Raw genomic sequence first — 114,362 nt, 5'->3', positions numbered from 1 at the left:
AATCCCTGTCACAGGAAATCGCTACTCAAGCTGAATAGATTGCATCAGCCTTTCGCCGACTAGGAGGAGAGGAATAATGCAACCAGCAAAAGACACCTTGGCGTGGATGTATGAAAAGATGGTGACCAGCCGTCGGTTCGAAAACGCCATCGAGAAAATCTACATGGAAGGCAAGTCGCCGGTTTTCAACATGGCGGATGGGCCGATCCCGGGTGAGATGCATCTGTCAGACGGGCAAGAGCCCGTGGCCGTTGGGGTTTGTGCCCATCTCAATCCCGAAGATGTCGTAACCGCGACGCATCGCCCCCACCATCAGGCCATCGCCAAAGGTGTGGATCTCAAAAAGATGGCCGCGGAAATTTTCGGCAAGGCAACGGGTCTGTCCGGCGGGCGCGGTGGCCATATGCACATTTTCGACGCGGATGTGAACTTTGCCTGTTCCGGCATCATCGCACAGGGCATGGGCCCGGCGGCCGGCGCGGCGCTGTCGCGTCAGATTCAGGGCAAACCCGGTGTCGCGGTGTCCTTCATTGGTGAAGGGGCGGCCAACCAGGGGGCCTTTCACGAGGCCATGAACCTCGCCGCGGTCTGGAAGTTGCCGATGATCGTTGTTGTCGAGGACAACGCCTGGGGGATTTCCGTATCCAAGGAAGCCTCGACAGCAATTCAGCGGAACTCTGACCGGGCGGCGGCCTATGGCATTCCCGGCCATTACATTCCCGGCAACGATCCCCTGAAAATCTATGAAGTGGCCGGTGAAGCCATCGAACGGGCGCGGCGCGGCGACGGCCCGACGCTGATCGAGATCGAAACCTACCGACTGGCGGGTCACTTCATGGGCGATGCCGAGGGCTACCGCCCGGAGGGGGAAAAGGACGGATTGTTCGCGAAAGATCCGATCCCGGCGATGCGCGCCAAGCTGTTGGCTGACGGCCAGTTTACCGAGGGGGAGTTGGATGCCTTGGAAAACAAGGCTCAGGCCGCCGTGGACGACGCGATCAGCTTTGCCCGCGCCAGCGCCGATCCAAAACCAGAAGACGCGCTGACAGCCGTATTCGCCTGAACGCAAAGGGAGGAGGAATGACAATGGAAAATGAACGTAAACTGACAATCGCACGGGCAATGGCCGAGGCCACCGCACAGGAAATGCGAATTGACCCGAGCGTGTTTGTGATGGGCGAAGACATTGCCGAACTGGGCGGCGTCTTTGGCAATACCCGCGGCCTTTTGGAAGAATTTGGCAAAGAGCGCGTCCGCGATACGCCAATCTCGGAAACCGGGTTTATTGGTGCCGCCGTGGGCGCGGCGCAGGATGGCATGAAGCCGGTTGTCGAACTGATGTTCGTTGACTTTTTCGGCGTCTGCTTTGACGCGATTTACAATTTGATGGCCAAGAACACCTATTTCTCGGGTGGAAAATTCAACGTGCCGATGGTGCTGATGACCTCGACCGGGGGTGGGTATTCCGACGCCGGGCAGCATTCACAATGCCTCTATGGCAGCTTTGCACATCTTCCCGGCATGAAGGTCGTGAGCCCCTCCAACGCCTATGATGCCAAAGGGTTGATGACCGCCGCGCTGCGCGATCCGAACCCGGTGATCTATATGTATCACAAAGGTTTGCAGGGCATGGGCTGGCTCGGCACCGAAAAGGGAGCCATCGTGCATGTGCCCGAAGAAAGCTATGAGGTCGAAATCGGCAAGGCCGCGATTGCGCGCGCAGGGCGCGATGTGACCATCGTATCCATTGCACAAGGCGTGCATCACGGGTTGAAAGCTGCTGACAAACTGGTGGAACAGGGCATCAGCGCCGAGGTGGTCGATCTGCGTTCGCTGGTGCCGCTGGATCGCGACACGATCCGCGCCAGCGTTGCCAAAACCGGGCGGCTGATCGTGGTGGATGAGGATTATCACAGCTACGGCGTCTCGGGCGAAATCATTGCCACTGTCACTGAAAGCAATATGGCAGACCTCAAAGCCGCGCCCAAGCGCATCGCCTATCCCGACGTGCCAATCCCCTTTGCCCGCGTGATGGAGCAGCACTGCCTGCCCAATGCGGACAAGATCGTTGCCGCAGCCCGCGACATGTGCGGGGCACCGGTTCCGGCCTGACCTCACTCAACATCACCAAAAAACCAGATGCCACCCCGAAAATGCGGGGTGGCCACAAGAGGAGATTGCCAATTGGCTACCGATATCATCATTCCATCTGACCTTTGGGACGGTGACGAAGAATGCGTCATCACCGCCTGGCTGGCCAGCGACAGTGCACTCGTCTCCGAAGGCGCTTTGATCGCTGAGATCATGACAGCCAAGGTTCAATACGAAATCCTTGCCCCAGCCAGCGGCACGCTGAGCATCGCCAAGGCGCAGGATGAGGTTGCGGCCAAGGGCGACGTGATCGGAGACGTCTCGTGACCGCGCAACCCATCACCGAGGCCATAGTGGTTCCCCTGCGCGGCGCGCGTGGCATGATCGCCGACAAGATGACGGCGTCTTTGCAAGAGGCCGCCCAACTGACCCATCATGCCCGCGCTGACATGACGGCTCTTTTGGCGGCCAAAGCCCGGCTGAAGAGCGAAGGAACAGCGCTGTCGGTCGAAGACCTTTTGATGGGTGCGGTTATCCGCACCCTGAAAAAACACCCCGACATCAATGGCCGGGTTCAGGGGCGTGAGGTGCATCTGTCCGAAACAGTCGATTTGGGTGTTGCGATTGCTTTGCCGGGCAACTTGCTGGCCGCCCCCGCGATCTTTGGTGCGGAAAGCATGAGTCTGGCTGAGTTGAATGCCGCGCGGCGCGATCTTGTGCAGCGGGCCAATACCAACAAGCTGACAGTGCCGGAAATGACGGGCGGCACGTTCACCATCTCCAATCTCGGGCTTAGCCGGGTCGAACAATTTACCCCGATCATAAACACGCCCCAAATCGCCATTTTGGGGATCGGGCGCAGCGTGGAAACCCCGGTCCGGGACGGGGACAGCCTGATCTGGAAACCCTATGCCGGATTGTCACTGACATTCGATCACAGAGCGATTGACGGTGCCCCTGCTGCGGCTTTCCTGACCGATCTTTGCGCAGAAATAGAGGATTTTGCACCATGATTATCGCCCCGTTTGCCACAGCAAAAGACGGGGTTGCACGCGAAGCGGCCCTGTTTCAGGCGGGCAAACCTGCCCTGCTGCTGTGGCAGGCCGAAGCCCAGGCACTTGTGCTTCCTTCGGCAGTGGCGCGGCGCCCCGCTTTTCAGGCGCATCTGCAACAAACCCAAGCTGCGGGATACCAAGTGGTGACCCGCGGCAGCGGAGGCGGGATCGTCCCACAGGGGGCCTGCACGCTGAACCTGGCAATCTGCGCGCCACACGGATCAGGATTTTCCTTGGAGGATGGATATCGTCTGATTTGTGGTGCTCTGGCCGAAGCGCTGTCTCGCTTTGACATTGACGCGCAAACGGGGGCTTGCCCCGGCTCGTTCTGTGACGGTGCGTGGAACGTCTTGGTGCAAGGACGCAAACTCGCCGGCACCGCGCAGCGCGTGCGAACCACACCAGAGGGGCGGGTCGCCCTGCTTCACGCCGCGATCCTGTTGCACCTGCCCGATCCCGGCCATTGGGCCGAACTTTGCCTGTTGAACCAGGCCGCATTCCCATCCGACCCGCTGCTGCGACCGGATGCCCACACCACAATCGCCTCGCTCATGTCAGAGGCCCCAAATCAACAAAGGAGCTTTCCCGGAGCGTTGATCAGAGCCGCGGAGGATCGGCTGTCTGCATTAATGCTGCGTGAAAAAAGAGCGGCCTGACCGCGCAACCAAACTCACTGGGAGGAAGAAAATGAGTATTCGTTTCCATAGGCTAGGTAAATCGGAAGAGGACAAGGCGGCCATGAGCCGACGCATGTTCCTGATGACGACGACCATGGCCGGCGTCACAACAAACGCGATGCTGGGCGGCACTGCCTTTGCCGCGTCAGATGTCTTGACCCAAGCGCAAAGCACCAGCCTTCTGCGCATGGTACAGGACATCTACCCACACCCCGATATTCTGCAACTGTCGCATTACCAAGCCATAGCAACAACCGTCATGAACAATGCCGAGGCCAATGAGGACATGGCCAAGGGTCTGACCGACGGCCTGGATCAGATCGATGCAAAAGCGCAGGAGCTCCACGGGGTTCCCTATGTCGAAATCGAAGATCCCGATGCCCGCGAAGGGTTGTTGCGGCACTTCCAGCACGAGGGCTTTTTCCAGGGAGTTCGCTGGACGGCTTATTTCGGCATCTATGACAACAAAGATGTCTGGCCCCTGCTTGGCTACGAAGGATCTTCGGCCGAGCACGGTGGCTATATCGACCGAGGCTTTTCCGACATCACATTCGTTCCCGAGGGCCCGACCCTCGAAGAGCGTTTGGCCGACGTCCAGAGCTAAGGGAGACACAAAATGACACAATTTGACCTGAACGACGACAGTGTAGTCGTCATCATCGGCTCGGGCGCAGGCGGCGGCACATTGGCCAATGAACTTGCGCAAAAGGGCATTAAATCGGTCGTCCTCGAAGCTGGAAAACGCTTTGACCTCAGCGATATCGAAAACGACGAATGGGCGATGTTCCAAAAGATCTCGTGGCTGGACAAACGCTATTCCGGCGGCGGCTGGCACGGCGCGGTGAACCATCCGACCCTGCCCGCTTGGATCGTCAAAGGCTATGGCGGATCGACCATCCACTGGGCGGGCGTGGCCCTCCTGTTCAAGGATTTCGAATTCAAGACCCGCACAAATTACGGCGCAATCGAAGGAGCGAACGTCGAAGACTGGCCCATTGACCTTGAGGAAATGACCCCCTGGTACGAAAAGGCCGAGCTGAAGATGGGTGTCACCGGTAAAACCACCGGCATGCCGCACCTGCCGTGGAACAATGGTTTCCGCGTGCTGGCCGAAGGGTGTCGTCGCACCGGGCGCAGCGACTATCGTTCTGGTCCGATGGCGATCAACTCGGTTGATCGCGACGACCGTCCTGCTTGCCAGCAGATTGGCTTTTGTATGCAGGGCTGTGCCATCGGGGCGAAATGGTCGACCATGTATACGGAACTCCCGCGGGCCGAAGACACCGGCAAATGCGAAATTCGCACCGACGCGATGGTTCTGAAAATCGAACATGACGAGACCGGCAAGGCCAGCGCGGTTGTTTATGCTGACAAGGATGGCAATCAATTCCGTCAAAAGGCACGGGTTGTCTGTGTGGCTGGGAACTCCATCGAAAGCCCGCGGATGCTTTTGAATTCGGCCTCTTCGATGTTCCCAGATGGACTGGCCAATTCGTCGGGTCAGGTGGGCAAGAACTATATGAACCACACCACGGGCGGTGTTTATGCCGTGCTGCCGGAAAAGGTGCATATGTATCGCGGGACCTCGGTGGCGGGAGTCGTCGGTGACGAGGTGTATCACGACCCGGCACGCGGGTTCAGTGGCGGCTATTACCTTGAATTCCTGTCTCTTGGCTTGCCCTTCATGGCGGCCTTCCTTGAACCGGGCAATACCGGCTGGGGCCGCAGTGTCACCCGCGCGCTCGAAGGCTATGACCGCATGTCAGGTGTCTGGGTCCTGGGCGAAGATCTGGCACAAGAGCGCAACGCGATCACGCTCCATGACAGCGAGGTGGATCAACACGGGTTGCCTGTCCCGATCATCTCTAAAACGCCGCATAACAACGATTACGAGATGACGGCGCATATGTACGAAACCACGGCGCAGATTTATGAATCCGTCGGGGCCACAGATGTGTATGAGTTGCCGGCCTATCCGGCAACCCACAACATGGGCACCAACCGGATGCATGCCGACCCGACCAAAGGCGTGGTCAATGCCTATGGACAATCGCATGACATTGACAATCTGTTCGTCTCGGACGGCAGCCAGTTCACATCCTCGGCGGCCTGTAACCCGACGCTGACCATCGTGGCTTTGGCCATCAGGCAGGCGGAATACATCGCGCAAGAGATGAACGCCCAGAACATCTAAGGCGTATCGAGAAAGGGGTGAACCACCTGGATCGCAACCGACCTGAAAGCGCACAGCGTGGCAAGGTCATTGCGATCCATCCTTTCGCGAAACGCAGCGAGAGACCCAAAGATCCTCCCCGGACGCGGTCGGGCCCTGTTGCCCGGCCGTGTTTGTTTTGAAAGGGTTATTCGGGGCGTTGTAGGCCTTCGGACGCAATCCATCGGTTAACGGTTGCTCGGCTTTTGCCCAAAAGACGCGCAGCCTTGGAGACGTTCCAGTTTGTGCTGTCCAAAGCATCCCTGAGCGAGGCTTGCGTCAGTGTTTTGGCCTTGTCTTCGCGCGGCGCAAGCAGTCGTGCTGGCAAATCTGTGACATTGATGCGTTTTCCATTGCCGCAGATCATCGCCTCTCGCAGGACCGACCGTATTTCGCGCCGGTTGCCTGGCCAATGGTAGCCAACCAGCACATCCCGCGCGTTGTCAGCAATCTCAACCGCGCCTGCAAAATTCTCGGCGACAACATTGTCCAGAACGGTTTCCGTGTCTCGCGCTGCAATGGGCGGCAGTTCCACCACCGATTGCCCCAACAGGTACAAAAGCCCCTTGGGAATGGCGTCGTCACCCTCCAGCTCTGCCCAGGTTTTGTCTGTTGTGAACAAAACCGCCGGTGGTTCGGCCTTTGTCCGAGCCGCCATTGGGTCGACATCAAGAAAGCGCTCAAGGATTACCTGCGCAGGACGCGGCAGGCTTTCAATATTGCGCAGGATCAACGTCGGAACCACATTGTCGACCGGATACTCGCTGAGAAAATTCAGACTGTTAAGGGCTTCTTTCAGATCAGCCTCGGCGTCACTATCAGCCGCATCAAGGGTCAATCCCATTGGGGAAATCAGCGATTGCTCTTCCAGCAAGGCTCTTGCAAACCCGTCGACACCGACACCCGGTTCGCCGCAAATCAGCAGCGGCACGCGATGGGCAAGCAGCTTGCGGGCGCGATCAGCCAGCGTTGCAAGATTGCCCCCCTCCGAGATCAGACGACCCAGCGCCGTTTCCCTTTCCACCCGGGCTGAGATGAGCGGCGTATCGGCAGGCGCAACGCGCCGCCGAGGGGGTACAGCGGCAGGCCCGCGCAATGTGATTTCAAGATCGTTCAGATCAGAAATATGTCGCCCAGCCAGGTTTTGATGTTCTGTCGGGCGGGCGGCATCGCGCCATAATGGCAGATGCGAGATCACCGTCCCGTCTTCGTCGCAGGCCACCAGCGTTTCAAAACTCCGCCGGGTTTTGGGATCACGCGACAACAACCGCCCCGTGAGCCTGTCGGCATGGAAATTGCGAAACAGCCGCGTTTGAAATTGCCGCGAAGCACGGCGGACCACCTGTTCGCAAAGCGCGTGCTCTTCTTGGCGCCGGCGCGCCGACCCAACCAGGGTTATGGTGCCGATCAGGTTGTTTTCCGCATCGGTCAGCGGTGCCGAACTGCAACTGAAATCATGAAAACAATTGTAAAAATGCTCATCGCCCAGCACGGTCAAAACACGCCCGCTTTGCAACGACATCGAGATGCCGTTGGTTCCCGCGACACGCTCATCCCAGACCCCGCCACGCACAAGCCCGCTTTTTTGAAACTCGGCTTCCAACCCCTCTGGCGCGTAGGATTCAATCACAATCCCCTCGGCGTCGGTGATCAGCAGGCAATATCTGGATCGGCTGGGCAGCAGGGCGGAATTGTCGACTTCGGACACCGCCCCACCAATTTGATCCAGGAATTTCTCGTTGCGAAAGGCGATTTCGTCCGCTTGCAATCGCAGGATCGGAGATTTGGTGCTTGAAGACAGGTTGTGCTGCGACCGGCTGCGATCCTTTGAGGATTGCAGCAGCCTGTCTACCGACGACCTGTCCATGAACCCTGACACCACAAGTCCCTTTCGATTGTCAGCCATTCAAAATGCCTGATCTCCACGCGCGATTATGATCCAGATGGAGCAACCTGTCCAATTTGAAGCGTTTCGGGCCGCGCATTACGCCAAATCCTCCAGCGCTTTCAGCGCACGACCGCCATAGACGACAGAGGGGCCGCCGCCCATCTCAACCGCAACCGAGATCGCTTCGATCACCTCCTCCTGACTGGCCCCATGTTTCAACGCGGCGCGCAAATGAAACACAATACAGTCTTCACACCGGATCGCGATCGATATCGCAAACGCCATCAGCTCTTTGGTTTTGCTGTCCAAAGCTCCATCAGCAGAAGCTGCCTTCACCAGTTGGCTGTAGGATGTCATGACCGATGGGGTCGCCTTGAACAGGGCGCCGACCCGTTTGTCGATTTCCGTTGCCCGGTCATTGTATGTTGTCGTCACGTTTCGAGTTCTCCATCAAAAGTGCAAGCCTCAGGATGCAGATAACCCCGCACCAATTTGCTCGCACGCCTCCCTCTCTCTCCGCGCGAGTATTGCCGGGTGTGGAAAAGTGCGAAACATCTGAAACGAGTTCTGCATTCGCGCGTCGAAAACTGTCTCATCTGGCGTCAAATGAGACAGTTCTTAACGGCCAAAGTTACCTACAGAGGCGGAAACATGGGCTTGCGCTTAGGAAATTTGGCGTCAGGTTCGAGAAGCCTCAAACGCTGCCCAGGCTTTTTCGAAAGTATTGAAGTCAAAGCCGTCGGACCGGGCCGGGTCCAATATAAGCTTTTCAGTGCCGAGCAGCTTGTGGATCGCATTCTCTAGCAGGGGCACAACCTCGGTCGGAATGACCAAGGCACCGTGGCGGTCGGCATGAACCAAGTCGCCGTCGCGCACCTTCATCCCAAAGATTTCGACCTCGGTACCTATCTCTTTGACATGAACAAAGCCATGCGATGGGCCGATGGAACCAGCAACCACTGGGAAGCATTCTGGTAAATCGCCGAGATCACGCATCACGCCATTGGTCAAAGCGCCCGAAACACCGAAGCCTTTGTGGACAGTGGTGTTGATTTCCCCCCAATAGGCTCCGATGCAATTCGGGAAATCCATGTCCTCAACCACGGAAACCGCCGGACGAGGACCTTCGGACATGTGACGATAATAGGCCATCCGCCGCTCTTTGATCACATCCGCGTCTTCCTCGGGTGGGTTGACGGCGGCAATTTTTGCGGTGCGCGCAACCCCCACCATCGCCCCGCCAGCCGGGTCCGAACACAGCATGGTGCCGCGTGTGAAATCGTTGAAGCCACGTTTGCCTTGTGCCACTTCGATGGCATTGCAGACAGTGGGCGTATCGACCTTTTGCAGGAGCGTAAGAAGGGATGGTGTCATAAGGCCTCCAGCCAGCGGGACAGCGCCACCGTGGTTTGTTCAGGTTGTTCCAGCGTGGGCAGGTGGCCCGCGTCCTCGATGATCTCAAAAGTGCTGTGAGGCATCAAATCATGCATCAGTTCATGGCGAGAAACAGGGCACAGCGCATCATCACGCCCGCACAAAACAAGAGCCGGACCAGCAAAGGCGCGCAGTGTTTCGGTCTGGTCCGGACGATCGCGCAAGGCTTTGGACTGGTTCACAAAAACCCCTGGCCCCAAATCCATTGCCATCGCCATGCACAGGTCCAGAATGGCCTCGCGATTGGGGCCGTCTGTCAGATAGTTTGGTTTCATTTCTTCCCGCATCACGCGGCGCAGATCGCCGCTTTCGGCGGCAGTAATCTGAGGGGCTCGGCGGGCTTTTACCTCATCCTTTTCGGCCAAGGGGTTGGTGTCTATCAGGGCAATCCCGACCACGCGTTCCGGGGCTTGGCGCAAGACCTCCATCGCCAGAATGCCGCCCATGGACAGCCCCGCCATGGCAAAGTGGGGCGGAGCGTGACGTAGAACCCCCTGGGCCAGAGCAGACATGCTGTCATACCCGCCCATCGGCGATGTCATCAGCGGAGCGCGCCTCGACAGCGCACCAATCTGCGGCCCAAACAGGCGCGCGTCGCACATCATGCCGGGCAGCAAAACAAGAGGTATCATGAAACCAAAACGGCCCCTTCAGACAGAGATGTGAGCTTGGCATAGGCGATGTCCGGATCAATCGCGCCAAAGCCAGCAAATGTGCCAAAGCCACAATCGGAGCCCGCGAGAACACGCTCAGCGCCAACGATGTCAACAAAGCGCGCAATCCGTTCGGCGACCAATTCGGGATGTTCGACAAAGTTGGTGGTGGTGTCGACCACGCCGGGCACCAGCACCTTATCGTCGGGAATATCCCCTTTGCGGTCGCGAAAGGTGGTCCATTCGTGGCCATGGCGTGGGTTCGAGGTTTCGAACAGTACATAGCGTGACTTGGTGGCCATCAAAGTGTCAAACATCTTGGACATGGGTATGTCACAGCAATGCGGGCCTTCGTAATTACCCCAGCAGATATGCACACGCACCTTGTCGGCGGGCACGTCGGACAGCGCATGGTTCAGCGCCTCGACATGCATATTGGCGACCTTGATGAATTCCTCATCCGACAGGTCCGTGAACAACATATGGCGCGATAACGCCAGATCCGGGCAGTCCAGTTGCAGATCCAACCCCGAGCCGACGATGGTCTCGTATTCCGTCTTCATTGCATCGGCCAACGCGGCCAAATAAGCCTCGCGATTTTTGTAGTAATCGTTCTGCAAGAACAGCGAGATCACCCCGGGCGAAGCAGCATTCATAAAGCCCCGTTCCGCGCCATGTTCGGCCATGGCAGCTTTCAGGTTGGCGATATCCTTTTCCAGCTCGCCCTGCCCTTTTGAGACGACCTGGCCCACACACATGGGGCGGGCATATTGCGGCGTGCCGCCGTCATCAGCCAGGCGTTTCAAAAAACCGGGGAACATTTTTAGATCGGCAGGGGCATTGCGTGGACTGTCGCCTGCAAAGCCGGTGTAGCGGTCCTTTACATAGGTGGCATAAGAGATTTTGGAAGTCTCGCCGTCAGACACGATGTCAACGCCCGCCTCCACCTGTTTGCGCACGGTTTCAGAAACGGCGGACGTCATACAAGCGTCGAACTCGGCTTGGTCAAAGGGCGTCTCATTCTCGCGCGCAAAGATGAAGTCGACCACATCCTGACTGCGTGGCAGGGAACCCACATGGGTTGTTTTGATACGTGTCATATTGGGCTCCTTCCCCCTGGGCTTGATCAGTTACCGGTCCAAGTCGCACCAGCTGGATCGTCGGTGGCAGTAATGCGGTAAAGCCCGGCCTCGCCTGTCATCGACGGCGCAACTGCATAGCGTTCACCTGGCAAGACCAGCACTGTGTCACCGCTCGAAACGGTGGTGGTCACATCATTCACCGACACACGCCAGTGGCCGCGCGCAGGCATCAGGACAACGGGTTTGTCAGCAGTGACAACCTTGGTTTGGGCCGAGCCACGCGCCAAGAATTCAACCTCAAACCCCGGCTTGTCTTTGATCATGGCGTTTTCGCCAATGACCTTGGCAGGCGCGTTGGCCGCAAGAGCAGCCAGGTCCCAGTAACGGGCGACGTAACGGCCGATCACCGCATCCACCGGCACCTCGGGAAAGTCCTTCAGCTGCTCATCGGTCAAAAGCGGCATCGGGGAAACATTATGGGGCAGTTCCTCGCCTTTTTTGCTGTCATAAAGCACGCCGTTTTCGCCCAGCATCAACCCATGCGCCTGGGCGTCCTGGATGACATGCGGGGCCCAGGTGACACCCCCACCAGCATCGTCCCCTCCAAGGATCGACATGATCATCCCATAATCATGGCCCACGTTTTCAAAGCCGCGAAAAATGCCTGTGGGAATATTGAAAATATCACCCTCCTCGGCGACGAATTCGCCCGCCGTGCCGTGCAATCCCCAGAAAAATCGCCAGCGCCCCTTGGCCACAAAAAAGACCTCTGCGGTGGTGTGGCTGTGCAAACTGTTACGACATTTCGGAGGTTGCCCCGCGGCTCCAATGTTAAAGCCGATCTTATCGGTGATATGAACGTGTTGGTCAGGGCTTTCGGACACGCCTCCTCCGATGATGGTGAAGTTTTCTTTCTGGTCCGAACCTGGCGTGTGCGCGTCAATAAAGGCGGTTTTACAGGGTTGCAGTTCACCATAGCGAACGATGCGTGATTCAATTTTGCTCATGTCGTTTCTCCTTCTTGGAATTGGGGTTTGATCGGGTCAAACCCCATTTCCAGGCGGGCGATTGTTCAGTCGACGCGCCCTCAAGCTGGCACGGTGCGCGTGAAAGCGTCGCGCGCCTTGATCCGAGCAAAGCCGGCTTTCTCGATATGAGCCGAAATGCGCCAATCAAAGATCCCCTGTATGCAGCAGGATTTGTTTCCAGATCGCAGTTTCATCAAGCAAGGTCCATTCACGCCGCAGCTTGATCTCGCCGCCAATCAATTCGCCCCATTCGGCATGGCTAATACCCAGAACGTACAGATCAGCCCCTGTCGGAGCACCCAAACACCCCCAACCATCATGCTTGCCATGCAGGCTCCAGCGGATCGCCGAGCGCGGCGGCATATTGGGGTCGTCGCGACCGATTTGGTGATGAACTGTGAACTTGGCCGACGGCAAAGACGCGCGCAGCGACATCCAGAACCGGTCGACGGGATCCCGGCCGTGACCAGTTGCGCCACCGGGATACTCTGACTGGACGGCCCGGTCATATTCGGATGTCACGGCGGTCATGTCTGCCTTCATCATCCGCCTTAGCAAATCCGCATGGCGCTGACCCCATGCGTTTTCATTGCCGCGCCCCTGATAAGGACCGTCCAGATCATTGTCAGGCGTAAGAGGCTTCGCGCAGGCTTCGGGGCCGCCCTCTCGCGCGATCAGGTCGCGGGTATATTCCTTGGGCTCCCAGCCCATCTGGCGCACAACTGCGCCGTTATCGCGGATCAGCCATTCGTCATCGATGGCATTGTTCTTGGCGTGGCAATCCGCAAGAATGCGATAGACCAGCTTTTTACCGGTCGCAGCGCCAAACTGACCATCGCCCAGATGGGTGGCTGTCGACAGGATCCGATGCGAAGACAGCATGCCGTCTTCGGGCGTGCCAGACCAAATCACGTCTTCTCCCAACAGGGTGCGATCCGGGAACTCGGCCAAGGTCGCAGCGGTCGCCGCAATCACCCCTTGATTGCCGGTCGAAACACTACCTGGCATGCGGACGACTATATTGGGCGCATAGTATTCATGCAGCGTTGCCAGCCCGCGATCCTCCCAAATCTCTTTGGTGATACCGACAATATAGTCCGGGAAATCCCGAAACTTGGGGTCAAATCCCTTCATTCGTCCATCCTTTGGGTTTGCGGGCGGATCGTCGCACGATCAACGGACCCTCTATGGCTTCGCGCCGGGGGGCAGCGATGTTGGGATTGTCGATATGCTGCATCAGCGCTGAGACCGTAGCATCAACCATACGGTTGACGGGCTGACGTATCGTCGTCAGGTCATAAGCTCCCCAGGACGCCATCGGCACATCATCGTAGCCAATCACCGAAATCTCCTTGCCAACCTCGATCCCACGGGCACGCAACGTGTCGATCACGGCAAAGGCCATATGGTCATTGCCAACAAAAATGGCGTCCGGGCTATAATCGCTCAGCAGACGGTCAGTGCAGGCCATGGCGACATCGCGGCTATACATCCCGTCCAGTGTGGCAATCGACGTGGTTCCAGCCTCGTCAAGGGCAGCGTTAAAGCCCTGTTGACGTTCACGCCCGGTGGAGCTTCCCTGCCATCCAGAGATGTGCGCAATCCGCTCATGGCCCGCGTCCAGCAAGAATTGCGCCACTTGCCGCCCCCCGGCAATATTATCCGAGGTGACTTCAACAAAGGGGCTGTTGTCCTGACCCCGGTTGAACAACACCACCGGAATTCCTGCTTGTGTGGCGCGCTCGGCAAGGTCAGATGACAGAGAGACCGAGGCCGCTACAATCCCGTCAACCTGATAATCCATCAGGTCCTGGATCACAGCGTCGATCCCGTCCGCCGAATTTGGCGCGGTGAAGATCAGAATGTGATAGCCAAGTTCCTGTAGCGCATTGGACAGCTTTTCCAGAACAATTGGGTAAAACTGGTTTTCCAAATAGGCGACGACCAGCCCGATAATGCGCGAGCGCCCTGAAACCATCGCGCGCGCCAGAACATTGGGGCGATATCCCAACTCGTCCGCCGCCTTTCGCACTTTCTCGACCGTTTTTTTCGATGCGGAGGCTCCTGGGGTAAACACGCGGCTGACCGCAGACTGGCTGACACCGGCGCGCTCGGCAACTTCGGCAGATGTGATCTTGAGTTTCATTCTGCCGTCCACCCCCCGTCGATCATCAAGGCGGTTCCCGTGACCAAGCTGGAGGCCTCGGAGGCCAGATATACAACGCCCCCCATGATGTCCTCGACTTCGCCAACCCGGCCCAGTTTGATCTTTTCCTTGATCCAGGCCGCACGTTCAGGATTGTCGAAGGTCACCTGCGTCAGGGGTGTCAATATGAATGTGGGGCAGATCGTATTGACGCGGATACCTTTTGCCCCCCATTCGATGGCCATCGATTTGGTGAACCCTTCGACCGCGTGTTTGGTAGCGGCATAGACAGTTCGATCAATTCCTCCGACATGTCCCATCTGCGATGAGATGTTGATCAGGGAACCGGGTTTTCCGGCCTCGATCAAACCGCGCGCAACGGCACGGGTCAGGAAATAGGCACCTTTGATGTTGATATCTGATACAGCGTCAAAACGATCTTCGGTCGTATCGAGTGCGGAGGCAGGCAATCCCATCCCGGCAGAATTGACCAGCACGTCGAAAGGTCCGTGTTTGGCCACCTCGGCATCGATCAACCCGACATCCGATACATCCAACGCCACGGCTTCAGCACTGAACCCTGCGGCTTGCAAGTCGCTCACCAGATTGGCCAGTTTGTTCACAGACCGCGCCGCCACAACCACATGCGCCTCCGCTTCGGCCAGCGCCACGGCACAGGCCAAACCAATGCCCGAACTGGCCCCGGCCACCAATGCGCGTTTTCCGTCGAGGCGGAACGAAGGGGTCTTGGGCAGGGTCATAGAAGCTCTCCGACATTCTTGATTTCGCCCGCCACGCGGGCCTTGTTGAACATGCGCATTCGCGCCAGCACATCCACTCCCAACTGGTCGAAAATGTCCAGCAGATCGACCAACACCCAGTTCTCACGTATCAGCCCGTCTTCAACACGCCAGAAATCCAACGAACGCAAAGCAATGTCTTGGCCCGCAGGTGCGATCCCCAGCCAACCATCGCCGCTGATTGTCTGTCGCATGTTTGGCCAACCCGTAACGGCCGCGTAATCGCCGTCGCCAAAGAAGTGGAACGTCAACGTGTCATCCCGTGCACCGCGATCTGGCATGGCCGCCAGAAAAGGAATCTGATGCCAGTTGCGAAAGCCCTCGATCCCGCGAGTAGACCCGATTCCGGCGGGGCCGTACCAGTTGAAACGCGGATGCCAAAAGCGCTCCATCTCCATCACTTCAGGGCCACCTTGGACTGGATGCCGGACCAGATGCGCCAGCATATCCAAAATATGGTCGCAAGACGCCTTGGCCCGCTCTTCATCCCAAGGACCGCCGATAATCCCGTCTTGCGTTGCTGGGCCAGGGACAAGCATTTCGCGCCCAAGCGACGGTGCCATCGGCCAGGACCCAGCCTGCATCATTAGTTCAGGTATGTCCCAGATCGCCTGCACCTCGACGACCTTATTACCTTCAAACCGATAGAACTCGTGAAACCGCATATGCGCCAGATGACCTGTCGGCAGAATGTCCAACCACGGGGCCATGAACGTCCCGACATAATGGCCGCCGCACCCAATCCAATCACAGCCATGATCATCCACTCCCGCCATAACGATCCAGTCGCGCCGCTCCAGATCGGGCATGGCCGCAACAAGAGGAGCATAGGCGGCGTTATAAAACGCTCGCGCACCACGCAGCGTGCCGATGGGATGACATAGACGGACCTCTGCAATGTCCCCCAAAAGCCTGTCCAACGCATCCCGTACCGGCCGTTCCGCAAAGTCTCGCATTGCGGTCAGCACGGGGGCGATCAAAGCCTTGTGTTGCGTATGTCGATCCATGTTTCTTCTTGGTCAAAAAACTCCGGAGAGCGCGAGAGGCTGGCCTCTCGCACCCAAGCTGTCCTCACTCGGCAGCTTCGCGATAGGGCGCGCCTTTGCCATAGGGCACATTGATCCCGCCATAGCGGCGAACCCGCAGATTGCATTGCTCGGCGTGACCAACAAATCCCTCCAACATGCAAAGACGCGAGCCGTATTCGCCGATCAAAGTTGCGGCCTCATCCGTGGTCACCTTTTGGTAACTGTGTGTTTTCAGGAACTTGCCCACCCACAAACCACCCGTATAGCGCCCGGCCTTTTTGGTCGGCAGCGTGTGATTGGTGCCGATCACTTTGTCCCCATTCGCGACATTGGTACGGGGCCCAAGGAAAAGCGCCCCATAGCAGGTCATATTCTCAAGGAACCAGTCATCGCGATCCGTCATCACCTGCACATGCTCGCTGGCGATGTCGTCAGCGACCAATAGCATCTCATCATAGGTATCACACAGGATCACCTCACCGTATTCTTCCCAACTGACCCGCGCAGTACCGGCAGTGGGCAGGATCTCGAGAACACGCTCGATCTCGGAGAGAGTATTCTGGGCCAAGACCCGCGAGTTGGTGACCAGCACGGCAGGGGAGTTGTATCCATGCTCGGCCTGCCCCAAAAGGTCGGTGGCGCATAGCTCGGCGTCGACCGTGTCGTCTGCAATCACCATGGTTTCGGTCGGGCCAGCGAACAAATCGATACCAACGCGACCAAACAACTGACGCTTGGCTTCGGCCACAAAGGCGTTGCCGGGACCAACCAAGAGATGCACAGGCGCGATGGTTTCGGTACCAATGGCCATCGCTCCAACGGCCTGGATACCCCCAAGAACATAGATTTCATCTGCGCCGCCCAGATGCATGGCGGCGATCACTGCCGGGTTCGGCTCGCCGTTAAAGGGTGGTGTGCAAGCGACGATGCGCGGCACTCCCGCCACTTTGGCCGTTGCAACGGACATATGCGCCGAGGCAACCATCGGGAATTTGCCTCCGGGAACGTAGCAGCCCACTGATTGCACCGGAATGTTTTTGTGGCCAAGGATCACGCCAGGCAGGGTTTCAAGCTCGATATCCAACATGCTGTCGCGCTGCGCCTGTGCAAAGTTCGTCACCTGCTGCTGGGCAAAGCGGATATCAGCCATGTCTTGATCCGAGACTTTGGCGATGATGGCCGCGATCTCGTCTTCGGACAGGCGATAGCTGGGGCGATCGTAATTGTCGAACTTGACCGCCAGTTCGTGCACGGCTGTGTCACCACGTGTCTCAATGTCTTTCAGCGTGGCCTCGACCACGGCAGCTGTTTTGGCATCATCCTCGGCGCGATCTGCTTCGGGTTTGCCACGTTTGAGATATTCTATGGCCATCATCTTTTTCCTTATTTGTCGGGGCGCGGCGCGTCTTTTTCGCCGCGATCAAATGCTTCCCATCCTTCACCGTTAAAAAGGTCGACACCGAGCTGCGCGGCGACATGGGCGAAATCGACATTGACCCAGTTGTCGACAATCTTGCCGTCAACGACTTTCCAGAAATCCATATAGCGGATCTCGATGCGTTTTCCGGTGGGCGCTATGCCAAGAAACACACCCGAATGGGTGGCTTCCTGCCTGCCAAAGGCAGCAGCCCATTCGCCCATATAAAGGCGGGCTTCGTCGATGCAGGTTTTGTCTGAAAACGCCGCCTGAAACGGGCGTTGCCAGTTGTCCTGAAACTCCTTCAGGCCGATCTTGGTGCCGCAGCCTTGGTTGCCCATCCAGCGGAACCCCTGCGCAAAGAACTCGCCAATGTCGTCGATGCGGTGGTCGTTCAGACCGTCCACCATGGTTTCGATCACCCGGCGGGTATCATCGGTTTTGCTCATGTCAGTGTCGCGTGTCAGCACGGCTTGTTCGGGGCGGGAGCCTTTCATCTGGCCTCTCCTTTCAGAATGCGTTGGGGTTGTGAGGGGGTGACGCGAACCCCACTCAGAAAATCCCGTGGCATTCTGTTCAACGCCGGATGGCGTGACATGGCGTTATGACGGGCGGATGAGCTCATCCTTTGACGGCCCCGGCGGTCAGACCTGATACGATCTGACGCTGGAAGAACATTACAAGGACGAACAGGGGCGCAGTGGCCGACACAACAGCCGCAACAGCGAACATCACGTTGCCCTCAGTATAAGTCGTGCCAAGGAAAGCAGCGATAGCAGGCACCATGGTCCGGTTACTTTCGCTCAAAAGCATCGCGGTCACGGCAAAGTCGTTATAGGCCAGTAAGAAGCTGAACAGGCCGGTGGTGATCACGCCCGGCCACATGACCGGCACGATGACATGGCGAAAGGCTTGAAACTGGGTGCAGCCATCAACCTTGGCGCTTTCGTCCAGTTCCTTGGGGATGTTCTGGAAAAACGAATGCAGCATCCACAGCGTGAAGGGCTGATTGATTGCCACAAGCACAATGATGGTGGTCGGCAAAATGCCCCAAACGTTCCATTCAAAGAAGGGCAGCAGATAACCGGCGACAAGGGTGATCGGCGGCATGGCGCGGAAGATCAGCGCGGTGATCAGTAGCCAGAACGTATAGCGATAACCCGACCGTGAGAGGGCATACCCACCCAGCGTTCCGATGGTCAGTGAGGTCAGAACCACAAAGAAACACACAAGGAAGGTGTTGATGACATTGCGCCAGAACTCTTCCTGTATCCAAGCGCCTCGATAAGCGGCACCGGTAAAGGCACTGTCATACGCCGCCTGGGTACGTTCCCCAGTGATCGCATTTGTCCAATCCGCAATCGAAAAGAAATCGAGTTCGACCTTGAAGGATCCCCAAAGTGTCCAAAAGAACGGGAAGGCGGCAAGGATGAACCACAGCCCGACAAAGCCATAGATCAAAATGTTTAACCCCAGCGGGCGTCTTTGTGCTTTGGAGGCCATGTTACTTCCCCTTGAAATCACGCCAGGTGCGCACCAGCACGGGTGACAACAGGATGGCGACGCCGATGATGGTGAGAACCGAGGTTGCCGACGCAGCCGAAAGCTGTCGGGTTTCGCCGCCAAGATCGTTGAAGATGATCCAGCTAAGCGAGGTCGCATGCGCAGAGGCGTTGAAGCCGACCACCGGTTCGAAGACCCGGAAGTTGTCCATCAACTGGATCAGCGCAACAAAGGTCACCAGCGGCATCAGATGCGGGACAACAACGTATTTGATCTGTTGCCAGCGGGTGGCACCGTCGATTTGGGCGGCTTCGATCTGGTCTTTGGGCAGGGTTTGAAGCCCGGCATAGAAGACCACGAAAGCAAACGGAGCCGAATGCCAGATCCCATAAACGATCAGCATAATCCAGGTCAGTCCGGTCGAGGCTTTCAGCGAGAAATTTGGGTCCCCCGCAAGAGCCACAAGTGCCGATCCGATTATGCCGCGACTGTCGACCATCCAGAACAGGATCAGTGAGCCAATCAGCGGCGTCACGATCATTGGCAAGAGCGAAAAGAAGATCATCAACCCCTTCAAGTGGCGGTGCAGCGAGTTCACGGCCAGCGCAATCATCAAGCCAACCACGATCAGCATCGGGGTTACGATGAAGGTAAAGGTCAGGGTGAAGGCCAGCGCGCGGTAAAGCGGCAAGTTGAACAGCCGGTCCCAGAAATCCCCCCAGGTCTCAGCCGAATTCCAGGCCTCCCTCAGTTCGGCGATCGCAAGGTGTCCGCGGTCCAGATAGATATCCAGCCCGACGAACCGGCCCAGGGGCTGCGCTTCGCGAATTTCGCGCGTGGCCTCCTGGTCGATGGTTGTTTCGGTCGTGCAGCCCACCAGCGGAGTGCAGTTTTCGACAGTTTTCAGAACCGCTTCGTGCGGCGCAAAGACCGATTGGGTCACAACCGAAACAATCGGCAGAGCGATGAATAGAAACATCGCAAGACCCGTCGGCAAAAAGAACCAGAAGAACGTTCTATGTTTCATCTCGGGACCCGGACTAGGTGAAAGGACACCGGAGAGGATCGCTCCCCTCCGGTCGGGAGGAAGGCTTACTTGAGGAAGCCTTTTTCCACGGCAGCAGCACGATAGGCGGCTTCGATATCGGCCAGCGCTTGCTCAGCGCTTTCCTTGCCTTGCAGGAAATCAGCCAACTCGTTGCCGATCGCGCCATGCATCAGGCCCATATACGGAACCATCGGGTAGGGCACGGTGCCCGCTTTCGCGGCGTCGAACACACCAACGGCTGCTTCTGTTGGCTCGTAGCCCTCGATCAGCCAAACAGCCTGCGAGGCCACTTCGGCGTCCTGCATCAGCTCGGGGCGGATACCGTTCATCATGGCGATAAAGGTCGCCTCGGCTTCGTCGTCGCTGATGTTCTTGGCAACGGTCCAGCCGTCCCACCACAGGGTCGACGCAGGGGTCGATCCGCCACCCACGGTCATCGGACCAGCAATTGCGTGGCCATTCTTGACCGCGTCCGTGACACCATCAGCGGTGGTTTGCGTCGCCGCGCGCGAGCCCCACATGTTCAAAAGTGCAATATTGCCCGCGCGGTATTCTGCATTTGTCGCGTTCGAGTCATGGGTGAGGAAGTCGGGGTTCATATACTCGGTCAGCGCCTTCATCATGTTCAGCGTATTAACGCCGGCTTCCGAGTTGATATTCGGCTCTGCGGTGCCTTCCTTAAAGAAGGTGCCACCATAGCCGATGAACATGTTGTTGAATTCCTGCGCCAGGTTCCACCCCGCAGCATAAGCGCCGCCGATGGGGTTTTGCATGACGCCCTTGTCGCGGATCATCTTGGCCGCATCCAGCATTTCTTCGTAGGTTTTGGGCGGCTCAATACCCAGATCAGCCAGAATATCCTTGCGATACATAAGGTGTTGGGCATTCGCCATAAAGGCGACAGCCATAACTTTGCCGTCGACGGTGATCAGCTGTGATTTCTGCAAACTCTGCCCATGTTTGGCAACAAGATCATCCAATGGGCGCACCAGATCGTCGTTCATGAGGATCGTCAGGGTCGAATTCGCCACGATGGCCGACGTGTATTCCGCTGGGTTGCCCTGCATGCCGGCCACGTGGATGTCCTTGTGATCAGCTGTCAGGTTCTTTGTCACCACAGAGCCCGTGCATTCAGCAGCCCCTGCGCCAACAGTTTGGATCGCCGGGAACTCGTTTCCGATGATATTCACACGCGCACTGATTTCGCAGGCGAACGCGTTTCCTGCCATAAGGGCCAAGGCGCTGGACAGTGCCACTTTCCTAAAAAACATTGGTCTTCCTCCCTAGATGGTGGGTGCATCTTCGAAGGCTGCACCCTTGATTGCCCGTCTTGCGACGGAAAAACGTGGGGTTATTCCCCCAAACGCGCCCCTGTTTTGGCATCAAACAGGTGGCAATGATCTGTGTGGATATGCAGCGAGACGGTATCGTCGATTTCAGCACGGAATGTTTTGTCGGCTTTGACCGACACCAGCTGCCCGGCCAAACGGACCGAGACCATGGTGCTGTCGCCCAGCAATTCCAGTGTATAGATCGGAGCGTTGATTTCGCCTTTGCTCCCATCATGAACAACACTGGCGTCTTCCGCGCGAAAGCCTAACGTGATCGGTCCGTCGGGGGCGTCCAGCCCGTGAACCTCGGTATATTTTGCTCGGAACACACCGTTTTCGATCGAACCTTCGATCAGGTTCATGGCGGGTGAGCCGATGAAACTCGCGACAAAGGTATTGGCGGGACGGTCATAAATTTCGACCGGCGTACCAACCTGTTGAACCACACCCTGCTTCATGATGACAACGCGATCTGCAAGGGTCATCGCCTCGATCTGGTCATGGGTCACATAGATTGTTGTGACAGCCAGTTCGTGAGACAGGTTTTTGATCTGCGCGCGGGTCGAGACACGCAATTTCGCGTCAAGGTTCGACAGGGGCTCATCCATCAAAAAGACGTTGGGTTCGCGCACGATGGCCCTGGCCAAGGCAACACGTTGGCGCTGACCCCCTGAAAGTTCAGCCGGTTTGCGATGCAGAAAATCGTCCAGTTCCACCATGGCACTGGCCCGGCGAACCTTTTCGTCATGGGTTTTGGGGTCAATCCCGCGAACCTTCAGCGGAAAGCGAATGTTTTCGTAGACATTCATGTTCGGATAGAGCGCGTAGCTCTGGAAAACCATGGCCACATCGCGATCTTTGGGTTCGAGATCATTGACCTTGGTCCCATCAACCAGGATGTCGCCTTCGGTCGCATCTTCCAGTCCCGCAATCATGCGCATGGTCGTGGTCTTGCCACAGCCCGAAGGCCCCAGCAGCACCAGAAATTCTTTGTCCGCAATGGTCAGGTCGAAATTCTCCACCCCGACGAAGCTGCCCCAACGCTTGCTGATATTTCGCAGCTGAATTTCGGCCATTCGGATTCCCCTCCCATTGGAATCAGATTTTTGCATACGCATGCAAAAACGTAGACTGGCCCGCAATAATTTGGCAAGATATTTTTGCAATCGTATGCATTTTTACAAACAAGCCTCTGACGGGAAACGAAAAGTTATGAAGAAGACTCAGGACGCCAAAGCTGTGGTCCAGCGATTCCATGCTGAACTGGACGCGCCGGACGCGGATCAGGAGCAAGTCTTGCGCAAATATGCCGGTTCGAATTTTGTCTGGCGCGGGTTTCATCCCTTCAACGAGATGACCAGCCCCAGGCAGGTTGCGACCGAATTCTGGTCGCCCCTGCGGCACAGCCTGACAGCGCTCCAGCGGCGACAGGATATTTTCTTTTCCGGAACCAACCAGATGGACAATTTCGCAACTGTCTGGGTTGTGTCGATGGGGCACCTGATGGGCCTTTTCGACAACGCGTTTTGCGGCATACCGGCGACCGGCAAGATTGCCATGCTGCGTTATTGCGAATTTCACCGTGTCGACGGGGACAAGATCGTTGAGACGGCCATGTATTTTGATCTACCTCACCTGATGGCGCAGGCCGGAGTTATGCCCTTTCCAGAGCAAACCGCCGCCCAATTGGTGCAACCCGGGCCATTGACGCATGACGGTGTGCTGATTGACGCGCAACCTGCGAAGGACGGCAAGGACACTCTGGCCCTGATCAACCGTATGATTGGCGATTTGGGGCAGTGGGACAGCGGCCTGAGCCTGGAAGACGAATTGCGCCAGACCTGGGCCGAGGACATGCTGTGGTGGGGTCCCACCGGGATCGGGGCCACCTACACGATCCAACGCTATGCCAAACAACATTCGGGTCCGTTCCGCGCTGCATTCTCGGACCGATCCAAAACCAAGCACATCGCACGTCTGGCCGAAGGGGCTTATGGTGGTTTCTTTGGCTGGCCCAATTTCACCGCCCGCCTGACTGGTGACTTCATGGGACGGCCCGCCACCGGTAAAGCCGGTGAATTTCGTGTGATCGATATCTATCGCCGCGACCGGGATAAGCTGGCGGAAAACTGGATTTTCATCGACCTGCTGCATTTCTGGAAGTCTCAGGGGCTTGATGTGCTAAAACGGTTGCAGGGCGGAGATGACAAATGATTGACGCCCATCATCACCTCTGGGACCTGGCGATGGTTCATTACCCTTGGCTGATGGCCAAAGGGGTCGAGCGGTTCTTCGGCAATCCCTTTCCGATCCAACGTGACTACCTGTTGCGCGAATTTCGAGCGGATGCAGCCGCGCATGGGGTCTTGGCCTCGGTTCACATACAAGTTGGCGCTGCAGACGGGTTGGCCGAGGCCAAATGGGTTCAATCCGTGGCTGATGCCACACCAGACTGGCCTATGGCGCAGGTGGTGTTTTGTGACCTGACCGCGCCGGATCTGGATGCGCAACTGGATGCATTTCAAACGCTATCGACGGTCAGAGGTGTCCGTCAAATCGTTGGACGCGCGCCCGGCGAAGACGCGTTGACAGGCACCAACGATCTGTTGGACAACCCACGCTTTCTCGAAGGGCTGCGTTTGGCTGGGCAACGAAATTTATCATTTGACCTGCAACTGATCCCCGAGTTGATGGACCAGACCGCACAGGTTTTGGAACAGGCACCGGACACGAAAATCGCCCTGTGTCATGCAGGCAGTCCACATGATCGTACCCGCGCAGGGCTTGTCGACTGGTCAACCAAATTGCACAGCCTGTCGACCTTGCCCCAGGTCACCTGCAAGCTGTCAGGGCTGGGGATGTTCCAGCACAATTGGACAGTCGATGATGTCCGACCAATTATCGAAACCTGTCTGGACCAGTTTGGCCCTGACCGCTGCATGTTCGGATCGAACTTCCCGGTCGACAGCCTGTATTCCGACTATGCAACAGTGTTTCAGACCCACCGGGCAATCGTCCCGCAAGAAATGCATAACATGGTCTTCGAAGAAACAGCTTCGGCATTTTATGAACTCTTAGCTTAGCGTCCTGACCCTAAGCTAAAGCTGCCCTGCCAGTTGATGCATTTCCTTGGCCAAAAGCTGCGCGTCTTTGTCAAACGGATGCTTTTTGTTGGTCACCAAATATTCACGCAGCACCGGGATATCGACCGGCGGATCGACAAAGACCAACTCATCGGACCAACTCATATGGGCCACCAATCTCTCATGTATGGTGGCGACGTTCTGCGTGCCCGCAATATAGCTGGGAAGCACCACAAAGCTTGGCAAAGACGCGGCGACGCGAACATTCGCGGTCTGCCCCTCCAGCCATCGCTCAAAATGGCTTTTGCCATTCTGCAAAAAGAAATTGGTCACGATCATGGAAGAGGCAAAGAAATCCTCAGCGGTAAAGCCGGTTTTCAGCGCCTCATTTTCCTTCCAAAGCACGCATTTAAAGTGGTCATCCAATAGCGGCTCGGCGTTGTAACCTTCCTCGATCGAAAAGTCGGGACCAATCAAGAAATCGACAACACCGCTTTTGAACTGGCGAATGGCTTCGCGCGTATAGGGCATCACCGACAGGGACACATGCGGCGCGATTTTTTCCAGGTGTTTCGAGAGCGCCGACAGAAAAACGGCAGAAATATAGTCGGACGCGATGATCGTAAAACAGCGGTTCAACGTTGCCAGATTGCTGGTCGCCCGCATCCGGGCCAGTGCCCGCAATTGCGTCACCACATCCGGGATCTGCTGTTCCAGCACGCGGCCAAACGCGGTGGAGACCATCGATTGGCCGTCATAGAAAAACAGATCATCGTCAAAATGCTGGCGGGCACGTTTCAATGCGCCGCTCATGGCGGATTGGGTCAGGTTCAGCTCTTCGGCGGCCGCAGTCACACTCCTACGCCGCATCAGCGCTTCGATGGCGACCAGCAGGTTAAGGTCAAGTTTTTCGAGATGCATAAGGGCATCGATAGCATCAATGGCTGTAAGTTTCATTATCAATTTTGCTGATTGCACATTGCGGCTTAGCATTATGGCGGGCCAGTTCTGCGGCCCGCATGGGAGGATACTATGAAAAAACGCGCTGTCTGCGCAGCGGCCTTGTTGGCCTGCGCTTCTGCGGCTTCTGCCGAGAATTTCAACGTGACGATCGCAGCCGGGCATCCGCCCGTCTTTCGCTGGGTCAAGCAATTCCCAGAAGCGTTCCTGCCAAGTGCAACAGCCGCGCTTGAACAGCTGGGCCATGGCCTGACGGCGTCGGAACAATATGGTGGTGCGATTGCCGGCGTGGGCGAAGAGCTTGAGGCGGTCGAGGCCGGGCTTGCTGAACTTGGCGTATGTTCCTCGCTTTTTGATCCGGCAAAACTCGCCGTGCAAAACGTCACCTATTACACCCCATTTGTCAGCGATGATGTGCGGCTGGTTACGGATGTGATCCATGATTTGCACCGCAACGACCCGCGGATGACCGAGGCTTATACTGAAAACAACGTTGTTTATATCGGGTCGCCGACCGCGATTGATGATTACCTTCTGATGACCAACTTTCCCGTCGAAAGCCTGGCCGATCTGGATGGGCGCAAAATTGCCGCCCCCGGCCCGGCGATCAACTGGCTGTCGGGCACTGGCGCAGTCGGCGTGCAAGGCAACCTGACAACCTACTACAACGAATTGCAAACCGGTGTGTATGACGGCGTCATTGTCTTTGCCTCAGCGGCATTTCCCGGCAAACTGTTCGAAGTCGCGCCGCACATCACCCAATTTGGTCTGGGTGCCCAATTTGCCGGGGCCATTTGCGCCAACAAGGATTGGTGGGACGGGCTGGATGCCGATGTTCAGGCCGCGTTTACCGGGGCTGCGGATGACGCAATGGATTGGTATCTCTCCGACCTCGAAGGGTTTGTGACCCTGGCCTATTCCAAAATGCAGGAGGCCGGAGCCTCCGTCACCGCCGCAAGCGATGAGATGCGCGCGGCCTGGGCCAATGGCATGGATAATGCCGCCGCGACTTGGGCCGCAAACCTGGATGGCCAGGGCAAGGGCGGCAGCGATATCATGACGCTTTATATGGACAGGATGCGCGCAGCTGGCGCGACCCCGTTGCGCAATTGGGACCAAGAGTAAGTGCGCCTGTTCTCACGGGCCCTCCGCCTGCTTGATTGGGCCACGCAGGGGGCAAACATTTTGGGCACAGCGCTGATCATCGGCCTGGTCGTGATCATCTGCGTTGACGTGCTCGGGCGTGAAACCCTGGGCGCACCTCTGCCAGGTGTGCCCGAGATGGTGTCCTTGTCGATTGTTGCGATCGTGTTTCTGCAAGTCCCGCAAGCCTTCAAATCCGGCCGCCTAACGCGTTCGGACGGGTTGATCAACTGGTTGCATCAGAACAGCCCGACACTAGCGCGCTGGTTGGAAACCGGGTTCGAGCTTTTGGGGGCGCTTGTCATCGGCACGTTGATCTATGCGCATTGGCCGATCCTAATTCGCTCTATCGAGCGCGGGGATTTCGTCGGCTCTGTCGGCAATGTGACGTTTCCGACCTGGCCGGTGAAACTGGCCATTCTAACGGGGGCGGTGCTTTTGCTGCTTCAGTTTCTGGCCCGCCCCCTGCGGCGCGCGATGGAGGAGGCGCGATGACACCCTTTGACATCGGGATTCTCAGCCTGCTTGCGATGGGTGGACTGGCAATCTGCGGGCTCTACATCCCCATCGCTTTGATCCTGTGTTCCTTTGTCGGCGTCTGGGCCATCAAGGGCAACGCCCTGCTGGCGGCCAAAATGCTGGGGTTGGCGGCGAATGACGCGATTTCCAGCTATTTTTTCGGCGTCGTGCCGGTGTTTGTCCTGATGGGCTTTCTTGTCTCTGAAAGCGGCATGGGCCGCGACGCTTTTGACGTCGCAAATGCCATGTTCAAACGCATCAAAGGCGGTCTGGGCGTTGGCACGATTGCAGCCAATACGATTTTCGCGGCAATCACAGGAATTTCCATCGCATCCGCCGCCGTTTTCACCAAAATCGCTGTGCCTGAACTCCGGCGGCATGGCTATGAAACCCGCTTTTCCGTTGGCGTCGTGGCAGGCAGCTCGGTGCTGGGGATGCTGATCCCCCCGTCTCTGCTGCTGATCCTTTACGGATTGTTGACCGAGCAAAGTATCGGAGACCTCTTTCTGGCGGGGCTCGGTCCGGGGCTTGTTCTGGCTGTGCTTTTTGGGCTCGGCACGATCCTGATGGCGATCTATTCGCCGGGCTTTGTCGGTCGCAATCTTGGTGACTCCGGCGAGACCTATTCTGGAACCGATCTGCTCAACAAAGGCCTGCCCATCGTTGTTCTGATCGGTCTTGTTCTGGGTGGGATCTATGCCGGTTTCTTTACCCCGGTTGAGGCGGGGGCAATCGGAACCGCCGGGGCTTTCCTGATCGGCATCTTGAAACGACGCTTGTCTCTGTCTGCTTTGTGGCGCGTGCTGGTTGAAACCGGCATGATCACGGCGGCCATCTGTTTCTTGCTGATCGCCGCGCAAATGTATTCCCGCATGCTGGCCTTTTCGGGGGTGCCTGCTGGCTTTGGGGCTTATGTTGCCTCCGCTGATCTGACCGTCTTGGGCATACTCCTGTTATATTGCCTTGTGGTGATCCTCTTGGGGATGATCCTCGACAGTGGCTCGATCATGCTGATCCTCGTGCCGTTGATGTTGCCGGTTGTGACGGCCCTGAATGTCGATCTGGTCTGGTTCGGCATCATTACCGTTATTGCAGTGGAAATCGGCCTGCTCACGCCGCCGTTTGGCATATCGGTCTATGTCATCAAAGCTTCGCTGGATGATCCGGAAATCGCGCTCAAGGACATTTTCATCGGCGCTGCGCCCTTTGCCCTGATGATGGTTGTCTGCCTCGCTCTGGTCATCCTGTTCCCGCCCCTCGCAACTGGCCTATTAGGCCGATAGGAAATGCCATGAAACTTGTCGACCTCGCGCGCCCGTTGGAAAACACGGACTATGCCGATCCCCCCGGGCTGGGCCCTCAGATCACCTATATGAACCACGAGCAAACCGCCAATCAGCTGCTTGGGTTTTTCCCTGGTGTCTCGCGTGATCAATTGCCCGGAGGCGAAGGCTGGGCTGTTGAAAGCGTGACCCTGTCCACGCATAACGGCACCCATCTGGATGCGCCCTATCACTTTCACTCGACCATGGATGGCGGAAAGCGCGCCATCACGATTGACGAAGTGCCGCTGGAATGGTGCTGGGGCACGGGAGTCAAGCTCGACTTTCGCCATTTCGACGATGGTTATGTCGCCACGCCAGAGGATGTGGAACAAGAGCTGGATCGCATCGGACATGCACTGTCACCCGGTGATATCGTGTTGGTGAACACCGCGGCAGGCGCGGCCTATGGCGAACCTCATTATGTGGCTACCGGATGCGGGATCGGGCGCGCGGCAACAAATTACCTGTCCGAACGCGGTGTGAAAATAACGGGCACGGATGCCTGGAGCTGGGACGCGCCCTTTGTTCACACCGCCCGGCGGGTGGCAGAAACCGGAGATGCCTCCCTGATCTGGGAAGGGCACCGCGCCGGGATCGACCGCTTGTATATGCATATGGAAAAACTGGGAAATCTGGAAAGCCTGCCCAGCACAGGTTTTGAGGTTATTTGCTTTCCCGTCAGCATCAAGGCCGCAAGCGCCGGATGGTGTCGGCCAGTTGCTGTGCTGAAGGACTGACCATGGCCAAAACCATTATTACCTGCGCCGTCACGGGCGGCATTGCCACGCCAACCATGTCGGACGCCCTACCGGTCACACCCGAAAGCATCGGTGCCTCGGCCAAAGAGGCCGCCGATGCGGGCGCGTCCATCTTGCACCTGCATACGCGCAATCCTAAAAATGGTGCGCCGTCAGGTGCTGTCGAACATTTCGACCCCTTCTTGCCTTCGCTGTTTTCGCAAACCAATGCCGTCCTGAACCTGACCACCGGCGGCTCTCCGGACATGTCCGTCAAGGATCGACTGAAGGCCGCGCAGCATTACGAACCCGAGATGTGTTCGCTTAATATGGGCTCGATCAACTTTGCGCTGCACCCGCTGGCGGATCGCTACACAGACTGGAAAGAGGATTGGGAAGAGCCCTATTTGCGCGGCACCGAAGACAATGTTTTTCGCAACACCTTCAAAGATATCCGCGAGATTGCGACGCTCCTGAGCCCCACAGGTGTTCGTTATGAACATGAATGTTACGATGTCGGCCATCTCTACAATCTGAAATTCTGCCTTGATCAGGGCCTCTTTCAGGCTCCGATCTTTGTACAGTTTGTCATGGGGGTGCTGGGCGGCATTGGGGCGGATATCGACCAATTGCTCCACCTCAAACGAACCGCCGACCGGCTGTTTGGCTCTTCTTATCAGTGGTCGGTTCTGGCGGCTGGCAGCCAGCAAATGCGCCTGGCCGCGGTGGCGGCGCAAATGGGTGGGCATGTGCGGGTCGGGCTTGAGGATTCCCTGTTCATCGAACGTGGAAAACTGGCGCGATCAAACGCAGAGCAAGTCGACAAAATCCGCAAAATCCTGGAACTCCAGGGCAATCAAATCGCCTCCCCCGACGAGGCCCGGGCAATCCTGGGTCTCAAGGGCAAGGCCAATACCCGGATCGGAGCCGAGACATGACCCAAATCGTCACCCGCGCAGCATCCAAACCCGATCTGGCCACCATGCCCCCTTTTCCAAAACCGGTTATCACGCCGGGCGAACCTATCCGCTTTGCCTATGAGGTTATGGCCGAACCGGGGCCTGGTCAGTCCAAACGCGGGGTGATCATCAGCCCGCGCGCCGATTACAGCTCGTGGGAGGTGCTCTGTGACGAAGGCACGGCCATGGGGGGCGATGATGCAGCGCCATCACCTTTGGGTTACCTGATCATGGGGGTGGCCTTTTGTTTGCTGACGCATATCCAGGGCTACCTTCACAAAGCCCCCATGCAGATCGACAAGATCAAGGTCGAGATCCGCGCCGAATATGGCACCCTGCCCCCAGAGCCGGATCAGGGTCAGCAGGGCGCGGGCCAGTGCGACGCTTACACCGCTCATGTGATCATAGACAGCCCTGAACCACCGGAAAAACTGGAAAACCTAATCCGGGTTAGTCGCGATGCCTGCATGGCGATTGCCACTGTCGCCACAGCAGTGCCGACCAGCACGCGTGTTTTCATCAATGGAACAGAGAATGGGGTTGAGGTCTGAATGAGACTTGTCACGCTCGCAAACGAGACCCGCGATGGGCACCTTCATGTGGTCAGCCAGGACGGCAAACGTGCCTTACCAGTTGACGCCGTCAAAACGCTTCAAGAGGCGATGGAGCGGTGGGACGCAATCCTTCCCGACCTCCAAACCCTGTCGCGCGCGGTCGAAGACAGCGGTGAACCTTTTGCGCCAAACCAGGCTCTGGCCCCTTTTCCGCGTGCGGTTCAATGGCTGGATGGGTCTGCCTTTGAGACCCATGCGCTGTTGATCCAACAGGCTTGGGGCATGCCAGTGACGGGCCTGCCCGACCGCCCATTGATGTATCAGGGCCTGTCTGACCGTTTCCTTGCTCCGACACAAACCGCCATCTTCCCCTCTGCTGAGGACGGTATCGACTTCGAAGGTGAATTCGGCGTGATCCTGGGGGACGTTCCCATGGGCACATCTGCAAAGGACGCGCTTCAATATGTCCGCCTCATCGTCCTGATCAATGATTGGAGCCTGCGCGCTCTTGGCCCCATTGAAATGGCCACCGGGTTTGGTTGGTTGCAATGCAAGCCTGCTTGCTCAATCGCACCTTTCGCGGTTACCCCGGATGAGCTGGGCAGCGCTTGGCGTGACGGGCGGGTTGGCCTACCGCTCAACATCCACCGCAATGGCCAGGAGTTTGGGAAAGCAAATGGCGCGCAAATGAAATTCGGTTTTGACGAGCTGATCGCCCATGCCGCCTATTCGCGCGATTTGCCCGCCGGAACGATCCTTGGCTCCGGGACTGTGGCCAATGCAAACTATGCCGAGATGGGTTCAAGTTGCATCGCCGAACGCCGCGCCATCGAATTGATCGAAACCGGAACCAGCGAAACGCCCTTTCTGACCGAAGGTGACCGCGTCACGATGTCCGCGCAGGGGCCGGAGGGCAACGATATTTTCGGCGCGATCGACCAGAGTATTCAACTAGTAAAGGCTACCGGGGTCTAAGCCCGCGCCCGGTGGCAGCACCCCGCCACCGGGCTTTGTTGACAAATCCCAACCGGTTATTCAATCGGCAAAGCCGCCACAAACCCTGCCATTTCGTCCAGATCCTCGCGGCTGATCGGGCAGGCGGCGTTTTGTGACATGGAGAAATTGGCCTCGCTCTTCATCGCCTCGGCGATCTCTGCGGCGTTTAGGTCTTTGCAGCTTTCAGGCAGGGCGCGGGCGATGCCGATTTCGCGCATGAATGCGGCAAAGACCTCGGGCAAGGCCGCGGCCTCCTCTGCGCCGCCCATCGCCAAGGATGCGGCAGCATAAAGATCAGCCCCCTCAGCGCGCTGGACCAGCCAAGGCAAGGACACTTCAAGCGCAAGCCCCGTGGCGCGCCCATGATGGATCGGGGCCAGAGAGCCAAGCGCATGGCTGATATTATGGCCCATATGCGTATTACAATTATGCAGCGCCAGACCGGCCAGCATGCTGGCCCACAAGACGCGGCCTCGCACCTCGATATCGCTGCCATCCGCCACGGCGCGCGGCAGATCCTTGGACAGGATGCGCAGGGCCTCCAAACCATAAAGCACACCTGCCGGGCTGGTGGTCTTGGCGGTTGCGCCCTCTAGGGCGTGGGCCACGGCGTCGATCCCGGTCCAGGCGGTCAAGAAGGGCGGCAAGCTCAGCGTCAGTTCCGGGTCCAGCACCGCCTGGGCAAAGGCCAGCTCTTCGCCCCAATACCAGTTCTTGACGCCCTCGGGGGTGGAAACGATTGAGGTGCGCGTGACCTCGGACCCGGTGCCAGCGGTGGTGGGGATCGCAATGGAGGGCAGCCGATCTTTGGGCAAGGGTTTGGCCGCCAAGGCGTAATAGCGCGCGGGTTTGTCCGCCTTGGCGATGGTCGCAACCAACTTGGCCGTGTCCATCGCAGCGCCGCCGCCCAAGCCAATAACACATTGTGCCCCGGCATCCCGGGCACGGGCGCATAGATCGTCAACAAGGGTTTCCTTGGGCTCGCCCGCAACTTCAGCGGCGACCACTTGCTCGATCCCCCCGGCATCCAGCCCTGCGGTCAGCTTGTCCACGACACCGAACTCCACCAGTGCAGCGTCGCAAACCACTAAAACAGGGCCGCCGCCCAGACCTGTCACCAGATCCGCCACCTTTTTGATGCGCCCAGCTCCGAAGGTTACCGGTGGCGTCTTGCCCATATTGAAAGTCTGCATAGCGTCCCCCCTGTTAACGTCCTGAAAAAGTCTTGTTCGATTATTTGTGTCGCCCAGCCTGGCCAGAAACACGCCCGTCTGCGACAACAGTTGTCGCGATCCGCGCCGCGCACCAGCGCAATCGGATTAAAACGCTCAGGACGTTACGTAACCACGGCGCCCGGCCATAGGGTCAGGAAACAATTGAGGGCAGCAGGCCCCTAAAACCCGCCTGCCTGAACAAACAGCGTCAGGCTGAGCCAAAGGACCAGGCCGCCGACCAGCACCTGCACCACCGGCACCACCAGTTGCAGCGTGCCGAACCGGCCTGCCGACAAAAAGGTCATGGTCCGCGCGGCCACGCTGGACACGGCCACAACGCTGGTGAACAGCGCCGTACCCAGCCCCATGATCATCGCCGCTGCTGCGCCGATCCAAAACAGCTGCATTTGCCAGGCAATGACCAGCAGGAAAATCGCCCCGGTACAGGGACGGATGGCGATACTGCCCACCAGGGCAACCGTGTCCCGCCAGGATGTCAGATTGCTGACCTGGGCCAGCGTCGGGCCATGCGCATGACCGCAGTCACACGCCTCCTCCGGGTCGGCAAACATCCGAAAGGACCCGCTGGTGACACCGCCCTGCCCGCCTGATTTTCGCGTAAATTCCTGCGCCAGTCGCAAGCCGAATTGCGGCATGAAAGCTTCGGAATGTGTCCCCACGGCTTCCAACGATACCGGCGCGCTTGGGCCCTTTGGCGCAACTTTCAACTGGCCGCGCAACAACCGCGCCCCGCGCCAGATCATAAACCCGCCAACCGCCGCAATCGCCAAATAGCTGGCCGGGGCCAGAATGGTTTCGGCTAGGTTGGTCATGCTGCGGGCCGAGACATCCAAAAGCCAGAACCCACCATAAACGATGATAATCGCCCAGATTGATTGCGCCAGGCTTGAAACCACCGACAGCGACAAAAGCCGCCGCGCGCTGACCGAGGTGCTCAGCCCCACCCCACCGATCAGCGCCTTGCCATGGCCGGGCCCGACCGCATGGAAAAACCCATAGGCCCCCGCCGCGACGAACAGGGCCAACATGGCCCCCAGATCTCCGGCACGAATGGCGCGAATGGCTCCGGCCATCTGGCCCTGAACCGCGCGCTGATTGTCCCGCGCCCATTGCGCAATCGCCTGTGCATCAACCAGCGCATAGACCGCCAAACCGGCCCCGACCAAGACCAAAAGCACCAGGATCAATCGCATGTGACGCTAATCCTATCCGCAAAATAGGACCCGACATTTTCAATATCCGATGTTTCCTCGCGGCTGAGCTTGGCCAGCACATCCAGCAAGGCGCGATCTTGGCTGTTTGGGTCAAACAAAGCGACCTTGGCCGTGCATCCCTCAGCCGCGCCAATCAGTTTTGGCGCTTCTGTCAGACTGAAATCAAAGAAATAGGTGGATTCATAGAACGCCACGTCTACCGCGTCCCCCACCGCGGAAATCGGCGTTTCAAGACGGCGGGTAAAGCGCATGTGCAGCCGCCCATCGACAACATCGACTCGGGTGTTCTCTGGCCAGGCCAAAACCTGCATGGCCCCGCCCGCGCCCAAATGGGCCGAGCCATCAAAATCCGGGGGAAATTCGGCAAGCCGGCGCTGCAACTCCTGACGGTCAGCCTCATCCAGCCCGCCATCAGCGTTCAGCATCATCTCATTTTCGGCCAGCATGTAGAGCGTTTCAAACGGATCATAGATCCAGGTGATTTCCAACGCTTCCAACTGCCGATCCGGCCCAAAGCGGAAATCGACCCCGCCGTCAATGAACACATGCGGATGGGCCAAGGCGGGGGTCGAAAACCCGACCGCCGCCACCAGAGTGGCAAGCGCGGAACAGCAATGTTTAGTGATCCGGCCCAAAGCCGCCCCAAATGATATGCCTGTCCGCGCCTGCTGATTCATTAGGGCTGATATGGCAAAGACGAATGGTGCAGCACAATGCGCAACACGCCGTCCTCGTCCTTTTTGTAGCCAAAGCTTTTGTCGACCTGGGTCATTGCACCCTCAGCATTAAAGAGCTTGAAACCGCCCGCCCACAACGCAATGTCACCGTCGATAAAGCTGGTCGCCGTGATGTGCTCCCACTTGACCCAGCCCAATCGTCCGAAACCTTGGTCATTGGGGTATGTCGGCTCTTCGCCAATATAATACGCCAATGCACCCTCAAAAGTCGGCCGGAATGTTTGGTCACCGCTTGCAAGGGTTGGTTTAAACAGAACAGGGCCCAGATCAAAGCCGTAAACCTCGGTCAAAAACTTTTTGGCAGTGTCTCGGGCTGCGTCAATGCCGCTCTCTTTGTCGGCTTTTGAAATTGCAACCAACCCAGCTCCCCAAATGTCGCGGGCTGCCGTCATCTCTGCTTCGGTAATGGGCATTGTCGTGTCCTTTCCAGTTTTGAGCGCGTTGACAGGCTATTTGGCGTCAACCGCCCCTTTAGGCAAGGCATGCTGGCGATAACAGTTGGCGAAAATCGATTTTTCTCACCAAACTATAGATAATTTCAGGGATTTTATCGGAAAAATGGCAAAGGCACTCCTTGTTCCTCATTTGGATCAGACTCTGAGAGAGTTATATTATAACAGAAATTCCTCACAAGAACGGTCCGCTTATCCGGCAGAATTCCGCCCTTGGCCGCTCACTCTCCCAAGATATCTGCAACCAGGGCGGTCCAAAGCTCTGTGACCACCGGGACAAGCGCATCTGGAAAATCATAGTCCGGATTGTGCAATTGCGGCTGGTCAATCCCCGAGCCGATGAAAAGCAGCGCTGCCTGCGCACCATCTTCTCCAAAGCGTCCAAAATCTTCGGACCAGCGCATGGGTGCCTGCATCTCTTGGCTGTCCATCCCGAGATCGACCAAAACACGGCGCGCCACCGCCATGGCAGCTCTGTCATTTTCCACCGCATGGAACACATCATGCCAAGAGGTCCTGACCTGCAGCTCCCCCTGTGACTTGGTCAGTGCCGCCTCAGCCTCTGAGATCATCACCCCCATTCGCGCATTGGTCATCGAGCGCAAGGTGACCCGCAGCTCGCCCAAAGCCGGGGCAATGCCGAAACAGGCCTCGCCCAACCGGGCATGGGTTAGGGTCGACAAGGCAAAATTATCGTCGCCAATCTGCCCCTCCCCCAAGGCGGGCAGGGCCACCATCAGATCCGCCATGGCAGGCCCCGGCGACAGCCCGTCTTCGGGGGCCGCCGCGTGCGAGCTTTTGCCCTCCAAATTGATCTGCAACCCACGCGAGGCGCAATTGGCAACCGCATCGCGCAACCCGACCTGTCCCAAGGGCCAGCCGGGCACATTATGATAGGCAAAGGCAAAATCAGGCCGGATCTCGGGCCAGCGCGGATCGTCAATCACCGCCTGTGCGCCCGCCCCGGTTTCCTCAGCTGGTTGGAACAGCAAGATCACCCGCCCGCGTTTGGGCCGTTTGGCCAGCCCCATCGCCACCCCAAGCAGCGACACCATATGCCCATCATGCCCGCAAAGATGCCCCTTGCCCGCAACCTCAGACCGATAGGGCAGGTCCGAAATCTCCTGTATCGGCAACCCGTCCAACTCACATCGCAGCAAAACAGTCGGGCCATCCCCTGCCCCACGAAACTCCGCCGCAACGCCATGACCACCCAACCCCTGCCAGATCCGATCCGCCCCAAGCTCCTCCAGCTCCGCCACCATCCGCGCCGCCGTCGCGCGCTCCTCACCCGAAATTTCCGGGCGGCGATGCAACGTGTGGCGCAGCTGGGTGAGGTAAGTGATCTGATCTGCGGTCAATTTGTGCATGGAGAAGTCCCGGATACTGTGCACCTCGCAGCCTAGGATCTGCTGCGCGTGATCCGCAAGCCCCTGGAGAGACCGAGGTTCACGCCCGACCCGAGGGTGCGATCCTGTTTGGCGCCCGCCAACAATTTTGAACACGCGTGATTTGCCGACTCAGACCAACCGCGCTAGTTTACACAACATCCTGCGGTCCCCGACACCATGAGAGGCAAATATATGACCAAATTCACGCATCTCATCAAACTCAGCGTCGGCTCGGAAAGCGTGGACACCCTGGCAGACTGGCAAAGGCAACGTGCGGCCGAGCTGCCAGATGGCCTGCCCCGCCATGTCACCCGCATGTGGCCCAAACGCGAGGCCGAGATCCTCGCCGGTGGCTCGATCTATTGGGTGATCAAAGGCGTGATCCAATGCCGCCAGCGCGTCTTGCGACTGGACGAGGTCATCGGCGAAGACGGCATTCGCCGCTGCGCCATTATCCTCGACCCCGAGATCATTCGCACCACCACCGCCCAACGCCGCCCGTTTCAGGGCTGGCGTTACCTCTCGCCCGCTGACGCCCCGCCCGATCTCAGCAGCTCAGCCCGTCATGAAGAGCCCCTTCCCGCCGAACTGGCCGGAGCCTTGGCCGAGATTGGGGTGATCTAGAGCTCATCTTTGTCCGGCGTCAAAGCCCGCTAACCCCAAACCCTCTAAAATACCGCGTGGAAACACGCTTTGGAGAGGAAAGAGGGGAAGCATGAAACGCATTTTGATGGGGGCCGTGCTGAGCATGGCGGCGACACTGGCGCAGGCAGATGAGCTGATCGGCAGCTATGTCGCCTATATCGGGCAGGATGATCTCTACAATTCCCGCGGTGCGCGGCTGACGGAGCCGTGGCAAGTGCTGCGTCAGGACCGCGCCAATTACCACCGTTTTGGCATCAGCCAGGCGGGTGATGAATGGGATCCGTTCTTTGGCAGCATGGAAAATCGCGGCATTATGGAGCGGATGATCATGAATGGTTCGATCGAACCCTCTGCTGCGCGCATTCTGGTCAATGGCGGCGCGACGGTTTTTGTGCGCATCTATGGCAGCGGCGGGCGCGGTCGCTATGTGAATGTGCGTGTGGTGCACTGAGCCTAGCCCTGCCCCTTGCCGCGCAGCAAATACCAAAGACAGGCCGGGATCTCGCGCAGCCAGGATTTAATCACACGGTGCCAGGCTGTCCCGGCCATTGCGGGGCAGCTTGCCCGAGCCCTAATGCCCAGACGTCGCGCCACCAACTTGGCACGGGGCGCATGATAGCGGTCGGTCACGATGACGGCGGTTTCAAACCCGTTCGCAGCCATCATCGCCTTGGAAAACCTTAGGTTCTCCTCGGTGGTGGAGGCTTGATCTTCTTGCAGGATTGCCGGTGCCGGAACCCCGGCCTCTCGACATAGGCGCGCGATCACCTCCGCCTCGCTCGGAGGGTACTGCCCCAGCCCGCCAGAGCCGATAATCGTGCCAACCTCACCTGCCTGGTACAGTTTGGCGGCGTACAAGGCGCGGCGGCGCAGGGTCGGCGAGGGCCGACCATCGGGCCAGACCGCCGCCCCAAGCACAATGGCCACCGGCCGCTTATTCAAATCCTCTTCCATATCCGCAGATAAACACAGCATCTGTGCATTGCCCATCCTCACCCTAGCAATCTGCGCGGACCGGGTTAGGTTAGCGCTCAAAGGAAAGGGAAACGCAGATGACCGAAGAGTATACCCCACCCAAGGTCTGGACCTGGGACAAGGAAAATGGCGGCCAATGGGCGTCGCTGAACCGCCCCATCGCCGGGGCCACCCATGACAAAGAGCTGCCCCGTGGTGAGCACAAGTTGCAACTGCACTCGTTGGCGACTCCGAACGGCGTCAAAGTCACCGTGATGCTCGAAGAACTGCTCGAAGCCGGACATGACGCGGAATACGATGCCTGGCTGATCAATATCGGCGAAGGCGACCAGTTTGGCTCGGGCTTTGTAGATGTCAATCCAAACTCCAAGATCCCGGCCCTGTTGGATTATTCCGGTGACGAACCGGTGCGTGTGTTTGAAAGCGCCGCGATCCTGATGCATTTGGCTGAAAAGTTCGACGCCTTTCTGGGCAAGCCGGAAAATCGCGCCGAAATGCTCAGCTGGCTGTTCTGGCAGATGGGTAGCGCGCCTTATCTGGGCGGCGGTTTTGGCCATTTCTACGCCTATGCGCCCTACCCGATGGAATACCCGATCAACCGCTTTGCGATGGAAGTGAAGCGTCAGCTGGATGTGCTGGACAAGCAATTGGCCAAGAACACATTCATCTCGGGTGAGGATTACACCATTGCTGATATCGCCATTTTCCCGTGGTATGGCAATCTGGTGATCGGCAACCAGTATAATGCGGCAGAGTTCCTGCAGGTGCACGAATACGAAAACGTGATCCGCTGGGCGAATGAGATTGCGGCACGTCCTGCGGTACAGCGGGGCCGTATGGTCAATAAGAGCTGGGGCGAAGAGCATGAGCAGCTGCGCGAGCGTCACTCGGCGGCAGATTTCGATGCCCGGAAGGAAAAAGCGCCCGCGGAGTAACGGGCAAAGATCCTGTTGGCAAAAATTTCGTCAACGGAGTTGCCGGGGGCTTTGCCCCCGGACCCCCAGGATATTTTTGGCCCAAAGAAACCTAGGGTCAGATGGTTCCGCTCAGACGCTCAGTTTATCGCGCAAAGCGTCCAAGGCGACGCGATCTGCGCCTTCTGGCTTTGCAACCCGGCTGCGAAACAGGGTCGCTTGTGAGCGCAGAACCGGCTCTTCCTCAAGGATCTTGAGGTGGTTGGCGCGCAGGGTTTCACCGGATGAGGTGATGTCAGCCACCGCTTCCGAGGTCAGGTTCTTGATCGTGCCTTCGGTTGCCCCCTGACTGTCCACCAATTGGTAATCGGCCACACCCGCGTGATGCAGATATTGCCGCACCAGGCGGTGGTATTTCGTGGCAATGCGCATGCGGAACCCGTGGGCTTCACGAAAGGCCGCCGCCGCCGCATCGAGATCATCCAGCGTGTTCACATCCACCCAGCAATTGGGCACGGCCAGGATCAGATCCGCATGGCCAAAGCCGAGCTCGGCCAAAGGTTCAACCTTTTGATCCCATTGCACCAGCTTTTCCTGGATCAGATCCATCCCGGTCACGCCCAGATGGATATGGCCCGCCGCCAGCTCACGCGGGATTTCCCCGGCTGAGAGCAGCACCAGTTCGACGCCATCGACCCCGTCAACAGCCCCGGCATATTCGCGATCCGACCCGGTGCGTTTCAGCCCGACACCGCGCGCGCCAAACCAGTCAAAAGTCTTTTCCATCAGCCGCCCCTTGGACGGCACCCCCAGTTTGAGGCTCATGACCGCCCCTCCAGATCAAGCAGAACACCCGGGCGGATCACGCCGCCAACAGCCGGGATTTCCCGGCCCTGCCCGAGATGGCGGGTCAGAGCGTCATAGCGCCCGCCCGTCGCCACCGGCGGCGTTCCCAATTGGTTGGACAGGAAGCCAAAGACAAACCCGTCATAATATTCCATCGAGCTGCGGCCATAGCTGGCCTCGAAATCAAGCTGCTCAACTGCCACACCCCGTGCCGCCAAGGCCTCGCAGCGGCGGGCAAACCGTTCGACCGCGCCGGAAATGGCGGGCAGGTCGACGGCGATGTCGCGCAGATGTTCTAGGGCAAAACTGCAAGTCTCGCTGACTTTGAGGATCGCCTCGATCAGCTCCACCTGGCCTTTGGACAGATGTGGTTCCTCGGCGTCGGTGCGCAGAACCGCGATGCGCTCGGCAATTTCCGCCTCGGAGCGCAGGCCGATTTGCGGCCCGCGATCCGCCATCGGATCCGCCGAGGCCAGCAAAGCCGCGCGCGAGGGCGGCACCGGGGCGCGACCCGAAAACCGATCCAGCAAAGCGCGGAACCGGCGCGGACGCCAGATATGGCGCATCAACGCCTTGCGCCGCCGCTCGGACGTGTCCAACCCCTGCACAGCCGCCGTCAGAATGCCGATATCGCCGGTCACAGCGCGCAAGCCATGCGGGGCCAGCACCTGTTGGAACAGGGCAAAGACCTCGGCATCCGCCGCCTCTGGGTCTTCGCGGTCAAAGACCTCATAGCCCACCTGAACATATTCCGAGGCGCGTTCGGGATGCTCTTCCTGACGGCGGAACACCGCACCGCTATAGGTATAGCGCGCCGGTTCTGCCCCCTCATCCATATGTTTCTGCACCACCGGCACGGTAAAATCCGGGCGCAGCATCACCTCGCCCCGCGCCGGGTCCGAGGACATATAGGCGCGGGTGCGCACGTCTTCGCCATAAAGGTCTAGAAAAATTTCAGCCGGAAGCAGGATGTCGCAATCGACCACCTCAGCCCCCGCCGCCTCAAAGGCAGCGCGCAATGCAGCGGCCTTGGCGTTGATCTGTTTCAGGCTCATGCGTGCAGGTCCAGGATCTCGCGCACCTTGGCGACCAGTTCGCCGCGCGGCACTTCGTATTGGCTTGGGCGCTCTTTCCATTCCTCCAGCGTGGCATTCTCAGCAATCTGAGCGCCAAGGATCAGGTCCTTGATCTGCACCACCCCATTGGCATGTTCATCGCCACCCTCGATCACCGCAACCGGGCTTTGGCGTTTATCTGCATATTTCAGCTGATTGCCAAAGTTCTTGGGGTTGCCCAGATAGACCTCGGCGCGAATACCGGCATTGCGCAGCTCGGCCACCATGCTCTGGTAATCGGCCATGCGGTCCTTATCCATGACCGTGACAACCACCGGCCCGGTGACCTTGCCACCAATACGGCCCTTTTCGCGCAGGGCCGCCAGCAGACGGTCAACACCAATCGAAACCCCCGTCGCAGGCACCGCCTGCCCGGTAAAGCGCTTGACCAGATCGTCATAACGCCCGCCCCCCGAGACCGAGCCAAACTGACGTTTGCGCCCCTTCTCATCGAGGATTTCAAAGGTCAGCTCGGCCTCAAACACCGGCCCGGTGTAATAGCCCAACCCGCGCACGACACTCGGATCGATCTCGATCCTGTCCGACCCGTAATTCTGGGCGGCCAAAAGATTGCCAATCTTTTCCAGCTCAGCCACGCCTTCCGCGCCAATGGCGGATGATCCAATTGCGTCGCGCAAATTGGCAAAGGTCTTGGCGACATCGGCATCTTTCGAGGTCAAAAACGCAATCACCGGCTCTGCCTGATCTTCGCTCAGCCCGACACCGTCGATGTAAGCGCCCGAAGCATCCAACCGCCCCTTGCCGAGCAGCTCGCGCACACCAGCCTCTCCGACCTTGTCGAACTTGTCGATGGTGCGCAGCACATCGGCGGCCTGAGCCTCATCGGTGACGCCCATCGCCTCCAACACGCCGTTCAACACCTTGCGGTTGTTCACCCGCACGACATAGTCACCGCGTGGAATGCCCACACGCTCCAGCGTGTCCGACAGCATCGCACAAATCTCGGCATCGGCGGCGACATTGGCCGCGCCAACCGTATCCGCATCACACTGATAAAACTGACGATAACGCCCCGGCCCCGGCTTTTCATTGCGCCAGACCGGCCCCATGGCATAGCGGCGATAGGGCAACGGCAGGTCGTTGCGATACTGCGCATAAACGCGGGCCAAAGGCGCGGTCAAATCATAGCGCAACGCCATCCAGGCATCATCTTCGTCCTGCCAGGCAAACACACCCTCATTTGGGCGGTCGACATCGGGCAGGAACTTGCCCAGCGCTTCAACCGTCTCAACAGCCGAGCTTTCCAGCGCATCAAACCCGTATTGATGGTAGACCTCGGCAATCGTTTTCAGCATATGGGCGCGCTCGGTGACTTCTGTCCCGAAATAGTCGCGGAACCCCTTGGGCGTCTGGGCCTTGGGGCGTGGTGCTTTTTTCACTTTTGCCATTGTCTCATCCGGCTTGATAAATCCGATGCGCCCCCTCTACCTGCCCCGATGGCTCGGGGCAAGCAAACAGGGGGATTTCAGCCTTTGCGGCTGAGTTTCCAATGCACGATCAACGCACCGACGCAGGCAAAAACAATACTTGCCAGCAGAATGTCGAGCGCCAGCGTCGTGCCGGTGCTCCAGATTTGGTTTTTCAGCAGGACCAGCAAGCAAGCCAGGCACACACAGATCAAGAAGGCAGTTTTCATCTCCAAACCCTTTCGGACAAAGTTGCGATGCCCTCATTGGAGCGGTCTGTCAGCCTATAAGCATTGGCAGCGGTCGCTCCCTTGGGGCGAAAGCCACCAAAGCAGTTCATCCTATTGAAACGAATCAAGAAAACACTGAGCCAATTCAACCCAGATCAACTATAGCCTATTATATATTTTAAAATTATGCATATTTTACAGAGGTATAGCCGATTATATCTTTTGCTCTTTGTGAAATAGGCTATTCGACGCTAGAATGCGTCAACATGATCTATGCAACACTTGAAAGACGTACAACCACGTAGACTGCGCCACCATAGCTAAGTGCGCATTATACTAGGCCGCGCAAAGCTAGAAAGGCTCCCAAGATGGCACATGACGGCGTTCCCGCCGATTCCCTGCGCCAAGACGTCAAAGAGTTGGTAAACCAGCTCGATTCCTGTGTTATGCCTCTACGTCGCTTTGTGGACGATTATCATGCCGCCGGTTGCCCTGCGGCTCTTGAGCGTGACTATAACAATGTCCTGCAAACAATTCAAATCCTTAACGAAACCATTCCTGTCAATCAGCAAAATGTGACCGATCAAACACAGAAGATCCCTCCTGCGCCGACCTCCCCTCCGCCTGCTGACAAAGCCAAAACAGCAAAGAAAGACGCCAAGATCGCCGCCTTTGTAATCTTGTTTCCTGTCGCTTTCCGTCAGGAACAGAAGCGGTCGATCAGCCAGGACCAGATTTTCGATCTGCTTTGCAAGTTCGATCCCACGCAGCGCGACAAGCGACCCAGCTTTACCGCCAAACTGGCCAATTACCGCAAGCCGCCGAAAAAATTCCTGTACTGGGTTGATGTCGAGGACATCCACATCAGCGAGCCGGGGTTGGTGGAACTCAGGCGGCTTTACGCAATTGTGCGCGAAAAAGGCGGCAACTTCGAAGAGGCGCGGCGGCTCCTCGAAAAATTTGCTGGAACCAGGCTTGAAGACATGACCAGCCTTGCCGCATAGCATGTGCAGGCAATCCCAAAGGGCATATCATGACCGACACCACCCATCTCGAAGAACGTATCGCCCATTTGCTACGGGTGGTGGATGATCTCTCGGACACCGTGGTGCGGCAGGATAAAGAGCTTAAGGTGCTTTCAGATCGGGTGCTGATGTTAATGCAGCGCGAGGCTGAACGGGAAGCCGAGGGCGGCGGTGGCATTGTCATCGGAGATGAACGCCCGCCGCATTGGTAGGGCCTTAGCCCCGCCCCAAAGGTCAGGATTTGATATCCATCGCCTCCAACTGCCCGTCATGCAGCAGGAAATTCTTCCAGCGCGGGCTGCCGCCAAAGCGTTCGTAAACGGTGACAAACACGGTGGTTTTCGCCAGCTTGCTCATTTTGGAGCCACAGGGCTTGCCCTTGCCCACGCGACAAATCCGCGATTTTACCCGCTCATAGGCATCATCCGTGCTCGAGGTCGACACAGCCTTGCGCGCGGTGCCATAATGGATCGCCTCATAGGTCTCAGGCGAGGCAAACAGCACCAAAGCCGCCGTAAAGACCCGCGCGCAGCCATCGTCAAACCCGGTCAGATAAAAGCTGCGCTGCCCGGTGCCGCCCGGCGCGCTGTCATAAAGGGTATAGCCCCGGCCCTTATCCGGCCATTGATCCACCTTGCTGCCCAGCTGCGATTTCGGCACCTTGCAGACCCGCGCGATCTGACCATAGGGCAGCGAGGTGCCCATCGCCACTTGCTGATAATCTGGATCACCGGGTTTCGGAGCATTGGCAGATTTGCGTTTCTTGGGGGTGCTGTCCGAGGACGACCCGCCGCCCAACCGGAACAAACCACGGCGTTTCTTGGGGGTCTCCGGTTCGACCGGGGCCACAAGGGCTGCGACTTGCACGGGTTCTTCTGCTTCAGGTACCCCCTCTGGAGCATCACCAGTATCCGCCACCTCCAGGACAGGCTCCTCGCTCGCGACGTCAATCTCAGCCTCAACCGGTGCGCTTTCCTTGGCTTTTTCGGCGCGACGCCCCAGGAACCCCAGCAAGCCACCGCGCGGTTTGTCTTCGGCCACCGGCTCCGGGCGCGCCTCGCCGATGACATCGGCAATGGCCGCATCCACCGGATCTGCCAGCGCATCCGCCTGCCCAGCCGCCGGGTTGACCTCAACATCCTGCAATTTGGGAACGTCCCTTAACGGATCGCCACAGCCCGCCAATACGGTTGCAACCGCCAAAGACAATAATACGCGCTGCATCAACGCCCCCTTTATTCCCACCGGGACGTCTTAGCCCAATCCGCCCCCTCGCGTCCACAAACCCAATGGATAGGGTGGCAAGATTTCGCGAGACAGGTCTCCGAGAATTCGGAACCGCAATTTTATGGCCCCGGATTGCTTGCAATCCGGTTCTCACCCGACCCCGCCCCCAGGGCGGGTGCGAAATCTCTTCCGTAAATGTACCCTACGGCGTTTTACAAATTTAGGGCAATCGCCACCCCGGATAGCCCGCCCCGGTCTCGGGTGCGAACCTCTGTCGCTCTGCTAATCTTGCGCGCGCCGGTTAAAACTCCTCGACCGCCAGCACACCATCCAGCGATTTCACCGCGCCGCGGGTTTCGGGCGTCACAGGAAAGGCCTGTTTCAGGTCCAGCTCCACCTCTCCCGGCAACCCGTGATCGTTCAGGCAAATATGCACCGGGCCGCGCTGTGCCTTTGGCATCTGCTCTTTGGCGCGCCCAAGCACCGAGGCGATCTGCTGCAAGGCCATGGCGTTTTCGACAAAAATCCGCATCCCCGCGACGGTGTTGCCGCTGACCGCATTCTCAACCGGCATCACCGAACGGCCCAGCAATTTCAGCTGGTCACTTTCCATCGTTGCCTCCACCGTGATCACCACCTTGGACCCGGTATCAAGGTATTCCCGTGATTTTTCCAAAGCTTCCGAGAACAGCGTCACCTCATAGGCCCCGGTCGGGTCGCTGAGCTGAGCAAAGGCAAAGCGGTTGCCCCGCGCGGATTTGCGTTCCTGCCGTCCAGCAACAACCCCCGCCAGCTTGGCCACCAGCGGCGCGCCTTCGGCCTTGGCCGTCACCTCGTCCAAGGTCATCACATCCGAGCGTTTCAGCGCCACCATATAGTCATCCAGCGGATGGCCCGACAGGTAGAACCCAATCGCCTTGAACTCCTCGGCCAAACGCTCAGCAGGCAGCCAATCGGGCACCGGCGACATGCGCGGCTCGGGCAGGTCATCCCCGGCCTCGCCAAACAGCGACACCTGCGCCGAGGCGCGTTGTTCATGGATCGCGGTCGAATAGGCCACCAGCGCATCCAGACTGTCAAACACCCGGCGGCGGTTGCTGTCGAGAATATCAAAGGCCCCGGCCCGCGCCATCATCTCTAGCGGGCGCTTGCCAACTTTCTTCAATTCCACCCGGCGGGCAAAATCAAAGAGCGAAACAAATTGCTGGTCGCCTCTCGCCTCAGACACCAGATTCATCGCCTCGACGCCTACATTCTTCAACGCGCCCAGCGCATAGACCAGCTCTCTGTTCACCACATCAAACGTCGCCAAAGACCGGTTCACACAAGGCGGCACATAGGGCAGTTTCAACCCCTTGCGGACCTCTTCGAAATAGATCGCCAGCTTGTCCGTCAGGTGAATATCGCAGTTCATCACCCCGGCCATGAACTCCACCGGATGGTTCGCCTTCAGCCACCCCGTTTGATAGGACACAACCGCATAGGCCGCCGCGTGGGATTTGTTAAAGCCGTAATTCGCGAACTTCTCCAAGAGGTCAAAGACCTCCGAGGCCTTCTTGGCATCCACGCCATTCTCTCCCGCGCCCTTTTCGAACTTGGGCCGCTCGGCATCCATCGCCTCTTTGATCTTTTTACCCATGGCGCGGCGCAACAGGTCCGCCCCACCCAGACTATACCCGGCCATGACCTGGGCAATCTGCATAACCTGTTCCTGATAAACGATAATTCCCTGCGTTTCTTCAAGGATGTGGTCAATCAGCGGATGGACCGAGGTGATCTCCTTCAGCCCGTTTTTCACCTCACAATAGGTTGGAATATTCTCCATCGGGCCGGGACGATACAGAGCCACAAGCGCAACAATATCCTCGATACAGGTCGGCTTCATCCGCTTCAGCGCGTCCATCATCCCGGTGGATTCCACCTGGAACACCGCCACGGTTTTCGCCGCTGAATAGAGCTTATAAGTTGCCTCATCATCCAGCGGGATGGCGTTGATCTGGTTCTCGGCCCCTTCGGCAGGTTCATAAAGCTGCGCGCCATCCGCAGCCGTGTGCAGATCCCGCCCGGATTTGAAAATCAAATCCATGGCGTTCTGGATCACCGTCAGCGTCTTCAAACCCAGAAAGTCGAACTTGACCAGCCCGGCCTGTTCCACCCATTTCATATTGAACTGGGTTGCGGGCATGTCGGATCGCGGATCGCGATAGAGCGGCACCAGCTCATCTGTGGGCCGATCCGCAATCACCACCCCCGCCGCGTGGGTCCCGGCGGATCGCAGCAGCCCCTCAACCTGCATCCCGTATTTCAGCAGCCGGTCAACAACCTCTTCGTTCTTCGCCTCATCGCGCAGCCGTTCCTCTTGCTGCAAGGCTTGCTCAATCGACACCGGTTTGACCCCCTCAACCGGGATCATCTTGGACAGGCGATCCACCTGCCCATAGGGCATCTGCAAAACCCGCCCCATATCGCGCACCGCCGCCTTGGACAAAAGCGCCCCAAAGGTGATGATCTGCCCAACCCGATCCGCGCCATATTTGTCCTGCACATATTTGATCACCTCCTCGCGGCGATCCATGCAAAAGTCGATGTCGAAATCCGGCATCGACACCCGTTCCGGATTCAAAAACCGTTCAAACAGAAGGCTGTAGCGCAAAGGATCAAGGTCGGTGATCGTCAGCGCATAAGCCACAAGCGACCCCGCACCGGACCCCCGCCCCGGCCCAACCGGAATGTCATTATCCTTGGCCCATTGGATAAAATCCGCAACGATCAGAAAGTAGCCGGGGAACCCCATGCCCTCGATGATGCCCAGCTCAAAATCCAGCCGCTCCTGATACTCTTCCACGCTCGCCGCATGTGGGATCACCGCCAAACGTTTCTGCAACCCCTCATTGGCGATGCGGCGCAGCTCGGCCACCTCATCATCGGCAAATTTCGGCAGGATCGGATCACGGCGATAAGCCATAAAGGCACAGCGCTTGGCAATCTCAACTGTGTTCTCCAGCGCCTCAGGCAGATCCGCAAACAGCACCGCCATCTCCTGCGGCGTCTTCATGTAATGCTGCGGGGTCAAACGGCGGCGCGGCTCAATCTGATCCACATAGGCCCCTTCGGCGATACAGATCATCGCATCATGGGCCTCATACATCTCGGCCTTGGGGAAATAGACATCATTGGTCGCGACCAAGGGCAAATCCATCCCATAGGCCATCTCGATGAAGCCGCGCTCAGACAGCCGTTCAGCCTCGGGTTTGCTGCCATCCTCCTCCGGATGACGCTGCAATTCCACATAAAGCCGGTCGCCAAAGATCCCCTTCAGCCGGGTCATCAAGCCCTCGGCCTTCTCCCGCTGCCCCTCGCGTAGCAACATCCCCACCGGGCCATCCGGACCGCCAGACAGGCAAATCACATCCTCGCTGAATTCCTCCAGCTCGCTCAGCGTCACATAAGGCAGCTCACTGCCCGGCCGCATATAGAGGCACGAGTTCAGCTTCATCAGCATCTCATAGCCGCGCTCCGTCTGCGCCAGCAGCACCACCCCCGCCGGGGGTTTGGGCCGCTCGCCCGGGGCCGGATCAACATAGCGCAGTGACACCTGGCACCCCATGATCGGCTGCACCCCCGCCCCGGCCGCCCCAACGGAAAACTCCAGCGCTGAAAAGAGGTTATTGGTATCAGTCACCGCCACCGCAGGCATGTCCATACCCGCAACAATGCCCGGCAATTTCTTGAGCCGCATGGCCCCCTCAAGCAGGGAATATTCAGTATGGACGCGCAGGTGGATGAATCGTGGCTCAGTCATGCGCGCCAGTCTATGCGCCCGCCCAGACCACGAAAACCCCGAAAACGGCAGGCCCCTAAAGCGGGACGGTGGGCGGGGCGATTTGCGCAGCAAGAGCGGCGCTCCCGGCCCCAGCTCAAACCGCCCAAATTTTCATCGCCACCACCCCTCCCGCCAAAAAAACACACTTTTCCCTTGCCTTTTTCACCCCTCCGCCCCTAGCCTGACCAACAGAACAGGGATCAGCGCGTTTTCTACGTCGCATCGAGGGCGCGCACTCTGACCACAACATTTGTACGGTCAGGGCATTTGGTAAGGCGACAGGCACAACCCATGAATATCACCTTTCTTCTGAACGGAGAGAGCGTGGAGCTGAGCGGCGTATCCCCCGACGCCACCCTCCTGAATTGGCTGCGCAAAAATCGACACCTCACCGGCACCAAAGAAGGCTGCAACGAGGGCGATTGCGGCGCTTGTACCGTTATGGTCACCGATGAAAACGGCCCCCGCGCCCTGAATGCCTGCATTCTCTTCCTGCCGCAATTGCAGGGCAAGGCCGTGCGCACCGTCGAAGGCCTCTCCACCAATGACACGCTCCACCCGGCGCAACAGGCGATGATCGACCTGCATGGCAGCCAATGCGGCTTTTGCACGCCCGGCATCACCGTCTCCATGGCCGTGGCGCATTTGAATGATGATCAAAACCACGACGATGTGCTGGCCGGCAATCTCTGCCGCTGCACCGGCTATGCCCCGATCATCCGCGCCGCAGAAACCCTCGTGGACAAACCCAACCCCTCCTATCCCGAAACCGCCCCCGGTTTCTTTGGGCCTGAAATATCCTCGGGGGGAGGCGACAGCCGGGGGGCAGACGGCCCCCCTCCCCCCGCGCAATCCCCCACCAACTCTGACGAATTGGCGCAACTCTTTGCGGCCAACCCCGACGCAACCCTGATCGCCGGGGCCACGGATGTCGGGCTTTGGGTGACCAAACAACACCGCCCCGTCACCCCGGCCATCTTCCTCAACCGCTGCGCCGATCTTCGGGAAATCAGTGAAACCGAGACAGATTTCCGCATCGGTGCCATGGTCACCATGGATCGCTTTCACGCCCTTATGGCCACCCCCTTCCAGTCTTATGCGGAAATGCTGCGCCGCTTTGCCTCCACCCAGGTGCGCAATGCAGCGACCTTGGGCGGCAATATCGCCAATGGCTCGCCCATCGGTGACAATCCCCCGGCTCTGATCGCGTTGAACGCCGCGCTGCATCTCCGTTTGGGCAACAGCCGCCGCACGCTGCCGCTCGAGGACTTCTTCCTCGATTACGGCAAACAAGACCGCGCCCCGGGCGAATTTGTTGAGGCGATCACAATCCCGAAACAGCCCGACCGGCTTAGGGTCTACAAACTCTCCAAACGCTTTGATCAGGACATCTCAGCGGTGCTTGGCGCGTTCAACATCACCGTCACCGATGGCACCGTTACAAATGCCCGCATCGCCTTTGGCGGCATGGCGGGCATTCCGAAACGCGCCTCTCACGTGGAAACCGCGCTGATCGGTCAGGTCTGGGGCGAAGAGGCGATTGCCGCCGCCTGGCCCGCCTGGGAGCAGGATTTCACCCCGCTCAGCGATATGCGCGCCAGCGCTGACTATCGCCTGAGCAGCGCGCGCAACATGCTGTCGCGCTATCTGTTACAAGATCTCGGGGCCGCCACCGATGTGCTGGAGGTGACCCCATGAGCGTTGCCCGTTCCCTCCCCCATGACGCCGCGCGCCTGCATGTGACCGGTGCCGCGCGCTATGTCGACGACATCCCTGTGCCCGCCGATTGCCTGCATCTCGCCTTTGGCCTCAGCCAAATCGCCTGCGGCAGGATCACCTCGATCAATCTCGACGCCGTGCGCGCTGCACCGGGCGTTGTCGGCGTCTGGCTGGCCAATGATTTGCCCTCGGATTGTGATTGTTCCCCTTCGGTGCATGACGAACCGATGCTGGCCGGTGATCAGATCTCTTATCTTGGGCAGCCGATCTTTCTCGTCGCTGCCACCTCGCATCTTGCGGCGCGCCGCGCTGCGACGCTGGGTGAAATCACCTATGACGAAGCCCCGGCATTGTTGACCATTGATGAGGCCCTTGCCGCCAGCAGCCAGTTCGACGGCTCGCCGCGTATCTGGAGCAAAGGCGACGCCAATCAGGCCATCGCCTCGGCCCAGCATCAGATCGAGGGCGAGATCGAGATGGGCGGACAAGAGCATTTCTATCTCGAAGGTCAGGCCGCCCTGGTCATGCCGCAGGAAAATGGCGACATGGTCGTGCACAGCTCGACCCAGCATCCCAGCGAGATCCAGCACAAGGTCGCCCATGCGCTGCACCTGCCCATGCACAGCGTCCGGGTCGAGATTCGCCGCATGGGTGGCGGGTTTGGTGGCAAGGAAAGCCAGGGCAACGCGCTGGCCATCGCCTGCGCCGTTGTCGCCGCCGCCACCGGGCAACCGGCCAAAATGCGCTATGACCGCGATGATGATTTCATGATCACCGGCAAGCGCCACGATTTCCGCATTTCTTACCGCGTTGGCTTTGACGAGACCGGGCGGCTGACAGGCCTTGCCTTTCGCCAATATACCCGCTGCGGCTGGGCGCAGGATCTGTCCTTTCCGGTGGCGGATCGGGCGATGCTGCACGCGGATAATGCCTATTTCGTTCCGGCCATGTCGATCGAAAGCCATCGTTTGCGCACCAATACCCAAAGCGCCACCGCCTTTCGCGGCTTTGGTGGCCCGCAGGGCATGTTGGGGATGGAGCGGGTGATGGATCACATCGCGGCTGAGCTGGGGCTTGATCCCCTTCAGGTGCGGCGAGTGAATTTTTATGAGGGAGGGGGGCTGTCTGCCCCCCGCTCGGCCATGCCGAGCCCCCCCGAGGGTATTTCTGGCCCAAAGAAACGCAATGAGACGCATTACGGCCAGCAAATCGACGATTTTGACCTGGATGAGATGGTCGCGCAATTGGCGGAAGGTTGTGACTACGCCGCGCGGCGTCAGCGCGTGGCGGACTGGAACGCCGCCAATCCGGTGTTGAAGCGCGGCATCGCGCTGACCCCGGTGAAATTCGGCATCTCCTTTACGCTGACCCATCTCAATCAGGCCGGGGCGCTGGTGCATGTCTATCAAGACGGTTCGATCCAGCTTAATCACGGTGGCACCGAGATGGGGCAAGGGTTGTTCCAGAAGGTGGCGCAGGTTGCTGCCAGCGTCTTTGGCCAGCCCATGGAGGCGATCCGCATCACCGCAACCGATACCGGCAAGGTGCCCAACACCTCGGCCACCGCCGCCTCGAGCGGGTCTGATCTGAACGGCATGGCGGTGAAACTGGCCTGCGAGACCATTCGTTCCCGCATGGAAGCGCATCTGGGCGATGAGGTGCGTTTCGAAGACGGGGTTGTTTTTGTCGACGGCAAGGATATTTCCTTCGCCGAAGCCGCCAAGCGCTGTTACGAGGGGCGTGTCAGCCTCTCGGCCACCGGGTTTTACAAAACGCCCAAGCTCAGCTGGGACCCAATTGCCGGACAGGGGCGGCCGTTTTTCTACTTTGCCTATGGCGCGGCTTGCAGCGAGGTGGTGATCGACACGTTGACCGGGGAAAACCGCATCCTTCGCTGTGACATCCTGCATGATGCCGGGGCCTCGCTGAACCCGGCGCTGGATATTGGTCAGGTTGAGGGTGGCTTTGTTCAGGGCGCGGGCTGGCTCACCACCGAAGAACTGGTCTGGGATGCCAAGGGGCGACTGCGCACCCATGCGCCCTCGACCTACAAGATTCCCGCCTGTTCTGACCGGCCCGACATCTTTAACGTCGCGCTTTGGGATCGCGCCAATGGCGAGGAGACGATTTATCGCTCCAAAGCGGTGGGTGAGCCGCCTTTCATGCATGGGATTTCCGTGCTGATGGCGCTGTCGGATGCAGTGGCAAGCTGTGGGTCGGGATACCCGGATCTGCACGCCCCCGCCACAGCGGAACGGATTTTGGGCGCGGTGCAAAAGGTGCGGGATGGGCATTGATCTGAATGCCATAAGCGCTGCGGTCGCCGCCCATGGGCGCGTTGCCCGTGTGGTGATTGCCGAGATTGCAGGGTCGTCCCCGCGCGAAGTTGGGGCCGCGATGCTGGTCTGGCGCGAGGGCGACAGTGTCAGGCAATCGGGCACCATCGGCGGCGGGGCTTTGGAGTATCAGGCCGCCGCACGCGCGCTGGAAACCAGCGGCCTCAGCCGCCATGCGCTTGGCCCCGAATTGGGGCAATGCTGCGGTGGGGCGGTGACGCTTTTGACCGAGCATTTCGACGCCGCGCGGCTGCACAGCTTGCAGGCGGATGAGGTGCTGGCGCGGCCCATAGGCGCGCAGAGTGACAAGCCCCTTGCCGTGCAGCGCTGTCTGGATCGCGCCCGTGCGCAAGGCACCCGGCCTGAGCCGCAGTTGATCCAGGGCTGGATGATCGAACCGGTTGAAAAACCACAACAAGATCTGTGGATCTGGGGCGCGGGCCATGTGGGGCGTGCCTTGGTCAACACGCTGCATCCGCTGCCGGAATTCGCCATCACCTGGGTGGATACCGCGCCGGATCGCTTTCCTGAGCAGATCCCGGCCAATGTCACCCAGCTCCCCGCCCGCGCGCCGCATCTGCTCATGCCCCATGCGCCCGAAGACGCCGCGCATCTGATCCTGACCTATAGCCATGAGCTGGACTTTCAGCTCTGTCACGCGGCCCTCACCCATGGGTTCAGTTTCGCCGGCTTGATCGGGTCAGACACCAAATGGGCCCGCTTTCGCAAACGCCTCACCCAGCTTGGCCACGACCATGCGCAAATTCAGCGCATAACTTGCCCAATTGGTCAAAAATCTCTCGGCAAACACCCGCAGGCCATTGCCATCGGCGTGGCGGCCCAGCTAGTCACATTGCTAAACAAGGAGGACACCGCGTGCAGGACACACTCCTCAGCATCAACGGGCTGACCAAGGCCTATCCCGGCGTCATCGCCAATGACAATGTCAGTTTTGACATTGGCAAGGGCGAGATTCATGCGCTGCTTGGGGAAAACGGCGCTGGCAAATCGACGCTGGTCAAGATGATCTATGGGCTGGTGAGCCCGGATAAGGGCGCGATGACCTGGAATGGCGCGGCTTTTGCACCGCCCAAACCCTCGGCCGCGCGACAGGCCGGGGTCGCCATGGTGTTCCAGCATTTCTCGCTCTTTGACGCGCTCAGCGTGGCGGAAAACGTCGCCCTTGGCATGGAGAACCCGCCCAAACCCCGCGATCTGGCCGCGCGTATCCGGCAGGTCTCGGAACAATACGGGTTGCCGTTGGACCCGTCGCGCGATGTGGCCAGCCTGTCCGCCGGGGAACGGCAACGCGTTGAAATCATTCGCTGTCTTTTGCAAGACCCGCGCCTGTTGATCATGGATGAGCCCACCAGCGTCTTGACCCCGCAAGAGGTCGACATCCTGTTCGAAACCCTGCGCAAGCTGAAATCCGAGGGCACCTCGATCCTCTATATTTCCCACAAGCTTGAAGAGATCCGCGCGCTCTGTGATCACGCCACCATCCTGCGTCACGGCAAGAATGTCGGCACCTGCACGCCCGCCGAAACCTCGGCGCGGCAAATGGCCGAAATGATGGTGGGCAGCAGCTTTGCCACGCCCGAGGCGCGTGATGTGCAGCTCGGGGATACGGTGCTCAAGGTCACCAACCTCTCGCTGCCCGCGCTGGACGGGATTGGTACGCCGCTGCGCGATATCTCGTTTGAACTGCGTCAGGGCGAGGTGCTGGGCATTGGCGGGGTTGCGGGCAATGGTCAGGACGAGCTGCTGATGGCCCTGTCCGGCGAACGCCTCTCGCAACCCGGCAGCGTCGCCTTTCAGGGGCGCGATGTCAGTCAGGATGGCCCCGGTGCGCGCCGCCTGCCCGGCCTGCTCTCGGCCCCCGAGGAACGCCTTGGCCACGCCGCCGCCCCGGATATGAGCCTGACCGAAAACGGAGTCCTCACCGCCGGCCACCGCGCCGGGCTGGTCTCAAACGGGTTTATCGACTGGGGCAAGGCGCGCAGCTTTGCCGAGGATGTCATTGCCAAATTCGACGTGCGCACGCCCGGGCCTCAGGTCGCGGCGCGCGCCCTATCGGGGGGCAATCTGCAAAAATATGTGGTGGGGCGCGAGATCGTGCAAAAGCCCGACCTGCTGGTGATCAACCAACCTACCTGGGGTGTTGATGCGGCAGCGGCGGCGGCCATTCGCCAAGCCCTGCTTGACCTCGCCCATGGCGGGGCCGCCATTTTGGTGATCAGCCAAGACCTTGATGAGCTTATGGAAATTTCCGACCGCTTCGCCGCCCTGAACGAAGGCCGCCTGTCCGAGCCACGCGCCGTGCAGGGGCTGGATATGGAGCAGATCGGTCTGATGATGGGCGGAGCCCATGACATGGAGGTCGCCCATGCTGCGCCTTGAAAAACGCCCTGAACCCTCCCGCGCCTGGGTGGCTTTGTCGCCGCTTTTGGCGGTGGCGCTGACCATGATCGTTGGCGGCGCGCTGTTCTCGATGCTGGGGGCCAACCCGTTCGAAGCGATCCGCACGATCTTTTGGGACCCGATATTCAGCCCGCAATTCTCGGGCTTTACCCGCCCGCAATTGCTGGTCAAAGCCGGACCGCTGATCCTGATTGCCATTGGCCTGTCCATCGGCTTTCGCGCCGGGATCTGGAATATCGGGGCCGAGGGGCAATATATCATGGGCGCGATCTGTGGCGCCGGGGCGGGGCTGGCGCTCTACCCGTCTGAAAGCCCGCTGATTTTTCCGCTGATGCTGCTCTTTGGCGCTTTGGGTGGCTGGGCCTGGGCGATGATCCCGGCCTTGCTCAAGACCAAGCTGGGCACCAATGAAATCCTTGTGTCGCTGATGCTGGTCTATGTGGCCGAGACCATTCTGGCCTCTGCCGCTTCCGGTTTCCTGCGCAATCCCGACGGCATGGGCTTTCCCGGCTCGCGAAATTTCAAGGAATGGGGCAACGTCCATAATGGTGAGCTGATCGCCAATACCGGGCTGCATTGGGGCGTGGTTGCCGCCTTTATCGCGGTGATCGGGGCCTATGTGCTGTTCAGCCGCCATATCCAGGGCTTTAACATCCGCCTGACCGGAGACGCCCCGCGCGCTGCGCGTTTCTCGGGCGTCAATCCCACCCGGATCGTGTTGTTCTGCCTTGGCATGTCCGGGGCTTTGGCTGGCATGGCCGGGTTGTTCGAAGTCGCGGGCCCCGCCGGTCAGATCACCATTGATTTCAACGCAGGCTATGGCTTTACCGCGATCATCGTCGCCTTTCTGGGCCGTTTGAACCCGATCGGCATCCTGCTGGCGGGCCTGCTGATGGCGCTGACCTATATCGGCGGAGAGCTCGCCCAACTGATGCTCGGCGTCCCCGGCGCGGCAATCCAACTCTTTCAGGGCATGCTGCTCTTCTTCCTGCTGGCGACGGATGTGTTCAGCAATTACCGCCTGCGTCTGGCCAAGAAGGAGGTAGCATGAGCGAATACCGTCCTTTTTCATTGACCCTTGCCTTTTTCTTCTTGGGCACGGCGGCGGTCACAGCTCTGCTTCTGTCAACCCCCGTCGGCGCAGCGCTTTTGGTCTTCGGTGGTTGGACGATATCCCTCGAAGCTTTCCTCAATGTTATGGTCTATTTCCTTGTCGGGGCGGCTGGCCCTTTAATGGCCCTATTCATGGTTCGTGACATGAAACGGGACTTCGTCCAAACCCTCCTCAAGATGCTGGCTGCTTGGTTTGTTTTTTTAGTCGCGACCGCCATCGCCTTTGAGATCGCACAGGAGGCTTTCTAAATGGACCTAAGCTCAATCTCCCCCATTCTCCTCGTCGCTTCGATCATGGTTTCGGCCACGCCGATCATGCTGGCCGCCATTGGCGAGCTTGTGGTCGAAAAATCCGGCACGCTGAACCTCGGGGTCGAGGGCATGATGATCACCGGCGCGGTGGTTGGCTTTGCCGCTGCGGTCAACACCACCTCTCCGCTGGTCGGCTTTGCTGCCGCTGCCGGGGCGGGGGCGCTGCTTAGCCTCGTCTTTGCCATCCTGACACAATATCTGCTGTCCAACCAGGTCGCCACCGGGCTGGGCCTGACCCTGGCGGGGCTTGGCCTCTCGGCGCTGCTGGGCAAACCCTATGAGGGGATCAAATCCCCCACCCTGCCCAAGCTCGACCTCGGCCCGCTTTCCGATATTCCCGGCCTTGGCACCATGTTCTTCAAACATGACATCATGGTCTATCTCTCGATCCTGCTGGTCATCGCGGTCTGGGCCTTTCTGAAATACACCCGCGCCGGGCTGATCCTGCGCGCCGTGGGCGAAAGCCATGACAGCGCCCATGCGCTTGGCTACAAGGTTGTGCGCGTGCGCATGTTGGCGATCCTGTTTGGCGGTGCTTGCGCAGGGCTTGGCGGGGCTTACCTGTCCCTCGTGCGCGTGCCGCAATGGACCGAAGGCATGACCGCAGGTGCGGGCTGGATCGCGCTGGCCATCGTGGTCTTTGCCTCCTGGCGGCCCTGGCGCATCATGGTGGGGGCCTATCTCTTTGGCGGCATCACCGTGTTGCAACTCAACCTCCAAGCCGCCGGGGTCAAGGTGCCGGTGGCGCTGCTTTCGGCCTCGCCCTACCTTGTCACCATTCTGGTGCTGGTCATCATCTCGGCGCGCGGCGCGCATGGGGCTCCTGCCTCGCTTGGCCGGTCGTTCCACGCGTCAAATTAGGGATACAGGATGGCGATAGAGATGGACAAAAAGCAACGTGTTGCCCTGGCGCTGGAAGGGTTCGACCCGCGCTATGGCAAACTGCCTTTGGCCTGTCTGCATGTCGCCATTGTCCTCTCGGCCTTTACCATCACGCTGCAGAGCATGCCGGGCAAGGATTCACTCACCGTACAGATCCTGACCGGGCTCGAGGTCATCCTGCTGGCGATCTTCTGCGCCGAATTCCTGCTCCGCCTCTGGAGCGCCGAAAGCCGCCTGGGATACATCTTCAGCTTCTGGGGCCTGATCGACCTGCTTTCGATCCTGCCCGCGCTGCTGTTTTTGTTCCCAAACAGCGAAGTGCTGCGCACCCTGCGTCTCATGCGCATTTTCCGCCTGCTGAAACTGCTGCGCATGCGCCGCGCCATTTTGCGGCTGGAACATGCCCTATCCTCCAACCGCGAGGAAATGATCCTGTTCGGCGTGCTGGCCGCGATCACGCTTTTCCTGGCCGCTGTCGGCATCTACCACTTTGAAAAAGACGCCCAGCCCGAGATATTCGGATCAATCCCGCAAAGCGCCTGGTGGGCGATTGCGACATTAACAACAGTGGGTTACGGCGATGTTTATCCAGTTACCACTGGCGGGCGCATCTTTACTGCGATAACTCTTTTAATCGGATTGGGGATTGTGGCGATCCCTGCGGGCCTGATCACCTCGGGCCTGCTGAATGCGCCAGAAGAAGACCCTGACGATCTGGAAAACGATCTCATCAACCGGGACAAACCTGAAACCACCAATGGGGAAAACTGACATGAAACGCAGAACATTGCTTGCCGCTGTGGCCGCTGCCGCCACCTTGACCGGGGCCTCCGCCTGGGCCGAGGCCGAGGTCACCGCCGGCTTTATCTATATCGGCACGCCGGGCGACGGCGGCTGGACCTATGAGCACGACCAGTCGCGCCGGAAGATGGAAGCGCATTTTGACGGCAAGGTGAAAACCATCTTCCAGGAAAACGTCCCTGAAAGTGCGGATGCCGAGCGTGCGATCACCCAGATGGCCATTGCCGGGGCCGACATCATCTTTACCACCTCCTTTGGCTATATGGACCCAACCCTGGCCGTGGCCGAAAAGTTCCCGAATGTGAAATTCGAGCACGCCACCGGCTACAAGCGTTCTGACAACGTCTCCACCTACTCCGCGCGCTTCTACGAAGGCCGCGCGGTTCAGGGCCACATCGCCGGTCACATGACCAAGACCAACAAGATCGGCTATATCGCCTCCTTCCCGATCCCCGAGGTTATTCGCGGTATCAACTCCGCCTATATCCACGCCAAAAAGGTCAACCCGGATGTCGAATTCTCCGTGGTCTGGGCCTATACATGGTTTGACCCCGCCAAAGAGGCCGACGCCGCCCGCGCTCTGATCGAGAACGGCGCTGACGTGATCCTGCAGCACACCGACTCCACCGCGCCTCAGGCCGCGGCCAAAGAGGCGGGCAATGTGATCACCTTTGGTCAGGCCTCGGATATGGCCGATTACGCGCCGCATCCGCGCGTGTCTTCGATCATCGACAACTGGGCCCCTTACTACATCGCCCGCGTTCAGGCGGTTCTGGATGGCAGCTGGGAATCCGTTGACACCTGGGACGGCATCGACACCGGCATGGTTGAAATCGGCGAGATCACCGATGCGGTTCCTGCCGAGGTGAAAGAGTCGGCTCTGGCCATGGTCGAAGCCATCCGCACCGGCGAATACAGCCCCTTCACTGGCCCGCTGAACAAGCAAGACGGCTCTGCCTGGCTGGCTGAGGGCGAAGTGGCCGATCTCGGCACCCTGGCCGGGATGAGCTTCTATGTCGAAGGCATCACCGACGAAATTCCCAACTAAGCTATCTGTTATCGCTTAGATTGGGCCATCCTTCGGGGTGGCCCTTTTTCATGCTTGCACACCGCAAATGTTCCCCATATGTTCCAAGGCTGTAAAACCGGGGGAACACCATGCGAGACAGCCTGCGCCAAAAAGCCATCACCATCTGCGAAGAGAAAATCGCCAAGAAAGGCGAAACCGTTGGCCTGTCCTTCTAGCCACCCGGAACCGAAATTCTTGTCATAGAGAAAATACCCCCGGATCGCCTGCGATCCGGTTCGCGCCCGACTCCGCCCCCCAGGGCGGGCGCGAATTCGTCTCAACGTTTCAACAAGATGCACAGCTATTTGATGCCACCAAGCGGTTGCCAAGTATCGATGCGCCTACCCTCGGTGCCGGGCGCGAACCTGTGTGGTTGCTATTTTTCTAAGTAGCGTTTTTCGGTTCCATATGACTAGGGTCAAGAGCCAACAAAAACGACGCCCCCGACCTGCTGATGGAAATGGCCCAATGGTGGATCAAAACCCACCAACTCGACCACTTCGAAAAAGCCATCAAAATCCGCGACATGATCCGGCGGGGGGATTAGGTTGGGTGGAGTTTGCCGCTGCAGCACACACTCCTAAGTTGGGTCAACAGGTTGAACAAAGCACGAACTTTATCTATATATAGACGAAGAGACAAATTCAGGGACAACTCATGGAGTTCTTCGACAACAATGGACAGGCCACCTGTTACTCGCCAGACGGTAATAACCTCTACCTTTGGAGTGGTGAACCAGTGGGCTACTTCGCAAGCGACAAGGTCTATTCTTTCTCAGGCCGCTTGCTTGGCTGGATTCATAACGGCTGGCTTTATGACAGGTCCAACCGGCCAGCTTTGTTCTCTACCGACGCTTCGGGAGGCCCGATACGCCCTGTGCGATCGGTGAAGCCTGTTAAGTCAGTGCGCAGCGTTCGCCCTGTTAAGTCGGTTCGACAGGTCCCTCACATGAAGCCAATGCGAGGCATGAGCTGGTCTGACTGCGCGAATAGTCTTTATTTCAGGCAATGAGGGGCACCGAATACCGTTGATGATCTTGGATTACACAATAAGGCTTACTGACGTAGCTATCGTGATCGCTGCCCTTCTCGGGCCGGTGCTGGCCGTTCAAGCGCAGAAGTTTCTTGAGCGCAGGCGGGACATAAAGGAGAGGCGGCTCGCCATCTTCCGCATCCTTATGGCTACACGGGCCGCAATGTTATCGCCGCAACACGTCGAAGCGCTGAATGCTGTGCCTGTCGAATTCTACGGATCATGCGACAAGCTCAAGAAAATCAACGAGGCTTGGAAGCTCTACCTCGATCACCACGACGAGCGGTATCCAGCGAATGAGGCGTGGGCACAAAAACGGCATGACCTGTTCCTCGACCTACTTCACCTCATTTCGCAGTTCCTTGGTTACACGTTTAGTCGTGCCCAGCTTGGCCGCGACATATACTCACCCAAAGCGCATGGCGACCTTGAGACCGAACAAACAATCATCCGCAAAGGACTTGTCGATCTGTTCAAAGGCGATTTCGCCCTGCCGCTGGCAGTCAAGGAGTTCCCCAACGCCGCGCCCGGAAATGTTGAGCTGAAGGCCGCGTTACAACAAGGACGGACTGAGACGATGCAACGGTCGAGGCCGTTGGACCCGTCCCGTAACAAGACTGAAGGCAATAAGGAACTTGGTTAGAAGAGAAGCTGACATGTTCTTATTGCAGAGAATGAACGTTGCATTATTTGATGCAAGTCATTGGCCGCAAAGGGCCGTCCTTGTTCGACCGATCTAGCTAAAAACAACGACTTTGCAAAACGCCCTTAATGCTTAAAGCCAGCGTTGCCGCACGCTCGCCGGTCCTAAAACCTCCCAGCCTCTGCAACGGAATCTCCCCACAAAGCACCACAGCCCCGCTTGCCAAACATCTCCCCCGCCCCCATACCTGACCGGATTGCGAGGGGAGACGCGCCACATGATTGACATGGTGGTTTTGGCCGTGGCTGGCTTTGTCGCGGGCATTTTGAATGCTGTCGCCGGGGGCGGCACGTTTTTGACCTTTCCGGCTTTGGTCTGGGTCGGTCTACCCCCTGTGGCCGCCAATGCGACCTCGACCCTTGCGGCCATGCCCGGCTATGCCTCGGCGGCCTGGGCCTTTCGCCATGATCTGCGCAGCGAAGGCTCCCTGCGCCTGCCCGGCATCATCGCCACCGCCACGCTGGGCGGTGTGGCCGGGGCGATCCTGCTGATCGTCACGCCCTCGGATGTGTTCACCGGCGTGGTGCCCTGGCTGCTGCTGCTTGCCACCGTGCTGTTTGGCGGTGGACCGCTGCTGTTGAAACTGGCGCAAAGCCGGGGGCTTGGGCAGGCGGGCCTGCCTGCCTCGGTCTTTACTGTCGCGCTTGTGGCGATCTATGGCGGCTATTTCAATGGCGGGCTTGGCATCATGCTGCTCGCCGCTTTCAGCCTGCTGGGCTATCAGAACCTGCACACGATGAACGGGCTGAAAAACATGATCTCGTCGATCATTTCCGTGGTCTCCTCTATCGCCTTTGTCTCGGCCGGGCTGATCGTCTGGAAACCCGCGCTGGTCATCGCCGTGGCCATCACCATTGGCGGTTATGTCGGGGCCAGTCAAAGCCGCCGCATCAAGAACCAGGCCCTGTTGCGCTGGTTCGTCACCGCAGTTGGTGCGGTGACAACGCTGATCTTCTTCCTTAGTTAGTGCCGTGTGACCCAAGGCTCAGGAATCACCCGTGCAAGACATTCTCAACACCATCACCACCGAGATCTATCGCCAGGATGATTGGGGCCAGGTGGCGCAATACATCCCCGAACTGACCTCGGTCGATCCCCGGCAATTCGCCATCAGCGTTTGCCTTGCCGATGGGCAGACCTTTAGCGCAGGCGCGGCAGACAAGCCGTTCTCGATCCAAAGCGTCTCCAAGGTCTTTACCCTTGTCGCGACCCTCGGGCGTGTGGGCGACCAACTCTGGAGCCGGGTGGGCCGCGAACCCTCCGGCACTTCCTTTGACTCGGTGATCCTGCTCGAACGTGAACAGGGGCGTCCGCGCAACCCGTTTGTGAATGCCGGGGCGATTGTGACCACCGATGCGCTCTTGTCCGGGCGAGTACCGAAACTCGCGCTGGCCGAAGTGCTCGGCCTCATCCGGCAAATGGCCTCATCTGACGAGATCTATATCAATGATGCGGTGGCTGCCTCCGAGCAGGCCACCGGTTCGCGCAATGCCGCCATCGCCCATTACCTGAAATCCCACGGCAATCTGCAAAACGCGCCCGATCTGACGCTGGGCACCTATTTCCACCAATGCGCCATCGAAATGACCACCACCCAGCTGGCCATGGCCGGGCGCAGTCTGGCCGGGCTGAAACATGCGCCGCGGGTGATCTCGCAGCAACATGCGCGGCGGGTCAATGCGCTGATGATGACCTGCGGGCATTATGACGGCTCAGGCGATTTTGCCTTTCAGGTCGGTCTGCCCGGCAAAAGCGGCGTTGGCGGCGGGATTTTGATCATCGCGCCAAATGTCGCCTCAATCGGGATCTGGTCGCCGGGTCTGAATGGCTATGGCAATTCCCATGCCGGGACCCGGGCCGCGTCGATGCTGACCAAGGCGGTGAATTGGTCGGTTTTCTGACGTGGGTCGGCCCCGCACCGGGCGGGGATTAACCAAAATTAGCGGAAATTAACCAAAAAACTCCGTTCTGAGCGGGCCGAAATGTGTCGGCCGACCCAATCCCCCCAAAACTCAACCAGAATCGGACAAATTGCCTCTGGCCTCGCGGGATCGCCCCGGCGACAAGGCCGATTTTGGCCGGGGCAATCCCCCCTAAACGCCCGGTCTTTTGTACAGATTGCCCCGTTGCGCCAAGCCCGAACGCCCCGTTACCCCCACCGACCGCTGGCTTTATTTTCGCCCATCGACACAAGCGCTTCCCCTTCTGCGCGACCTGTGCAACCTTGCGCCCATGACACATTTGACCACGATTTCCGGTGCCGGCCTGACCCGCTTTGCCTTTGGTGCCATGCAATTTGGCAGCAAGGCCGATGCCACCGCCAGCCGCGCCCTGTTCGACGCCTGCCGCGAGGCCGGCATCCGGCATTTCGACACCGCGCATGCCTATACGGACGGAGCCTCAGAAACCCTTTTGGGTCAATGTGTTGCCGCAGATCGCGACGAGCTTTTTGTCGCCACAAAGGCCGGGTATATCGGCGGTTCTAGCCGCGGCAATATCCTGCAAAGCTTTGACGAAAGCCGCCAGCGTTTGAACATGGATCAGGTCGACCTGTTCTATCTGCACAGGTTCGATCCAAACACCCCGCTGGAAGAGACCTTTGAAACTCTCGCCGAACTGCAACGCGCTGATAAAATTAGATTTATCGGTGTTTCCAACTTTGCCGCCTGGCAAGTGATGAAGGCCCAATCCATCGCCGCCAAGCTCGGAACACGCATCGATGTGATCCAACCGATGTATAACCTCGTCAAACGTCAGGCCGAGGTCGAAATCCTGCCCATGTGCGCCAGCGAAGGCATTTTACCCGTCCCCTACTCCCCCCTCGGCGGCGGTTTGCTGACCGGAAAATATGCCACGGGCGGCAGTGGACGGCTGAGCGAAGACAGCCGCTATGGCGCGCGATACGGGCAGCCCGCGATGCATGAGGCCGCCGTTCAACTTGTTGACCTTGCACAGGAAATTGGCGCAGACCCGGCCACTTTGGCCGTGGCTTGGGTCGCCTATCACCGGGCAAAACCAGTGCCAATTCTGTCCGCCCGCTCGGTGGCGCAACTGCGCCCTTCACTGGACGGAATCCGCTTCCCCATGGATGAGGCGCTCTATGCCCGGCTCTCCTCCCTCAGCGCCACGCCCCCACCTGCCACAGATCGGCTGGAAGAGGCGTGATTTCAACATCTTAGCGCCACTCCACCACCTCGGCCTCGGGCGCGCGTGTGGTGCGAAACTGGTTGGCAGGGTGATCCGGATCAGGATGACCCAAGGCAATCCCGCACAGCACATCGCGCTCTTCCGGGACATCAAACCAGTCCCGCATAAAGGGTGAAAACCCAGCCACCGAGGCCATAGCAATCCCGCCCAATCCGCGCGCCTCCAGCCCTAGCAAGACCGCCGTGACAAACGCTCCGCAATCCAGAACCCCATAAGGGCCAAGCGCCTTATGCGTTGTAATCAATAGGAAATTCGGCGCGCCAAACAGACGAAAGTTTTCGCGCATTTGTCGCGCTGATCCAACGCGATCGCCTTTCTCAACCCCAACCGCCTCGTATAACTGCCAGCCACATTCGCGCCGCCGCGCCTGATACGCTCCCTCATAAGCTGTGGGAAAGGCAATGTCCGATGCATGCCCCGCCCGCCCCACATGCTCATATAGCGCCTCCGCCAGCCGCGCGGTTTCCTCCGCTTCACACGCCACCACATGCCAAGGCTGCGAATTGCACCAGCTCGGCACTTGCTGAGCATCGCGCAAAACCTGTGCAATCACATCCCGCCCCACCGGTTCCGGCAAATACCCCCGGCAAGAGGCTCGCGATCTCAGCAACGCCCCCAACATCTCCGCCTGGCTCATATCAGCCCCTTTTCTTTGAGTTCATTGAGTATTTCATCGCTCTGCGCCCCACGTTGCGGCCCGGTTTCGGCCACTTCCACAACCTGCCCATCAAAGCGTGGGGCCGGGGCCGGACCATGCCCAGGCCAGATCCCCCGCGCCCGAATATGCGGGTCGCGCCGCGCCTCTGCGGGCGACAAAACCGGGGCGACACAGGCATCCGTTCCCTCAAACAGCGCCGCCCATTCTGCCCGGCTCTTGCGCGCAAAAATCCCGGCCAGCCGCGCCGTAAGTTGTGGCCAGCGGTCCGCGTCAAATTGTTCCGCAAATTCAACATCCTGCGCCAATCCAAGCCGATTCAAAAACAAGGCGTAAAACTTCGGTTCCAAACACTGAACCGAGACGTAACCACCACAAGAACAAACGTAACACCGTGACCAATGCGGCCCATCCAACAGCGACGCCCCCCGCGCCTCCAGAGAAAACTGCGCGCCCATCGACAAAAGCAAAGCCATCATATGGCTGGTGCCATCCACAATCGCCGCGTCCACCACGCAGCCTTGCCCTGTTCGGCCCGAGTTCAGCAATCCCGCCAGCATCCCAGCCACTAGATAAAGCGCGCCGCCGCCTATATCGCCCAGCAAGGTCGGTGGCACGCCCGGCACCTCCCCGGGCAAGCCACCATAGAATAACGTCCCGGAAAGACTGAGGTAATTCAGGTCATGCCCCGCCTCCCGCGCCTTTGGCCCCTCCTGCCCCCAGCCCGTCATACGCCCATAAACCAGCTTTGGATTTTGCCCGCGCAGCTCCGGCGGCCCCAGCCCCAGCCGTTCCATCACACCGGGCCGCATCCCCTCAATCACGCCATCCGCCGTCGCCGCCAAGGCCTGTGCAATGCGCAGGTCAGCGGGATCTTTCAGGTCCAACGCTATCGAGCGTTTGCCACGATCCAACAGATTGCCCTCGCCCTTACCCGGAACGTCAGCGGCCTGCTTGCGATGGATCACCACCACATCCGCCCCAAGATCCGCCAGCATCATGCCCGCAAAGGGTGCCGGCCCCAGCGCTTCGAATTCGACTATTCTGATACCCTCTAACATCGCTCCTCCTCTGTCGCAGCAAAGCCCAGATCGAGGCGATTGAAAACCCAGGTTTCTTTGGGCCAAAAAATTTCCCGGGGAGTCCCGAGCTTGCTCGGGGCGGGGCAGCGCCCCTATTCCAGCCTCAACTCATAGTTTCGCTTTTGTTCCCGTCGCGCTAGCTTGGCCTTATGACGACGCTCCCACCCTCCCTCTCGGCCTGGTTCACATCCCGCGGCTGGCAGATGCACCCGCATCAGAAACAGATGCTGGATCGCAGTCAGGCCCCCGCGCTGATGCTGGTTGCGCCCACTGGCGGGGGCAAGACACTGGCCGGTTTTCTGCCCACGCTGAGCGAGTTGGCAGAGGATCCAGAACCGGGGTTGCACACGCTTTATGTCAGCCCGCTCAAGGCTTTGGCAGCGGATATCAAACGCAATTTGCAAACTCCAATTGACGAGGCGGGCTTGAACATCCGGGTCGAGGATCGCACCGGCGACACATCCGCAAGCCGCAAGAAACGCCAGCGCGCCGACCCGCCCCATATCCTGCTGACCACCCCGGAATCTCTGGCGCTGCTTACCAGCTACGAGGACGCCGCGCGCACCTTTCGCGGGCTGCAGCGGGTCGTGGTGGATGAAATTCACGCGCTGGCCGAAAGCAAACGCGGCGATCAGCTGATTCTGGCCCTGGCGCGGTTGCAAAGCCTATGTCCCAATCTGCGCCGCGTCGGGTTGTCGGCCACGGTCGAAGACCCCGAATCCATCGCGCAATTCCTCGCTCGCCACCCCGACCCGTGCGAGATCATCCATGCCGATCCCGGCCCCGATCCCGATATTCAGATGCTGGAAACAGACGAAGCCCCGCCCTGGTCCGGCGGCGGCGCGGCCTATGCCATTCCCGCCGTTCTGGAGCAGGTCAAACGCCACAAAACCACGCTGATCTTTCACAATACCCGCGCCCAGGCCGAGATCTTTTTCCGCAACCTTTGGCTCGCCAATGAGGACGGGTTGCCGATTGGCATTCACCATGGCTCGCTCGACCGGGCGCAACGCGAAAAGGTCGAAGCCGCCATGGTGCGCGGCGATCTGCGCGCGATTGTCTGCACCGGAAGCCTTGATCTCGGCATTGACTGGGGCGATGTCGATCTGGTGATCCAGATTGGCGCGCCCAAAAATGTCAAACGTCTGGTGCAGCGGATCGGGCGGGCCAATCACCGCTATAATGCCCCCTCCAAGGCCTTGCTGGTTCCGGCCAACCGGTTTGAGGTTGTCGAATGCCTCGCCGCGCTCGAAGCGGTGCGCGCCCATGATCTGGATGGGGATCCGCGCGGTGCCGGGCCACTGGACGTGCTCTGTCAGCATATCCTGATCGCGGCGGCCTCTGGCCCGTTCCAAGCTGATGATCTCTATACCGAAATGCGCAGCGCGGGCCCGTTTGCCGATCTCAGCCGCGACGCCTTTGACGCCTGTCTAGAGTTCTGCGCCACCGGCGGCTATGCCCTGCGCGCCTATGATCAATGGCAGCGGCTGCAACAGCGGCCAGACGGGCAATGGCAACTGCGCGATCCGCGCGCTGCGGCGCGGATTCGGCAGAATATCGGCACCATTCAGGACAGCGACCTGCTCAAGGTGAAATGGCGCGGACGTGGCGCGGCCCTGGGCGAGATTGAGGAAAGCTTTGCCGCCAGCCTGACCAAGGGCGACACGTTTCTGATCGGCGGGCAGATCGTGCGTTATGAGGGCCTGCGCGAATTGGTGGTCGAGGTGAGCCGCGATCCCGGGCGCAAACCCAAAGTGGCGGTGTTCTCTGGCACCAAGTTTTCCACCTCGACCCAGCTCAGCCAGCGGGTTTTGCGCTATTTCAAGGCTGGGGATTTCAGCGCGCTGCCCGATCACACCGCCGATTGGCTGCGCCTGCAGACCGAGGTGTCACGCCTGCCCGAACCCGGCAGATTGCTGATCGAGACCTTTCCAAATGATGGCCGTCAGCAAATGGTTGTCTATGGTTTCGCCGGTCGCAATGCCCAGCAAACGCTGGGCTTGTTGCTGACAAAACGCATGGAGGAACAAGGCCTTGCACCGCTAGGATTTGTCGCCACAGACTACGCGACGCTGATCTGGGGGCTGGACGCGGTCACCGATCCGCGCCCCCTCTTTGACCTGGACAAGCTTGAAGCCGGGCTTGAGGGCTGGCTCGCTGGCAATGCAGTGATGAAGCGCACCTTTCGCAGCGCCGCCACCATTGCTGGTCTGATCGAGCGTCAGATCGGCGGTCAGCGCAAGACCGGGCGGCAGGCGACCATGTCCTCGGACATCCTTTATGACACGCTGCTGAAATATGACCCGGAACATCTGCTCATGCGGATCACGGCACAAGAGGCCATGCGCGGCTTGGTCGATTTCGCCCGCATCCGCGACATGTGCGAACGGGTGCAGGGGTGCATTGACCATCTGGAGTTGGACCGCGTCACCCCTCTGGCGGCCCCTTTGTTCCTGGAGGTTGGCAAGGTCCCGGTCAAAGGCGAGGCCGAAGAGCGGCTGCTGGCCGAAGAGTTACAGCGCCTGATGGATGGCTCCGGCCTGTCTTCACTCTAACGCCCCCGCCCCATGGACACCGCTATCGTGACAAACCTCTTGCGCCTGCTGCTGACGCGAGGCAAGAACACAGCATGAACAAGCTCGACATCACCTTGAACGGCGCGCAGCTTTGCGCCATGCCATCGGGCGGATTGTTTTGGCCTGAACGGGCGGTTTTGGTGGTGTCGGACCTGCATCTGGGCAAATCCGCGCGGCTTTCTGCGATCGGCGGCGCACAACTACCCCCTTATGACACGCGCGAAACCCTGGCCCGGCTCGAAGAGGACCTGAACGCGACGAAGCCCAGCCAGGTTATTTGCCTTGGCGACAGCTTTGATGCGCCCGAGGTCGAACGCGCCTTGCGCGAGGATGAACGGCTATGGATCACTCGGCTGCAAGCGGGGCGGGATTGGATCTGGATCGAGGGCAACCATGACCCCGGCCCTGTTGCCATCGGCGGCACCCATTTGGCCGAGCTCACGCTTGGCCCGCTGACCTTTCGCCATATCGCCATCCCCGGGGAAATTGGCGAGGTTTCAGGCCATTACCATCCCAAGGCGCGGCTATCCTTGCGCGGTCGCAGCCTAAGCCGCCCCTGCTTCTTGCTGGATCAAGACCGGCTGATCCTGCCCGCCTACGGGGCCTATACTGGCGGATTGCGTAGCGATGACGCCGCGCTGACATCCCTCATGCACCCCGAGGCCCAGGCCATCCTGACCGGCCCCACACCCTGCGCCATTCCCATGCCACGAAAATGACGTCGCGGAACGGTTGCAGCCCGGCAAGGCCCATGATCCGCTGCGCCCATGGATATCGAAACCCACATCCGCCGCGGCTTTGCCCTGCAAAGCATGATGACCACCATCGGGGCCGAACTGACCTCGGTCGGAGACGGCACGGTCGAGATCACCGCCCCGCTATCCCCCGGTTTTCTGCAGCATAACGGCTTTGGCCATGCCGGCCTGACCTTTACCTTGGGTGACACGGCGGCGGGATGCGCGGCCATGACCTTGCTTGGCACGGATCAAGCGGTGGTGACCTCGGAAATCGGCATCCACCTGCTCTCCCCCGCGATTGGCGACAGCCTGGTCGCACGCGGCAAAGTGATCAAACCGGGACGGCGGCAAATCGTGTCCTCTTCTGATGTCTTTGTCGTCAAAGACGGAGTCGAAAAACACATCGCCACCCTGACCGGAACAATGGTGCCCATTGCACTGGATTGACCGACAGGATCAACAACAAGACTTGTGAGAAACACAGCAATTCCTGACCTGTTCATTGCCGCCACAGCAATCCTCAAGCAGGTAGGCCAAGAGCTGGCCCATCCGTTCAAAGTCAACGCGGTAGCGTTGGCTGCGGGCCTGGCGTTCGCGGGTCACGCAGCCTGCGTCACTCAGTGCTGAGAGATGAAACGAAGCCCGCGACGGGCTGGCCCCGACCTGTTCCGCGATCTCGCCCGCGCTTAACCCATCCGGCCCCGCCGCCACCAGCGCGCGCAACACGGCCAATCGGTCGGTGTTGGACAGGGCGTGGAACATGGTTGCGGCCCCAATTGCCTCCATCATTTCAACTCCTCTTGAAATATATTCACCTTGCGCTTAATTTATTTCAAGAACCATTGAAATGAAAGAGCCCTCATGACCCTCACCAGCTTTCTCACCGACCTTGACCAATTCGACCCCGACCAGAAACTGATCTTTGCCACCGAACAAGGCGTGATCGGGGCCGGATATCATGTGACAGAACTGCGCCATTCCCTGTCCACCGGCATTGATTGCGGCGGACAGATCGAAACATGGGAGGAAGCGCGGCTACAATTGCTAGACGGAGCCGGGCCATCGCATATGCGGATCGGCAAATTTCTGAAAATCCTGCGCCAATCGCTCAAGGCTTTGCCGCAATTGGCCAATGTCCCGGTCAAGGTCGAGTTCTCACATGAAAACCGCAATATGCAGGTGTTTTCCTTGCAAGTCCCCAAGTCCCAAGATGGCCATGTGGTTGTGACCCTGACGACCCACGCCGCCGCCTGCAAACCCATGCAACGCTCGATGCTGCAGAAACCCACTGACAAGGGGTGTTACGCGGCTGCGTCTTGTTGCTGAAGACCCGACGTTTTAGCCCTCAAACCCGATATCCTTATGAGTTCCGTCACAAAAGGGTTTGTTTTTGGACGCACCGCAGCGACATAGGAACGCGCGGCGCATCTTGCCAAGCCCGCGCCCGGTGCCAGTGGTGATTTCCACCGGTCCATCCAGCTTTAGCGGCCCGTTCGGGATCGCCGTGACCTTCAGCCCATCATCATGGTCGATCTGCTCTTGCTTATCACTGCTCTCCGGCTCTCCGGTCGCTTTAAACGCAGCTTTGACATGGGCGTAATCGCAAAAGGGTTTGTTGGCTGACTGGCCGCAGCGGCAGAGCGTGGCGCGGGTTACTTCCTGCCCGTCAATTTCCAACCGCCCTTGCAGCGAAATCGGGCCGTTCTCATGTACCGTCACGCGATTGATCTCGGTGGGCATTTCCTGCCCGCCGCCATCCAACCGGCGAAACCGCAACGCACCCGAGGGGCAGGTACGGATCATGGCGGCAATCTCTTCGACCGGGGCCGCATCGGGTTGCACCCAGGGCCGGCGTGACGGATCAAAGACTTGTGGCAATTTCAGGTAACAATTGCGCGCGTGGATACAAAGCCCCATCTCAAAGCTGATCTCGATTTCATCATTGGAATAGGTTTTGGCTTTGGACATGGTCACTCTCCCCTTGGCTAAGGGAAAGGTAACCTTAATCAAAATTGAATCAATCCCAACAAAAAGCGCGCCGCTGCAACGACGCGCCTCTAGGTTTCTTTGGGCTCTAATTAGCGTTGTCGATTTAACCTGACCCATTTAACGCTGCCTGAAATCAAAGATTTCAACGCGTTAAATGCGCTTCTTGCCGTAGGCCAAAATCGAAACGCTATAAATCCCGGGGAATCCCAAGCGTGCTCGGGATGGGGCAGCGCCCCCTTACGCGGTCAGACCTTCCGGCTCGGCCAGATCATTGGCGCGGCAGCACGCGGTCAGGGTATTGGCCAGCAGGCACGCGATGGTCATTGGGCCAACACCACCGGGAACCGGGGTGATCGCACCAGCCACCTCGGCGCAGCTTTCATAGTGACAATCGCCAACCAGACGGGTCTTGCCCTCGCCCTTTTCAGGCGCGTCGATGCGGTTAATGCCGACGTCGATCACAGTCGCGCCGGGCTTGATCCAATCGCCGGTCACCATTTCCGGACGACCCACCGCCGCCACAACGATGTCAGCAGTCTTGCACAGCGCTTCGATCTCTTTGGTGCGGGAATGGGCGATGGTCACGGTGCAGCTGTCGCGCAGCAGCAGGTTGGCCATCGGCTTGCCCACGATGTTGGAGCGTCCCACGACAACGGCGTTCAACCCGGACAAGGAACCATGATGATCGCGCAGCATCATCAGGCAGCCCAGAGGCGTGCAGGGCACCATACTTTTTTGCCCCGTGCCCAGCAGACCAACATTGGAGATATGGAACCCGTCCACATCTTTGGCCGGATCAATCCGATTGATCACCAGATCTTCGTTCAGATGGCCGGGCAGCGGCAGTTGCACCAGAATGCCATGCACCGCCGGATCGGCATTCAGCTCGTCCAAAAGCGCCAGCAGATCCTCTTCGGAGGTGTCTACATCCAGCTTATGCTCAAACGAGTTCATGCCGACCTCAACAGTCTGCTTACCCTTGGAACGCACATAAACCTGAGAGGCCGGATCTTCGCCAACCAGCACCACCGCCAGACCGGGCGTGATGCCGTTTTCCTCTTTCAGACGCGCCACATGCTCGGCCACTTGTTCGCGCACTTTGGCGGCAAAGGCCTTTCCGTCGATGACTGTCGCTGTCATTTTCTGTCCTCTCACATATCCGTCAAATATCGGTCCGCGCATAGGCGTCCCGGTAATGGTCCATCTGCATCCGCGTCGCCAGAACCGCGTTTTTCATCAGCGTGGCCACCGTAACCGGGCCAACACCGCCCGGCACTGGCGTGATCCAGCCCGCCACCTCGGCGCAGCTGTCAAAATCCGCGTCACCCACGGTTTTTGCGCCCTCAGGCGTTTCGACCCGGTTGATGCCAATATCAATCAGCGCGGCACCCGGTTTCAACATATCTCCGGTCACCAGACCCGGCTTGCCCACCGCGACAAAGACCGCATCCGCCGCACGGCTATGCATGGCCACCGAGCGGGTCATATGGTGACACACGGTCACTGTCGCGCCCAGCCCCATCATCAAGAACGCAATCGGTTTGCCGACGATTTCGGAATGGCCAATCACCGTGACGTTCAAACCTTCCATCTGCATGGGCAGGGTCTTGAGGATTTCCACCGCCGCCACAGCCGTACAAGGGCCAAGCGCGAGGTCGTTATAGACGATATTGCCGATCGAAGCCGGGTGCATGCCCTCAACATCCTTCAAAGGATGCACCATTTTCTGCAGCACTTTAACCGGGATGTGGTCAGGCAGCGGGCGCTGAATGATGATGCCGTTGACGCGTGGATCTGCGTTCAAGCCCTGCAAAATCCCGGTCAGCTGTTCCAACGAGGTTTCGCCGGGATAATTGCGCGCCTCAAACTCCACACCGGCGCTGTTGGCGCTGCGCCGCTGGTTGCGCACATACAGCTCGGCTGCCGCCGTGTCGCCAACGCTGATCGAGACCAGCTTGGGCGACCAACCCGCTTGTGTCAGTTCTTCGGCCTCTTTGGCCACCTCTGCGCGCATCTCTGCGGCAATGGATTTTCCGTCAATCAATGCCGCCCGCATGGCTGCCCCTTTAATCGCGTCGGATCACCTGCGCCTCGCGCGTGATCGACCAATCTATCAATTGCCGCCAGAGCGTTTCGACCAGCTCGGCGTCCAGCTGTTCTTTTTCTGCCACCGCCTTGACCTTGGCGACCACATCTTCGACGCGGGCCGGGATATTGGCTGGCAGGCCATTATCCGTTTTGATCTCAACCGCGCGGTCGATATAGCCCATACGCTTTTTCAAAAGGTGAACCAGATCACGATCCAACGCGTCGATCTGATCGCGCAAAGTGGGCATATCCCGACAGTCTTTGGGGTCTAGCATGCTGCGTCCATCCTGAGATTTCACAGGCTTGCCCTACCCCGATAAGGCGCGCTCCGCAATCGGAACGCGCCCATTTTCGCGAGGTCTTAGAACAGACCTTCGACCAGACCTTCATCGTTGATAAAGATGCTTTCCGCCGCCGGTTTGCGCGGCAGGCCCGGCATGGTCATGATCTCACCACAGATTGCAACGATAAAGCCCGCACCAGCGCTCAGGCGCACTTCGCGCACCGGAACCGAGTGACCAACCGGCGCACCGCGCAGGTTCGGATCGGTAGAGAAGCTGTACTGGGTTTTCGCCATGCAGATCGGCAGATGGCCGTAACCGGCCTCTTCCCAGGCACGCAGCTGATCGCGGATTTTTTTGTCGGCCAGGACTTCGTCAGCGCGATAGATCGAAGTCGCGATACGCTCGATCTTTTCGAACAACGGCAGCTCGTCTTTGTAGAGAGGCGCAAACTGATTGACACCAGCATCGGCAATCTCCGCCACGCGGGTCGCAAGGGCTTTGGTCCCTTCAGACCCTTTCTCCCAGTGCTGACACAGGATGGCCTCAGAGCCTTGCGTCTCAACATAGTCTTTGACCGCCTGCACTTCGGCATCGGTGTCGGTGACAAAGTGGTTGATCGCCACGACAACTGGAACGCCGAACTGCTTGAGGTTGCCAATGTGGCGACCGAGGTTGGCACAGCCTTCGTTCACGGCCTCAACGTTTTCCGCACCCAGATCGGCCTTGGCCACGCCGCCATTCATCTTCATGGCGCGGATGGTGGCAACCAACACAACGCAATCTGGTGTCAGACCGGCCTTGCGGCACTTGATGTTCATGAACTTTTCAGCGCCGAGGTCAGCGCCAAAGCCCGCTTCGGTCACAACGTAGTCGGCCAATTTCAGCGCAGTGTTGGTCGCGGTCACCGAGTTACAACCATGCGCGATGTTGGCGAATGGGCCACCATGGACAAAGGCCGGGTTGTTTTCCAGGGTCTGTACCAGGTTCGGCTGCATCGCGTCACGTAGCAGCACGGTCATCGCGCCATCAGCCTTGATGTCACGGGCATAGATCGGGCTGCGGTCGCGGCGATAGGCCACGATCATGTCGCCCAGACGCTTTTGCAGATCTTTCAGATCGCTGGCGAGGCAGAGGATCGCCATAACCTCAGAGGCCACAGTGATGTCAAAGCCAGTCTGACGCGGGAAACCGTTGGACACGCCACCCAGAGAGGTCACGGTGTCACGCAGCGCGCGATCGTTCATGTCGAGAACACGACGCCAGGACACACGACGTTCGTCGATTTCCAGCTCATTACCCCAATAGATGTGGTTGTCGATCATCGCGCTCAGCAGGTTATGCGCCGAGGTGATCGCGTGGAAATCGCCGGTGAAGTGGAGGTTCATTTCCTCCATCGGCACAACCTGCGCCATGCCGCCCCCGGCCGCGCCGCCCTTCATACCGAAGTTCGGACCAAGCGAGGCTTCGCGGATACAGATCATCGCCTTTTTGCCGATAGCGTTCAGGCCGTCACCCAGACCAACAGTGGTGGTGGTTTTACCCTCACCTGCCGGGGTTGGGTTGATCGCTGTCACCAGGATCAGCTTGCCGTTTTCGCGGTCTTGCACCGAGTTGATGAACTCCTGGCTGACCTTGGCCTTGTCGTGGCCATAAGGCAGAAGGTGTTCAGCGTCGATGCCCAGCTTGGCGCCAATCTCCATGATCGGCTGCTTTTTGGCTTCGCGGGCGATTTCGATGTCAGTTTTGAATGCCATTCTTGCGATCCCTGTCAAAATGGGTGTCTTTGACCCAGCCATATCGTGGGAATGGAAAAAGCGTGACAGCGAATCCGACATTTCCGCGCTTTGAAGCGGCGCATTTGAAAATCAACGGGAGCGGATCGGAAACAGGTGTTCTTGAAAGCGCCGCGCGGTCAGGATCGGGACATGCCCCTAGCTCTGCGCCCCTGTCACCACCATGAACAAACGGCGGAAAGGGAATAGGACACTGCCATCTTCTGCAGCGGGATAGGCGGAGGCGATGACCGAATCGTAAGCCGCTGTCAGACGGTCGATTTCCTCATCGCTCAGCTTGTCAAAGATGGATCGGGCAAAGGTGGATTGCGTGAACTTCCGCACCGGGTGGCCATCGGTTTCCGCCGCCAGGGTCTGGTAATATTCCGTTTCCCAAAGCGACAAGGTCCCGAGTGGCTCTAACAGGTGATGATACTGCGCCGGGGGCAAAACGCCGGGACCAGCGCTTTGATCTGCCCATTTGTTCGGCCAGAATTCATGCGCGAGGCTGGTCCAGATATGATGCGAGGGCGCGTTGTTCTGATGCGGCATTTGCACCGCCAGCGTGCCGCCCGGCGCTACAAAGGAGAACAGTTTGGGCAACAGGGTCTTGTGGTCTGGCAACCAATGCAGGGCGGCATTGGAAAAGATCAGCGCGGGGGCCACTTTGGGGCGCCATGTGGCAATGTCAGCCTCGACCAGAAAATCATAGACCCCGGTCTTTTCCGCTTCAGCCAGCATTTCAGGGCTGCTATCAACGCCAATCACCGGGCGGCCCAATTGTTTCAGGGCATCGCCGACCGCACCATTGCCACAGCCCAAATCGACAATCGCGCCCCCGGGCAAGCCCGGAAGCGCGTTAATCAAGTCAATCGCAGGGCGCAGCCTGTGGGAGCGGAAGCGTTGGTAAGCTTCGGGATTCCATGCTGCGCGCTGCTCTTGGTTCATGCGTTGGGTTCCGGTTCCATTCCGCCATCGCCCGACGGCTTGGCCTTGGTTTTCGTTTTCGGAATCGCGGTGATGCTGGGCTTATCCGCCTCAGCACTGCCACCGTGATCATCATCATCGGCATGGGGCGGTTCACCACGCATGACGCGCTGAATTTCTTCGCCTGTCAGGGTTTCATATTCCAACAAGCCCTGCGCCAGACGTTCGAAATCGTCATTGCGTTCCAGAATGATCTCACGCGCGCGCTCATAACCGGCCTGGATAAAGTTACGCACCTCTTCTTCGATCAGCTCTTTGGTATGGGCCGAAACCGACAGGCCAGCGGTGTTACCCTGGTACCCTTCAGCCGCCTCGCGATAGTCGATATTGCCGATCTTTTCGGACATGCCCCATTGCAGAACCATCGCCCGCGCCAAGGCCGACGCTTGCTGGATGTCGCCCGCAGGACCGTTTGACACCTGATCCTCACCATATTTGATGATCTCAGCCGCCTTGCCCGCCATGGTCATGGCCAGACGCTGGTGGCATTCATCCTTGAACATGTTGAGACGGTCCATCTCAGGCAGGCTCATCACCATGCCCAATGCACCACCGCGCGGGATGATGGTTGCCTTATAGACCGGGTCACATTTCGGCAGGTGAATCCCGACCAAAGCGTGGCCAGCCTCGTGATATGCGGTCATTTCCTTTTGCTCATCGGTCAAAACCATGGATCGGCGTTCCGCGCCCATCATGACCTTGTCCTTGGCCTGTTCGAAATCTTCCATCGTCACGAAACGTCGACCCACGCGCGCCGCCATCAGCGCCGCCTCGTTCACGAGGTTGGCAAGATCGGCACCAGAGAAGCCCGGCGTACCACGGGCGATGATGCGTAGATCGACATCTGGACCCAGAGGGATCTTGCGCGCATGCACAGCCAAAATCTTGTCACGGCCTTTGATATCAGGGTTCGGCACAGTGACCTGACGGTCAAAACGGCCCGGGCGCAGCAGCGCCGGGTCAAGCACATCCCGTCTGTTGGTCGCGGCAACGATGATCACACCCTCATTGGCTTCGAATCCGTCCATTTCAACCAGCAATTGGTTAAGGGTCTGTTCACGTTCGTCGTTGCCACCGCCGTAACCCTGGCCACGGGCGCGGCCCACAGCGTCGATTTCGTCAATAAACACGATACAAGGCGCGTTCTTTTTCGCCTGTTCGAACATGTCGCGCACACGGCTTGCACCCACGCCGACAAACATCTCAACAAAGTCGGACCCCGAGATGGTAAAGAACGGCACGCCCGCCTCGCCCGCAATCGCGCGCGCCAGCAGGGTTTTACCGGTGCCCGGAGGGCCCACCAACAGCGCACCTTTGGGGATCTTGCCGCCCAGGCGTGAGAATTTCTGCGGGTTGCGCAGGAATTCAACGATCTCTTCCAGCTCTTCCTTGGCTTCGTCAATGCCAGCCACATCGTCAAAGGTCACGCGCCCCTGCTTTTCGGTCAGCAGCTTGGCCTTGGATTTGCCAAAGCCCATCGCGCCACCTTTGCCGCCGCCCTGCATCCGGTTCATGAAATAGATCCACACACCGATCAGCAGCAGGAAGGGCAGCAGCCCGATGATAAAGGCCTGGAAACCGCTTTGCTCTTGCTGTTCGGCCCAAACCGGCACGTCGTTCTGGATCAGCAGATCGGTCACTTCGTGATCTGTCGGCTTGATCGCGACATGATCCTTGCCGTCCTTGGTGCGATAGCGCACCTGCTCGCCGTCCAGGACGACCGAGTCGACGGATTTGGATTCCACCGCTTCTACGAATTCAGAATAGCTCGCTTCCTTGCTTTGCAAGGTGCTTCCGTTGTTCGAAAACAGGCTGAAGAGAGCAAAGATCAGTACAAAAAGTACGATCCAAAAGGCGATATTTCGAGCGTTGCCCAAGGAAGGTCTCCCAAGTGACGGCTGAGGATTTCGGACGCGCAGGGCGCATTTCCGGCGTTGAGACACAACATAGACATGAAATGCCTGTGTTCAATGCGAAAGAAGGAAGCGGGCAAAGCTGTGCGATTGGCGCCCCATTGGCCTGAGCTGACTTGTCTTGCCCGGTCCAATGCCCAAGGCATCACAAGCAACAAGCCTGTTACCCTCCCAGATGGATGGCAGGCTACGCGCGGCATGGTAAGGCACTGGTGTGTCACGTTTATTTTCAAAACTCTGCCAACCTGCATCGCCCAGGGCACGAATGGTCAGCCCCTGCATATCAGGGCGAAAAACATACCACCTCTGGTCCCAAAGGCCGGGCGAGCCGACCGGTTTTTGGCAGGAAATCAGCGCTTTCTCTTCTCGAAAAATGCGCAGATTCTCGCGCTCTGCACGTATTTCGCAGCCATGCAGTGTGCCACCGCCCCCCGCCAATGCGCGATCCAACAGCTCTTCCAGCGGTGTCTCGCGGGGGCGATAGGGGTTCGTTGACACGTATTGCAGCGCGGCGGCGAGCAGGCGCAGTTGTGTGTCACGCTCCACACCGGCAAACCCGTCGCGGTTCAACAGCACGTCGCCAGTTGGGTGGCCATTGGCCGCGCCCTCGCTGCCAATCTCACGCCATACCTGACTAGCGCGCTGCGCCAAGGCCTCTTGCGCGCGGCGCAGGCGTTGGGCGGTTTCAGCCAACAGATCAACGCCCAATCCCAACGGCTCCAAATCGCGCAGCAGATGCCGCATTTTCACCCGGTCATATTTGCGATCTTCGTTAGAGGGGTCTTCCGCCCAAGGGGTTTTCAGAACCGTGATGTGGTGGCGCAGCTCTTGCCGGGTCATGGACAGGCAGGGGCGCAGGATTTCGTAGGACCTTTGGCCAGCGGATTGATCGGTTTGCGGCGGCAGGTCGCCCTGCACTTCATCAGCCCGCAACGCCTCTACTGGATCAGACGCCCGATACAGGCGCCGCTCTTGCATGGCCGATAGCCCCTCAACCCCCGATCCACGTTTCAATCGCATAAGAAAGGTCTCGGCCAGATCATCCTTGGTATGGGCCACCAACACGTGGCGCAAGGTGCCACGCCAGCGGTCAATCAGATCCAAGCGGGCTTTGCGCGCTTCGTCCTGCACATTGCCTTTGCCATCCCAATGCCAGCGCAAGGTTGCATGCTTGTGCCCCAACAGCGCGCATTCCTGCGCGACCATGGTCGCCTCATCGGCGCTTTCGGGGCGCAAGCCATGATCCACGGTCACAACCCACAGGGTCACCCCCCAAACCCGCGCCCAATTATGGGCAAGGGTCAGCATGGCCATGCTGTCTCCGCCGCCCGACACGGCCAGCGCGATATCACTTGGAAAATCAGGCCCCAGCAATTGGCCCATAGCATCGGCAAAGCGTTGATCGAGGCTGTTTTCAGCCCCTTTCATCGTCCCGCCCCCAGCGCCAGTCACTGGCAGCCAATCTCTGCCTTGCTGGCTTCGGCTTGGGCGATAAAGTCAGATCCGGGGTAGCGCGCGGCAACTTCGGACAGGGTCACGCAGGCCTCGGGGGCTGAACCAAGCGCGGCCAAAGACACGCCTAGACGCCAAAGCGCCTCGGGGGCCGAGTTATCTTCGGGAAAGCCGGAATAGGCGGTCAAGTAACGGCGCGCTGCTTCGCGCGTGTCGCCCTGCCCCTCAAGGGCGCGCCCCTCGCCGATCAAAGCCGCCACTTCTAGCGGGCCTTGGGGATAGGTTTCGCGGAACAGCGCGAACATCTGCGCCGCCCCGGCAAAATCCTGATCCGTCAGCGCTTTTTGCGCATCCAGAAAATCGGCTTCTTCGCTCACCGCCAATTCCCCCGCGCCCAAGGGCAAGCCATCGGTTGCAACGACCTGCGCGGGTGCCGGGGCTGGCGCGGCGGCCCCGCTGTCGCCCCCCAAAAGCGGCGTCTGACCGAGATTGCCAATGTCGCAGCCCGGTTCCAACTCGCATAACCGGAATTCCAGATCGCCCAGACGGTTGGTGCCATCCTTGACCACGCGGGAAATGCGGAATTCCAGCTCTTCGGCCTTGGCGGTGACACGTTGCAGCTGGGTCTCGATCGAGTTGATGCGTTCCAGCTGGTCACCGCTCAGCACCACGCCCGCCCCGCCTGTGGTGGACAACTCGCGTTGCAGTTTCGCTAGCTCAACCGACAAAACCACCATGTCCTGACGGATATCGGCCAGTGTCTCCTGGCTTTGCGCCGCAAGGGGCATGGCGAGGGCGATGGCCAGAACTGGCCCGAAAACACTGGATTTGCGCATGGGGTTCCCTTGTTTCTTGGCTGTGAATTAGCTGCTCAGCCCGGCGGAAAGGATGGTCACCGCACGTCGGTTCTTGGCATAACAGGCCTCAGCCGAACAGATTTCAAGTGGGCGTTCCTTGCCGTAGCTGACGAATTTCAGACGATTGGCCGACACGCCGCGCGACACAAGGTATTCCATCACCGCATTGGCGCGACGCGCACCTAGGGCAAGGTTGTATTCACGGGTGCCCTGTTCGTCGGCGTGACCTTCGATCACGGCCAAATAGTCGCTATTGCTGATCAGCCATTCTGCCTGACGATCCAAGGTCACACGGCCCTCGGCGCTAAGGGTGGATTGGTCAACAAGGAACAAGACACGATCGCCGATCCGCTGCTGGAAATGCGCCACCGAGGTCGGATCATCGGCGCTGCCGGGAACGATGCCAGGAACAGGAGCTGTTGCGCCAACACCTGCGCCATCATCACCCGAGCCGAAACGGTTAGGATTGGTACAGGCGGCAAGGCCCAGCGCGGCGACCAGCATGATGGTCTTTGGAAGAATGCTCATTTTGTCTCTCGTTCTGCTCTTGTGCTTATTGTGTGCTTGGCATTGTAGGTTGGCCGCAATCTAGCACAGCTCGGCCTTGGCGGGAATCCGCTTTGTTTTTATGTGCAAGCCGCCGCCCATCAGCTTACTGAAGCGGCCCCCAGCTTGGGTCCGATCCGCCGGCGGGGGTGCGCACGCGTTTCAGGTTGCGACCGGAAATATCCACGGAATACAAGGCCGAAGCCCCCTGCGCGCCTTGCGTTTCGCGGGCAAACATCAGCACACGACCATTCGGGGCCCATGTCGGGCCTTCGTCCAGAAAGCTGGCGGTCAGCAGGCGTTCCTCGGAACCATCGGTGCGCATCACGCCAATGTGAAAGCGACCCTGGTTCTGTTTGGTAAAGGCAATCAAGTCTCCGCGCGGCGACCAGACCGGCGTGCCATAGCGCCCTTGGCCAAAGCTGATCCGCGTGGCCTCGCCCCCGGCAGCGGGCATGATGTAAAGCTGCTGGGTGCCGCTGCGGTCGCTTTCAAAGACGATCTGGCTGCCATCGGGGCTATAGCTTGGCGCGGTTTCAATTGCGGGCGAGACCGACAAACGACGTGTCGCCCCACTGGCCACATCCATCGCCCAAATATCGGTATTGGACCCTTGGGTCAGCGAATAAACAACCGTGCGCCCATCGGGTGAAAAGCGCGGCGCAAAGCTCATCACGCCATCATTGGCCTGCAAGATGCGGCTTTGTACGTCACCCACGGTCAGCACATGCACGCGCGGAAAGCCGGTTTCATAGCTGGTATACAGCACCCGGTCGCCACCGGGTGAAAAGCGCGGGGCCAAAACGATGGATTGGCTGCCGGTCAGGTACTGTACATTGGACCCGTCATAATCCATGACGGCCAGACGTTTCTGACGTTCATTCTTGGGGCCGGTTTCCGAAACAAAAACAACGCGGCTATCGAAGTAAGGCGTCTCACCGGTCAGGCGGGCATAGACCTGATCCGCCACCTTATGCGCCAGACGCCGCCAGCCATCGGCGGTTGAGGCAAATTGCATCCCCTGCCCCAGCTCTTGGCCAGCAAACACATCCCAGACGCGGAATTTAACGATAATCCGCCCGCTTTCATCGGTGCTGACCGCGCCGGTGATCAGAGCCTGGGAATTCACCGCTTTCCAATCTGCAAACTGAACCGGCGCGCCAAAGCTGGAAATGCCCGAGATATGCGCATCACGCGGGATCTCGCGGAACAGCCCGGTGCCGGTCAGGTCTTCGGCAATCACCCGGCTGATATTTTCCGCATGGGTCATCGCCGCAGAAGTTTCGGGTACAAAATTCGGCACCGCATAGGGCATGGGTTCAACCACACCTTGGTCCAGCGTGAGCCGCAAAGGCTCTTGCGCCGTGACGAAACCGGGAAGAAGCGCCATGAGAAACGCAATCAACATGGGGATCAGGCGGGTCTGCATTCTGGGCTGCCTTCCTTGGGAACTGCTCGGTTCATTTTTCTCGCTCGCAGAGCGGTTAAGGCCACATTAGCCATATTTTCTTGCTGCACAAACACCCCGACGGGCCGAAATTGGCGGGGAATTGCGCATGACATCGCTCACCTCAACCGCATGGATGAGGGGTCAAAGGTCATTTCAACCTTCTTCCAGTGATCATATTTCTCAACTGGCAAGTCGTAGCCGCCATTCTGACAGCGCAGCACAGCACGGCGCGCAGATTGGAAGGCCGCCTCGGCAGCTGTTCCGCTTCCCCCGGTCGATGATAGCAATTTCAACGTGCTGGGCAGGACCTTGCCATCGCGGTCGAGCTCAAAGCCCAGGGTCACTGTGACATTGGCCGCCTGGCTGCCGACATCGACCACCCAGCAGGATTCCACCGCCAGTTTCAGCCCTTCCTTTTCGCCACGGGTTAGGGGCGGGCCGGATGGGGCATCTGCATCATCCCCTGCCGCCAAAGCCTCGGCCAGGGCGGCATTCAGCGCGTCATCGGTGCTTGGCGCGGAGTCTGGTTCCGGATCACCCAACGGTTCCGGTTCGGCGGCCGGGGCCGCCGCTGCAATGCTTTGCGGGCGGGCCTGAGGGCGCAGGGATTTGGTGACCGCACCCGATGGGTCTTCGGCCTCGGTGACGATTTCCGGCGCGGCCTCTTCTGGGGCCGTGGCCTCTTTGTTTTCTTCGGCCACATCCGGGCTTTCGACATCTGGCGATGCCGCCTGCTGCGTGTCTGGGGCGACAACCGTATCCGGCTCTGGTGGCGCGATGGCCTCGGGCGCAACGCGCGGCGCAGGGCGCGGTTTCGGTCGCAGCGACCGCGTTGGGGCCGCCGAGCTTGGCAATGGTGCCGGTTCCGGGGCCGGTGGCACATCCGGTTCTGGCTCTGGCGGGATCAGCACCGGAGGCGTGTCGGTCACATCTGCGGGCTGCGGCGGCGGCGGCACATCTGGCAATGGCTCGGGCGCAGGTGGCGTTGGGGCGGGTTGCGGCTCGGGTTGAACGGGCGGCTCTGGCGCGGGCTGAGGGGCTGGGGGTTCCGGCGTCGGCTCTGGCTCAGGGGGCGTCGCAGGCTGAACCGGCGCTGGCGCGGGTTGCTCCGGGGCCGGGCCGCTGGGTTCGGGCTGGGTAAGGGCGGCAAATTCCGCCTCAGAAATCACCGAGACATTGGCCACTTCCAATTCAGGCGGGTCGGCTTGGAACAAACCACCAAACAGCAACCATCCGATTGCCAGGGCATGCGCCCCACCTGATATGACCAATCCGCGCTGCATATCCGCGCCTTAATTGTCGTCGCCATTCAGGGCCGGGCCACCCACATCGGTCACCAGACCGATCGAGGAAAACCCGCCCGCGTTCAACGCTCCCATGATCTGGGCCACGTCCTCATAAGGGACCACCCCATCCGCACGCAGATAGACCCGATCATCGCTCCGCTCAGCGGCAATGGCGCGCAGGCGCGGGATCAACTCTTCGCGGGTGATTTCGGTGCTCTGGATCAGCACCGTGCCATCTGCCGCAATCGAGACGGTCAGCGGCTCCTCGGTTTCCTGAGGCAGGGCCTGCGCGGCGGTCTTGGGCAATTCCACCGGCACGCCAACGGTCAAAAGCGGGGCCGCGACCATGAAGATGATCAGCAGCACCAGCATGACATCCACAAACGGCGTGACATTGATTTCCGACATCGGCGCGGCCTTGCCCCTGCGCCCACGTCTGCGACGATTGCCCCCGCCGCCGCCATTTTTCATGACACCCGCGCCCATGGCTCAGCTGTCCAACTGGCGCGACAGGATGGTCGAGAACTCATCAGCAAAGCTTTCATAGCCTGCGATGATGCGGTCGCTATCCGCCGAAAACTTGTTGTAAAACACCACCGCCGGGATCGCAGCCATCAGACCCAGTCCCGTAGCCAAAAGCGCCTCGGCAATACCAGGGGCCACGACCACAAGCGAAGTGTTTTGCTGCTGCGCAATCTCGATAAAGGCGTTCATGATCCCGAACACGGTCCCGAACAGCCCGACAAAGGGCGCGGTTGAGCCCACCGTGGCCAACACCGGCAGCCCCTTTTGCAGGGCTTCACCCTCTTTCTGAATGGCCACATCCATGGAGCGATCAATCCGGCTTTGGGCATTGGCGATCAACTGACCATCATCGCGATGGCTGCGCCGCCACTCCATCATGCCCGCAGCAAAGACCCTCTCGGCCCGCCCCGATGGTTCCACCCCGATCTGGTCAAACAACTCATCCAGCGGCTCACCGGACCAGAACGCCTTGTCAAAAGCGTCGGCCTCTTTGCGGGCACGGCGATACGAGATGAACTTGTCAAAGATAATCGCCCAGGCCCAAACCGAGGCGACGATCAACAATAACATAACCAGTTTGACGGTAAGTGTGGCGCGCGCGAATAGACCCCACATGGAGAAGTCGATCTCCTGCGCCAGGGCAAGCGTTTCTGCTTCCATGAACCTGCTCTTTTCCTGTCCGGCCCCAATAAGGATTGTGTTTACGGGCTCTGATTAACAGCACTGTTAGCGTATTTGCAGGGGAAAGGCTACTCTTTGCGCGTCATATCGCGCATTTGCGGACAAACAGGCAGAACCTTGCCTTCAACACGCCACCTTCGCCCCTTCTCTGGGCCACAAATATCCCGGGGTGAATTGGAGCCCTCGGGCTCCAAGAGGGGCTGGCCCCTCACAAAATCCGTCGACGGATTTTGGATCCGCCCGCGGCTGGCGCAGCGGCCGTTAATGCACCTTGCGCCGCAATTTGGCGGGCAAGCGCGCGGGTTGACCGTCTTCATTCATGCAAACGGCTGTGACTTCGGCGCGAAACACAACCTCACCCTCGCGCAAAACCTCCTGCCCCATCACCAAACGCACCCCGGTCATCGCTCGCACCGTGGTCTGCACCTCAAGCTCGTCATCGAATTTGGCCGAGGCCAGGTAATCCGCCTCGATCCGGCGCACGACAAAGACGACCCCCTCTTCGCGCATGGCATTCTGATCCAGCCCCATTTCCTTGACCCAATCCGAGCGTGCCCGTTCGATGAATTTCAGATAATTGGCGTGATAAACAATCCCCGCCATATCGGTATCTTCGTAATAGACGCGAATAGGAAAACGGTGGGTCATGATGCGGCTCCGAAACTCTCCGCCAACCCATTGCAAAAAGGGGCTTCGGGTGCAACTGGTATGGCTGCAACAAATTGGACGAGTTGATGTGTGACTCTGTAGTGGCCGAATTTCGAGGCCGTGTGGCAAGATTTGAAATCAAAGCGCTTTTTGACGACGGGAAAAAGGTTCTTGACCCTTCGGAAATCTGGCGCATTGGCGAGGACCCGGAGCATTTGGTGCTGGGGCTGACCCTTTTTCAGGATGAAACCGATCAGGCGATCCGCGAACTTCGATTCACGCATGTTGAACAACTCAATGCCGTTGACCTTGTTCAACTGCACCACGTTTGGCTCGAAGTTCTCGATATCACATCACGCGGCTTTGAAACGGCCAAGTATGAAGTCCGCGATATCGAAGACACCACTTCATTCTACTGCAAATCCTACACCGTCACCTCATGACCGTTTTCGCCGACCACCTGCGCTGCGGCTGTGATAATCATTCGGTCGTTTACGTACCCAGGCGATGAATTTTTCCATACGCGGATGGGCCTGCAGCGCTTCAATCGTATTGTAATCTCGCGCCAGCTCGGCCTCGGTAAACGTCGCGTGGATCTCGGAATGGCAGATCTGGTGCAGCAAGACCACCGGCCCATTCTTGCCGCCCTTCAGACGCGGGATCAGGTGGTGCAGGCTTTGCTTGGCCCCGGATGGGATCGGACGGCCACAAAGCGGGCAAATGGGGTCACTCTCCGTCATCCTGCCCCTCCCTCTTGTGATTTCATCACCATAAGGGCAAGAGTTGGCAGGAAACCCACGCAGATCAAGGCCCGCGGAGCGATACAACATGAATTTTGACCTCGCCTCGCAGCCGGAATTTGTCCAGAACCTTGTCAGCTATGCGCTGCAAGGCTGGGACATTGCCAAGGGCTGGCTGCTTTCGCCTGCGGCCTGGTCGCAATTCGGGTTGCTGGTGGCCGCCTTTGCCGCCGCCTGGTTTCTGTCCAAACGCCTGCAACCTTTGCTGGAACGTTTCCTGACACCTGAGGATGGCAAAGTCTCGATCCTCGCCACCATCCGGCGGTTTTTCCTGATTTTTGTGCCGCTGCTGCTGCCGCTTTTGGCCTGGGCCTTTACCGGCATCGGCGAACAGGCCACCCGCGCGCTGTTTGGTTCGGGTGCTGTTATCGCCTTTGGTAAGCGCGTTTTCCTGCTGCTCGCCGCGCGTATTTTGGTGCGCGAGATCATCACGGATGGCTTCCTGCGCGTGCTTGGGCGTTTCATCCTGCTACCGATCATGGCGCTCTACACGCTGGGCCTGCTTGATCTTGCCACGGCACGGTTGAACGAGATGACCATCGCGCTTGGCAATATCGAGTTCACCGTCATGGCGGTGATCCGGGGCATAATCGCCGGGTCGATCCTGTTCTGGCTCGGGCGATGGTCCAATGATCAGACCGGCACCTATATCCACAAGCAAGAAGAGCTGCGCCCCGCTGCCCGCCAATTGGCCAGCAAAGCCGCCGAGCTGGTGATCTATGGCATCGCCTTTATCCTTTTGATGAGCATCATTGGCATCCCCCTCACCTCCTTGGCGGTTCTCTCCGGAGCGATTGGTGTTGGCCTCGGCTTTGGTCTGCAAAAGATCGCGTCGAACTACATTTCCGGCGTGATCCTGCTACTCGAAGGGCAGGCCACGGTTGGCGATTATGTCGAGCTGGACAATGGCATGTCGGGCACCATCGTGCAGACCACCGCCCGCGCCATGATCCTAGAGACCTTTGATGGCCGCTGGATCGTTGTCCCCAACGAGGATTTCATCACCACGCGGGTGATCAACTATTCCGATCAAGGCTCCTCCAACCGCTACGAAGTGCCGTTTTCGGTCAGCTACAAAACCGATATCAATGTGATCCCTGACATTATTGAAAACGCCGTCGCCAAACATCCCGCCGTGCTGAGCGACCCCTTTCCGCCAGATTGCGAATTCCGCGCCTTCGGCGAAAGCGGCGTTGAATTCGCGGTGGAATTCTGGGTGAATGGCATTGATGACGGGCGCTATAAATACAGCTCCGATGTCGGCTTTCTGATCTGGAACGCGCTCAAGGATAACGGCATCGAAATCCCCTACCCGCATCGCGTGGTGGAAATCCGCAACCAGAACACATGACACAGGCGCTGATCATTGGCGGCGGTCCGGCGGGGTTGATGGCGGCCGAAATGTTGCTGGATGGCGGGCATCAGGTGGTGCTGGCCGAGGCCAAACCGACCTTGGCGCGTAAATTCCTTATGGCGGGAAAATCCGGGCTGAACCTGTCCAAGATGGACCCGTTTGAACAATTCCTCGCGGCCTATCGCGCGGATGCCGAGCCGCTGCGCCCCATGCTGCAAGCGTTCGGACCGGAGGACGCGCGCGCCTGGGCCGAAGCCTTGGGGCAAGAGATGTTTACCGGCTCGACCGGGCGTCTTTTTCCCAAGGTGATGAAGGCCTCGCCGCTCTTGCGCGCCTGGATCACCCGACTTTCAAACAAGGGGCTGGAGATCAACCTGCGCTGGCGCTGGACCGACTGGCAGGGGGCGGATTTTCACTTCGACACGCCGGATGGGAGCCAGGTTCTGACGCCCGATGTGACCATCCTCGCCCTCGGCGGGGCAAGCTGGGCGCGGCTGGGCTCTGACGGTGCCTGGATCAGGCAATTTGTACAAAACGGGCTGGAAACTGTTACGTTTGCCCCGTCCAATGCTGGGCTGCTCGTCGACTGGTCGCCCTACATAGCCAAGCATTTCGGCAGCCCGATCAAAAACGCCCTGTTTCGCTGCGGCGATATGGAAAACCGGGGCGAGGCTGTGATCTCTTCCAAAGGGCTCGAAGGCGGCGGGATCTATCCGCTCTCTCCCGCGCTGCGCTCGGGATCGCCTTTGCATATCGATCTGTTTCCCCATCTCTCCGCCGCCGACCTACAAAAGCGTCTGGAAAAACCGCGCGGCAAACAAAGCCTGTCAAACTTTCTGCGCAAGACCCTGAAAATCCCCACGGCCACCTGGACCCTGATTTCCGAGGTCGCCCGCCCGCTCCCGTCCGCGCCATCCGAGCTGGCAGATCTGCTGAAAAACCTACCGATCCCGCATCAAGGGCTGCGCCCTGTGGACGAGGCGATTTCGACGACTGGCGGCGTACCCTGGGCGTCCCTAACGCCGGAATTGATGCTCAAAGACCGACCCGGCCTGTTCTGCGCAGGCGAAATGGTCGATTGGGACGCGCCAACGGGCGGGTATCTCTTGACGGCTTGCCTCGCCATGGGGCGATGGGCCGGGCTCCATGCCAGCCAATACCTAGACGATCACGGCGATACCGTCGAATAGGCCTCGGCCACGCCCAGAAACGTCTTGATATGCGGCAGGATGGTGACCGCGACAATGCCAACCAGTGCCCCGACGCCCAACCGGATTGGCGCGCCACCCAGTTTTGGGCCAGCCAAACCGAGCAGGCCACAAACACTGGCGTAAAAGCCCAAAGAAACCGGATCCATAATCCCCTCCGCGCATTCTGCTCCTGAAAACAGAACCAGTATAACGCAACGAGACTGGAATCGCGACATCTGCGGGATGGCGGGTGGGGCGTCGTGCCAAAGGCACGCGCGTCACCCCCTCCCGCAAATGCTTATTCAGCGGCGATTTTCTCGATAGCTTCCACGCGAACAGCCGAGAATTTGAATTCCGGGATTTTGCCATAGGGGTCAATCGCCGGGTTGGTCAGCACGTTGGCCGCCGCCTCCACATAGGCAAAGGGTACAAAGACCATATCCGGCGCAATGGCGCGATCTGCCCGCGCCATGATCTCGATCGAGCCACGCCGCGTGGTCAGGCGGATCATATCGCCCGGCTCCACCCCAAGGCCACGCAAAGTGCTTGGGTGCAGCGAACAGTTCGCCTCCGGCTCCACCGCATCCAACACCCGCGAGCGCCGCGTCATCGACCCGGTATGCCAATGCTCCAACTGCCGCCCTGTGGTCATGATCATCGGGAAGTCCGCATCCGGAGCCTCATCCGGCGCAATCACCGAGGCTGGCGTAAACTTCGCCCGCCCCTCCGCGCGTGGGAAGCCGTCGCCAAACACAATCGGCTGGCCCGGATCGGTCTCATGCAGCGACGGATAGGTGATGGTCTCGGTCTTGAGCCGCTCCCAGGTAATGTTGTCCAGCGATTTCATGTTCAGCTTCATCTCGGCAAAAACCTCGCTGACATCACTATAGTTCCAGTTCAGCCCGCAACGCTGCGCCAGTTCCACAGTCACGGCCCAATCCTCGCGCGCCTCAGCGGGCGGCGGCACGGCGGGGCGCACCCGCTGCACCTGACGGTTGGTGTTCGACACGGTGCCGTTCTTTTCATAAAGCGCGCTGGCAGGCAGGATCACATCCGCATAATTCGCGGTTTCGGTCAAAAAGATATCCTGCACCACCATGACCTCAAGCTTGGCAAAGGCATCGCGGGCGTGTTCCACATCCGGGTCGGACATGGCCGGGTTTTCACCCTGAATATACATGCCCTTGATATTGCCCGCATAAACCTCGTCCACGATCTCGGTGACGGTCAGGCCTTTTTCATTGCTGAAATCATCGCTGTCCCAAACCTCGGTAAAGGCCTGACGCACGCCGTCATCGGTCACGCTTTGATAATCGGGCAGGAACATCGGGATCAGCCCGGCGTCGGACGCGCCCTGCACATTGTTCTGCCCCCGCAGCGGGTGCAGACCTGCACCTGGCTTGCCGACATTGCCGGTCATCAGCGCAAGCGAGATCAGGCAGCGGGAGTTATCCGTGCCATGAATGTGCTGCGACACGCCCATGCCCCAGAAAATCAAACCGGCCTTGGCCCCCGCAAAGGTACGCGCCACGCGGCGCAGCTGCTCTGGCTCAATCCCGCAGATTTCCGACATGGCCTCAGGGGTGAACTGCGCCAGATGCTGTTTCTCGGCTTCCCAATTCTCGGTGTATTTGTCGATATAGGCCTGATCATATAGGCCCTCTTCGACGATCACATTCATGATCGCATTCAGCATCGACACATCCGCGCCGGGGCGGAATTGCAGCATTTCATCGGCAAAGCGGCGCATGCCAACCCCGCGCGGATCCATCACGATCAGCTTGCCACCGCGCTTGGTGAACTGCTTGAAATAGGTCGCCGCAACGGGGTGGTTTTCAATCGGGTTGGCCCCGATGATGATCGCCACATCGGCATTCTCGATCTCGTTAAAGGTCGCGGTCACCGCGCCCGAACCAACGTTTTCGATCAGCGCCGAAACGGACGAGGCATGGCACAGCCGCGTGCAGTGATCGACATTGTTATGCTTAAAGCCCTGACGGATGAATTTCTGGAACAGATAGGCTTCTTCATTGGTGCATTTGGCGCTGCCAAACCCCGCAACCGACCGCCCACCATGGGTGTCGCGCAACCCGGTCAGGCCCTTAGCGGCAACCTCCAGCGCCTCATCCCAAGATGCTTCGCGGAAATGCGTGTCAAGATTGCCGGGATCGACATTCAACCCCTTGGCCGGCGCATCGTCGCGGCGGATCAGCGGCTTGGTCAGGCGATGCGGGTGGTGGATGTAGTCAAAGCCAAAGCGGCCCTTGACGCAAAGCCGCCCTTCATTTGCCGGGCCATTGATGCCCTCGACATATTTGACCTTGCCATCCTTTACCTTGAGCGAGACCTTGCAGCCCACGCCGCAGAATGGGCAGACGCTTTCGGTCTCAGAGTCGAAATCCTTGCTATCCCCCACCTCTTGCGCGTCCAAAACGGTGGCAGGCATCAAGGCCCCGGTCGGGCAAGCCTGCACACATTCGCCACAAGCCACACAGGTCGAGGCCCCCATCGGGTCGGCCATGTCAAACGTCGGATAGGAATCGTGGCCACGCCCGGCCATGCCGATCACGTCATTGACCTGCACTTCGCGGCAGGCGCGCACGCATAACCCACATTGAATGCAAGCATCCAGATTGACCCGCATCGCAACATGGCTGTCATCCAGCAGCGGAATGCGTTCGGGTTCAATCGTCGGGAAACGGCTCTCTTCGACACCGTTCTCTTCGGCCATGTCCCAGAGATGGCTGGATTTGTCATGAGCCGCCTCGCGCTCTGGCTGATCTGCCAGCAACAGCTCCATCACCATCTTGCGCGCGTTTTCAGCGCGGGCATTGTTGGTGGTGACCACCATGCCCTCGCTGGGTTCACGGATACAAGAGGCCGCCAGCGTGCGCTCGCCCTCGATCTCGACCATACAGGCGCGACAATTGCCATCCGGGCGATAGCCGGGCGCAGGCTTGTGGCACAGATGCGGGATCTTCAGGCCGCGGCCATTGGCCACTTCCCAAATGGTCATTCCCTTTTCTGCTTCGACTGTCTGGCCATCAAGCTGGAATCGAATTTTGTCGGACATGCGCGTTCCCTCCGGTCTTGGCCCCTATCTAGACCATTTCCCCACCCAAAAGTGTAAGCCATTCCCGACACCTTCGCAGTGATTTGCGCCGCGCTTGGTTTCCGATGATGATCAAAAACATCGCAAGCGCGTCGCGCCGCTCTGGACCTTGCCAAAAGACAGGCCTAGCTTGCCCAAAAACGAGAGGAGCTGGCATGGCGATCGGCAAGACAATCCGCACCTATTTCAACGGCAGCTGGCAGGACGGTGACGCCATGGTCATGCGCGCCGCTGATCATGGCATGTGGCTGGGCAGTTCAGTCTTTGATGGCGCGCGGATGGTCAACGGAATGACACCGGATCTGGACGCCCATTGCGCCCGCACCAATCGTTCAGCCGAGGCGCTGATAATCAAACCGACCGTCTCCACCGATGAGATGGTCGAGATTGCCCTTGAAGGGCTGAAAGGTTTTGCGCCCGGCGCTGCCGTTTACATCCGCCCGATGTATTGGGCGATCCATGGCGATGCGACGGCGATTGTCCCGACCCCTGACGAAACCGGATTTGCCATCAGCCTCGAAGAGGTGCCAATGGCCCCAGAAAGCGCCAGCACCACGCTGGGCTATACCCGTTTTCGCCGCCCCGTGCTGGAAAGCTCCGTTGTGAACGCCAAGGCGGGCTGCCTCTATCCCAACAATGCCCGCATGTTGGCCGAGGTTCGCGCACGCGGCTTTGGCAATGCGCTGGTGGCCGATGCGCTTGGCAATGTCGCCGAAAGCGCGACCGCCAATGTGTTCATGGTCAAAGATGGAGAGGTCTTTACCCCCGTGGCCAACGGCACTTTCCTCGCCGGGATCACCCGCGCGCGCCACATCACCAACTTGTTGGCCGATGGTGTCACAGTTCATGAATCCGTGCTGAGCTTTGACGATTTCAAAGATGCGGATGAGGTGTTTTTGTCGGGCAATATGAACAAAGTCACCCCGGTGACCGGGATCGAAGACCGCTCATATCAGGTTGGCCCCGTCACCCGCCGCGTGCGCGAAATGTATTGGGATTGGGCGGCCTCTGCCTAGGGTCAGGACCCATTAATTCACAACGCTCAGTTCGCCAGATTTTGTTCCAGACCAGGCATATGCCCGCAGGAATAGTGGTTCTATTTCAAGGGTATATAACGCAGGCTGGGGCAAAATCCGGTGAACCCGTCGCGCCAGAGGCGCGCCAATACCAGTTGGCCTCCCTTCGGGAGGACGGGCATGGAGAAATACATGCTCTCAGCGGCTCGACTTTCTTGCCAAGGCAACCAGCCTTGTCTGCGAAAATCAAACCTCTGATAACACGTATTTTTCCATGCTGAGCATTGTGAATTAATGGGTCCTGACCCTAGGGACCAAACAACCCATCGCGTTTTGAACGCTTGCCAGTGACGTGAACCAAAGGCATGATCCATTCGGATAGGGAGTTTTAGATGCGCAAGTTTCTCGTTGTTCTGGATGACAGCCGCGAATGCCTCAACGCAATGCGCTTTGCCGCGATGCGCGCCGCCAATACAGGCGGAGGCGTGGCGATCCTGTCGGTGATTCCCCCGGATGAGTTCAATCACTGGATCGGGGTTGGCGCAGTGATGCGCGAAGAGGCGCGCGAACGCATTCACGCCCATTTCGAGGTTTTCGCCAAGTGGATGCGCGACAAACAAGGGGTCGACCCCGAGCTGGTGATCCGCGAAGGCGATGCTGTGCCGGAAATCATTGCCCATGTGAATTCTGATCCCGAAGTTGGTGTTCTGGTTCTGGGGGCCGCCACCGATCGCAAAGGCCCCGGGCCGATCATCAGCCATATCACCCGCAATTTTGGTGCTTTGCCCATTCCAGTCACCATCGTCCCCGGTGACATGTCCAAAGAACGGCTCGAAGCGATCACCTGACATGCCGATGCCCTGGAGCTATCGCCATGCTGGCAAGGAATGGCGCGGTTTTCTCGACGACGCCAAAGACCAGCTGGGAACCACCTCAGACAACGTGACCTATACCGTGGCCGAAGGCGTTTTTCGCGCCTTTCGCAGCCGCTTGACCACGCAACAAGCACTGGACTTTGCGCAGATCCTTCCGACAACACTGCGCGCCCTTTTTGTGCAGGATTGGCAGATCGCAGAACCCCAGCCTTGGGCAGACCCGGAGACCTATCTGCGAGAAACGCGCGATTTGCGAAAGCATCACAATCTCGCGCCTGAGAACGCGCTTTTTGCTGTGTCCTTTGCCCTGCACCGCGCTATTCAGCCCGCCGAATTGACCCGTGCCTTAGACAAGATCGCGCCAGAGGCGGTTGCCTTTTGGCATCTCGAAAATGTCGATCCTGCCGAGCTTGGCCCCCGATTTCGGTGAGCTGGATCAAAGACCTCGCCGCCGCTATTCGTTAACCTTTGCCGGAAAGGAGGCCCCTATGCCTGCCACCTGCAAAGCCGAGCTTCGCGCCGTTGCCGACAAGGAATTTGCCAAGCTGCAAAAGCTGTTGGATCAAATACCTGACGACCTTGCCCTCACTCCGGATAGCGACGGGATCACACCCAAAGATATCATTGCCCATCGCGCCCATTGGATCGCGCTGTTTCTGGGCTGGTATCACGCCGGTCAAGCGGGTCTTGCTGTCGAAATCCCCGCCCCCGGTTACAAATGGAACGAGCTGAAACGCTACAATGCCGATCTGCGCGCGGCCCAACAGGATATCAGCTGGCCCGAGGCCTGCGCGATGTTATGGGCGTGGCATTTATGTTGGTTGGGGCTGATCGACGATTTGGATGACTCTGCCCTTTATGGCGGGCCGATGAAAGGTGGTAACAACAAATGGACAACCGGCCGTTGGGCTGAGGCCGCCGCCCCTTCGCATTACCGATCTGCCGCAAAATACCTAAGGCAGCGGCTGAAAGCGAATCAATCGGCCCGGTAAGACGATAAAATCACTCAGCAATAAGATTAGAACAATTCTAAACCTTGACCTTCGCCCTTACGAAGCGCATATTTTCACCGAGACCAGAAAAGGCGCATCCCAAATGTTCATTCAGACAGAATCAACTCCGAACCCAGCCACGCTGAAATTCCTGCCCGGCCTGACCGTGCTGGAAATGGGCACCGCCGATTTTCCAACCGCCGACGCCGCCGCGGCCTCGCCTCTTGCGCAGCGCTTGTTTGCGGTTGATGGCGTTGCGGGCGTGTTCTTTGGCAATGATTTTGTCACCGTCACCAAGGGCGACGACATTGATTGGGATCACCTGAAACCGTCGATCCTTGGCGCGATCATGGAGCATTTCCAATCCGGTCAGCCGGTGATGGCGGATGGTGCCACACAAGCCGGTGGTCATGCGGATCATGACGGTGAGGATGGCGAAATTGTTGGTCAAATCAAGGAATTGCTCGACAGCCGAGTGCGCCCGGCTGTGGCGCAGGATGGCGGCGACATCACCTTTCACGGGTTTGATCGCGGCGTGGTTTACCTGCACATGCAAGGGGCCTGCGCCGGTTGCCCCAGCTCGACCCTGACGCTGAAAATGGGCATCGAAAACCTGCTGCGTCACTACATTCCCGAAGTGACCGAAGTGCGTCCGGTCGCCGTGTAACAGCACTTACCAATCGCACCACTGCAAAAGTAAAGGCCCCCCATTGCGGTGGCCTTTTTCTTTGCAGCCCGCGTTTGCGCCCCTTGTTTTCCGTGGCTGAGACCGGCAGAGACAGGTCATGACTGACGCCCCTCTTGTTCTGGCCTTTGACACCTCTGCCCCACATTGCACGGCTGCGCTGATGCGCGGCGGTGAATTGATCACATCCCGTTTCGAAGAGATGGCCCGTGGCCAGGCCGAACGGCTGATACCCCTTCTCGAAGAGGTGTTGGAGGAAGGCGGCGCGAGTTGGCAGGATCTCTCCGCGATTGGCGTCGGCATCGGTCCGGGCAATTTCACCGGTATACGGATCTCGGTCGCGGCGGCGCGTGGACTGGCCTTGGGCCTGGACCTTCCCGCTGTCGGAGTGTCGCAATTTCAGGCCCTTGCCTGCGGCTATGACTGGCCGGTTGTGTGCAGCGTCGCGGCACCGCGTGATCGGATCTATCTGCAGACCTTGAACGATGGAACCAGATCTGATCCTGCCTTTGGCCTGCTCGACGACCTGCCCATGCCTCATTCCAAAGCCGAAGCCGCGGTAATAGGAGCACAGGCTGAGACCATAGCCGAGCGCACCGGTGGGCGGGTTTTGCAGCCGCGTTACCCTTTGGCCGAGGCCATTTCGCGCGTAACCCTGCAGCGCATGCATAACGTATCGCTGCCCGCCCCGGCACCGCTCTATATCCGCCCCGCAGATGCGGCCCCATCCAAACTCACACCGCCCACCATTCTGCCCGAGACCCAGCCATGACGCCGGCAGACATGGCGGCGTTACATGCGCGCTGTTTTCCCGACCGACCATGGGACGAGGCCGAGTTTTCCCAGCTTCTCGATCAGAGTAATATTGTCGCCGTCACTGCCCCCTTTGGCTTTGCCCTAGCCAGCCTGATTGCGCCCGAGGCAGAGATTCTTACCGTTGCCGTCGCCCCCGATCAGCGCCGAAAGGGCATCGCTCAGGATCTATTTCGGACTCTTTGGTCAAAAATTGAGCAGCGTGAAATTACAACCGTTTTCCTGGAAGTCGCCGCCGATAATACACCCGCGTTAAAGCTATATGATTCTCTGAACTTTCAAGAGGTTGGACGGCGTAAAGCCTATTACGCCCGCCAGGGTACCCCGGCTCAGGATGCCCTCGTTCTTCGGTGTGAATTAACCTAGGGGAATCGCGCCTAAACACGGGTTTTGGCAAGATTTCGGTTGACCCTGTTGCATCGCTTTGGCCTTATTCACGTCATCACTAACGAAATGGCGACAGGACTCGCCATTCACCTTTGATCCACACCTGGGAGCGATAACATGACTTTCATGAAAACCATTCTCGGCTCTGCCGCAGCTCTGGCCCTGTCCGCCGGTGCCGCGCTGGCGGACCCGGCTCTGATCTATGATCTGGGCGGCAAGTTCGACAAATCCTTTAACGAAGCCGCCTTTGGTGGTGCTGAAAAATGGGCGGCTGAGACAGGTGGTTCTTACAAGGACATCGAAATCCAGTCCGAAGCACAGCGCGAGCAGGCTCTGCGCCGTTTCGCCGAAGCGGGCTTTAACCCGGTTGTGACCACCGGTTTTGCCATTGCTGGCGCGATTGACGCCGTTGCTGCGGATTACCCGGACACCAAATTCGTCACCATCGACGGTTGGGTTGACCCGGCGAAACACCCTAACGTTCTGTCCATCCTGTTCTCTGAGCATGAAGGATCCTACCTTGTTGGCATGATGGCCGGCATGGCGTCGAAATCCGGCACCGTTGGCTTTGTCGGCGGCATGGACATTCCGCTGATCCGCAAATTCGCCTGTGGCTATGCCCAGGGTGTCATGGCGGCAAATGCAGACGCCAAGGTTATTTCCAACATGACCGGCACCACCCCGGCCGCCTGGAACGACCCGGTAAAAGGCTCTGAACTGGCGCGCGCGCAAATCGGCCAAGGCGCTGACGTGATCTTTGCCGCTGCTGGCGGCACCGGTCTGGGCGTTCTGGAAACCGCCGCCAAAGAGGACATCCTGTCCATCGGCGTTGACAGCAACCAGAACCACCTGTTCCCGGGTGAGGTTCTGACCTCCATGCTCAAGCGTGTGGACGTGGCCGTGTTTGACTCCATGACCCAGGGTGCTGATCTGGAAACCGGTGTCAAAGTCTTTGGCACTGCACAGGACGGTGTTGGCTATGCGCTGGACGACAACAACGCAGCGCTGGTCTCTGACGAGATGAAAGCAGCCGTGGACGCCGCGCGCGAACAGATCATCGCAGGCGAGCTAAAAGTGCATGACTATTCGTCCGACGACAGCTGCCCGGTTCTTCAGTTCTAACTGACCTGAATAAACAGCCAATGCGGGCTGCGTCGATCCATGGCGCAGCCCGTTTTCTTTTTCGTCACCTGTGATCGACCCATGCTTTACCCACCCCGCCCATCCCACAGGAGAGCCCCATGAACAGACGTAGGTTCGTGGCAGGCAGCCTTGCGGCGGGTGTGGTGCCGGGATTTGCCGGGGCTGAACCGGCTGGGTTTTACGTCCCTGCCGAAGAGGTGCCGCATGAGCGCACGATCATGCAATGGCCGGTCAGCAGGAAGGTCTATGACGACACCTATTTCCTCGACACGGTGCAGGCGACGATTGCCGAGATTGCCAATACCATTGCCGATTTTGAACCGGTGACGCTTTTGGCTGGCAAAGAGCACCACGCGCATATCCGCAGACAAGTTTCTGAGCAGGTCGCGCTGCTGGACATCCCGACCGAGGATCTATGGGCGCGCGATGCCGGACCGATCACCGTGATCGATGACCAAGGCAACCGCGCCTTTCGCCATATCCAGTTCAACGGTTGGGGCAATCGCCAAACGCACAGCAATGATGGCAAGATCGCCGAACGGTTGGCGCGTCACTTTGATCTGCCCTTGCTGCCCTCCCCACTCAAAGGTGAAGCGGGTGGCGTTGAACAGGACGGGCACGGGCTGCTGATCGCGCATGAAAGCTCCTGGATCCATTCCAACCGCAATCCCGGCCTCAGCAAAGAGGCTGTGACAAAGGCGCTGCTTGAGGCCTATGGAGCCGAGCGGTTGATCTGGGCACCGGGTGTCAAGGATCAGGACATCACCGATTACCATATCGATTCACTGGCGCGGTTGATCGGCCCCGGTCATGTCTTGATCAACCTTCCGGATGATCCTGACCCGTATGATCCCTTCCACCAAGCCGCGCTTGAGACTCATGACATCCTCAAAGCCGCCGGACTAACGATCGACGTGATCCCGGAACCCAATCGCAGACGTGTCCAAAGCGAAGATTTCGTCGCCTCTTATGCCAATTTCTACGTCTGCAACGGCGCTGTGATCTCGGCGCAATTCGGCGACCGGGAAACCGATGCCATCGCCCTGAACGCCTTGCAAACCGCCTATCCCGACCGCGAGGTCATTCAACTCAACACCGACCCATTGGGCGAAATCGGAGGAGGAATTCATTGCGCCACGCATGAAATACCTGCGGGCACCTAAACGAAGCCAAGGATTCAAGGCCTTTCTGCCCTGCTCCCCTTGACTCATTGACCGCAACACAAAACAACTAAACTTTGAGCAAAAATTGGCCCATCAGACCGGGGTGAGTCTGAACCAATAACGGGCCCGAACAAAGGCATGCTCTCGGGGAGACCACATGACCGAAACAGCCGCTATCGAACTCAAAGGCATTTCCAAAGCCTTTGGGCCCGTGCAGGCCAACAAGGATATCTCGATCAAGGTGATGCCGGGTACAATCCATGGTATTATCGGCGAGAACGGGGCCGGCAAATCCACATTGATGTCCATTCTCTACGGCTTTTACAAAGCTGATCGAGGCGAGATTTGGATCAACGGCAAAAAGACCGAGATCCCGGATAGTCAGGCCGCAATTGCGGCAGGTATCGGCATGGTTTTTCAGCACTTCAAGCTGGTGCAGAATTTTTCGGTGCTGGAAAACGTGATCCTCGGGGCCGAAGACGGGGCGCTGCTGCGCCCCAGCCTGAACAAGGCGCGCGGCGTGTTGAAACACCTCGCCGAAGAATACGAGCTACAGGTCGATCCCGAAGCGTTGATCGAAGACCTGTCCGTTGGCCACCAGCAGCGGGTCGAGATCCTCAAAGCGCTTTATCGCGAAGCCGACATCTTGATCTTGGATGAACCCACCGGCGTGTTGACCCCCGCCGAGGCCGACCACTTGTTCCGCATTCTCAATGGCTTGCGTGAAGAAGGCAAAACCATCATCCTCATCACCCACAAGCTGCGCGAGATCATGGAGATCACCGATACGGTCTCGGTCATGCGTCGTGGCGAAATGACAGCGACGGTGAAAACCGCTGAAACCAATCCCGAACAATTGGCCGAGCTGATGGTGGGCCGCAAGGTGTTGTTGCAGGTCGACAAAGTTCCGGCCAAACCTGCCGAACCCGTGCTTGAGGTCAGCAATCTGCGCCATATCGACGAAGACGGGGTTGAGCGCCTGAAAGGCATCGACCTGACCGTCCGCGCTGGCGAGATTGTCGGCATTGCCGGTGTGTCCGGCAATGGTCAGTCTGAGCTGATGCATGTGCTGGGCGGCTATGGCCACGCGACTGGCTCGATCAAGATGAATGGCCAAGAGCTGGACCTGACCGGAAAGCATTCTGATGGCCGGTCCCGCCGCGATCGTGGCATTGGTCACGTCCCCGAAGACCGCCACCACGAGGGCCTGATCCTCAATTTCAGCGCCTGGGAAAACTCGGTCTTTGGCTATCACCACGGCCCGGAAACCGGCAGCGGCATGCTGATGGATATCAAAGCCATGAAGCAAGAAGCCCAGGCCAAGATGGACCGCTTCGACGTGCGCCCGCCGCATCCCTGGCTCGCGGCCAAGAACTTTTCCGGCGGCAACCAGCAGAAAATCGTCCTGGCGCGCGAGATTGAACGTAACCCGGATCTGCTCTTGATCGGCCAGCCGACCCGCGGCGTTGACATTGGTGCGATCGAATTCATCCACCAGCAAATCGTGCAGCTGCGCGATGCGGGCAAGGCGATCTTGCTGGTTTCGGTCGAGCTGGACGAGATCATGTCGCTGTCGGATCGGATTGCCGTGATGTTTGACGGCCAGATCATGGGCGAACGCCTGCCCTCTGAAACCGACCAAACCGAACTTGGCCTGTTGATGGCCGGTGTGACAAACCCCAAGGAGCTGGCCCATGGATAAGATGCCCGCCTGGGCCGATGCGGTCCTTGTCCCGTTGATCTCGGTCTTTCTGGCCGCTGCAATCTCTGCGCTGGTCATCCTGTCGATCGGGGAAAACCCGCTTAACGCCTTTTCGATCATGGTAGAAGGCGCGCTAAGCTCGTCGCGTGGCATTGGCTATACGCTCTACTACGCCACCAACTTCATCTTTACCGGTCTCGCCGTGGCCGTCGCCTTTCACGCCCGTATGTTCAATATCGGCGGCGAAGGTCAGGCGATGATTGGCGGGCTGGGCGTGGCGCTGGTCTGCCTGTTCATCCCGTGGCCACATTGGTCACTGGCGCTGCTCGGCGCGACGGTGATTGCAGCCCTGTTTGGCGCGGCCTGGGCCTATATCCCAGCCTTTTTGCAAGCCAAACGCGGCAGCCATATCGTGATTACCACCATTATGTTCAACTTTATCGCCTTTTCGCTGTTGAACTATGTGCTGGTGAACATGCTGAAGCCGCAAGGGTCCAGCGACCCGGCCACCGCGCGCTTTCCCGAGGCGACGCATCTGCCGACCTTCCAAAGCATGTTCTCCACCGCTGATAACGTGATGTTCCGCAATGCGCCGGCCAATGTGACCTTTTTCATCGCGCTGCTGGCCTGTGTCGCGGTCTATCTGCTGATCTGGCGCACCCGTCTGGGTTACGAACTGCGCTCGTTCGGCCAAAGCGAAACCGCCGCCGTATATGCTGGTATTTCACCGGTCAAAATCACCATCGTCGCGATGCTGATCTCGGGTGGTTTGGCAGGCCTGATGGCGCTGAACACCACCATGGGCGAAGCCGAACGCCTGGTTCTGAACGCGACCGAAGGCGCAGGCTTTATCGGTATTGCGGTGGCACTGATGGGCCGATCACACCCGGTTGGCATCCTGCTGGCGGCGCTGCTCTTTGGTTTCCTCTACCAAGGCGGCACCGAGCTTGCCTTTTGGACCAGCATCCCGACCCAGCTGATCATCGTGATCCAGGCTCTGGTGATCCTGTTCACCGGTGCGCTCGACAATATGGTGCGCATGCCGCTTGAAAAAATCTTCCTGAATATCCGCAAGGGAGACGCCTGATGGATCTCGCCGTAATTATCCAGGTGCTGGACAGCTCCATCCGTCTGTCCACCCCTCTCTTGTTGGCCTGCCTGGCTGGGCTGTTCTCGGAACGTGCCGGGATCTTTGACATCGGGCTTGAGGGCAAGATGCTGATCTCGGCCTTCGCCTCGGCGGCCTTTGCCTTTACCACCGGTAATGTCTGGATTGGCCTGATGGCCGGGATCGGCGCGTCGCTGGCGCTGTCGGCCATTCACGGGCTGGCCTCGATCACCTTCCGGGGCAATCAGCTGATCTCGGGTGTGGCGCTGAACTTTCTCGCCTCGGGTCTGACGGTTCTGATTGCGCAAAACTGGTTCAAGCAAGGCGGGCGCACGCCCACCATCCCAGAAGAGCAACGCTTCCAGGACATCACCCTGCCCTTTGCCGACGCGCTGCGCGACGTACCTGTCTTTGGGCCGATCTATTCGGACCTGATCTCGGGCCATTCGGCGCTGGCCTATATCGCCTTCCTGATGGTGCCGCTGACATGGTGGGTGCTGTTCCGCACCCGCTTTGGCCTGCGCCTGCGCGCTGTGGGCGAAGCCCCGGATGCGGTGGATACGGCGGGTGTTTCGGTGATCGGCCTGCGCTTTGCAGCCGTCGGGACTTGCGGCGTGCTCTGCGGCATTGCCGGGGCCTATCTGGCCACATCCCTGCAAGCGGGCTTTGTCAAAGAGATGACGGCAGGGCGCGGCTATATCGCGCTGGCGGCACTGATCTTTGCCAAATGGCGCCCTTGGTATGCGCTGATGGCATGCCTCTTGTTTGGCTTCCTGCAAGCGGTGGCCTTGCGCTTCCAAAACATCCGCTTGGGTGATTTTGTCATCCCCGTCCAGTTGATGGAGGCCCTGCCCTATATCCTGACGGTGGTGATCCTGGCCGGGTTCGTCGGCAAAGCCATTCCACCCCGCGCTGGTGGCGAGCCCTACGTCAAGGAACGCTAATCGCGGCACGCAACGCCCCCCCGCAACACCAATCGTTTGCGGGGGCTTTTTCTTGGTCAAATCTCTTGACTTGGAGTGGCTCCAAGCCAGTAACTCCCATTGTGTTCACAACTTCGGAGCACAACATGACCTCTCGTATCGAAACCTTCCTTGCCAGCCTCAGTGATCTGGACCAAGCTACCACCCTGATCACCGAGGATGCCAAATTCATCGCCGTGCGCGCAGAAACCTATGCCGATCTCCCCCTCTATGGCACCTATACCGGTTCCGAAGGATTACGTGCCTTTATTGCCGCCCTTCGCCAGCATTTTGACACCCAAAGCTTTGTCGTGGACGATGTGATCGAGAACGACACCACCGGGGCCGCCTTTGGCCGTTTCGAACATATCATACGCCAGACCAGGAAAACCTTTCGCAGCCACTGGGCGCTGAAAACAACCTTTCACAAGGGCAAGCTTTCCTCCTATCATTTCTATGAGGACACCGCCGCCCTCGAAGAGGCGATGAACCAACGCACCACAAGCAAAGAAACCTTGTCATGAAAATTGCCGAAGCCGCCGCAGAAAGTGATCTAAGTGCCGACACCATCCGGTTCTACGAACGCGAAGGATTGGTCGGCCCAATCGCACGCAGCCCCGATGGGCATCGGGCGTTTTCGGCCAAGGATTTGCGCTGGCTTCGGCTCTTTGAACGTTTGCGCTCGACTGGGATGCCCCTGAACGAAATGCGCCGATATGCGGAACTAGCTCGTTCAGGCGACGCAACGCTTGCGCTGCGCAAGGCAATGTTGGTGCGACATCAACACAGGCTGGAACACCAACAGAGTCGCATTAACGCCTGCAGAACATTGATTGAGGAAAAGATCGTTTTGTATACTCAACAGGAAGAACAGTCTCAAAAGGAGCAACTCCCGTGACCGGAGCATCAAATCGGTCTCATTTTTGACGCACAGACTGGGCCAGTCACTGACTATCCATGAGTCCACAAACAAACCCGCCTCGCTGCACTTGCATCATCATGCCTGATGACGCTAGGAAAGATCATGCAGGTCTACCTTCCTATCGCCGAAGTTTCCGTCAATGCCTTTCTACTGCTGGGGTTGGGGGGCCTTGTTGGCGTCCTGTCCGGCATGTTCGGAGTGGGTGGCGGGTTTTTGATGACTCCGCTTTTGTTCTTTATCGGCATCCCGCCCGCGGTTGCCGTCGCAACAGAAGCCAACCAGATCGTTGCCTCGTCCTTTTCCGGGGTTCTGGCGCATTTCAAACGACGAACGGTGGACTTACGAATGGGCACGGTGCTGCTCATCGGCGGTTTGGTCGGGGCGGCACTGGGTGTTGTGGTCTTCAACTATCTCAAAAGTGTCGGCCAGGTCGATTTGCTGGTCAAGCTGTGCTACGTAGTCTTTCTTGGCGTGATCGGCGGCCTGATGTTTGTCGAAAGCCTGAACGCCATCCGCAAAACCAATGCGGGCGTGGTGCCAAAGCGCAAGAAACACAACTGGATCCATGGCCTGCCCTTCAAGATGCGGTTCCGCACTTCGGGGCTCTATATCTCGGTGATCCCTCCGCTTATGGTTGGGGTTTGCGTCGGTATTCTGGCGGCCATCATGGGTGTGGGCGGCGGCTTTATCATGGTGCCTGCGATGATTTACCTGCTGGGCATGCCAACCAAAGTTGTTGTCGGCACCTCGCTTTTCCAGATCATCTTTGTCACCGCCTTCACCACGCTCTTGCACGCGACCACCAACTTTACCGTTGATATTGTTCTGGCGGTTCTTCTGCTGGTTGGCGGCGTTATCGGTGCCCAATTCGGCGCGGTGATCGGGGCCAAGCTCAAGGCGGAACAGCTGCGTATCCTGCTGGCCCTGATGGTGATCGGCGTCTGCGCGAAACTGGCGCTGGATCTCTTGCTTATGCCCGGCGAACTCTACAGCCTCGGCGCGGCGGGAGGCCACTGATGCGTCTCCTTCTCACCTTCCTTCTGTTTTTCGCATTGCCTCTCAAGGCCGAAGAGGTCGTGCTGGGCCTCAGTCAAGACACGATCTCGATTGACGCCAATTTCAGCGGGTCCGAGATTTTGATCTATGGCGCGATCAAGCGCGAAACCGAAATTCCCGAGGAGCTGCTTCAGGTCATCATTACCGTTGCGGGGCCGTCCCAGCCTGTCACCGTGCGCAAGAAAGACCGCCGCTTTGGCATCTGGGTCAATACCGAAGCGGTCGAAGTCGACAGCGCCCCCAGCTTCTACGCGGTCGCCACCTCTCATGAATGGCCCCTGGTCATTTCCGATACCGAGGACCTGCGCCACAAAATCTCTGTCGAACGTGCCATTCGCGCCGTGGGCGTCGCTGCAGATGACCCGCAGCGGTTTACCCAGGCGTTGACGCGCATCCGAACCTCGGAAGACAAATACCAGCAACGCGATTTCGAAGTGAACCTGCGCCAGCAAACCTTGTTTGACACAGCCATCAAGCTTCCGGCAAACCTGACCGAAGGGGCTTATAAAACCCGCGTCTTCCTGACCCGCAACAAAGAGGTCATCTCGGTTTATGAAACCGAAATTGAGGTGCGCAAGGTTGGTTTGGAACGCTGGCTGTTCACTCTGTCGCGCCAGCAACCGCTGCTCTACGGGCTCATGTCTCTGGCCATCGCCATCGCGGCGGGTTGGGGGGCCTCGGCCGCCTTCCAGATCCTGCGCCGCAGATGAGCCGTCAGCCCCCGTCGACCCGCGATCAGTACAAGGGATTTGTGCCCCTGCAAACCCGCTGGGCCGATAATGACGCCTATGGGCATCTGAACAACGCCACCTATCTGTCGCTCTTTGATACGGCGATGAGCCTCTGGCAGCTTCAAAACGGCATCGACATTCAGGGCCCCGACGCCCTGCGCTTCCTTATCGTCGAATCCGGCTGCCGCTACTTCGCTGAGCTGGCCTTTCCCGACGACCTAAGCGCCGGTCTGCGCATCCCGCATATCGGCACCAGCTCCTACCGTATGGAATTTGCCCTGTTCAAAGCGGGCCAGTCAACCGCGACCGCCGAAGGGTTCTTTACCCAAGTGCTGACCGACCAAAGCTCAACCCCCATCCCAATCCCACCGCAAACGCGCGCCATCCTTGAAACCCTGCGCTAGGCTCGGTTTACAAAATCCGGCGTCTTCTTTGGGCCAAAAATATCCCGGGGAGTCTCAAGCTTGCTTGAGACGGGGCAGCGCCCCCTACCCCTTCTCGTGGAAGAAATCATAGATCTTTTCTGCCAGGGCCTCACTGACCCCATCCACCGCCTTCAGATCCACCAGATTGGCGCGGCTCACCGCCTTGGCTGATCCAAAATGCGCCAGCAGCGCCCGTTTTCGCGCCGCACCAACCCCCGGCACCTCGTCCAGCGGATTGGCCAGTTGTGATTTGGCACGTTTCGCCCGGTGTGTGCCGATGGCAAAGCGGTGCGCTTCGTCCCTGAGACGCTGCACAAAATAGAGGATCGGATCATTGTGGCGCAGGGCAAAGGGGCGCTCTCCCACGCGGTGAAACTCCTCTTTGCCGTGATCCCGATCCACCCCTTTGGCCACCCCGACCATGGGCACATCTTCGACCGAGTATTCGCGCATGATCTCAGCCACAGCCGAGACCTGCCCCGCCCCGCCATCGATCAGCAGCAAATCCGGCCACAGCCCTTTGGAGCGATCCGGATCCTCCTTGAGCAACCGGGTAAAGCGGCGGGTCAGCACCTCTTTCATCATGCCGAAATCATCGCCTGGGACGAGGTCTTCGCCCTTGATGTTAAACTTGCGGTACTGGTTCTTCATAAACCCGTCCGGCCCGGCGACAATCATGCCGCCCACCGCATTGGTGCCCTGGATATGCGAGTTGTCGTAAACCTCGATCCGTTCAGGCGGGCCATCCAGACCAAAGGCCTCGGCAACGCCGCGCAGCAATTTGGCTTGGGTCGCTGTCTCGGACATCTTGCGCGCCAGGCTTTCGCGGGCATTGCGGGCCGCCCCATCAACCAGCTCGGCCTTTTCCCCGCGCAAGGGCACAGCGATCTCGACCTTGCGACCCAGCTTGTCGCTCAGCGCCTCTTGCATCAGGTCGTCATTTTCAATTCCGTGGTTGAGCAGGATCAGCCGCGCCGGATCCTTCTGATCATAGAACTGGCCCATGAACGCCTCGAGGATCTCAGCTGGATCCACATCCTCGCCCACACGCGGGTAGAAATCCTTGTTCCCCCAGTTCTGATTGGCGCGGATAAAGAACACCTGCACACAGGCCTGTCCCTTTTCAAGATGCAGCGCGATCACATCCGCCTCGGGCACGGTGCGTGGGTTGATACCCTGCGCCGTTTGCACCTGTGTCAGCGCCTTGATCCTGTCACGCAAAGCGGCGGCGCGCTCAAACTCCATCTCATCCGAGGCCTGCTGCATTTGCTCTGCCAGCGTTTCCTGGATCTGCGTTGATTTGCCCTGTAGAAACCGCGCCGCATCCTTGACGCTATCGGCATATTCCTCGGGGCTGATCTTGCCCACACAGGGCGCACTGCAGCGTTTGATCTGGTATTGCAGACAGGGCCGCGTGCGGGTGGAAAACATGGAATCGCTACAATTGCGCAGCTGAAAGCCACGTTGCAACTGATTGAGCACCCGGTTCACCGCCCCGGCGCTGGCAAAGGGGCCGAAATAGCTGCCACCCTCTTTCTTGGCCCCGCGATGTTTCTTGATCATCGGGTAGTCGTGATCGGTGACCAGAATATTGGGAAAGCTTTTGTCGTCGCGCAGCAGCACGTTGAACTTGGGCTTAAGCTGCTTGATCAGGTTCTGCTCGAGCAGAAGCGCCTCGGTTTCGGTCTTGGTGGTCAAAAACATCATTGACCGGGTTTCCGAAATCATCCGCGCAATGCGCCGCGAATGACCGCTTGGCCGTGCGTAATTCGACACCCGTGCGCGCAGGTTGCGCGCCTTGCCAACATACAAAACCCGCGATTGTTCATCCAACATCCGATAGACGCCTGGAGAGGAATCCAGAGTCTTCAGATATCCGTGAATAATGTCATATCCAGTTTGCATGTTTTCATCTTACTCGCGGGGCTCAGCGCAAATCATGGGTGAATGATTCCCTCTGCGCGCTGCAATGCCAAGGGTCCATGTTCAAGGTTTTTTACATCCACCGTTTCTGTGGATAACTCTGTAGGCAAATTCTGTGTATACACATTTTTCCCTTGTTTTTGGGGCTTTTTTGACAGTTGCTTATTTTTTAGGCAAAATGTTAAGTGATTGTTTTTAAACATTAAAAACATCGAAATTTGCCAAGCCCTTGAGACCATTAGGAAAATTGTAACGCTTTCTTAACGCTTATGTGACCGGTGCAAAACTTGCATCGCGCGCCTATTATTCCACTCCCAGAATGTCCGGCGTTTGCCATGCCAGATGCTGTCCTCCATCGGTGCAGATCAACTGCCCCGTAACCCCCGGCGCATCCAGAAAATAGCCCAGCGCCGCAGTGATATCCTCGGGGTTAGAGCCGCGTTCCAGCACCGTATTGCGCCGCTGTGCGTCGAAATGGGTCTGGCTTTGGCGCGCCCCGATCAAGGTTGGCCCAGGGCCAATGGCGTTCACCCGCACCCGCGGGGCCAAGGCCTGCGCGGTGGTCTGCGTCATCGCCCAAAGCCCCATCTTGGCAAGGGTATAGCTCATGAATTCCGGGGTCAGTTTGCGCACCCGTTGATCAAGCATATTGACGATCAACCCTCGCGCAATCGGCTCGCCCCGCGCATCGACACCCGCCTCGGGCACTTGCCGCTCAAAACACTGCGTCAACACGAAAGGCGCGCGCAGGTTGCTTTCCATATGCCGATCCCAGCTTTGCCGATCAGCGCTGTGGACATTGTCATATTCAAAGACCGAAGCGTTGTTCACCAACACGGTCAGAGGACCGCCCAACGCGTCCACAGCCCGCCCGAGCAAAGCTTGTGATTGGTCCTCATCCAGCAGATCCGCCTGCAAAGCAACCGAGCGGCGCCCCAATGCTTCGATTTCGGCCACAGTCTCCTGCGCGTCCTCTTTGGACCCGGCATAATGCACAGCAACGTCATAGCCGCGCTGCGCCAGATACAGCGCCATCGCTTTGCCCAGCCGCCGCGCGGCCCCGGTCACCAATGCCTGCATCTCTGCCTCCCTATGTCAGGACGAGCAGAATGTAGCTCACATATAGCCCCGAGAGAACCACCCCCCAGACGCGGCCCAGATCCTTTTTGAACAGCACAAATGGGATCAGCAGGATCGACGCGCCCAGCATGACCCAGATGTCAAACTCCAACAGCTCGGGATCAACAGGCATCGGCGCGATGGTCGACGCAACGCCGATAATAGCCAACAGGTTGAACATGTTGGAGCCGATCACATTGCCAATGGCCACATCCGCCTGCTTGCGAATGGCCGCCATCACAGTGGTCGCCAATTCGGGCAAAGACGTACCCAGCGCCACCAGCGTCAGGCCAATCACCGTATCCGGCACGCCAAACATCTCAGCAATCTCGGTGGCGCTATCCACCAGCAAATCCGCCCCCAAAGGCAGACCAATCAGGCCCAGCAGCAGGAACAACCCGATCTTCCAACCCGGCATGTCCGGATCTGCGCCCTCAGGCTCTTCCAGATCATCGCTGCACGGATCACAGCCATCGCGACGATGCAGCAGCGCATCGCGCATCGCATCCCCTAGGATCAGCGCCAGGGCGGCCAGCAAAATCAGGCCGGAGATCCAGTCAAACACCCCACGAAACGCCAGGACAATGAACAGGATCGAACCCGCGATCATCTGGTAATAGCTTTTGCGCGTATCACATTGGCTGGTATGCATCACCGTGATCAGCGCAGGCACGCCCAGAACCAGCAGCACATTGGCGGTGTTGGACCCAATGACATTGCCCAGCGCAATGCCCGGCACGCCCTCAAGCGCCGCTTGTACCGAAATCAACAGCTCGGGCGCAGAGGTGCCAAAGGCCACAATCGTCAGGCTGACAATCAGCGCCGGAACGCCAAGCCGCAAGCTGAGATTCACCGCCCCCTTGACCAGCGCATCCCCCGCCAAAAGCAGGATCAGCAGCCCGAGAACCGCAAAGACAAAGACCATCTCAGCCCTTTCTTTTGCCACAGTCACAGGGACCGCGGCCAATCTTGTATCGCCCACAACGCGGGCATTTTGCTGATTTCAATCGGGCCTGCCCCGGAAAGCGCAGCCGTCCGAACATGGCCAAAACCGCCATAAATACCAGAAAGATAGAGACGATCTTGACCAACACGCTATAGCCCGAAACGCGCGAACAGGGCCCGCTCCTCAATTTCGCTCATCGCGCCCTGCATGGCTTGCACGCCAAGGCGCGGCAAAAGCGGGCGGCGTTGTTCAAAACGGCGGAATTGCACCTTGCCGCCAAAGCGGTCCTTCATCACCGGCACCAGATGTCCGATCTCATCCGCCAGCCCGACCTCGATGGCCGATTGGCCAATCCAGACCTCGCCGGTGAACAGATCCGGGTTATCGGCCAGCTTTTCACCGCGCCGATCGCGCACATGGCCGATGAATTGCTCATGCAACTGCCCCAGCAGGCGATTCAAACGCGCCACGTCTTCTTCGTTTTCCGGTTTGAACGGGTCGAGCATGCTCTTGGATTTGCCCGCCGTGTGCACGCGCCGCTCAATCCCCTGTCTTTGCAGGAAAACATGCGCACCAAACCCGGCCGAAATAACCCCAATCGACCCCAGAATAGAACAGCTATCCGCAATAATCTCATCCGCAGCCGAGGCCAGCCAATAGCCCCCCGAAGCGGCCACATCTTCGACAAAGGCATAGACAGGCACGTCTTTTTCCTCTGCCAAACGCCGGATACGCGCGCCTATCAGCGCACTTTGCACAGGCGAGCCGCCGGGCGAGTTGATCTCAAGCGCAACAGCGGCAGGTTTGCTGCCAAAAGCTTTCTCCAACAGCCCCGCCACCGAGCGGTCGCTCAGACCGCCTCGACCAGAGGTTCCAATCGCACCCTGCAGGCGCACCACGGCGACCTGGGGATGTTTTTTGATGAATGGGATCCAGCGTCTCATGTTGGCTCATGTAGAGCCGCTTCCGCCGACAAACAAGAGGTTGCCCAGATAACATGACGCTTCGTCGGGCAATGTGACCCCATCACGTCACACCCCCTGTTTCTCTGGGCCAAAAATATCCCGGGGAGTCTCGAGCCTGCTCGAGACGGGGCAGCGCCCCAAGACCCCGTCAAAAAAAGCTCTGCGGGTCGATATCTATCGACATGCGCAAATCTCCCTTTAGCTGCACCTGACCGGCCCAATCCGCCAGGGCGCGCTGCAACATCACATCCTTGGGGGCCTTCACCAACAGCCGCACCCGGTGGCGCCCGCGCACCCGCGCAATCGGAGCCGGCGCCGGCCCATAGATCACCGCGCCCACCTTGCGCAACGGCCCATCATGACGTGCCAGATGGTTGCCAAGGTCAAAGACCTGCGCCACATCCTCACCTGACAAAACGATCCCGGCCAAACGGCCAAAGGGCGGCATCGCCGCCACGCGCCGCTCGTCCAGCTCGGCTTTCCAAAACGCCTCTTCATTCCCGGCCAGAATGGCGCGGATCACCGGGTGTTCCGGCTGAAACGTTTGCAACAACGCCTCCCCCCGCCGTTCCGAGCGCCCCGCGCGCCCGGCCACCTGGCGCATCAATTGAAAGGTCCGCTCCGCCGCGCGCAGATCCGAGCCTTGCAAGCCAAGATCAGCATCAATCACCCCAACCAGCGTCAACAAAGGAAAGTTATGCCCCTTGGCCACCAATTGCGTGCCAATGATAATATCCGCTGCCCCATCAGCAATGGCTTCGATCTGGCCCTTCAACTCGCGCGCCGTGCCATAGAGGTCCGAGGACAAAACCGCGATCCGCGCCTCCGGAAACTGCGCCTGCGCCTCTTCGGCCAGACGTTCCACACCGGGGCCAACCGGGGCCAGCTTGTCTTCGGCCCCGCAGGACGGGCAGGTCTCAGGGATCGGTTTGCTTTCACCACATTGATGGCAGACCAGCCGCTTTAGAAACCGGTGCTCAACCATGCGCGCATCACAATGATCACACCCAATCTGCTGTCCACAGGCCCGGCACAGCGTCACCGGCGCATAACCGCGACGATTGAGAAACAGCAAGGATTGCTCACCCCGTTCAATCCGTGCCGAGACCGCCCGTTTCAGGGCGGGCGAGATCCAGCTGTTCGAGGGCAAATCCTGACTGCGCATAACAATCGCGCGCATCTGAGGCAAAATCGCCGGACCATAGCGCGAGCTCAACACCACCCGATCATATTTCCCGGTCTCAGCATTGTTCCAACTTTCCAGCGAGGGCGTCGCCGAGGCCAACACCACCTGCGCCCCAAGGATCGAGGCGCGCAGCACCGCCATATCGCGGGCATTATAAAGCACACCATCATCCTGCTTGTAAGATGTGTCATGCTCCTCATCGACCACCACCAGCCCGAGCCGTTGAAACGGCAAAAACAGGGCCGAGCGCGCGCCGACCACCACCTGCGCCTGCCCCTGCGCCACCATACGCCAGACCCGGCGACGCTCGGTCATGGTCACGCCAGAATGCCATTCCGCCGGTTTCGCCCCAAAGCGCGCCTCGATCCGGGTCAGGAACTCGGCTGTCAGCGCGATTTCGGGCAGTAGCACCAGGGCCTGCCGCCGCTGCCGCAGCGCCTCGGCCACCGCCTCAAGATAAACCTCGGTCTTGCCTGACCCAGTCACCCCTTTCAGCAACACTGTATTATATTGCTTTGACGCTTGCCCTTCGCGCAAATGTGCCGCCGCTTTTTCCTGATCCTCGGTCAGCTCCTTGGCACCATAATCCGGTTCCAGCAAAGGATAGCCCGTATCACGTGGCGTTTGCTCTTCGCGCACCGCTCCAGTTTTGACCAACCCCTTGACCACCGAAGTCGTCACCCCGGCGCTTTCCGCCAGCTCTTTTAAGGTCAGGGACAGCCCGCCAAGGTCTCGGCAAGTCTCCAACACTCGGCGGCGGGCATCGGTCATGCGGCTCGGCTCCCCCTCGCCTAGCCGATAGATCTTTTGCATCGACGGCGGATCGCCCAGCCCCGGTGCCCGCGTCGCCAACCGCAACATCGCGTGCATGGGGGTCAGCGTATAGGCCCCAGCCTTTTGCAGAAAACTACGCATCTCATCGCGCATCGGGGCCACATCCAACACACGGATTACCTGGCGGATCTTGGAATAATCAAAATCGCCCCTGCCCGGCCCCCAGACCACACCAATCACCTTGCGCGGCCCTAGTGGCACCTCGACAAAGGCGCCCAAATGGCAGCCGCCTTCGGGCGCTCGGTAATCCAACAACCGATCCAGCGGCTGCGTCGTCTGCACCGCGACCAGCGCATTTTCCTCAAAAAAGCTCGTCATGAGGCCTCTAATCCTGTTAGCGCCAACATTTGCCCGACAATTAGGGTTCCGATACGCGTCTCCATGAGGTAAGACACCCGCGATCAATTGCCAAGCTTCGCCTGGGAGGGCACGCGCATGAAATTCTTCGTAGACACGGCCGAAGTCGACGCCATCGCCGAGCTGAACGCTCTGGGCATGGTGGATGGTGTGACCACCAACCCGTCGCTGATTGCCAAATCCGGCCGCGACATTCTGGAAGTCACCAAAGAGATCTGCGACATGGTCGAAGGCCCGGTTTCCGCTGAGGTTGTCGCGCTTGAGGCGGATGCCATGATCGCCGAGGGCCGCAAGCTGGCCGAGATCGCGGAAAACATCGCCGTCAAGGTGCCGCTGACCTGGGACGGGCTCAAGGCGTGTAAAGTGCTGTCTGACGAGGGCAAGATGGTCAACGTCACCCTGTGTTTCTCCGCCAACCAAGCGCTGCTGGCCGCCAAAGCGGGCGCGACCTTTATCTCACCCTTTATCGGTCGCCTGGATGACATCAATATCGACGGTCTCGACCTGATCGAAGACATCCGGACCATCTATGACAATTACGGCTTTGA

The 114,362-nt window shown here is 59.0% G+C and carries 115 protein-coding genes and 1 pseudogene (1 of these 116 only partly in view); 61 read left to right on the top strand and 55 right to left on the bottom strand.

Translation table 11 applies throughout. The features are described 5' to 3' along the window. Positions 1–76: 76 nt before the first annotated feature. The 7 genes from CLV87_RS19505 (at position 77) to CLV87_RS19475 (ending at position 6,017) form a co-directional block, all read left to right on the top strand. Positions 77–1,063: a thiamine pyrophosphate-dependent dehydrogenase E1 component subunit alpha gene (locus CLV87_RS19505; protein ID WP_235871999.1), complete on the top strand. Its 987-nt coding sequence runs from the start codon at positions 77–79 to the stop codon at positions 1,061–1,063. A gap of 89 nt (positions 1,064–1,152) precedes the next feature. Then, positions 1,153–2,112 carry a transketolase C-terminal domain-containing protein gene (locus CLV87_RS19500; RefSeq protein ID WP_442417500.1) on the top strand — a complete coding sequence of 320 codons (960 nt, stop codon included), beginning with the start codon at positions 1,153–1,155 and terminating at the stop codon, positions 2,110–2,112. 72 nt (positions 2,113–2,184) lie between these two features. Continuing rightward, positions 2,185–2,418 (top strand): biotin/lipoyl-containing protein, encoded by a 234-nt coding sequence (locus CLV87_RS19495; protein WP_099248854.1) that lies wholly within the window; start codon positions 2,185–2,187, stop codon positions 2,416–2,418. Continuing rightward, complete coding sequence (locus CLV87_RS19490; protein WP_235871997.1) at positions 2,415–3,104, top strand: 2-oxo acid dehydrogenase subunit E2; 690 nt, start codon at positions 2,415–2,417, stop codon at positions 3,102–3,104. Before CLV87_RS19495 ends, CLV87_RS19490 begins: the two co-directional genes overlap by 4 nt. Continuing rightward, positions 3,101–3,802 carry a lipoate--protein ligase family protein gene (locus CLV87_RS19485; protein ID WP_099248853.1) on the top strand — a complete coding sequence of 234 codons (702 nt, stop codon included), beginning with the start codon at positions 3,101–3,103 and terminating at the stop codon, positions 3,800–3,802. The genes CLV87_RS19490 and CLV87_RS19485 overlap by 4 nt, the downstream gene beginning before the upstream one ends. Before the next feature lie 31 nt (positions 3,803–3,833). Beyond that, entirely contained in the window at positions 3,834–4,427 is a 594-nt protein-coding gene (locus CLV87_RS19480; RefSeq protein WP_133840849.1) for a gluconate 2-dehydrogenase subunit 3 family protein, read from the top strand. Between the two features lie 12 nt (positions 4,428–4,439). After that, positions 4,440–6,017, top strand: a complete 1,578-nt coding sequence (locus CLV87_RS19475) for a GMC family oxidoreductase (protein WP_099248851.1) — start codon at positions 4,440–4,442, stop codon at positions 6,015–6,017. 166 nt (positions 6,018–6,183) lie between these two features. Here CLV87_RS19475 and CLV87_RS19470 read toward each other — a convergent pair whose 3' ends face one another. The 16 genes from CLV87_RS19470 to CLV87_RS19395 all read right to left on the bottom strand — a co-directional run bounded on the left by CLV87_RS19470 (position 6,184) and on the right by CLV87_RS19395 (position 22,469). Then, positions 6,184–7,941, bottom strand: coding sequence for a sigma-54-dependent Fis family transcriptional regulator (locus CLV87_RS19470; protein ID WP_099248850.1), 1,758 nt, complete (start codon positions 7,939–7,941; stop codon positions 6,184–6,186). 78 nt (positions 7,942–8,019) lie between these two features. Next, entirely contained in the window at positions 8,020–8,358 is a 339-nt protein-coding gene (locus CLV87_RS19465; RefSeq protein ID WP_235871996.1) for a carboxymuconolactone decarboxylase family protein, read from the bottom strand. Between the two features lie 243 nt (positions 8,359–8,601). Beyond that, positions 8,602–9,297, bottom strand: a complete 696-nt coding sequence (locus tag CLV87_RS19460; RefSeq protein WP_099248849.1) for an RraA family protein — start codon at positions 9,295–9,297, stop codon at positions 8,602–8,604. Further along, positions 9,294–9,989 (bottom strand): alpha/beta fold hydrolase, encoded by a 696-nt coding sequence (locus CLV87_RS19455; protein ID WP_099248848.1) that lies wholly within the window; start codon positions 9,987–9,989, stop codon positions 9,294–9,296. The genes CLV87_RS19460 and CLV87_RS19455 overlap by 4 nt, the downstream gene beginning before the upstream one ends. After that, entirely contained in the window at positions 9,986–11,110 is a 1,125-nt protein-coding gene (locus CLV87_RS19450; protein WP_099248846.1) for a cobalamin-independent methionine synthase II family protein, read from the bottom strand. Before CLV87_RS19450 ends, CLV87_RS19455 begins: the two co-directional genes overlap by 4 nt. A 26-nt stretch (positions 11,111–11,136) precedes the next feature. Beyond that, positions 11,137–12,099 (bottom strand): cupin domain-containing protein, encoded by a 963-nt coding sequence (locus tag CLV87_RS19445; RefSeq protein ID WP_099248844.1) that lies wholly within the window; start codon positions 12,097–12,099, stop codon positions 11,137–11,139. Positions 12,100–12,264: 165 nt separating this feature from the next. After that, entirely contained in the window at positions 12,265–13,254 is a 990-nt protein-coding gene (locus CLV87_RS19440; RefSeq protein WP_099248842.1) for a nuclear transport factor 2 family protein, read from the bottom strand. After that, positions 13,241–14,266: a LacI family DNA-binding transcriptional regulator gene (locus CLV87_RS19435; RefSeq protein ID WP_099248840.1), complete on the bottom strand. Its 1,026-nt coding sequence runs from the start codon at positions 14,264–14,266 to the stop codon at positions 13,241–13,243. The genes CLV87_RS19440 and CLV87_RS19435 overlap by 14 nt, the downstream gene beginning before the upstream one ends. Then, positions 14,263–15,027 (bottom strand): SDR family NAD(P)-dependent oxidoreductase, encoded by a 765-nt coding sequence (locus tag CLV87_RS19430; RefSeq protein WP_099248838.1) that lies wholly within the window; start codon positions 15,025–15,027, stop codon positions 14,263–14,265. The genes CLV87_RS19435 and CLV87_RS19430 overlap by 4 nt, the downstream gene beginning before the upstream one ends. After that, the gene (locus tag CLV87_RS19425; RefSeq protein ID WP_099248836.1) at positions 15,024–16,073 is read right to left on the bottom strand and encodes an ester cyclase; all 1,050 of its coding nucleotides are present in this window, start codon (positions 16,071–16,073) and stop codon (positions 15,024–15,026) included. Before CLV87_RS19425 ends, CLV87_RS19430 begins: the two co-directional genes overlap by 4 nt. 64 nt (positions 16,074–16,137) lie before the next feature. Next, positions 16,138–17,466: a histidinol dehydrogenase gene (hisD, locus tag CLV87_RS19420; RefSeq protein WP_099249368.1), complete on the bottom strand. Its 1,329-nt coding sequence runs from the start codon at positions 17,464–17,466 to the stop codon at positions 16,138–16,140. Positions 17,467–17,477: 11 nt separating this feature from the next. Continuing rightward, the gene (locus CLV87_RS19415) at positions 17,478–18,008 is read right to left on the bottom strand and encodes an ester cyclase (protein ID WP_099248834.1); all 531 of its coding nucleotides are present in this window, start codon (positions 18,006–18,008) and stop codon (positions 17,478–17,480) included. Between the two features lie 124 nt (positions 18,009–18,132). Next, positions 18,133–19,014 carry a carbohydrate ABC transporter permease gene (locus CLV87_RS19410; protein ID WP_099248832.1) on the bottom strand — a complete coding sequence of 294 codons (882 nt, stop codon included), beginning with the start codon at positions 19,012–19,014 and terminating at the stop codon, positions 18,133–18,135. Between the two features lies 1 nt (position 19,015). Then, a complete protein-coding gene (locus tag CLV87_RS19405; RefSeq protein WP_099248830.1) occupies positions 19,016–20,041 on the bottom strand; it encodes a carbohydrate ABC transporter permease in 1,026 nt (341 codons plus the stop codon). Positions 20,042–20,106: 65 nt separating this feature from the next. Beyond that, positions 20,107–21,333: an extracellular solute-binding protein gene (locus CLV87_RS19400; RefSeq protein WP_099248829.1), complete on the bottom strand. Its 1,227-nt coding sequence runs from the start codon at positions 21,331–21,333 to the stop codon at positions 20,107–20,109. 80 nt (positions 21,334–21,413) lie between these two features. Then, a complete protein-coding gene (locus CLV87_RS19395) occupies positions 21,414–22,469 on the bottom strand; it encodes an ABC transporter ATP-binding protein (RefSeq protein ID WP_099248827.1) in 1,056 nt (351 codons plus the stop codon). A 136-nt stretch (positions 22,470–22,605) separates the two neighbouring features. Between CLV87_RS19395 and CLV87_RS19390 the strand changes: the two genes are divergently transcribed. Together CLV87_RS19390 and CLV87_RS19385 are read left to right on the top strand one after the other, a co-directional pair. Continuing rightward, entirely contained in the window at positions 22,606–23,607 is a 1,002-nt protein-coding gene (locus tag CLV87_RS19390) for an ester cyclase (RefSeq protein WP_099249366.1), read from the top strand. Then, positions 23,604–24,476: an amidohydrolase family protein gene (locus tag CLV87_RS19385; protein WP_099248825.1), complete on the top strand. Its 873-nt coding sequence runs from the start codon at positions 23,604–23,606 to the stop codon at positions 24,474–24,476. Before CLV87_RS19390 ends, CLV87_RS19385 begins: the two co-directional genes overlap by 4 nt. Before the next feature lie 15 nt (positions 24,477–24,491). Here the strand turns inward: CLV87_RS19385 and CLV87_RS19380 are convergent, their stop codons facing one another. Further along, positions 24,492–25,433, bottom strand: coding sequence for a LysR family transcriptional regulator (locus CLV87_RS19380; protein ID WP_166652800.1), 942 nt, complete (start codon positions 25,431–25,433; stop codon positions 24,492–24,494). 75 nt (positions 25,434–25,508) lie between these two features. Here CLV87_RS19380 and CLV87_RS19375 point away from each other — a divergent pair, with 75 nt between their 5' ends. Genes CLV87_RS19375 through CLV87_RS19345 form a run of 7 tightly spaced genes read left to right on the top strand, consistent with a single transcriptional unit; the run spans position 25,509 to position 31,648 of the window. Next, on the top strand, positions 25,509–26,561 hold the full coding sequence (locus CLV87_RS19375) for a C4-dicarboxylate TRAP transporter substrate-binding protein (RefSeq protein WP_099248821.1): 1,053 nt from the start codon (positions 25,509–25,511) through the stop codon (positions 26,559–26,561). A 60-nt stretch (positions 26,562–26,621) separates the two neighbouring features. Then, complete coding sequence (locus tag CLV87_RS19370; RefSeq protein ID WP_166652799.1) at positions 26,622–27,074, top strand: TRAP transporter small permease subunit; 453 nt, start codon at positions 26,622–26,624, stop codon at positions 27,072–27,074. After that, the gene (locus CLV87_RS19365) at positions 27,071–28,381 is read left to right on the top strand and encodes a TRAP transporter large permease (RefSeq protein ID WP_099248817.1); all 1,311 of its coding nucleotides are present in this window, start codon (positions 27,071–27,073) and stop codon (positions 28,379–28,381) included. The genes CLV87_RS19370 and CLV87_RS19365 overlap by 4 nt, the downstream gene beginning before the upstream one ends. 8 nt (positions 28,382–28,389) lie before the next feature. Further along, entirely contained in the window at positions 28,390–29,160 is a 771-nt protein-coding gene (locus tag CLV87_RS19360) for a cyclase family protein (protein ID WP_099248815.1), read from the top strand. Positions 29,161–29,162: 2 nt separating this feature from the next. After that, positions 29,163–30,098, top strand: coding sequence for a BKACE family enzyme (locus CLV87_RS19355; protein WP_099249364.1), 936 nt, complete (start codon positions 29,163–29,165; stop codon positions 30,096–30,098). Beyond that, positions 30,095–30,670 carry an OsmC family protein gene (locus CLV87_RS19350; protein WP_099248813.1) on the top strand — a complete coding sequence of 192 codons (576 nt, stop codon included), beginning with the start codon at positions 30,095–30,097 and terminating at the stop codon, positions 30,668–30,670. Before CLV87_RS19355 ends, CLV87_RS19350 begins: the two co-directional genes overlap by 4 nt. Continuing rightward, the gene (locus CLV87_RS19345) at positions 30,671–31,648 is read left to right on the top strand and encodes a fumarylacetoacetate hydrolase family protein (protein WP_099248811.1); all 978 of its coding nucleotides are present in this window, start codon (positions 30,671–30,673) and stop codon (positions 31,646–31,648) included. It abuts the gene before it with no gap. Between the two features lie 56 nt (positions 31,649–31,704). Here the strand turns inward: CLV87_RS19345 and CLV87_RS19340 are convergent, their stop codons facing one another. The 5 genes from CLV87_RS19340 to CLV87_RS19320 form a co-directional block, all read right to left on the bottom strand. Beyond that, positions 31,705–32,862, bottom strand: a complete 1,158-nt coding sequence (locus tag CLV87_RS19340) for an iron-containing alcohol dehydrogenase (protein ID WP_099248809.1) — start codon at positions 32,860–32,862, stop codon at positions 31,705–31,707. Positions 32,863–33,062: 200 nt separating this feature from the next. Then, positions 33,063–34,097, bottom strand: coding sequence for a nickel/cobalt transporter (locus tag CLV87_RS19335; RefSeq protein ID WP_099248807.1), 1,035 nt, complete (start codon positions 34,095–34,097; stop codon positions 33,063–33,065). Further along, complete coding sequence (locus tag CLV87_RS19330) at positions 34,088–34,753, bottom strand: DUF1007 family protein (protein ID WP_166652798.1); 666 nt, start codon at positions 34,751–34,753, stop codon at positions 34,088–34,090. The genes CLV87_RS19335 and CLV87_RS19330 overlap by 10 nt, the downstream gene beginning before the upstream one ends. A gap of 41 nt (positions 34,754–34,794) precedes the next feature. After that, positions 34,795–35,268: a phosphoribosyl-AMP cyclohydrolase gene (locus CLV87_RS19325; protein WP_099248803.1), complete on the bottom strand. Its 474-nt coding sequence runs from the start codon at positions 35,266–35,268 to the stop codon at positions 34,795–34,797. Between the two features lie 260 nt (positions 35,269–35,528). Further along, the gene (locus CLV87_RS19320; protein WP_176556052.1) at positions 35,529–36,677 is read right to left on the bottom strand and encodes an amidohydrolase; all 1,149 of its coding nucleotides are present in this window, start codon (positions 36,675–36,677) and stop codon (positions 35,529–35,531) included. Positions 36,678–36,890: 213 nt separating this feature from the next. On the opposite strand from CLV87_RS19320, the gene CLV87_RS19315 reads away from it, so the two are divergent. Both CLV87_RS19315 and CLV87_RS19310 read left to right on the top strand, forming a co-directional pair. Further along, positions 36,891–37,322, top strand: coding sequence for a DUF1489 family protein (locus tag CLV87_RS19315; RefSeq protein WP_099249360.1), 432 nt, complete (start codon positions 36,891–36,893; stop codon positions 37,320–37,322). 91 nt (positions 37,323–37,413) lie between these two features. Beyond that, positions 37,414–37,794: a hypothetical protein gene (locus CLV87_RS19310; protein ID WP_099248801.1), complete on the top strand. Its 381-nt coding sequence runs from the start codon at positions 37,414–37,416 to the stop codon at positions 37,792–37,794. Positions 37,795–37,796: 2 nt separating this feature from the next. Here the strand turns inward: CLV87_RS19310 and CLV87_RS19305 are convergent, their stop codons facing one another. After that, on the bottom strand, positions 37,797–38,318 hold the full coding sequence (locus CLV87_RS19305) for a YdcF family protein (RefSeq protein ID WP_235871995.1): 522 nt from the start codon (positions 38,316–38,318) through the stop codon (positions 37,797–37,799). A 77-nt stretch (positions 38,319–38,395) separates the two neighbouring features. On the opposite strand from CLV87_RS19305, the gene yghU reads away from it, so the two are divergent. Further along, positions 38,396–39,253 carry a glutathione-dependent disulfide-bond oxidoreductase gene (gene yghU / locus CLV87_RS19300; RefSeq protein WP_099248798.1) on the top strand — a complete coding sequence of 286 codons (858 nt, stop codon included), beginning with the start codon at positions 38,396–38,398 and terminating at the stop codon, positions 39,251–39,253. 111 nt (positions 39,254–39,364) lie between these two features. Here the strand turns inward: yghU and hisG are convergent, their stop codons facing one another. The 4 genes from hisG to CLV87_RS23955 form a co-directional block, all read right to left on the bottom strand. Beyond that, on the bottom strand, positions 39,365–40,057 hold the full coding sequence (gene hisG, locus CLV87_RS19295; RefSeq protein ID WP_099248796.1) for an ATP phosphoribosyltransferase: 693 nt from the start codon (positions 40,055–40,057) through the stop codon (positions 39,365–39,367). Further along, on the bottom strand, positions 40,054–41,133 hold the full coding sequence (locus CLV87_RS19290; protein WP_099248794.1) for an ATP phosphoribosyltransferase regulatory subunit: 1,080 nt from the start codon (positions 41,131–41,133) through the stop codon (positions 40,054–40,056). The genes hisG and CLV87_RS19290 overlap by 4 nt, the downstream gene beginning before the upstream one ends. Then, complete coding sequence (gene hisS / locus CLV87_RS19285) at positions 41,130–42,602, bottom strand: histidine--tRNA ligase (protein ID WP_099248792.1); 1,473 nt, start codon at positions 42,600–42,602, stop codon at positions 41,130–41,132. The genes CLV87_RS19290 and hisS overlap by 4 nt, the downstream gene beginning before the upstream one ends. A gap of 77 nt (positions 42,603–42,679) precedes the next feature. Then, positions 42,680–42,850: a hypothetical protein gene (locus CLV87_RS23955; RefSeq protein ID WP_166652797.1), complete on the bottom strand. Its 171-nt coding sequence runs from the start codon at positions 42,848–42,850 to the stop codon at positions 42,680–42,682. 368 nt (positions 42,851–43,218) lie between these two features. Between CLV87_RS23955 and CLV87_RS19280 the strand changes: the two genes are divergently transcribed. Next, a complete protein-coding gene (locus CLV87_RS19280) occupies positions 43,219–43,854 on the top strand; it encodes a hypothetical protein (RefSeq protein WP_099248790.1) in 636 nt (211 codons plus the stop codon). Positions 43,855–43,883: 29 nt separating this feature from the next. After that, on the top strand, positions 43,884–44,087 hold the full coding sequence (locus CLV87_RS19275) for a SlyX family protein (RefSeq protein WP_099248789.1): 204 nt from the start codon (positions 43,884–43,886) through the stop codon (positions 44,085–44,087). A gap of 22 nt (positions 44,088–44,109) precedes the next feature. Here the strand turns inward: CLV87_RS19275 and CLV87_RS19270 are convergent, their stop codons facing one another. Both CLV87_RS19270 and dnaE read right to left on the bottom strand, forming a co-directional pair. Then, the gene (locus CLV87_RS19270; RefSeq protein ID WP_133840848.1) at positions 44,110–45,099 is read right to left on the bottom strand and encodes a hypothetical protein; all 990 of its coding nucleotides are present in this window, start codon (positions 45,097–45,099) and stop codon (positions 44,110–44,112) included. A 304-nt stretch (positions 45,100–45,403) separates the two neighbouring features. Beyond that, entirely contained in the window at positions 45,404–48,904 is a 3,501-nt protein-coding gene (gene dnaE, locus CLV87_RS19265; RefSeq protein ID WP_099248785.1) for a DNA polymerase III subunit alpha, read from the bottom strand. Between the two features lie 312 nt (positions 48,905–49,216). Between dnaE and xdhA the strand changes: the two genes are divergently transcribed. The 15 genes and pseudogenes from xdhA (at position 49,217) to CLV87_RS19195 (ending at position 64,478) form a co-directional block, all read left to right on the top strand. Further along, positions 49,217–50,623: a xanthine dehydrogenase small subunit gene (gene xdhA, locus CLV87_RS19260; RefSeq protein WP_099248783.1), complete on the top strand. Its 1,407-nt coding sequence runs from the start codon at positions 49,217–49,219 to the stop codon at positions 50,621–50,623. After that, entirely contained in the window at positions 50,620–52,941 is a 2,322-nt protein-coding gene (gene xdhB / locus CLV87_RS19255) for a xanthine dehydrogenase molybdopterin binding subunit (RefSeq protein WP_099248781.1), read from the top strand. The genes xdhA and xdhB overlap by 4 nt, the downstream gene beginning before the upstream one ends. Further along, positions 52,931–53,890, top strand: coding sequence for a xanthine dehydrogenase accessory protein XdhC (gene xdhC, locus CLV87_RS19250; RefSeq protein WP_099248779.1), 960 nt, complete (start codon positions 52,931–52,933; stop codon positions 53,888–53,890). Before xdhB ends, xdhC begins: the two co-directional genes overlap by 11 nt. After that, positions 53,857–55,380: an ABC transporter ATP-binding protein gene (locus CLV87_RS19245; protein WP_099248777.1), complete on the top strand. Its 1,524-nt coding sequence runs from the start codon at positions 53,857–53,859 to the stop codon at positions 55,378–55,380. Before xdhC ends, CLV87_RS19245 begins: the two co-directional genes overlap by 34 nt. Next, the gene (locus CLV87_RS19240) at positions 55,367–56,452 is read left to right on the top strand and encodes an ABC transporter permease (RefSeq protein ID WP_099248775.1); all 1,086 of its coding nucleotides are present in this window, start codon (positions 55,367–55,369) and stop codon (positions 56,450–56,452) included. The genes CLV87_RS19245 and CLV87_RS19240 overlap by 14 nt, the downstream gene beginning before the upstream one ends. Beyond that, complete coding sequence (locus CLV87_RS19235) at positions 56,449–56,763, top strand: hypothetical protein (RefSeq protein ID WP_099248772.1); 315 nt, start codon at positions 56,449–56,451, stop codon at positions 56,761–56,763. The genes CLV87_RS19240 and CLV87_RS19235 overlap by 4 nt, the downstream gene beginning before the upstream one ends. Further along, positions 56,764–57,687, top strand: coding sequence for an ABC transporter permease (locus CLV87_RS19230; RefSeq protein ID WP_166652796.1), 924 nt, complete (start codon positions 56,764–56,766; stop codon positions 57,685–57,687). It abuts the gene before it with no gap. Between the two features lie 21 nt (positions 57,688–57,708). Then, positions 57,709–58,479: an ion transporter gene (locus CLV87_RS19225; RefSeq protein WP_099249354.1), complete on the top strand. Its 771-nt coding sequence runs from the start codon at positions 57,709–57,711 to the stop codon at positions 58,477–58,479. A gap of 1 nt (position 58,480) precedes the next feature. Continuing rightward, positions 58,481–59,557 (top strand): BMP family ABC transporter substrate-binding protein, encoded by a 1,077-nt coding sequence (locus CLV87_RS19220; RefSeq protein WP_099248771.1) that lies wholly within the window; start codon positions 58,481–58,483, stop codon positions 59,555–59,557. Positions 59,558–60,017: 460 nt separating this feature from the next. Continuing rightward, positions 60,018–60,125 (top strand): annotated as a pseudogene (locus tag CLV87_RS24300) (DUF6500 family protein); the annotation flags it as partial. A gap of 110 nt (positions 60,126–60,235) precedes the next feature. Continuing rightward, the gene (locus tag CLV87_RS24390; RefSeq protein WP_370739652.1) at positions 60,236–60,589 is read left to right on the top strand and encodes a 4-fold beta flower protein; all 354 of its coding nucleotides are present in this window, start codon (positions 60,236–60,238) and stop codon (positions 60,587–60,589) included. A 19-nt stretch (positions 60,590–60,608) separates the two neighbouring features. Beyond that, positions 60,609–61,253 carry a DUF6680 family protein gene (locus CLV87_RS19210; RefSeq protein WP_099248770.1) on the top strand — a complete coding sequence of 215 codons (645 nt, stop codon included), beginning with the start codon at positions 60,609–60,611 and terminating at the stop codon, positions 61,251–61,253. Positions 61,254–61,530: 277 nt separating this feature from the next. Next, positions 61,531–62,280: a sulfite exporter TauE/SafE family protein gene (locus CLV87_RS19205; protein WP_099248768.1), complete on the top strand. Its 750-nt coding sequence runs from the start codon at positions 61,531–61,533 to the stop codon at positions 62,278–62,280. Positions 62,281–62,311: 31 nt separating this feature from the next. Next, positions 62,312–63,214 carry a glutaminase gene (locus CLV87_RS19200; RefSeq protein WP_099248766.1) on the top strand — a complete coding sequence of 301 codons (903 nt, stop codon included), beginning with the start codon at positions 62,312–62,314 and terminating at the stop codon, positions 63,212–63,214. A 331-nt stretch (positions 63,215–63,545) separates the two neighbouring features. Continuing rightward, positions 63,546–64,478, top strand: coding sequence for an aldo/keto reductase (locus CLV87_RS19195; protein WP_099249352.1), 933 nt, complete (start codon positions 63,546–63,548; stop codon positions 64,476–64,478). Between the two features lie 10 nt (positions 64,479–64,488). Here CLV87_RS19195 and CLV87_RS19190 read toward each other — a convergent pair whose 3' ends face one another. Together CLV87_RS19190 and CLV87_RS19185 are read right to left on the bottom strand one after the other, a co-directional pair. Beyond that, on the bottom strand, positions 64,489–65,157 hold the full coding sequence (locus CLV87_RS19190; protein ID WP_099248764.1) for a nitroreductase: 669 nt from the start codon (positions 65,155–65,157) through the stop codon (positions 64,489–64,491). Next, a complete protein-coding gene (locus CLV87_RS19185; RefSeq protein WP_099248762.1) occupies positions 65,154–66,236 on the bottom strand; it encodes a CaiB/BaiF CoA transferase family protein in 1,083 nt (360 codons plus the stop codon). The genes CLV87_RS19190 and CLV87_RS19185 overlap by 4 nt, the downstream gene beginning before the upstream one ends. Before the next feature lie 170 nt (positions 66,237–66,406). On the opposite strand from CLV87_RS19185, the gene CLV87_RS19180 reads away from it, so the two are divergent. The 3 genes from CLV87_RS19180 to CLV87_RS19170 all read left to right on the top strand — a co-directional run bounded on the left by CLV87_RS19180 (position 66,407) and on the right by CLV87_RS19170 (position 70,017). Next, entirely contained in the window at positions 66,407–68,812 is a 2,406-nt protein-coding gene (locus CLV87_RS19180; RefSeq protein WP_099248761.1) for a ligase-associated DNA damage response DEXH box helicase, read from the top strand. A 74-nt stretch (positions 68,813–68,886) separates the two neighbouring features. Further along, positions 68,887–69,552, top strand: coding sequence for a ligase-associated DNA damage response endonuclease PdeM (pdeM, locus tag CLV87_RS19175; RefSeq protein ID WP_099248758.1), 666 nt, complete (start codon positions 68,887–68,889; stop codon positions 69,550–69,552). 48 nt (positions 69,553–69,600) lie between these two features. After that, positions 69,601–70,017, top strand: coding sequence for a PaaI family thioesterase (locus CLV87_RS19170; protein ID WP_099248756.1), 417 nt, complete (start codon positions 69,601–69,603; stop codon positions 70,015–70,017). Positions 70,018–70,026: 9 nt separating this feature from the next. On the opposite strand, the gene CLV87_RS19165 is transcribed toward CLV87_RS19170, so the two are convergent. Beyond that, a complete protein-coding gene (locus CLV87_RS19165) occupies positions 70,027–70,359 on the bottom strand; it encodes an ArsR/SmtB family transcription factor (protein ID WP_255301756.1) in 333 nt (110 codons plus the stop codon). Positions 70,360–70,431: 72 nt separating this feature from the next. On the opposite strand from CLV87_RS19165, the gene CLV87_RS19160 reads away from it, so the two are divergent. Next, the gene (locus tag CLV87_RS19160) at positions 70,432–70,896 is read left to right on the top strand and encodes a DUF6428 family protein (protein WP_099248754.1); all 465 of its coding nucleotides are present in this window, start codon (positions 70,432–70,434) and stop codon (positions 70,894–70,896) included. Positions 70,897–70,908: 12 nt separating this feature from the next. On the opposite strand, the gene CLV87_RS19155 is transcribed toward CLV87_RS19160, so the two are convergent. The 15 genes from CLV87_RS19155 to ybgC form a co-directional block, all read right to left on the bottom strand. Beyond that, a complete protein-coding gene (locus CLV87_RS19155) occupies positions 70,909–71,538 on the bottom strand; it encodes a CDGSH iron-sulfur domain-containing protein (protein ID WP_099248753.1) in 630 nt (209 codons plus the stop codon). A gap of 258 nt (positions 71,539–71,796) precedes the next feature. Continuing rightward, positions 71,797–72,699, bottom strand: coding sequence for a bifunctional methylenetetrahydrofolate dehydrogenase/methenyltetrahydrofolate cyclohydrolase FolD (gene folD, locus CLV87_RS19150; protein ID WP_099248752.1), 903 nt, complete (start codon positions 72,697–72,699; stop codon positions 71,797–71,799). A gap of 22 nt (positions 72,700–72,721) precedes the next feature. Further along, a complete protein-coding gene (locus CLV87_RS19145) occupies positions 72,722–73,615 on the bottom strand; it encodes a bifunctional 5,10-methylenetetrahydrofolate dehydrogenase/5,10-methenyltetrahydrofolate cyclohydrolase (protein ID WP_099248751.1) in 894 nt (297 codons plus the stop codon). A 10-nt stretch (positions 73,616–73,625) separates the two neighbouring features. Further along, complete coding sequence (locus CLV87_RS19140) at positions 73,626–73,922, bottom strand: chorismate mutase (protein WP_099249348.1); 297 nt, start codon at positions 73,920–73,922, stop codon at positions 73,626–73,628. Positions 73,923–74,008: 86 nt separating this feature from the next. Beyond that, the gene (locus CLV87_RS19135) at positions 74,009–75,685 is read right to left on the bottom strand and encodes a formate--tetrahydrofolate ligase (RefSeq protein ID WP_099249346.1); all 1,677 of its coding nucleotides are present in this window, start codon (positions 75,683–75,685) and stop codon (positions 74,009–74,011) included. Between the two features lie 177 nt (positions 75,686–75,862). Next, complete coding sequence (locus tag CLV87_RS19130) at positions 75,863–76,651, bottom strand: methyltransferase domain-containing protein (RefSeq protein ID WP_099248750.1); 789 nt, start codon at positions 76,649–76,651, stop codon at positions 75,863–75,865. Next, positions 76,648–78,567, bottom strand: coding sequence for an ATP-dependent zinc metalloprotease FtsH (gene ftsH, locus CLV87_RS19125; protein WP_099248749.1), 1,920 nt, complete (start codon positions 78,565–78,567; stop codon positions 76,648–76,650). Before ftsH ends, CLV87_RS19130 begins: the two co-directional genes overlap by 4 nt. Before the next feature lie 90 nt (positions 78,568–78,657). Then, on the bottom strand, positions 78,658–80,031 hold the full coding sequence (tilS, locus tag CLV87_RS19120; RefSeq protein WP_099248748.1) for a tRNA lysidine(34) synthetase TilS: 1,374 nt from the start codon (positions 80,029–80,031) through the stop codon (positions 78,658–78,660). Positions 80,032–80,051: 20 nt separating this feature from the next. Beyond that, complete coding sequence (locus tag CLV87_RS19115; protein ID WP_099248747.1) at positions 80,052–80,891, bottom strand: tetratricopeptide repeat protein; 840 nt, start codon at positions 80,889–80,891, stop codon at positions 80,052–80,054. A 27-nt stretch (positions 80,892–80,918) separates the two neighbouring features. After that, positions 80,919–81,440 carry a peptidoglycan-associated lipoprotein Pal gene (gene pal / locus CLV87_RS19110; RefSeq protein ID WP_099248746.1) on the bottom strand — a complete coding sequence of 174 codons (522 nt, stop codon included), beginning with the start codon at positions 81,438–81,440 and terminating at the stop codon, positions 80,919–80,921. Positions 81,441–81,564: 124 nt separating this feature from the next. Continuing rightward, entirely contained in the window at positions 81,565–82,866 is a 1,302-nt protein-coding gene (tolB, locus tag CLV87_RS19105) for a Tol-Pal system beta propeller repeat protein TolB (protein ID WP_099249344.1), read from the bottom strand. A gap of 158 nt (positions 82,867–83,024) precedes the next feature. Then, entirely contained in the window at positions 83,025–84,191 is a 1,167-nt protein-coding gene (locus CLV87_RS19100) for a cell envelope biogenesis protein TolA (protein ID WP_099248745.1), read from the bottom strand. A gap of 9 nt (positions 84,192–84,200) precedes the next feature. Next, complete coding sequence (gene tolR, locus CLV87_RS19095) at positions 84,201–84,680, bottom strand: protein TolR (protein ID WP_099248744.1); 480 nt, start codon at positions 84,678–84,680, stop codon at positions 84,201–84,203. 3 nt (positions 84,681–84,683) lie between these two features. Then, entirely contained in the window at positions 84,684–85,379 is a 696-nt protein-coding gene (tolQ, locus tag CLV87_RS19090; RefSeq protein WP_099248742.1) for a protein TolQ, read from the bottom strand. Between the two features lie 282 nt (positions 85,380–85,661). Beyond that, positions 85,662–86,048: a tol-pal system-associated acyl-CoA thioesterase gene (gene ybgC / locus CLV87_RS19085; RefSeq protein ID WP_099248739.1), complete on the bottom strand. Its 387-nt coding sequence runs from the start codon at positions 86,046–86,048 to the stop codon at positions 85,662–85,664. 86 nt (positions 86,049–86,134) lie between these two features. On the opposite strand from ybgC, the gene CLV87_RS19080 reads away from it, so the two are divergent. Further along, positions 86,135–86,491, top strand: a complete 357-nt coding sequence (locus CLV87_RS19080; RefSeq protein WP_133840847.1) for a hypothetical protein — start codon at positions 86,135–86,137, stop codon at positions 86,489–86,491. Here CLV87_RS19080 and CLV87_RS19075 read toward each other — a convergent pair. Beyond that, positions 86,486–86,788: an HNH endonuclease gene (locus CLV87_RS19075; RefSeq protein WP_099249342.1), complete on the bottom strand. Its 303-nt coding sequence runs from the start codon at positions 86,786–86,788 to the stop codon at positions 86,486–86,488. The genes CLV87_RS19080 and CLV87_RS19075 overlap by 6 nt on opposite strands. Positions 86,789–86,876: 88 nt before the next feature. Between CLV87_RS19075 and CLV87_RS19070 the strand changes: the two genes are divergently transcribed. Together CLV87_RS19070 and CLV87_RS19065 are read left to right on the top strand one after the other, a co-directional pair. Next, positions 86,877–88,199 carry a mechanosensitive ion channel family protein gene (locus CLV87_RS19070; protein ID WP_099248735.1) on the top strand — a complete coding sequence of 441 codons (1,323 nt, stop codon included), beginning with the start codon at positions 86,877–86,879 and terminating at the stop codon, positions 88,197–88,199. Then, the gene (locus tag CLV87_RS19065; protein WP_099248733.1) at positions 88,196–89,392 is read left to right on the top strand and encodes a TIGR03862 family flavoprotein; all 1,197 of its coding nucleotides are present in this window, start codon (positions 88,196–88,198) and stop codon (positions 89,390–89,392) included. Before CLV87_RS19070 ends, CLV87_RS19065 begins: the two co-directional genes overlap by 4 nt. Here the strand turns inward: CLV87_RS19065 and CLV87_RS19060 are convergent. Both CLV87_RS19060 and fdhF read right to left on the bottom strand, forming a co-directional pair. After that, on the bottom strand, positions 89,371–89,559 hold the full coding sequence (locus CLV87_RS19060; RefSeq protein ID WP_099248731.1) for a hypothetical protein: 189 nt from the start codon (positions 89,557–89,559) through the stop codon (positions 89,371–89,373). The genes CLV87_RS19065 and CLV87_RS19060 overlap by 22 nt on opposite strands. A 131-nt stretch (positions 89,560–89,690) precedes the next feature. Further along, positions 89,691–92,465, bottom strand: coding sequence for a formate dehydrogenase subunit alpha (gene fdhF, locus CLV87_RS19055; RefSeq protein WP_099248729.1), 2,775 nt, complete (start codon positions 92,463–92,465; stop codon positions 89,691–89,693). 194 nt (positions 92,466–92,659) lie between these two features. Here fdhF and CLV87_RS19050 point away from each other — a divergent pair, with 194 nt between their 5' ends. The 17 genes from CLV87_RS19050 to CLV87_RS18970 all read left to right on the top strand — a co-directional run bounded on the left by CLV87_RS19050 (position 92,660) and on the right by CLV87_RS18970 (position 106,463). Continuing rightward, on the top strand, positions 92,660–93,520 hold the full coding sequence (locus tag CLV87_RS19050) for a branched-chain amino acid aminotransferase (protein WP_099248727.1): 861 nt from the start codon (positions 92,660–92,662) through the stop codon (positions 93,518–93,520). A 392-nt stretch (positions 93,521–93,912) separates the two neighbouring features. Further along, positions 93,913–94,368: a universal stress protein gene (locus tag CLV87_RS19045; protein ID WP_099248725.1), complete on the top strand. Its 456-nt coding sequence runs from the start codon at positions 93,913–93,915 to the stop codon at positions 94,366–94,368. Between the two features lies 1 nt (position 94,369). Next, positions 94,370–94,825, top strand: a complete 456-nt coding sequence (locus CLV87_RS19040; RefSeq protein WP_099248723.1) for a DUF2267 domain-containing protein — start codon at positions 94,370–94,372, stop codon at positions 94,823–94,825. Between the two features lie 58 nt (positions 94,826–94,883). Continuing rightward, positions 94,884–95,387 (top strand): ClbS/DfsB family four-helix bundle protein, encoded by a 504-nt coding sequence (locus CLV87_RS19035; protein WP_099249340.1) that lies wholly within the window; start codon positions 94,884–94,886, stop codon positions 95,385–95,387. Positions 95,388–95,490: 103 nt separating this feature from the next. Then, complete coding sequence (locus CLV87_RS19030; RefSeq protein WP_099248721.1) at positions 95,491–96,054, top strand: NifU family protein; 564 nt, start codon at positions 95,491–95,493, stop codon at positions 96,052–96,054. A 118-nt stretch (positions 96,055–96,172) separates the two neighbouring features. Next, positions 96,173–96,844, top strand: a complete 672-nt coding sequence (gene tsaB / locus CLV87_RS19025; RefSeq protein WP_099248719.1) for a tRNA (adenosine(37)-N6)-threonylcarbamoyltransferase complex dimerization subunit type 1 TsaB — start codon at positions 96,173–96,175, stop codon at positions 96,842–96,844. Further along, a complete protein-coding gene (gene rimI, locus CLV87_RS19020; RefSeq protein ID WP_099248717.1) occupies positions 96,841–97,251 on the top strand; it encodes a ribosomal protein S18-alanine N-acetyltransferase in 411 nt (136 codons plus the stop codon). Before tsaB ends, rimI begins: the two co-directional genes overlap by 4 nt. A 138-nt stretch (positions 97,252–97,389) precedes the next feature. After that, positions 97,390–98,394, top strand: a complete 1,005-nt coding sequence (locus CLV87_RS19015; protein WP_099248715.1) for a BMP family lipoprotein — start codon at positions 97,390–97,392, stop codon at positions 98,392–98,394. 119 nt (positions 98,395–98,513) lie between these two features. After that, positions 98,514–99,578, top strand: a complete 1,065-nt coding sequence (locus tag CLV87_RS19010; protein WP_099248713.1) for an agmatine deiminase family protein — start codon at positions 98,514–98,516, stop codon at positions 99,576–99,578. Between the two features lie 157 nt (positions 99,579–99,735). Next, a complete protein-coding gene (locus tag CLV87_RS19005) occupies positions 99,736–101,280 on the top strand; it encodes an ABC transporter ATP-binding protein (protein ID WP_099248711.1) in 1,545 nt (514 codons plus the stop codon). Beyond that, entirely contained in the window at positions 101,273–102,367 is a 1,095-nt protein-coding gene (locus CLV87_RS19000; protein WP_099248709.1) for an ABC transporter permease, read from the top strand. The genes CLV87_RS19005 and CLV87_RS19000 overlap by 8 nt, the downstream gene beginning before the upstream one ends. Continuing rightward, positions 102,367–103,332: an ABC transporter permease gene (locus tag CLV87_RS18995; protein WP_099248707.1), complete on the top strand. Its 966-nt coding sequence runs from the start codon at positions 102,367–102,369 to the stop codon at positions 103,330–103,332. Before CLV87_RS19000 ends, CLV87_RS18995 begins: the two co-directional genes overlap by 1 nt. A 125-nt stretch (positions 103,333–103,457) precedes the next feature. Then, entirely contained in the window at positions 103,458–103,874 is a 417-nt protein-coding gene (locus CLV87_RS18990) for a nuclear transport factor 2 family protein (protein WP_099248705.1), read from the top strand. Further along, positions 103,871–104,248 (top strand): MerR family transcriptional regulator, encoded by a 378-nt coding sequence (locus CLV87_RS18985; RefSeq protein ID WP_099248703.1) that lies wholly within the window; start codon positions 103,871–103,873, stop codon positions 104,246–104,248. Before CLV87_RS18990 ends, CLV87_RS18985 begins: the two co-directional genes overlap by 4 nt. A gap of 126 nt (positions 104,249–104,374) precedes the next feature. Next, positions 104,375–105,289: a sulfite exporter TauE/SafE family protein gene (locus tag CLV87_RS18980; RefSeq protein ID WP_099248701.1), complete on the top strand. Its 915-nt coding sequence runs from the start codon at positions 104,375–104,377 to the stop codon at positions 105,287–105,289. Next, complete coding sequence (locus CLV87_RS18975) at positions 105,286–106,038, top strand: TIGR02186 family protein (protein WP_370739656.1); 753 nt, start codon at positions 105,286–105,288, stop codon at positions 106,036–106,038. Before CLV87_RS18980 ends, CLV87_RS18975 begins: the two co-directional genes overlap by 4 nt. Continuing rightward, entirely contained in the window at positions 106,035–106,463 is a 429-nt protein-coding gene (locus CLV87_RS18970) for an acyl-CoA thioesterase (protein WP_099248697.1), read from the top strand. The genes CLV87_RS18975 and CLV87_RS18970 overlap by 4 nt, the downstream gene beginning before the upstream one ends. Before the next feature lie 84 nt (positions 106,464–106,547). Here CLV87_RS18970 and uvrC read toward each other — a convergent pair whose 3' ends face one another. From uvrC to CLV87_RS18945, 5 genes are all read right to left on the bottom strand, one after another. Then, positions 106,548–108,389 (bottom strand): excinuclease ABC subunit UvrC, encoded by a 1,842-nt coding sequence (gene uvrC / locus CLV87_RS18965; RefSeq protein WP_099248695.1) that lies wholly within the window; start codon positions 108,387–108,389, stop codon positions 106,548–106,550. Between the two features lie 321 nt (positions 108,390–108,710). Continuing rightward, the gene (locus CLV87_RS18960; RefSeq protein WP_099248693.1) at positions 108,711–109,487 is read right to left on the bottom strand and encodes an SDR family oxidoreductase; all 777 of its coding nucleotides are present in this window, start codon (positions 109,485–109,487) and stop codon (positions 108,711–108,713) included. A gap of 10 nt (positions 109,488–109,497) precedes the next feature. Beyond that, complete coding sequence (locus CLV87_RS18955) at positions 109,498–110,451, bottom strand: calcium/sodium antiporter (RefSeq protein WP_099248691.1); 954 nt, start codon at positions 110,449–110,451, stop codon at positions 109,498–109,500. A gap of 170 nt (positions 110,452–110,621) precedes the next feature. After that, the gene (locus tag CLV87_RS18950) at positions 110,622–111,416 is read right to left on the bottom strand and encodes a S49 family peptidase (RefSeq protein ID WP_099248689.1); all 795 of its coding nucleotides are present in this window, start codon (positions 111,414–111,416) and stop codon (positions 110,622–110,624) included. Between the two features lie 169 nt (positions 111,417–111,585). After that, positions 111,586–113,775, bottom strand: coding sequence for a primosomal protein N' (locus CLV87_RS18945; protein WP_099248687.1), 2,190 nt, complete (start codon positions 113,773–113,775; stop codon positions 111,586–111,588). Positions 113,776–113,892: 117 nt separating this feature from the next. Here CLV87_RS18945 and fsa point away from each other — a divergent pair, with 117 nt between their 5' ends. Then, positions 113,893–114,362 carry the 5' portion of a fructose-6-phosphate aldolase gene (gene fsa / locus CLV87_RS18940; protein ID WP_099248685.1) on the top strand. It continues 184 nt past the right edge of the window, so 470 of the gene's 654 nt are visible here — the first part of the coding sequence; it begins with the start codon at positions 113,893–113,895; its stop codon lies beyond the right edge, outside the window.

This window comes from Pelagimonas phthalicica, from assembly GCF_004364805.1.
GTDB lineage: Bacteria > Pseudomonadota > Alphaproteobacteria > Rhodobacterales > Rhodobacteraceae > Pelagimonas > Pelagimonas phthalicica.
This window is presented reverse-complemented; position numbering and strand designations above follow the sequence as displayed.

Coding starts and splice junctions, on each gene's coding strand:
- CLV87_RS19505 (WP_235871999.1), top strand. CDS start 77: ATGCAACCAGCAAAAGACACCTTGGCGTGGATGTATGAAAAGATGGTG.
- CLV87_RS19485 (WP_099248853.1), top strand. CDS start 3,101: ATGATTATCGCCCCGTTTGCCACAGCAAAAGACGGGGTTGCACGCGAA.
- CLV87_RS19480 (WP_133840849.1), top strand. CDS start 3,834: ATGAGTATTCGTTTCCATAGGCTAGGTAAATCGGAAGAGGACAAGGCG.
- CLV87_RS19475 (WP_099248851.1), top strand. CDS start 4,440: ATGACACAATTTGACCTGAACGACGACAGTGTAGTCGTCATCATCGGC.
- CLV87_RS19470 (WP_099248850.1), bottom strand. CDS start 7,941: ATGGCTGACAATCGAAAGGGACTTGTGGTGTCAGGGTTCATGGACAGG.
- CLV87_RS19460 (WP_099248849.1), bottom strand. CDS start 9,297: ATGACACCATCCCTTCTTACGCTCCTGCAAAAGGTCGATACGCCCACT.
- CLV87_RS19455 (WP_099248848.1), bottom strand. CDS start 9,989: ATGATACCTCTTGTTTTGCTGCCCGGCATGATGTGCGACGCGCGCCTG.
- CLV87_RS19450 (WP_099248846.1), bottom strand. CDS start 11,110: ATGACACGTATCAAAACAACCCATGTGGGTTCCCTGCCACGCAGTCAG.
- CLV87_RS19445 (WP_099248844.1), bottom strand. CDS start 12,099: ATGAGCAAAATTGAATCACGCATCGTTCGCTATGGTGAACTGCAACCC.
- CLV87_RS19440 (WP_099248842.1), bottom strand. CDS start 13,254: ATGAAGGGATTTGACCCCAAGTTTCGGGATTTCCCGGACTATATTGTC.
- CLV87_RS19435 (WP_099248840.1), bottom strand. CDS start 14,266: ATGAAACTCAAGATCACATCTGCCGAAGTTGCCGAGCGCGCCGGTGTC.
- CLV87_RS19430 (WP_099248838.1), bottom strand. CDS start 15,027: ATGACCCTGCCCAAGACCCCTTCGTTCCGCCTCGACGGAAAACGCGCA.
- CLV87_RS19425 (WP_099248836.1), bottom strand. CDS start 16,073: ATGGATCGACATACGCAACACAAGGCTTTGATCGCCCCCGTGCTGACC.
- hisD (WP_099249368.1), bottom strand. CDS start 17,466: ATGGCCATAGAATATCTCAAACGTGGCAAACCCGAAGCAGATCGCGCC.
- CLV87_RS19415 (WP_099248834.1), bottom strand. CDS start 18,008: ATGAAAGGCTCCCGCCCCGAACAAGCCGTGCTGACACGCGACACTGAC.
- CLV87_RS19410 (WP_099248832.1), bottom strand. CDS start 19,014: ATGGCCTCCAAAGCACAAAGACGCCCGCTGGGGTTAAACATTTTGATC.
- CLV87_RS19405 (WP_099248830.1), bottom strand. CDS start 20,041: ATGAAACATAGAACGTTCTTCTGGTTCTTTTTGCCGACGGGTCTTGCG.
- CLV87_RS19400 (WP_099248829.1), bottom strand. CDS start 21,333: ATGTTTTTTAGGAAAGTGGCACTGTCCAGCGCCTTGGCCCTTATGGCA.
- CLV87_RS19395 (WP_099248827.1), bottom strand. CDS start 22,469: ATGGCCGAAATTCAGCTGCGAAATATCAGCAAGCGTTGGGGCAGCTTC.
- CLV87_RS19390 (WP_099249366.1), top strand. CDS start 22,606: ATGAAGAAGACTCAGGACGCCAAAGCTGTGGTCCAGCGATTCCATGCT.
- CLV87_RS19385 (WP_099248825.1), top strand. CDS start 23,604: ATGATTGACGCCCATCATCACCTCTGGGACCTGGCGATGGTTCATTAC.
- CLV87_RS19380 (WP_166652800.1), bottom strand. CDS start 25,433: ATGAAACTTACAGCCATTGATGCTATCGATGCCCTTATGCATCTCGAA.
- CLV87_RS19375 (WP_099248821.1), top strand. CDS start 25,509: ATGAAAAAACGCGCTGTCTGCGCAGCGGCCTTGTTGGCCTGCGCTTCT.
- CLV87_RS19365 (WP_099248817.1), top strand. CDS start 27,071: ATGACACCCTTTGACATCGGGATTCTCAGCCTGCTTGCGATGGGTGGA.
- CLV87_RS19360 (WP_099248815.1), top strand. CDS start 28,390: ATGAAACTTGTCGACCTCGCGCGCCCGTTGGAAAACACGGACTATGCC.
- CLV87_RS19355 (WP_099249364.1), top strand. CDS start 29,163: ATGGCCAAAACCATTATTACCTGCGCCGTCACGGGCGGCATTGCCACG.
- CLV87_RS19350 (WP_099248813.1), top strand. CDS start 30,095: ATGACCCAAATCGTCACCCGCGCAGCATCCAAACCCGATCTGGCCACC.
- CLV87_RS19345 (WP_099248811.1), top strand. CDS start 30,671: ATGAGACTTGTCACGCTCGCAAACGAGACCCGCGATGGGCACCTTCAT.
- CLV87_RS19340 (WP_099248809.1), bottom strand. CDS start 32,862: ATGCAGACTTTCAATATGGGCAAGACGCCACCGGTAACCTTCGGAGCT.
- CLV87_RS19335 (WP_099248807.1), bottom strand. CDS start 34,097: ATGCGATTGATCCTGGTGCTTTTGGTCTTGGTCGGGGCCGGTTTGGCG.
- CLV87_RS19325 (WP_099248803.1), bottom strand. CDS start 35,268: ATGCCCATTACCGAAGCAGAGATGACGGCAGCCCGCGACATTTGGGGA.
- CLV87_RS19320 (WP_176556052.1), bottom strand. CDS start 36,677: ATGCACAAATTGACCGCAGATCAGATCACTTACCTCACCCAGCTGCGC.
- CLV87_RS19315 (WP_099249360.1), top strand. CDS start 36,891: ATGACCAAATTCACGCATCTCATCAAACTCAGCGTCGGCTCGGAAAGC.
- CLV87_RS19310 (WP_099248801.1), top strand. CDS start 37,414: ATGAAACGCATTTTGATGGGGGCCGTGCTGAGCATGGCGGCGACACTG.
- CLV87_RS19305 (WP_235871995.1), bottom strand. CDS start 38,318: ATGCTGTGTTTATCTGCGGATATGGAAGAGGATTTGAATAAGCGGCCG.
- yghU (WP_099248798.1), top strand. CDS start 38,396: ATGACCGAAGAGTATACCCCACCCAAGGTCTGGACCTGGGACAAGGAA.
- hisG (WP_099248796.1), bottom strand. CDS start 40,057: ATGAGCCTCAAACTGGGGGTGCCGTCCAAGGGGCGGCTGATGGAAAAG.
- CLV87_RS19290 (WP_099248794.1), bottom strand. CDS start 41,133: ATGAGCCTGAAACAGATCAACGCCAAGGCCGCTGCATTGCGCGCTGCC.
- hisS (WP_099248792.1), bottom strand. CDS start 42,602: ATGGCAAAAGTGAAAAAAGCACCACGCCCCAAGGCCCAGACGCCCAAG.
- CLV87_RS23955 (WP_166652797.1), bottom strand. CDS start 42,850: ATGAAAACTGCCTTCTTGATCTGTGTGTGCCTGGCTTGCTTGCTGGTC.
- CLV87_RS19280 (WP_099248790.1), top strand. CDS start 43,219: ATGGCACATGACGGCGTTCCCGCCGATTCCCTGCGCCAAGACGTCAAA.
- CLV87_RS19275 (WP_099248789.1), top strand. CDS start 43,884: ATGACCGACACCACCCATCTCGAAGAACGTATCGCCCATTTGCTACGG.
- CLV87_RS19270 (WP_133840848.1), bottom strand. CDS start 45,099: ATGCAGCGCGTATTATTGTCTTTGGCGGTTGCAACCGTATTGGCGGGC.
- dnaE (WP_099248785.1), bottom strand. CDS start 48,904: ATGACTGAGCCACGATTCATCCACCTGCGCGTCCATACTGAATATTCC.
- xdhA (WP_099248783.1), top strand. CDS start 49,217: ATGAATATCACCTTTCTTCTGAACGGAGAGAGCGTGGAGCTGAGCGGC.
- xdhB (WP_099248781.1), top strand. CDS start 50,620: ATGAGCGTTGCCCGTTCCCTCCCCCATGACGCCGCGCGCCTGCATGTG.
- xdhC (WP_099248779.1), top strand. CDS start 52,931: ATGGGCATTGATCTGAATGCCATAAGCGCTGCGGTCGCCGCCCATGGG.
- CLV87_RS19240 (WP_099248775.1), top strand. CDS start 55,367: ATGCTGCGCCTTGAAAAACGCCCTGAACCCTCCCGCGCCTGGGTGGCT.
- CLV87_RS19235 (WP_099248772.1), top strand. CDS start 56,449: ATGAGCGAATACCGTCCTTTTTCATTGACCCTTGCCTTTTTCTTCTTG.
- CLV87_RS19230 (WP_166652796.1), top strand. CDS start 56,764: ATGGACCTAAGCTCAATCTCCCCCATTCTCCTCGTCGCTTCGATCATG.
- CLV87_RS19225 (WP_099249354.1), top strand. CDS start 57,709: ATGGACAAAAAGCAACGTGTTGCCCTGGCGCTGGAAGGGTTCGACCCG.
- CLV87_RS19220 (WP_099248771.1), top strand. CDS start 58,481: ATGAAACGCAGAACATTGCTTGCCGCTGTGGCCGCTGCCGCCACCTTG.
- CLV87_RS24390 (WP_370739652.1), top strand. CDS start 60,236: ATGGAGTTCTTCGACAACAATGGACAGGCCACCTGTTACTCGCCAGAC.
- CLV87_RS19210 (WP_099248770.1), top strand. CDS start 60,609: ATGATCTTGGATTACACAATAAGGCTTACTGACGTAGCTATCGTGATC.
- CLV87_RS19205 (WP_099248768.1), top strand. CDS start 61,531: ATGATTGACATGGTGGTTTTGGCCGTGGCTGGCTTTGTCGCGGGCATT.
- CLV87_RS19195 (WP_099249352.1), top strand. CDS start 63,546: ATGACACATTTGACCACGATTTCCGGTGCCGGCCTGACCCGCTTTGCC.
- CLV87_RS19190 (WP_099248764.1), bottom strand. CDS start 65,157: ATGAGCCAGGCGGAGATGTTGGGGGCGTTGCTGAGATCGCGAGCCTCT.
- CLV87_RS19185 (WP_099248762.1), bottom strand. CDS start 66,236: ATGTTAGAGGGTATCAGAATAGTCGAATTCGAAGCGCTGGGGCCGGCA.
- CLV87_RS19180 (WP_099248761.1), top strand. CDS start 66,407: ATGACGACGCTCCCACCCTCCCTCTCGGCCTGGTTCACATCCCGCGGC.
- pdeM (WP_099248758.1), top strand. CDS start 68,887: ATGAACAAGCTCGACATCACCTTGAACGGCGCGCAGCTTTGCGCCATG.
- CLV87_RS19170 (WP_099248756.1), top strand. CDS start 69,601: ATGGATATCGAAACCCACATCCGCCGCGGCTTTGCCCTGCAAAGCATG.
- CLV87_RS19165 (WP_255301756.1), bottom strand. CDS start 70,359: ATGATGGAGGCAATTGGGGCCGCAACCATGTTCCACGCCCTGTCCAAC.
- CLV87_RS19160 (WP_099248754.1), top strand. CDS start 70,432: ATGACCCTCACCAGCTTTCTCACCGACCTTGACCAATTCGACCCCGAC.
- CLV87_RS19155 (WP_099248753.1), bottom strand. CDS start 71,538: ATGTCCAAAGCCAAAACCTATTCCAATGATGAAATCGAGATCAGCTTT.
- folD (WP_099248752.1), bottom strand. CDS start 72,699: ATGACAGCGACAGTCATCGACGGAAAGGCCTTTGCCGCCAAAGTGCGC.
- CLV87_RS19145 (WP_099248751.1), bottom strand. CDS start 73,615: ATGCGGGCGGCATTGATTGACGGAAAATCCATTGCCGCAGAGATGCGC.
- CLV87_RS19140 (WP_099249348.1), bottom strand. CDS start 73,922: ATGCTAGACCCCAAAGACTGTCGGGATATGCCCACTTTGCGCGATCAG.
- CLV87_RS19135 (WP_099249346.1), bottom strand. CDS start 75,685: ATGGCATTCAAAACTGACATCGAAATCGCCCGCGAAGCCAAAAAGCAG.
- CLV87_RS19130 (WP_099248750.1), bottom strand. CDS start 76,651: ATGAACCAAGAGCAGCGCGCAGCATGGAATCCCGAAGCTTACCAACGC.
- tilS (WP_099248748.1), bottom strand. CDS start 80,031: ATGAAAGGGGCTGAAAACAGCCTCGATCAACGCTTTGCCGATGCTATG.
- CLV87_RS19115 (WP_099248747.1), bottom strand. CDS start 80,891: ATGCGCAAATCCAGTGTTTTCGGGCCAGTTCTGGCCATCGCCCTCGCC.
- pal (WP_099248746.1), bottom strand. CDS start 81,440: ATGAGCATTCTTCCAAAGACCATCATGCTGGTCGCCGCGCTGGGCCTT.
- tolB (WP_099249344.1), bottom strand. CDS start 82,866: ATGTTGATTGCGTTTCTCATGGCGCTTCTTCCCGGTTTCGTCACGGCG.
- CLV87_RS19100 (WP_099248745.1), bottom strand. CDS start 84,191: ATGCAGCGCGGATTGGTCATATCAGGTGGGGCGCATGCCCTGGCAATC.
- tolR (WP_099248744.1), bottom strand. CDS start 84,680: ATGGGCGCGGGTGTCATGAAAAATGGCGGCGGCGGGGGCAATCGTCGC.
- tolQ (WP_099248742.1), bottom strand. CDS start 85,379: ATGGAAGCAGAAACGCTTGCCCTGGCGCAGGAGATCGACTTCTCCATG.
- ybgC (WP_099248739.1), bottom strand. CDS start 86,048: ATGACCCACCGTTTTCCTATTCGCGTCTATTACGAAGATACCGATATG.
- CLV87_RS19080 (WP_133840847.1), top strand. CDS start 86,135: ATGTGTGACTCTGTAGTGGCCGAATTTCGAGGCCGTGTGGCAAGATTT.
- CLV87_RS19075 (WP_099249342.1), bottom strand. CDS start 86,788: ATGACGGAGAGTGACCCCATTTGCCCGCTTTGTGGCCGTCCGATCCCA.
- CLV87_RS19070 (WP_099248735.1), top strand. CDS start 86,877: ATGAATTTTGACCTCGCCTCGCAGCCGGAATTTGTCCAGAACCTTGTC.
- CLV87_RS19065 (WP_099248733.1), top strand. CDS start 88,196: ATGACACAGGCGCTGATCATTGGCGGCGGTCCGGCGGGGTTGATGGCG.
- CLV87_RS19060 (WP_099248731.1), bottom strand. CDS start 89,559: ATGGATCCGGTTTCTTTGGGCTTTTACGCCAGTGTTTGTGGCCTGCTC.
- fdhF (WP_099248729.1), bottom strand. CDS start 92,465: ATGTCCGACAAAATTCGATTCCAGCTTGATGGCCAGACAGTCGAAGCA.
- CLV87_RS19050 (WP_099248727.1), top strand. CDS start 92,660: ATGGCGATCGGCAAGACAATCCGCACCTATTTCAACGGCAGCTGGCAG.
- CLV87_RS19045 (WP_099248725.1), top strand. CDS start 93,913: ATGCGCAAGTTTCTCGTTGTTCTGGATGACAGCCGCGAATGCCTCAAC.
- CLV87_RS19040 (WP_099248723.1), top strand. CDS start 94,370: ATGCCGATGCCCTGGAGCTATCGCCATGCTGGCAAGGAATGGCGCGGT.
- CLV87_RS19035 (WP_099249340.1), top strand. CDS start 94,884: ATGCCTGCCACCTGCAAAGCCGAGCTTCGCGCCGTTGCCGACAAGGAA.
- CLV87_RS19030 (WP_099248721.1), top strand. CDS start 95,491: ATGTTCATTCAGACAGAATCAACTCCGAACCCAGCCACGCTGAAATTC.
- tsaB (WP_099248719.1), top strand. CDS start 96,173: ATGACTGACGCCCCTCTTGTTCTGGCCTTTGACACCTCTGCCCCACAT.
- rimI (WP_099248717.1), top strand. CDS start 96,841: ATGACGCCGGCAGACATGGCGGCGTTACATGCGCGCTGTTTTCCCGAC.
- CLV87_RS19015 (WP_099248715.1), top strand. CDS start 97,390: ATGACTTTCATGAAAACCATTCTCGGCTCTGCCGCAGCTCTGGCCCTG.
- CLV87_RS19010 (WP_099248713.1), top strand. CDS start 98,514: ATGAACAGACGTAGGTTCGTGGCAGGCAGCCTTGCGGCGGGTGTGGTG.
- CLV87_RS19005 (WP_099248711.1), top strand. CDS start 99,736: ATGACCGAAACAGCCGCTATCGAACTCAAAGGCATTTCCAAAGCCTTT.
- CLV87_RS19000 (WP_099248709.1), top strand. CDS start 101,273: ATGGATAAGATGCCCGCCTGGGCCGATGCGGTCCTTGTCCCGTTGATC.
- CLV87_RS18995 (WP_099248707.1), top strand. CDS start 102,367: ATGGATCTCGCCGTAATTATCCAGGTGCTGGACAGCTCCATCCGTCTG.
- CLV87_RS18990 (WP_099248705.1), top strand. CDS start 103,458: ATGACCTCTCGTATCGAAACCTTCCTTGCCAGCCTCAGTGATCTGGAC.
- CLV87_RS18985 (WP_099248703.1), top strand. CDS start 103,871: ATGAAAATTGCCGAAGCCGCCGCAGAAAGTGATCTAAGTGCCGACACC.
- CLV87_RS18980 (WP_099248701.1), top strand. CDS start 104,375: ATGCAGGTCTACCTTCCTATCGCCGAAGTTTCCGTCAATGCCTTTCTA.
- CLV87_RS18970 (WP_099248697.1), top strand. CDS start 106,035: ATGAGCCGTCAGCCCCCGTCGACCCGCGATCAGTACAAGGGATTTGTG.
- uvrC (WP_099248695.1), bottom strand. CDS start 108,389: ATGCAAACTGGATATGACATTATTCACGGATATCTGAAGACTCTGGAT.
- CLV87_RS18960 (WP_099248693.1), bottom strand. CDS start 109,487: ATGCAGGCATTGGTGACCGGGGCCGCGCGGCGGCTGGGCAAAGCGATG.
- CLV87_RS18955 (WP_099248691.1), bottom strand. CDS start 110,451: ATGGTCTTTGTCTTTGCGGTTCTCGGGCTGCTGATCCTGCTTTTGGCG.
- CLV87_RS18950 (WP_099248689.1), bottom strand. CDS start 111,416: ATGAGACGCTGGATCCCATTCATCAAAAAACATCCCCAGGTCGCCGTG.
- CLV87_RS18945 (WP_099248687.1), bottom strand. CDS start 113,775: ATGACGAGCTTTTTTGAGGAAAATGCGCTGGTCGCGGTGCAGACGACG.